Source organism: Rubrivivax albus (genome assembly GCF_004016515.1).
Lineage (GTDB): Bacteria > Pseudomonadota > Gammaproteobacteria > Burkholderiales > Burkholderiaceae_C > Rubrivivax > Rubrivivax albus.
The window spans coordinates 224,655-335,263 of sequence record NZ_SACT01000002.1 but is presented as its reverse complement, the minus strand read 5'-3'; the positions used below and the strand labels follow the sequence as shown (position 1 = coordinate 335,263).

Here is a 110,609-nt window from a genome sequence, read left to right as displayed (position 1 = left end):
TTAAAACGTCGTGAGACAGTTTGGTCCCTATCTTCCGTGGGCGCTGCAAGATTGAGAGAGCCTGCTCCTAGTACGAGAGGACCGGAGTGGACGCACCTCTGGTGTATCGGTTGTCACGCCAGTGGCATTGCCGAGTAGCTAAGTGCGGAAGAGATAACCGCTGAAAGCATCTAAGCGGGAAACTCGTCTCAAGATGAGTCTTGCCGGGGCCTTGAGCCCCCTGAAGAGTCGTTCGAGACCAGGACGTTGATAGGCCGGGTGTGGAAGCGTAGTAATGCGTTAAGCTAACCGGTACTAATTGCTCGTGAGGCTTGACCCTATAACTTTGACGATATCGGGTTCAGTTATGCCGCAAGAGACGCAATCAAGCTGATTCAAACTCTGTGAATTGGTCGCAACGCCAGATGGCGGGGCGGCAACCAGTCAAGCCTGATGACCATAGCAAGGTGGTCCCACTCCTTCCCATCCCGAACAGGACAGTGAAACGCCTTAGCGCCGATGATAGTGCGGATTCCCGTGTGAAAGTAGGACATTGTCAGGCTATTTATGCGAAAAGCCCGGGCCTCATGGTCCGGGCTTTTTACTTTTCCGTGGGTTGTTTTTCCGAATCTCCACTGCTGCGAATCGTCGAACGTCACGCATCAAAGACAAAGTCGAGCGTGTCGAATTCGGCAGGTAGCCGAAGCGTCTCTTCAGGATCAAACAACACGTCGGCGATCTTGTGTTCACGCACGGCGATCGTCTCCAGAAACAGAGCCGGAGAGGCAAGTGCGGCAAAGGTATCGAAACCCGCCTCCAGAAACTGCTGCAGTGCGCCCAGCCCGGCTGCGCGCGCCGGTCCTCGCATCATGCGCAAAGAATGGCGAAGCCAGCGGTTCCTGGTGAACCGCGACAAGGCCCCTCCAATGTCCAGCATCAAGGAGATCTGCTGCGCCCGGTGACTCGCCTGTCCGACCTGGCGCCATGCAGCGCGATACCGCCGGCCATCCAAGCCTGTCTCCGCGACAAGTGCATGGGCCATCTCGAGGTCGAGCCGCTCCGCCAGTGCGTGCAACTCGGACAGCTCCCGCACCGTCACGACGACCTCGCCAGGGAACAGACGGACCAGCGCCGGTACGATGCGCGCAAACTGAGCATCCCGCGCCGTGAAATCATGCGGGCCGTAGAGCTCCTCCAGGAAGAAGCGCGCCGCGCCGGTGTAAGTCGGATCGGACAGGAGGTCCCTGTACGTGCCCGCAAACCGCGCATGCTGGAAAGACTTGACGCCGTCAAGGCGCACGGCAAGAACCGGCTCGCGGGCGACCTTCGCTCGAATCGCGGACACCGAATCCAGATGCCCGAGAATTGCTGTCGCATCTCCACTCATACCGCGATGATGCCCCGGCCCGCTCCGTGGTCCTGAATCACAGGGCATCCACACGATGATCGCGAAGTTGCAACGGGTCCTCCTGGTCCTGTGGATCGCAGCGCTGGCGGGCACGCTGGTGGCCTGGCCACTCGAATGGATACCCGGCTATGCGGCAGTGACCCTGGTCGCTGCCTTGCTCGTTGGACACGGGTTCGTTCTCGCCGGCGAATTCATGGCCATGCACTGGACGAACCAACGCGACACGGCGCCACGGGCCGGGTTGCGTGACGTCGTGGCCGCCTGGTGGCAGGAGTCGCTACACGCGCCCAAGGTCTTCTTCTGGCGCCAACCGCTGCGCCACGGCATGTGGAAAGACCACCTGCCCGCGGGAGCCCCCAGCGCGCGCGGGGTGGTCCTGGTTCACGGCTACTTCTGCAACCGCGGCCTCTGGAACCCATGGCTAAGCCGGCTGACCCACGCCAGGATCCCGTTCATAGCGGTGGACCTTGCACCAGCATTCGGAAGCATCGACGCCTACGCTCCCGTCATCGATGCCGCCATCGTTCGAATGCGGAAAGTCACGGGTCACCCGCCCATCGTCGTCGCACACAGCATGGGTGGCCTGGCGGTGCGGCGCTGGTGGATCGACCGGGCGCCCGACGACCTCCATCACCTGATCACGCTGGGTTCACCCCACCACGGCACCCGCCTGGCCACACTGGGCACGACCCAGAACGCCCAACAGATGCGCGTGGGCTCAGACTGGCTTCACGAACTGCAGGCCGCCGAACAGCCGGCCACCCGTGCCCGCGTCACCTGTGTGTACAGCCATTGCGACAACATCGTCTTCCCGGCCTCAACGGCTACCCTGTCCGGCACCAGGACCGTCCACCTGCCCGGCACGCCACACGTGGCCATGGTCGATCACCCGGTCGCCTGGAACCTGCTCCAGGAGCAACTCAGGATGGCGCCAGCACACCCCGGCGCATCTGATCCAGCTCCATGCTCTCGAACAGCGCCTTGAAGTTGCCTTCACCGAATCCCTGGTCACCCTTGCGCTGGATGAACTCGAAGAAGATCGGCCCCAGCTGGTTCTCGCTGAAGATCTGCAGCAGCAGTTCCCCAGCCTTGCCGTCAACGAGGATCTTGCGCGTCCGCAGCGCCGCCACGTCCTCCCCGTGCCCGGGGATGCGCTTGTCGATCAGCTCGTAGTAGGTGTCGATGGTGTCCAGCAATGTGACCCCATTGGCGCGCAGGCCGTCGACGGTCTGCAACAGGTCACCGGAGCCCAGCGCGATGTGCTGGATGCCTTCACCCCGGTAGCGGTCCAGGTACTCCTGGATCTGCCCGGGCGTCTCGTTGCCTTCTTCGTTGATCGGGATCCGGATCTGTCCGCAGGGGCTGGTCATCGCCTTGCTCTTCACCCCCGTGACCTGGCCCTCGATGTCGAAGTAGCGCACCTCGCGGAAGTTGAAGATGCGCTCGTAGAAGTCGGCCCACTCGCCCATCCGGCCACGGTGCACGTTGTGGGTCAGATGGTCGATGTAGGTCAGCCCCAGCCCTGCCGGCGCCAGCGAAGCGCCGAGCAGCGGCTCGAAATCGACGTCGAAGAAACCGATGTTGCCGATGTCACCCTCTTTGGCGCCGCCCTTGCCGCGCCACCTGTCCACCAGGTAGATCAGCGAATCACCGATCCCCTTGATCGCCGGGATGTTCAACTCGCCCGGCCCGGCCTGACCGGCATACCCCCAGGCGCCGAGCGAGACGGCGCGCTCGTACGCAGCCTTGGCATCCTGCACGCGGAACGCGATGGCGCAGATGCTCGGCCCATGCAGCCGCGCGAAGCGCTGGGCGAACGAGTCCGGCTCCGCGTTGACGATGAAATTGATGCCCCCTTGCCGGTACAGCGTCACGTTCTTGTGGCGGTGCCTGGCGATGGCCCGGAAGCCCATGCGCTCGAAGAGCCGCCCCATCTCGGCGGGGTCCGGCGCGGCATATTCGATGAACTCGAAGCCATCCGTGCCCATCGGGTTTTCCCACGGGGTGGACTGCATATCTTGGTCTCCTGTGCGCGGTGGCACGCACTGTAGACCCGAACCGGCGCAGGAAGTCTGCGCAATCCGGCCTTGATCACCGTCAAGACGCGTGATCCCTGCACAATCACGCCCATGGCCATCGAACCCGAGCTTGACGCCATCGATCGGCGCATCCTTCAGGTGCTGCAGTCCCAAGGGCGCTGCACGTACGACGAGCTGGCACAGGCCGTGGGCCTGTCGGCCAGCGCGGCGCTGCGCCGGGTGCGCCGCCTGGAGGACGCGGGTGTCATCGCCGGCTATGTGGCGCTGGTCGACCCCGTGCGTGTGGGGCTCGGGCTCACGGCCTACATCAACGTCCGCCTCGAAAAGCACACCGAGAGCCACAAGCGCAACCCGATGGACCTCTTCGCCGCCTCGGTGCAGACGTGGCCGGAAGTGGTGGAGTGCAGTGCGCTCACCGGCGAGATGGATTTCCTGCTGCGCGTGGTGGTGCGCGACATGGACCACTACTCGCGCTTCATCATGGAGTCGCTGCTCAAGCACCCCAGCGTGCAGGACTGCAAGACCAGCTTCGTCCTCCAGCGTGTGAAGGGCACCACGGCGCTGGCGTTCTGAAACGCCGTCGCGAGCAGCGACAATCCGCGCCACGATGCTCGACTGGCTGCACACGATCTCTCAATGGCTGCAATCCTGGGCCACGCCGGAAATGGGCCTGTGGGGCCTGTTCGGCTCCGCCTTCCTGTCGGCCACCATCCTGCCCGGGTCCAGCGAGGTCGTGTTGACGGCACTGATCACGGCCTATCCCGACCAGGCCTGGCCCGGATTCGCGGTGGCGCTGGCGGGCAACCTGCTGGGCTGCCTGTTGACCTTCGGCATGGGCCACGCCGGGCGCCAGGGCTATGAGCGCTTCCAGAACGTGAAGGTCGACATGGACGGCCCGCAGGTCCGGCGCCTGCGCCGCTGGGGCACGCCGGCACTCGTGCTCTCGGTGCTGCCGCTGGTGGGCGACGCCCTCGTGCTGGCTGCGGGCTGGCTGCGCATGCCGCTGTGGCAGAGCCTGGCGTGGATCGCCGTCGGCAAGGGCCTGCGCTACCTGCTGGTGGTCCTGGGCATCATGGGCGTGCTGTCCTTCGCCTGAGCGCCCGGGACGCAGCGGCCGTCAGTCGACGTCGGCCGTGTCGATCTCGTGCAGCAGCCGGCGCGTCGGCTCCTCACTCAGGTGCAGGAAGTCGGCGATGTCGCGCACATCGTCTGGCAAAGCCGCGTCGTCCCAGCCGTGTGCGCTGTGTCGGGCCACGCGGATGGCCAGCGTCACGTTGCGCACCTGCGGGTCTTCCAGGTGCCGGTCGTCGGTGGCCCGCACCAGCAGGGACGGCAGCCGCCAGGCCTCCATCAGCGCGTGTTGCAGGTCCGGCAGGGCGATGTTGAGCAGTTCCTGCTGGGCCTGCAGGCTGCGCAGGCCGGGCTCCGTGCGCAGGCGATGCGCCACCGCCTGCGCCAGCGTCGGTGCCTGCAGCCACAGCAACAGTTCGGCGAAGTCGTGCAGCAGCGCCGCTTCGTGGAGCACCGCGGCGTCGTGGTCGAGCCGATGAACCGCGAAGGCCAGCGCGAAGGCCGCGGCCCGGCGTGAACGCTCCAGCACGGCCATGAAGCCGTCCAGCGCACCCGGCGTGGTGCAGAGCCAGGACTCGGCCACGGCCTGCGGACCAAAATGGCGGAAGAACGGCCCGATGCCCAGCATGACCAGCGCGGCCGTCACCGTCTCCGCGTCACCCCGCGCGTCGTCCCAGCTCCGTCGGCGGGTCGTGCGTGCCACCTGCGCGAACAGCTTCAGCGTCATCAGGGGATCGCGCACGATCGTCTGGGTCATCAGGTGCGCATCGACCGCGTCCTCGTTCGCCCGCCAGGTCTCCAGCATCACCGCCGTCTCGGCCAGCACCGGCAGCGCATCCGGATCGAAGCGGGCCATCCAGCCGCGCAGGTCGCGCTCGGGCCGGGTCAGGAACGGTGGCGGGGGCAGGGTCATCGACGGAACCTCGTGCCCCGGATATCGGCCATCCGCCGGGAAACTGCAGTGCGGGCGGGCCCTGGCGTCAGGCCAGGACCCGCCTGCAGGCCGGCGGCGGCATCAGAGCCGCGTCACGCCGGGCAGCACGGCCACGAGGCGGCCGTCGACGTACAGCGCACCTTCCGGCGCGCCGGCCTCGGCGTAGAACTCCAGCACCGGATCACCGGTGGGCCGGGGTTCCTGCGGCGCCACGCGGCGCGCCCAGTAGGCCAGGGCACGGCCAGCGAGGCGCAGGCCGCGCGCAAGACGGCGTCGGGCGCCGCCAGGGGGCACGCTGACGTGCCAGCTCAGGGTCTTTTCCATGATCGTGTCTCCGGGCCGGCGCGCAGCAGTCGCGCAGGCCGTGTCGGGTTCAGGGGCTGGGTCGGGCCAGTTCGGCCCGCAGTTCGCGTGCGGCACGCTGACGCAGGCCGGAGGCGCTGCGTCGGTGGGCGCCGCCCTTGCACCGGTGTGCCGCGAGGGCAAACGGGTGGCGGGGCTTGCACGGGTTCAGGGTCTGCTTCATCGGGGTCACTCCTCGTCGCGGTGGCGGAAAGTCAAACGGCCCGGGGCGGGTGCCACCGGGCCGTCGAAGGAGTGAGCCGGGATCGCAGATCCTCAGCCTGGCCTTCGAGGCCCGGGAGACACCTCGCCCACGCTGCGTGTCCGCGGGCACGCAGCATCTGCGGGAAGGTGGATCAGGAACACGTTCGGACAACTCCGGGGAAAGACGTCGGGCCGGCGGCCAGACGTTGATCACATGATAAAGCCTCTTCGCTCAAGCGCAAGTGTCCTTGCGCATCTGCGCAACGATATCCCCTGATTCAGGGACGCCCGCGTTTCAAGGGCGCAACACCCGACCGGCTCTTGAGCCACAGCGCCTGATCGTCGTCGGGCGCGGGCGGCGGCGGCGGGCTGGCCGTGGGCGGGGGCGTGGTCAGCACCTCGCCCAGCAGGTCCAGCAGGCGCGAGCGCGCCTTCTGCGGGTGGCGACGGTAGTACGTGAGCACCAGGCCGACGATGAAGCGCTCGTCGTCGTCGCGCGGCTGGCTGCTGGTCGGCGGTGGTTCGTCGCCTTCCGGGGGCATCACGGCGGGCGGTGAGCCATCGCCGTGCGGCACGTCCATCCAGCCGATGGGCTTGCGGCAGCGCTGCTCGAACTGGCGGGCGAGCCGCTCGCCGATCTGCCGCGAGCGGCTCTTGATCTGGCTCCAGTAGCTGGGCTGGATCAGCACGTGTTCGGCAAAGCGCCGCTCGAGGCCGCGCAGGGCAGCGGCATCGGGGTGGCGGACGGTCGCGTGCACGAACTCGTCGAACAGGGCCAGCGCGTTCTCGAAGCGCACCTGCGCGATGACCGCAGGGTCAGGGCTGGCATGGAGCATGGGCGGATGATAAATCTGCGTTGCGCCGGCCTAAGATGAAGACTTCGCAACCGAGGAACGACGATGAGCCTTGCATGGAAGGCCGCTGCTTCGGCGGCGGCGGTAGCCGCGGTTTGCTGCCTGCCTGCGGCGGCTGCCGAACGGGCGCTGGACAAGTCCGTGGTCGTGCCCGCCGGCGTCGACGCCGTGTGGCAGGCCTGGACCACCACCAGTGGTGTCACCAGCTTCTTCGCCCCAGGCGCCGAGATCGAACCGCGCGTGGGCGGCGCCTACCGCGTCTACTTCGACCCCGGTGCCGAACCCGGCCAGCGGGGCGCCGACGACATGCGCATCCTCGCCCTCCAGCCCAAGCGCATGCTGAGCTTCGACTGGAACGCGCCGCCGTCGCTGCCCCAGGCGCGCCAGCAGCGCACCTTCGTGATCGTGCGCCTGCACCCGGTGGACGACCGCAGCACGCGCGTGACGCTGCACCACACTGGCTGGGGCGACGGCGGCGAATGGGACCAGGCGTACACCTACTTCGACCGCGCCTGGGACAACGTGCTGGCCGGCCTGAAGACACGCTTCGAGACCGGCCCGAAGGACTGGAAGCCCTGGCTGGCGCAGTTGGAGGCGTGGCGCGCCCAGCAGGCGGCCAAGGGCCTGCCGGTCAAGGAGTAGCGTCGGCGCCTTGCGCGTGGCTGCGGCTGGTGTCGATCTTCGGCGCGGTGCGCACCGACCACCACATCGTCAGCGCCAGGATGCCGGCCACCACGCCCAGCGACGCCATCACCGGGATCTTGACCACGTCGATCAGCATCATCTTGGTGCCGATGAAGACCAGGATCACCGCCAGCCCGTAGCTGAGCAGGTGGAACTTGGCCGCCACCGCCTGCAGCAGGAAGTACATCGCGCGCAGACCCAGGATGGCAAACACGTTCGACGTGAGCACGATGAACGGGTCGGTCGTGATGGCGAAGATGGCGGGGATGGAATCCACCGCGAAGATCACGTCGGTCACGCCCACCAGCGCCACCACCAACAGCAGCGGTGTGGCGATGCGCTTGCCGTTCTCCACCGTGAAGAAGCGCTCGCCGTTGAAGTGCTTGCTCACCGGCATCACGCGCTTGAGCAGCTTGAGCGCCGGGTTGTCGTCGAGGCTGGGCTCCTGGCCGGCGGCCCACCACATCTTGATGCCAGTGACGACGAGGAAGGCGCCGAAGACGTACAGGATCCAGTGGAAGTGCGCGATCAGCCACGAGCCGAGCAGGATCATCACCGTGCGCAGCACGATGGCACCGATGATGCCGATCATCAGCACCCGCTTCTGGTACGCCGGCGGCACCGCGAAGTAGGTGAAGATCATCAGGAAGACGAAGATGTTGTCGACCGCCAGGCTCTTCTCGATGAGGTAGCCGGTCAGGAACTCCAGCGCCTTGGTGTTGGCCACCGCGGTGCCATGGTCCTGCATGACGGCCCACCAGAACAGGCCGTTGAAGGCGAAGCTGGCGGCCACCCAGACGAGCGACCAGTTGATCGCCTCCTTGACCGACACCTCGTGCGCGCCCTGCTTCTTGAGCACGACGAAGTCGATGAACAGCGCCACCACGACGGTGACGACGAAAAAGGCCCAGAGCCAGGTTGGCGCGATCGTGTCCACGGACACTCCTTCGGCATGAGTGGAGGTTCATGCCGAAAGGTCTTGCGAGGGCAGGGCGCCCTTGCGGTCCCGGGCCGCGACGTGAGCCGCGTGCCGTATTGACGGGGGGCCGCGACCGCTGGGGGCGGCCGGCTACTCCCCTTTCGACGGCGCGGATTCTGCCCTTTTCCCGAATGCCCGGGCACGCCGAAGGGGCATGCACGCCGCACCGGCGTGCAGCCGGTGCGGCATCGTTCACGCGCGGTCAGTCGTCCTCGTGCGGCCGGAAGGCGCTGACCAGCTGGTGTTGCACGGTCGGTGGCACCGCCTCGTAGTGCGACATCGCGATCGTGTACCGGCCCTGGCCAGCGGTGAGCGCGTTGAGCCGGTTCTGGTAGTCCAGCAGCTCCGACAGCGGTGCCTGGCCGCGCACCAGCGCATCGCCGTTGGACGCCTGCCCGGTGCCAGCCACCATGCCGCGGCGCGCGGCCAGGTCGCCGGTGATGTCGCCCAGCGCACCTTCCGGCGCCGTGATCTCCACCTGCACGATGGGCTCCAGCACGATGGGCCGCGCCTCGCGCACCGCCACCATGAAGGCCTTGCGCGCCGCGGTCACGAACGCGATCTCCTTGCTGTCCACGCTGTGGTGCTTGCCGTCGTAGACCGTGACCTTCACGTCCACCACCGGGTGGCCGGAGATGGCGCCCGCGGCCAGCACCTCGCGCACGCCCTTCTCCACCGCAGGAATGAACTGCCCCGGGATCACGCCGCCCTTGACCGCGTCGACGAACTCGAACCCGGCGCCGCGCGGCAACGGCTCCACGCGCAGGAAGACCTCGCCGAACTGGCCGGCGCCGCCGCTCTGTTTCTTGTGCCGGTGGTGGCCCTCGGCCGGCGCGGTGATGGTCTCGCGGTAGGCGATGCGCGGCGGCTCCGTGTCGACCTCGAAGCGGTGCAGCTCGCGCAGCCGCTCCAGCAGCACCCGCAGGTGCAGCTCGCCCAGCCCGTACATCACCGTCTGGTTGGTGCTGGCCACGTGCTCCAGCTTCAGGCACGGGTCTTCGGCCACCAGCTTGCCCAGCACCTCCCACATGCGCTGCTCGTCGCCGTGGCGCTTGGGCTTGATCGCCAGCCCGTGCACCGGCTCCGGGAAGGCCAGCGGCTTGAGGTGGATGTGGTCGTCCTCGGCCGCGTCGTGCAGCACGGCGTCGAAGTGGATGTCGTCCACCTTGGCCACCGCCACGATGTCGCCCGGCACGGCCTGCGCCACCTCCACGTGGTCCTTGCCCTGCATCATGAACAGGTGGCCCACCTTGAAGGGCTTGCGGCCGTCGCCGATGTAGAGCTGGCTGTCGCGGGTGACCGTGCCCTGCCAGACGCGGAAGATGCCCATCTTGCCGACGTAGGGGTCCACCGTGACCTTGAACACGTGGGCCAGCACGTGCCTGCTCGCGTCGGGGTCGGCGTGCATCGGCACCGCATCGGGCCCTTCGCCGTTGAGGAAGTCCGGCGGGTTGCTCTCGGTGGGGTTGGGCAGCAGCCTGACGATCACGTCCAGCAGTTCGGCCACGCCGGCACCGGTGCGGGCGCTGGTGAACACCACCGGGATCAGGTGGCCCTCGCGCAGCGCCTGTTCCAGCGGTGCATGCAGCTCCGAGGCGTCGACGTCGCCGTCGTTGAGGTAGCGCTCGACGAAGTCGCCATCCACCTCCACCACCTGCTCCACCAGCGCGCGGTGCGCATCGGACACGGCACCGAAGTCGCTGTGGCCGTCACGGTTGTAGAAGCAGTCGACGACCTTGCTGGCGCCTTCGTCGGGCAGGTTCAGCGGCAGGCATTCGCGGCCGAAGGTGGCCTGGATCTGCGCCAGCAGCGCCGGCAGGTCGGCGCCGGCGGCGTCGATGCGGTTGACGATGATGAGCCGGTCGAGCTGGCGCTCGGCGGCGTAGTCCATCATGCGCTGGGCCATCGGCTCGATGCCGGTGGAGGCGTTGATGACGATGGCGGCGGTCTCCACCGCCTCCAGCGCCGGCAGCGCCTGGCCCAGGAAGTCCGGCGCTCCGGGGGTGTCGATCAGGTGGATGCGGCAGCCAGCGTGGTCCAGGTGCATCAGCGCGCTGTTGAGTGAGTGCTGCATGCGCTTTTCCACCGGGTCGTGGTCGCTGACGGTGCCGCCGCGTTCCAGCGAGCCGAGGCTGCCGATGACGCCGGCGGCCTGCAACAGCGCCTCGGCGAGCAGGGTCTTGCCGGCGGCCGCGGGGCCGACGAGCGCCAGCGTGCGGATGTCGGCGGTGCCAACGGCCGTGGGGGCGCCGGCGCTCGGGGATGGGCTTGGCATGAGGGTCTCCTTCAGCGTGGGCCCGTCGTGGCCAGCGACCCGGGCGGGCAGGATGTGGACGGTGAAGGCAGCCTACGCCGCGGCCGCGCGCTGCACAAGGGTGTGGCGTCAAGGGTTGCGCCGGGGCTAGGCAGGGCGCGGCAGGCGTTAGGCTGACGGGCTGTGCCAGACGTCCGTTCTGCCTTGACACCGATCCAGCCCACCCCACCCGCCGGATGTCCAGCGTGAGCGCGCCGGCCCGCGTGCTGCCGGCACTGGTGGCGGCGCAGTTCCTGGGGGTGTCGCCCTGGTTCGCCGTCAACGCGGTGATGCCGGAACTGCAGCGCGCCAACGGCTGGGCCGCCGAGGCCGTGGGGCCGCTGACCGCGGCCGTGCAGCTGGGGTTCATCGCCGGCACCCTGCTGTTTGCGCTGGGGGCGGTGGCCGACCGCTTCCCGGCCCGCCGCGTCTTCCTGGCCTGCGCGCTCGCCAGCGCCCTCTGCACGATGGCCGCGCTGGCCAGCGCCGACCACTTCGAGGCCCTGTTCGCCTGGCGCGCCCTCACCGGTTTTTGCCTGGCCGGCATCTACCCGGTGGGCATGAAGATCGCCGCCCAGTGGTTCCCGCGTGGCCTGGGCGCGGCGCTGGGCTGGCTGGTGGGCGCGCTGGTGCTGGGCAGTGCGCTGCCGCATGCCTTGCGCGCGCTGACGGTCAGCGCCGGCGGCTGGCCCTGGGAGGCGGTGTTCGTCGCCATCGCCATGGGGTCGCTGGCCGCCGGGGCCTTGGTGATGCTCGCCGTGCCTGAGCCGCACCACGCACCGGCACGCGTGAGCACGCTGCAGTGGCGCGCGCTGGGCGCGGTCTGGACCGACCGCAAGGTGCGCGCCTCGGTGCTCGGCTACTTTGGCCACATGTGGGAGCTCTACGCGATGTGGGTGCTGCTGCCCTTCATCGTCGCCACCCGGCTGCAGGGGGCGGCGCTGTCGTGGACGGCCTTTGCCGCGCTCGGTGCCGGCGCGCTGGGCTGCGCGCTGGGCGGGCGCGTGGCGCAGCGCGTCGGCAGCGCCCGCGTGGCCGGCGTGCAGCTGGCCAGCAGCGGGCTGTGCTGTCTGGCCGCGCCCTGGATGCTGGCGGCGCCGGACGCGGTGTTCTACGCCTGGCTGGTGCTCTGGGGCATCACCGTGGCCGGCGACTCACCGCAATTCTCGGCGCTCACCGCCGTCAACGCGCCGCCGCAGGCCGTGGGCAGCGTGCTGACGCTGACCAACAGCCTGGGCTTCGCGCTGTCCATCGTCAGCATCCAGCTCTTCGTGTCGCTGCTGCCCGACGTGCCACTGGGCGCGCTGCTGCCGTGGCTGGCCGCCGGGCCGCTGCTGGGGCTCGTCGCATTGCGGCCGCTGCTGCGCTGATGATCATTCGTGCCGCAGCGCCTCGATCGGGTCGAGCCGCGCCGCGCGCCGCGCCGGGAAGTAGCCGAACACCACGCCGATGGCGGCCGAGAAGCCGAAGGCCAGCAGGTTGATCGCCGGGTCGAAGGCGTAGGGCACGCCCATCAGCCCGGTGATCGCCACCGACGCCGCGGTGGCGATGGCGATGCCCAGCAGCCCGCCCAGCGCCGCCAGCACCACCGCCTCGATCAGGAACTGCAGCAGCACCTCGCGGCCCAGCGCGCCGATGGCCAGCCGGATGCCGATCTCGCGCGTGCGCTCGGTCACGCTGACCAGCATGATGTTCATGATGCCGATGCCGCCCACCAGCAGGCTCACCGCGGCCACCGCGCCCAGCAGCGCCGTCAGCACCTGCGTCGTGCCCGACAGCGTCTGCGCCAGCTGCTGGGTGTCGAGCACGTTGAAGTTGTTCTCCTCGGCCTCGGCGAGCTTGCGCCGCTCGCGCAGCAGCCGCGTGATGTCGGCCTTCACCGCCTCGGTGTCGGCGCCGTCGGCCATCGACACCAGCAGCGTGGCCACGTTGAGGTTGCCGGTCAGCCGCCGCTGCACGGCGGCGATGGGCATCACCACCACGTCGTCCTGGTCCTGGCCGATGCCGCCCTGGCCCTTGGCCTGCAGCAGGCCGATGACCTCGCAGCTGAGGTTCTTCAGCCGCAGCCGGGAACCCACCGGGTCGCTGCTGCCGAACAGCTCGCGCCGCACGGTGTCGCCGATCACGCAGACGGCGCTGCCGGCGCGTTCCTCGGCCGGCTCGAACAGCCGGCCCGAGGCCAGCGTCCAGTTGTTGGTGGTGAAGTAGGCGTTGGTGCTGCCGTAGACCACGGTGGACCAGTTGCGCGCGCCGAACACCGCGGTGGCGCTGGTGGCCGCCTGCGGCGCTACCGCCAGCGTGCCCGGCACCTGCTGCGCGATGGCGTCGGCGTCCTCGCGGCGGAACGGCGGCGCACCGGCGGCGTCGCGCCCCGGGCCCATGCGCTGGCCGGGCCGGATCATCAGCAGGTTGGTGCCCAGGCTGGTGATCTGATCCTGCACCGCCTGCGTTGCGCCGTTGCCGATGGTGACCATCGTCACCACCGCGGCCACGCCGATGACGATGCCCAGCACGGTCAGGAACGAGCGCAGCAGGTTGCGCCGGATCTCGCGCCACGCCAGGCCCAGGGTGTTCCACCACATCAGCCGGTCTCCACGGTGCGATGCGGTTCCTGCGAGCGGTCGCTTTCCACCAGCCCGTCGACGAAGCGCACCACGCGCCGCGCGAAGGCCGCCATGTCGGCCTCGTGCGTGACCATCAGCACCGTGATGCCGCGGTCGCGGTTCAGCGCCGCCAGCAACTCCATGATCTCGCGGCTGCGCGCGGTGTCCAGGTTGCCGGTGGGCTCGTCGGCCAGCAGCACGCTGGGTTGCGTGACCAGCGCGCGTGCGATGGCCACGCGCTGCTGCTGGCCGCCGGACAGTTCCGCCGGCGTGTGGCCTTCGCGCCCGGCCAGGCCCACGGCGGCCAGCGCCTCGCGCGCGGCGCGCCGGCGCGCCGCGGCCGGCTCGCCGCGGTAGAGCAGCGGCAGCTCCACGTTCTCCGCCGCCGTGGTGCGCGCCAGCAGGTTGAAGCCCTGGAAGACGAAGCCCAGGTGGCGGCGGCGCAGCAGCGCGCGCTGGTCACGGTCCAGCCGCTGCACCGGCACGCCGCGGAATCGGTATTCGCCGGCGCTGGGTGTGTCCAGGCAGCCCAGGATGTTCATCGCCGTGGACTTGCCCGAGCCGCTGGGCCCCATGATGGCCACGAACTCGCCGGCGGTGATGTCCAGGTCCACGCCGCGCAGCGCGCGCACCTCGGCCGAGCCGCTGCCATAGACCCGCGTGATGCCGCGCAGCGCGATCAGCGGGGGCGTGTGGCCGCCGCTCACGGCGCCTTGCCCGTGACTTGGCCGGTGATGACGGCCATGCCCGGCTGCAGCGCGGGGCTGGTGACCTCCGTCATGCGGCCGTCGCTGACGCCCGGCGTCACCGGCACCGCGGTCGGCTGGCCGTTCTCCAGCACCCAGACCTGGCGCACCTGCGTGATGTCGGTGCCGGCGCTGCGGTTGCCGCCGCTGCGCGGCGGGCGCGGCATCATGCCGCTGACGATGCTGGTGCCGTTCGCCTTGGGTGCCGGCGCCGCGGCCGGCGTGTAGCGCAGCGCCGCGTTGGGCACCAGCAGCGCGTCGCTGCGTTCCACGGTGGTGATGGTGGCGGTGGCCGTCATGCCCGGCCGCAGCGCCAGGTCGTCGTTCTTCACGCTGAGGTCGGCGGCGTAGGTCACCACGTTGTTGGTCGTCGTCGCGCCGTAGCCCACGCGCTCGATGCGCGCCGGGAACGTGCGCTGCGGGTACGCGCTGACGGTGAAGCTGGCGCGCTGGCCGTCGCGCACCTGGCCCACGTCGGCCTCGTCGACGTTGACCTCGAGCTTCATCTGCGCCAGGTCCTCGGCCAGGGTGAACAGCGTGACGGCCTGCAGCGACGCCGCCACCGCGTTGCCCGGCTCCACCGACCGCGCCAGCACCACACCGTCGATCGGTGAGCGGATGGTGGCCTTGGCCAGATTGGTGCGGTTGCTCGACAGCGTGGCCCGGGCCTGCGCCACGCCGGCCTCGGCGCTGGCCACCGCGGCGCTGGCGCGTTGCGCGGCCGCCTCTGCGCTGGCCATCTCGGTGGCCGCGGGCACCTGGCCGCCGCTGCGGCGCTGCACGTCCTGCAGGCGCCGCAGCGTGTCGGCGGCTTCGGTGGCGGTGGCGCGGGCCTGCTGCAGCGCCGCTTCGGCGGCGGCCAGTGCGGCGGTGGACACGGCCACCTGGTCGCGCAGCCGCGAGTCGTCCAGCGCCACCAGCACCTGGCCCTTCTTCACGCGATCGTTCACGTCGGCGAACACCTGGGCCACGGTGCCGGAGAGCTCGCTGCCCACCGCGACCTTGGTGGTCGGCTGCAGCGTGCCGCTGGCGGTGACGGTGACCGTCAGCGGCCCGCGCGTCACCGCCTGCGTCTGGTAGCTGGGCGCGGCGGCGGCCTGCTGGCGGCCGCGCCAGGCCCACAGGCCGGCACCGGCCGCGGCCAGCAGCACCAGCGCCAGCCAGAGGCTCCTGCGCTGCCACCAGCGGCGGGGCAGGCCTTCGGCGCCGAGCAGGTCCTGCAGCGCGGCATCGGTGGGGGCGTTGGGCGGTCTGGGTGTCATCGGGCGGCGAGCGGTTCGGAGTCCTGGGGGGCGTCGGGCGACCAGCCGCCGCCGAGTGCCTTGATCAGGCGCACCTGTGCGGTGGCCAGCGTGCCGCGCGTGGCGGCCACGGCGTCCTCGGCCGACAGCTGCGTGCGCTGGCTCTGCAGCACCGTGGCGAAGTCGACCAGGCCGCTGCGGTAGCGCTGGTCGGCCAGCGTGGCGGCCTCGCGCGCCGAGGTGGCCGCGGCCTGCTGCGCCTGCAGTTGCGCGCCGGTGGCGCCCAGCGCCACCAGGCTGTCCTCCACGTCCTGCAGCGCGCCCAGCACGGTGGCGCGGTAGGCGGTGGCGGCCTCGTCGCGCGCGGCCTCCTGCTGCCGCACCTGCGCCTGCACGCGGCCGAAGTCCAGCACCGGCAGGTTCACGCTGGCCAGCAGCGACGCCACGCCGGCGCCCGGCCCGAGCGCGCCCAGGCTCAGCGCCGACAGCCCGATGGAGCCACCGAGGTTCAGGCTCGGCAGGCGCGCGGCGTCGGCCTGGTCCACGCGTGCCGCGGCGGCGGCCAGCTGGCGTTCGGCGGCCTGCACGTCGGGCCGGCGGCGCAGCACCTCGGCCGGCACCGCCAGGGCCGGTGTCGTGGCTGCCAGCGGCTGCACCACCGGTGACGCCGGCGCGCCCAGCGTGGCCTGCAGCGCCGCTGGCGGCTGGCCGGTCAGCACCGCCAGCGCGTGCAGGGCCTGCTGCGCGCTGGCCCCCAGGGCCGGCAGCTGCGCGCGGGTCTGGTCGACCGCGGTGCGCGCCTGCGCCACGTCCAGCGCCGTGACCAGGCCGGCCTCGGCGCGCCATTGCACGATCTGCAGCGTCTGCTGCTGGCTGGCCAGGTTGCGCGCGGCGATGGCCTGCCGCGCCTGCGCCGTGCGCAGGTCGATCAGCGTGGCCGCCACCTCGGCGGCGACCACGAGGCGGGTCTGCGCCAGGGACAGCGCGCTGGCCTGCAGCGTGGCCTCTGCGGCCCGCACGCCGGCCTGGCCGCCGCCCCAGAGGTCGACTTCCCAGCTGGCGTCCATGCCCGCCTGCCAGCTTTCGCTGCGCCGCGCACCCTCGACCCAGCTGCTGCGCGCACTGGCGCTGCCCCCCACGCTGGGCCGCAGGCCGGCGGCGGACAGGTCACGCGCCGCTCGCGCCTGACGCAGCCGCGCCTGGGCCGCGGCCACGTCGGTGCCCTGCGCCAGAGCCTGGGCGACCAGGACGGCCAGGGCCGGATCGGCGAAATCCTGCCACGGCGAGGTCGCAGCCACCCGCGCGGGTTCGCCGGCGGGCGCCGGGGCCTGCCACGCGGTCGGCACGGTGCCGGTCGGCAGGTCTGCGGGCGCAGGTTCCTGCAGCGATGCGCAGCCGGCGACAGCGGTCAGGAGGACTGAAGCCAGGCCGGCGCGCAGGAGGTCGATCATCACCTGTGCATCATGGCGCCACCGCATGTCGGCACGCCATGGCCTGCGTCAAGCCTTGTAAAGTCGGACCGTGCCCGTCGACGAGGTTACTGGAAGGCCACCTCGGCAAAGCTGCGCAGCTTGCGGCTGTGCAGCTTGCCCGGCTTCTGGGCGCGCAGCAGTTCCACGGCCCGCATGCCGATGCGCAGGTGCTGGTCCACGCGCTCGCGGTAGAAGGTGTTGGCCATGCCCGGCAGCTTGATCTCGCCGTGCAGCGGCTTGTCGCTCACGCACAGCAGCGTGCCGTAGGGCACGCGGAAGCGGAAGCCGTTGGCGGCGATGGTGGCGCTTTCCATGTCCAGCGCGATGGCGCGGCTCTGGCTGAATCGGCGTGCCGGGTCGTTGTGCCCGCGCGCGGGCAGCAGTTCCCAGTTGCGGTTGTCGGTGCTGGCCACGGTGCCGGTGCGCAGCACCTTCTTCAGCTCGTAGCCCTGCAGCTGCGTGACCTCGGCCACGGCCTGTTCCAGCGCCACCTGCACCTCGGCCAGCGCCGGGATCGGCACCCACAGCGGCAGTTCCTCGTCGAGCACGTGGTCCTCGCGCACGTAGCCGTGGGCGAGCACGTAGTCGCCGAGCTGCTGCGTGTTGCGCAGGCCGGCGCAGTGGCCCAGCATCAGCCAGGCGTGCGGGCGCAGCACTGCGATGTGGTCGGTGATGGTCTTGGCGTTGGCCGGCCCGACGCCGATGTTGACCATCGTGACCCCGCCATGACCGGGGCGCACCAGGTGGTAGGCCGGCATCTGCGGCAGGCGCGGCGGCGGCGTGCCGTGCGTGCCCGACGGCGTGGTGACCACGTTGCCCGGCTCGACGAAGGCGCTGCAGCCGTCCTGGCCGACAGCGGCGCGGCCCAGGCGCACGAACTCGTCGATGTAGAACTGGTAGTTCGTGAACAGCACGAAGTTCTGGAAGTGGTCGGGCAGGGTGCCGGTGTAGTGGCGCAGGCGGTGCAGCGAGTAGTCCACGCGCGGCGCGGTGAACAGCGCCAGCGGGTGCGCCTCGCCAGGGGCCGGTTCCCAGGTGCCGTTGGCGATGCCGTCGTCCATCGCGGCCAGGTCCGGCAGGTCGAAGAGGTCGCGCATGGCGTTGCGCTGGGCCAGCGTCAGGCTGCCCTCGAGCTGGTCGTTCTCGGCCAGCGAGAAGTGCACCGGGATGGGCAGGGTGCTGGTGCCCACCTCCAGCTGCACGCCATGGTTGCCGATCAGCAGTTCGAACTGCTGCCGGTAGTAGTCGGCGAACAGGTCGGGCCGGGTCAGCGTGGTCTCGTAGCTGCCGGGGCCGGCCACGAAGCCGTAGGCCAGGCGTGAATCGGCGCGCGCCACGGTGGCGGTGTGCACGCGCACGAAGGGGTAGCAGGCGCGCACACGGCGTTCCGGCACCTGGCCGGCGACAAAGCGCGTGAGCGCCTCGCGCAGGTGGCCGGTGCTGGCGTCGAAGATGCGGCGCACCTGCGCCAGGGCGGCGTCGGCGTCGTCGAAGCGGGCGGGCGCGATGAAGGGTGGGGTGAGCATGCGCGATGCTACTCAGGCGGCAGCACCATCGCTGGCGCCGATAGCTTCCGGGTCGACCAGGTGGGCCGTGCAGTCCACGCGCAACACGGCGTGCGGTGCCTCGGCGGCCACCTCAGACACCGAGGTGTTGGCCAGGCGCGGGGGCAGTGCCATGATGCCACCGGGCCAGTGCGCATGACGCTGCAGCGCCGCGTGGATCAGCAGGCCATGCGACACCACCACCAGCAGGCCATCGGCGGCCTGGCGTTCGGCCAGCGCGCGCGCCCAGGCCCGGGCGACGCGGGCGTGGAACCCGGCCATGGATTCGCCGCCCTCGGGGGCGTCTTCCAGCAGCATCGGGTCGAAGCCCAGCGTCGACCAGGCGCGGCCGCGCAGCGCGCCGAAGTTGCGTTCCTGCAGCAGCGGGTCGGTGCGCACCGGCAGGCCGGTCGCGGCCGCCACCGCCTGCGCGGTCTGCAGCGCGCGAGGCATGTCGCTGGACAGCAGCGCCACCGGCTGCAGGGTGGCGATGCGCGCCGCCGCGGCCGCCGCCTGCGCCAGGCCGCGGGGCGACAAGGGGGTGTCGGCGGGCTGCACCACGCGCGCGGCGTTGAGCGCGGTCTCGCCGTGTCGGAGCCACAGGATGGTCATCGCCCGATCCTAGTGGCTGAGGCTTGGGCCCGTGTGAAGGGGGCCCTGTCGACCCCGTGCCGCGCGTGGGCCTAGGCCGAGGTGCCCTGCGCGATGGCCTGGGCCGCCGTGCCGACGCGGTTGCGCCCGGCGCGCTTGGCCGCCAGCAGTGCATCGTCCGCCGCCTTGAGCAGCGTGTCGGGCGACCCGGGTGCCAGCCAGGTGTCGGCGGCACCGGCCGAGAAGCTCAGGCCGTCGATGGCCTGACCATGGCATTCCAGCTGCATCGTGCGCCACCGCCGCAGCAGGGCCTGCGCCTTGCGCCGCGCCGCGGCGGCGTCGGTGCGCGGCATCAAGAGGCAGAACTCCTCGCCGCCGTAGCGGCAGGCCACGTCGCTGCGCCGGCTGTGCGTGGCCAGCAGCTCGCCGAAGGCGGTCAGGATCTGGTCGCCGGCCGCATGGCCGTGGCGGTCGTTGACGCGCTTGAAGTGGTCCAGGTCGATGATCACCAGGGCCAGCGGCTGGCCCTCGCGCAGCGCCAGGGCGTGCAGCTGCGGCAGGGTCTCGTTGAGGTGGCGGCGGTTGAACAGGCCGGTCAGCGGGTCCTGCGTGGCCTGCTGGCGCAGGGCTTCCTGCAGGGCCTGCACCTCGCGCACGCGGCGGCTCAGCTCCTCGTTGATGGCCACCAGCGCACCGCGCGCTCGTTCGGTGGCACGGCGCTGGGCGTCCTTCTCGTCCAGCCGGTGCTGCAGCCGGGTGAGTTCGGTCTGCAGCGCTGCGGCCTGGTAGCGGGCCTGCGACGCCAGCTGCACCTGGCGGCGGTGGAGGTCCTGCCAGTGGCGCAGCGCGATCAGCGCCGGACCCGGGCGGCGCAGCGCCTGCCAGGTCTCCGACAGCACGTCGAAGAACTGGGCCCGGATGCGCAGGCTCTGGCCTTCAATCGTGTCGTCTTCCGCGGTGGTCTGCAGCGGCAGCAGCGTGTCCAGCGCGCGACGCGGCTTGCGCTGGGCCAGGGCCAGCAGTGCATGCGCCGCGGCGCGCTCGAGGTGGTTGTCCGGCAGGCGAGGCGGGCCATCGGCGACTGCCTCGTCGAGCAGTTCGGCACCCAGGGCCCGCTCGCCAGCGCGCAGCGCCGCGATGGCCAGTGTCTCGAAACCCGGCTCGATACGCCCGCGGCCATCGGACGTGGCCGGCATGGCGCGCAGCGTCATCACGTCCGGCATCGCCTCGGCCGCACGGCCGAGTTCGGTCAGGCAGGCCACGCGGTTGATCAGCAGCACGCTGGTCAGCCGCTGGTTGTCCAGCTCCCGGCAGCGCTCCAGGCCCGAGGCCACGTGCCTCAGCCCCTGCTCGTAGTCGCCGATCTGCATCAGCTCGTGCGACAGGTTGCAATGCAGCACGGTGTCGAAGCCGCGGCCGCGGCGCGGGCCGGCGTCGCGCAGCGCCTCGAACATGTAGGCGAAGGCCTGGGCCGAGTCGCCATAGGCCGAATAGCAGCCGGCGATGGTGTTGAGCAGCATCGCCCGCTGCTCGTGGCGCAGCACCGCGAGGCCCTCGTCGCGCAGCGGCAGCACCTGCGACAGCGCCTGCTGGAAGTGCCCCTGGCGCCAGCGGGCACGGGCGATCTGGGCCCGCGCGAGGATCAGGCCCGCCCGTTCGCGCGCACGCAGGAAATCGCGTTCGGCCGCCCGCAGAACCGTTTCAGCCTCGGCCGCCGTGCCGTAAAGCAGCGTGTGCATGCCGACGACGAGCCGGGCCCAGCCGTCGGCATGCGCGTCGCCCGTGCCCGAAGCGAGCGCACGCTCAGCCGCGCGGCGCGCCGCCGGGGCATCCACGTGGAGCAGGTTCCAGGCGCGGCGGGCCTGGCGCTGCGCGGTGCTCGTGCGGGCCATGGGACGCATGATAGGGGCGGCCGGATCGCCGGCCGCGCCCGCGCCGTCACATGCTGCGCCGGTACTGCCCGCCCACCTCGAACAGCGCCGCGGTGATCTGCCCCAGGCTGCACACGCGCACCGCGTCCATCAGCACGGCGAAGACGTTCTGGTCGTCGATCACCGCCTGCTGCAGCCGGCGCAGCATGGCCGGGGCCTCGGCGGCGTTGCGGGCGTGGAAGTCGGCCAGCCGCATGAGCTGCGATTCCTTCTCGTCCTCGGTGCTGCGCGCCAGTTCGATGTGGTCGGGCACCGGGTCGCCATGCGGGTTGCGAAAGGTGTTGACGCCGATGATGGGGTGCTCGCCGGTGTGCTTGAGCATCTCGTAGTGCATGCTCTCTTCCTGGATCTTGCCGCGCTGGTAGCCGGTCTCCATCGCGCCCAGCACGCCGCCGCGCTCGGCGATGCGCTCGAACTCGCCCAGCACCGCCTCTTCCACCAGCTCGGTGAGCTCGTCGATCACGAAGGCGCCCTGGTTCGGGTTCTCGTTCTTCGCCAGGCCCCACTCGCGGTTGATGATGAGCTGGATGGCCATGGCACGGCGCACGCTTTCCTCGGTGGGCGTGGTGATCGCCTCGTCGTAGGCGTTGGTGTGCAGGCTGTTGCAGTTGTCGTAGATCGCGATCAGCGCCTGCAGAGTGGTGCGGATGTCGTTGAACGCGATCTCCTGCGCGTGCAGCGAGCGGCCGCTGGTCTGGATGTGGTACTTCAGCTTCTGGCTGCGCTCGTTGGCGCCATAACGATCCCGCATCGCGGTGGCCCAGATGCGACGCGCCACGCGGCCGAGCACGGTGTACTCCGGGTCCATGCCATTGCTGAAGAAGAAGCTCAGGTTGGGCGCGAAGTCGTCGATGTGCATGCCGCGCGCCAGATACGCCTCCACGAAGGTGAAGCCGTTGCTCAGCGTGAAGGCCAGCTGGCTGATCGGGTTGGCGCCGGCCTCGGCGATGTGGTACCCGCTGATCGACACGCTGTAGAAGTTGCGCACGTCGTGGTGCACGAACCACTCGGCGATGTCGCCCATCACCTTCAGGCTGAACTCGGTGCTGAAGATGCAGGTGTTCTGGCCCTGGTCTTCCTTCAGGATGTCGGCCTGCACCGTGCCGCGCACGTTGGCCAGCGTCCAGGCGCGGATCTTGGCGGCTTCGTCGTCGGTGGGCTCGCGGCCGTTGTCGGCTTTGAACTTGTCCAGGTTCTGGTCGATGGCGGTGTTCATGAACATCGCCAGGATCGACGGCGCCGGGCCGTTGATCGTCATGCTGACGCTGGTGCTGGGATTGGTCAGGTCGAAGCCGCCGTAGAGCACCTTCATGTCGTCCAGCGTCGCGATGCTGACACCGGAGTTGCCCACCTTGCCGTAGATGTCGGGCCGGCGGTCGGGGTCTGCGCCGTAGAGCGTCACGGAGTCGAAGGCCGTGCTCAGGCGCTTGGCTGGCATGCCTTCGCTCAGCAGCTTGAAGCGCCGGTTGGTGCGGAACGCGTCGCCCTCGCCGGCGAACATGCGCGTCGGGTCCTCGCCCTCGCGCTTGAACGCGAAGGTGCCGGCGGTGTAGGGGAAGCTGCCGGGCACGTTCTCCAGCAGCAGCCACTTCAGGATCTCGCCGTGGTCCTCGTACTGCGGCAGCGCCACCTTGCGGATCTTGTTGCCCGACAGCGTGGTGTGCGTCAGCGCGGTGCGGATCTCCTTGTCGCGGATCTTCACCACGTACTCGTCACCCGCATAGGCCTTCTGCATGTCGGGCCACATGGCCAGCAGCTTCTTCGCGTGCGGATCGAGCTTCTCCTCGCGGAGTTGCGCTTGCTCGGCCAGCGCGTCGCGCGCGCGGTGCTTCTCGGGGATGGCCTCGAAGAGCATGCGGCTGCTCTCGCGCAGCTGCTGCACCTCGCGCGCCAGCCGGGCCATCTGGCGCGCGCGCTGCTTGTAGCCGCGCACGGCGTCGGCGATGTCGGCCAGGTAGCGCACGCGCGCCGGCGGCACGATGGGCGTGCCTGCGGTGCTGTGGCGCGTGGCCACGGCCGGCAGGCGACCTTCGGGCAAGGCCAGGCCGTGCTCGGCCAGGCGCGCCCTCAGCGCCTGGTACAGCGCCGTCACGCCGTCGTCGTTGAATCGGCTGGCCATCGTGCCGAAGACCGGCATCTGGTCCGGCGGCGTGCCCCAGGCCTCGCGGTTGCGCTGCACCTGCTTGGCCACGTCGCGCAGCGCGTCGGCGGCGCCCTTGCGGTCGAACTTGTTGATCGCCACCAGCGCGGCGAAGTCCAGCATGTCGATCTTCTCGAGCTGGCTGGCGGCGCCGAACTCGGGCGTCATCACGTAGATGGGCAGGTCCACCAGCGGCACGATGGCGGCGTCGCCCTGTCCGATGCCCGAGGTCTCGACGACGATCAGGTCGAAGCCGGCGGCCTGCACGGCGGCCAGCACGTCCGGCAGGGCCTGACTGATCTCGCTGCCGAAGTCGCGCGTGGCCAGTGAACGCATGTAGACGCGCGCCCCGTTCTGCCAGGGGCCGATGGCGTTCATGCGGATGCGGTCGCCCAGCAGCGCGCCGCCGCTCTTGCGCCGGCTGGGGTCGATGCTGATCACGGCGATGCGCAGGCGGTCGTCCTGGTCCAGGCGGATGCGGCGGATCAGCTCGTCGGTCAGGCTGCTCTTGCCGGCGCCGCCGGTGCCGGTGATGCCGATCACCGGGGCGGTCTTCGGTGCTCCCTTCAGCGCGGCCAGGAAGGCGGCATCGGCCCCCCCGTTCTCCAGCGCCGTGATCGCCTGCGCCAGGGCGCGCCAGGCCGCGGGCGAGTGGCCCTGCAACGCCGCCACGTCCTTGGGCGCATGCACCGACAGGTCGACATCGGCGCGCATCAGCATCTCGCCGATCATGCCGGCCAGGCCCATGCGCTGGCCGTCCTCGGGGCTGTAGATGCGGCTGACGCCGTAGTCCTGCAGCGTGCGGATCTCGGCCGGCACGATGACGCCGCCGCCGCCGCCGAAGACCTGGATGTGGCCGCCGCCCTGGGTACGCAGGCGGTCGATCATGTACTGGAAGTACTCGACGTGGCCGCCCTGGTAGCTGCTGATGGCGATGCCCTGGGCGTCCTCCTGCAGCGCGGCGTCCACCACCTCGTCCACCGAGCGGTTGTGACCCAGGTGGATCACCTCGGCGCCCATGCCCTGCAGCAGGCGACGCATGATGTTGATGGCGGCGTCGTGGCCGTCGAACAGGCTGGCGGCGGTGACGAAGCGCACCTTGTGCGTCGGGCGGTAGCTGGCCAGGGCCTTGGCGTCGGCGGAGAGGTCGGTCATGGCAGGGATTCCAGGTGGCGGTTGACGTTGACGTAAACGTCAATCCATCGATGATGCCACCGATGCCCACGGGTGCGCACCGTGGATACCATCGGCCCATGTCCTTCCTGGCCATCGACATTGGCAACACGCGCCTGAAGTGGGCGCTGTACGCCGGCCCGCAGCCCGGCAGCCCGGTGCTGCACCAGGGTGCCGTCTTCCTCGAGACCATCGACGACCTGGCCGACGGCCCGTGGAAGGGCCTGCCCGAGCCGACCACGATGCTGGGCTGCGACGTGGCCGGCGACGCCGTGCGCCGGCGCGTGGAGGAGCAGCTCGAGCTGTGGGACGTGGAGCCCCGATGGGTGGTGCCCGGGACGCACGATGGCGGCGTGACCAACGGCTACGACCACCCGAACCGTCTGGGGGCCGACCGCTGGGTCTCGCTGGTCGGTGCGCGCCGCCGCGTGCTGGCCGAGGTCGGCCCTGGCGGCACACCGCGGCCAGCCCTGGTGGTGATGGTGGGCACGGCGGTGACGGTGGACGCGTTGGATGCCGAGGGCCGCTTCCTGGGCGGCCTCATCCTGCCGGGCTTCGGCATGATGCTGCGCGCACTGGAGCTGGGCACGGCCGGGCTGAAGGTGCCCACCGGCGACGTGGTCGATTTCCCCACCAACACCAGCGACGCGCTGATGAGCGGCGGCAGCTCGGCGATCGCCGGCGCCATCGAGCGACAGCACCGCAAGCTGATGCAGCGCACTGGGGCCGAGCCCTTGCTCTACATGACCGGCGGCGCGGCGGTGAAGCTGGCGCCGATCACGGAGTTGCGCTTCGAGACGGTGGACTCGCTGATCTTCGACGGGCTGCTGGCGATCCAGGCGCATCGGCTGGCGCTGTAGGGCGGGTTCCGACCCTGAGCGGAAGCTCATGTTCGAGCGCTCGTGGTCCTCGCGCGCCACCGCCGCTGCAGCAGGGCGGCGGCGTCGCCCGCGTTCTCCGGCCCACGCTCGCGGGGCGCTGCCATGGTTCATCCGCGGCCGAGGCTTCAACGCCGCCTGGGGTGAGTCAGCGTCCAGGCGACCGCGAATGGGTCCTGCGCCCCCAGGCGCCACCGCCACCCTGCGACACCCGCTAGCTGTTCCCGGGGACCGACGCCGCGGCGCCGAAGAGGGCCGGGGGTTCGGGTGGGCGGGCGCAGGCCCCATTCGCGGTCGCCTCGTCGGTGACACACTGACGCCGGTGTTGATGCCTCGTCGGCCGCCCACAGCGGGCAGCGCCCCGCGAGCGTGGGCCGGAGAACGCCTGCCCGGACCCCCGGCCACGCTGAACGGCAGCGTTGATGGACCACCGAACGTCCGCTCCGGGTCGGCAGCGGCCCTCGGTCTCTACAGCACGTACCGCGAAAGGTCCTCGTCCTTCGCCAGTTCGCCCAGCCGCGCGTCCACCATCGCCGCGTCGATGGTCACGGTCTGCCCGCTGCGGTTGGGCGCGTCGAAGCCGATCTCGTCGAGCAGCCGCTCCATCACCGTGGCCAGGCGGCGGGCGCCGATGTTCTCGGTGCGCTCGTTCACGTCGTGCGCGATCTGCGCGATGCGGCGGATGGCCTCGGGCGCGAAGCTCAGCGTCACGCCCTCGGTGGCCAGCAGCGCCGCGTACTGCTTGACCAGGCTGGCCTGCGTGCTGTTCAGGATGGCCTCGAAGTCGTCGACGCTCAGCGACGTCAGTTCCACGCGGATTGGAAAGCGGCCCTGCAGCTCGGGGATCAGGTCGCTGGGCTTGGCCAGGTGGAAGGCACCGCTGGCCACGAAGAGGATGTGGTCGGTCTTGACCATGCCGTACTTGGTGTTGACCGCCGTGCCCTCCACCAGCGGCAGCAGGTCGCGCTGCACGCCCTGGCGGCTGACGTCGGCACCGGCCACGTCGCTGCGGCTGGCCACCTTGTCGATCTCGTCGAGGAAGACGATGCCGTTGTTCTCGGCGTTGGCCAGCGCCGCGGTGCGGATCTCGTCCTCGTTGACCAGCTTGGCCGCCTCCTCGTCCACCAGCAGCGGCAGCGCCTCGCCGATCTTCAGCTTGCGCGTCTTGCGCTTGCCCGCGCCCATCTGCGAGAACAGGCCCTTGAGCTGCTCGGCCATCTCCTCCATGCCCTGCGGGCCCATGATCTCCAACGCCGGTTTCGCGTCGGCGACGTCGATCTCGATCTCCTTGTCGGCCAGCGCGCCTTCACGCAGGCGTTTTCGCATGACCTGACGCGCGGTGTTGTCGGCTGGTGGGGTGGCGTCGAAGCCCACGCTGCGCGCGGGTGGGACGAGCACGTCGAGGATGCGGTCCTCGGCCGCGTCCTCGGCGCGCGTGCGGTGCTGCTTCATCGCGCGTTCGCGTTCCTGCTTGACGGCCACCTCCACCAGGTCGCGCACGATGCTGTCCACGTCCTTGCCGACGTAGCCGACCTCGGTGAACTTGGTGGCCTCCACCTTCACGAACGGCGCGTCGGCCAGCTTCGCGAGCCGGCGGGCGATCTCGGTCTTGCCCACGCCGGTGGGCCCGATCATCAGGATGTTCTTCGGCGTGATCTCCGCGCGCAGTTTCTCGTCCACGCGCTGGCGCCGCCAGCGATTGCGCAGCGCGATGGCCACGGCGCGCTTGGCCGGCAGCTGGCCGACGATATGGCGGTCGAGTTCGGAGACGATCTCCTGCGGCGTCATCGACATGTCTGCCCCTCGTGCGATGGGTACATCGCCCGATCCCCCGAGGGGATGCGGGCCGGCTTGGGAGCGGCCCGGCGCTCGGCCCACCGGTTCATTCCAGCGTCTCGATCGTGTGATGCTGGTTGGTGTAGATGCACAGCTCGCCGGCGATGGTGAGCGCCTGCTTGACGATCTCCGCCGGCGGCATGGGCGTGTGTTCCAGCAGCGCGCGCGCCGCGGCCTGGGCGTAGGCCCCGCCGGAGCCGATGGCCACCAGGCCGTGCTCCGGCTCCAGTACGTCGCCATTGCCCGTGATGATCAGGCTGGCGCTCCGGTCGGCCACCGCCAGCATGGCCTCCAGGCGGCGCAGCACGCGGTCGGTGCGCCAGTCCTTGGTGAGCTCGATGGCGGCGCGCACCAGATGGCCCTGGTGCTTCTCAAGCTTGGCCTCGAAGCGCTCGAACAGCGTGAAGGCGTCAGCGGTGGCGCCGGCGAAGCCGGCCAGGACCTGGTCGCGGTGCAGCTTGCGCACCTTACGTGCGCTCCCCTTGACGACGATGTGGCCCAGCGTGACCTGGCCATCGCCGCCCAGGGCGACGACGTTGCCGCGGCGGGCGCTGACGATGGTGGTGCCGTGGAAGGGTTCCATGGGAAGGCGGTGCGGGCAGCGAGCCCGCGATGCGGTCAGACCTTGCGCACCTGCACGGTGGCGTGCTCGCTGATGCCCATGGCGGTGAAGAACAGGGCCACCAGACGATGGGCGTCGGTGAACTGGACGGTGCGGTTCTCGCCGCGCTGCGACAGCACCCAGTTCAGCAGGTCGCCCGCGGCCAGGAAGTCGACGCGGATCAGCCGGGCGCAGGACACCGACACCATGGGCGCACGGCCCACCTGGTCGTTGAGCCGGCGCAGGGTCTCGTGGATGTCGCCGATCAACTGGCCCGACAGTTCGACCGACGCCAGTTCCATCCCGGGGTCCTCGGCCAGGCCGGATTCGAGGAAGCTGGTGGACACGTCGCTGACCATCGAGAGTGCCGGCGCACGCGTCGACGTGACCTGGCCGCCGATCTGGCCACCGATGTGCACGGTGCAGCGCGCCGGCTCCCAGGACGGCGGGGAGACTTCGTAGGTCACGCAGTAGTCGATCGCCGTCTCGTCGAACTGGTCGGCCCGGTTGGCCAGGCGCAGTGCATCCAGGCGGGCCAGCCAGAACGCCGGGTCGGCGTCGCGCACGCCGGTGGGCGCGGCTTCCTGCAACGTCGTGAACAGGCGGTCGCCACCGATCCAGCGCATCTCCAGGGCCTGCGAGCCCCAGAGCCGGCACAGCACCGACAGCTGGGTGGCGGCCTCGGCCTCGACGGTCTTCAGCGCGCTCCAGTCGAAGACCCAGGGCAGCGGCATCTGCAGGGTCTGCGAGCGCAGCCGCGACAGGGCCTCGTGGTCCAGCACCTCGGGCGACGCCCAGCCGACCTCGCCGACCTCGGCGGCGCTGCTGGCACGGCGGCGCGGTGTGTCGTCGGCCACCGCGTCGGCCACCAGTTGCGGCAGCGAGTACCACTGCGGCGCGGACCAGCCGAACTGGTGGGCGTACTCCACGGCCAGGCTCTCGAACCGCTGATGCTGCCCGGTGGCACGGAAGAGGTCGAACAGCACCAGCCAGGTCTCGGCGTGCTGGGACCGCGCCCCAGTGGCACTGGTCAGTCTTGTAAGTGAATGCTCGCACTGCTCAAAGTCGGCATTGGCAAACGCGATCACGGCCTCGTCGAGGTCGGGGTCGTGTGCCACTTCGCTGACCTCGATGGCCAGTCGGTCGCCGTCGCCGCCGTCCCTGCCGCCGGCCCCGGCGGCCGAGGGGTCAGGACCCAGCTTCAGCGGCGCCAGTGGCGCCAGCGGCGGCAGTCCGCTGGCCATGACTGCGGGTGCGGACGCCGGCCCGTGGCGCGACCGGGCGCCATCGCCGTCCAGGTCCGGCAACGGTGGCAGGGCGGGCAGGTCGTCGTCGTCGTCGTCGGACGACAGCACCGGCAGATCCACTTCCAAGGGCGCAGGCGGTGGCGCGCGCCGCGGCACGGTGGAGTCAGCCCGCGGGGTGGCCGGTGCCGCAGGCGCCTGGGCGCCGAAGAAGCTGCCGCCACGTGTCAGCGGGGCCTGACCCGTGGTCGTGAACCGGCTCTCGCCGACCATCTCCTGTTCGATCTCGTCGATCTTGGCCTTGACGCCGCCACCCGGCCGCGCGGCAACGCTGTCGGCGCGTACCTCTGAATCGTCGATGCGCGACGACGTGCCCAGGGCCGCCAGCTGCTCCGGGGTCAACCCTTCGCGACGCACGCGCCTGAGCATGTCGAACTCGCGCTTGCGGACGAAGTCGTTGCGCCGCTTGCGCTCGATCATGGCCTTGAGCTCGGACTTCTCGAGCTCGTTCTCGCGGATCTCGCCGTCCTGGCGCGAGTTCAGCTCATGCCAGTCGGTGGCCGGGTTCGCGACGAACCGCACCACCTTGCGGAAGAAGCTCTCGTTGTCCTTCGAGTCGGCCATGAAGACGGGTGCTGCGGCCGATCAGTCGCCGAACATCTTCTGCTTGAGTTCGCGGCGCTGCTGGGCTTCCAGCGACAGCGTGGCCGTCGGGCGCGCCAGCAACCGGCCCAGGCCGATGGGTTCACCGGTCTCGTCGCAGTAGCCGTAGTCGCCGGCATCGATGCGGGCCAGCGACTGCGAGATCTTCTTCAGCAGCTTGCGCTCGCGGTCGCGCGTGCGCAGTTCCAGCGCATGCTCTTCCTCGATCGTGGCGCGGTCGGCCGGGTCGGGCACCACGGTCGTGTCCTCTCGCAGGTGCTCGGTGGTCTCGCCGGCATTGGACAGCAGGTCGTCCTTCAGCGCCTGCAGGCGGGCGCGGAAGAAGTCGAGCTGCTTGTCGTTCATGTACTCGCCTTCGGGCATGGCGAGCAGTTCGGGTTCGCTCAGGTCGCGGCCAGCCTTGGTCTTCCAGGCATTGGCGAGCTTGGGGTCCACCTTGGTGGCGGACTTGGTGGATTCCATGGGGGGCTTCGGGAGTTCTGTCGTCTTGGGAGTGGCGGGGCCGAACCGTTCCGTGAAGCGGTTGCCTGCGGCTGCAGCCGGTGCGGCTGCCGCTGCGGGCGCCGTGGCCGTCGCGGCACGCGCTGGCGCCTTGCCGCTGGAGGCGGTCTTCTTGGCGGCCGGGGCCTTGACGGGGGTCTTGCTCACGGGGTTCTCCTCGCCTGATGGAATCACTCTGGGCAATCCGGCATTTCAGCACAGCCCGCCGGCGCCTGGGCCTTTTTCGGCGCGCGGATTGTAGCCACGCGCTTCCAGGGCGCGCAGGGTGTCACACGAGGCACTGTTCCAGGCCCTGCAGCAGCACGTCGCGCGGCAGGTCGATGCCGATGAAGACCATCTTGCTGCCCTTCTTCTCGCCCGGCGCCCACTTCGGCCCCAGGTCGCTGCCCATGAGCTGGTGCACGCCCTGGAAGATGACCTTGCGGTCGCTGCCCTTCATGAACAGCACGCCCTTGTAGCGCAGCATCTTGGGGCCGTAGACCTGCACGATGGCACCCAGGAAGTCTTCCAGGCGCGCCGGGTGGAAGGCCTTGTCCGAGCGGAACACGAAGGACTTCACATCGTCGTCGTGATGGTGGTGGTGCGGGTGGTCGCAGTGCTCGCCATGCTCGTGATCGTGATCGTGGTGGTCGTGGTCATGGTGGTCGTGCCCCCCGTGTCCTTCCTCCAGGAACGCCGGGTCGATCTCCAGCTTGGCGTTGAGGTTGAAGCCCTTGAGGTCGAAGACCTCGGCGATCGGCACCTCGCCGAAATGCACGCGCCGCTGCGGCGCGCGCGGGTTCATGTGCTTGATGCGGTGCGCCAGCGCGTCCACCGCCGCCGGTTCGCAGAGGTCGGTCTTGCTGACGAAGATCTGGTCGGCGAAGCCCACCTGGCGACGCGCCTCCTGCCGAGTGTCCAGCTGCTGCTCGCCGTGCTTGGCGTCCACCAGGGTCAGGATGGAATCCAGCAGGTAGGCCTCGGCGATCTCGTCGTCCATGAAGAACGTCTGCGCCACCGGGCCCGGGTCGGCCAGGCCGGTGGTCTCGATGACCACGCGCTCGAAGTCGAGTTCGCCCTTGCGCTTCTTTGCGGCCAGGTCCGACAGCGTGCTGCGGAGATCCTCGCGGATGGTGCAGCAGACGCAGCCGTTGCTCATCTGGATGACCTGCTCGTTGGTGTCGGCCACCAGGATGTCGTTGTCGATGTTCTCCTCGCCGAACTCGTTCTCGATGACGGCGATCTTCTGGCCGTGCGCTTCGCTGAGCACGCGCTTGAGCAGCGTGGTCTTGCCGGAACCAAGGAAGCCGGTGAGGATGGTGGCGGGAATCAGGGCCATGGGGAGCAGGGGATGACGCCGACATCGGCGCGAGCCGGCGGCAGGGTTCTGGGAAACCCCGACAAATCGGGGCCGTGGACTGTCTTTCAAGCCCCCCGCCCTGTCAAGCGGGTGGGGTATTCTCGGCCCGTCCGTCACAGCCAGACACCCCGTGTCCGACCCTCACCCTGAACGCGGCGAGCGCCGCGCCGAGTTCCGCAAGGAATTCCGCAAGGACAAGCGCTCGCTGTTCGAGCGCATCCTCGAGTTTCTCTCCCACGGCCCCGACAGCAAGGACGAGCTGATCCGTTCGTTGGCCGAGGCCGAGGACCGCGAGCTGATCGAGCCCGAATCGCGCCTGATGCTCGAAGGCGTGCTGCGCATGGCCGACATGACGGCCGGCGACGTGATGGTGGCCGCCCCGCGCATGGACCAGCTCGACATCGACTGGCCCTACGAGCGCCTGCTGGGCGTGGTGATCGAGACGGCGCATTCGCGCTTCCCGGTCTACGAAGGCCAGCGCGACAACGTCATCGGCATCCTGATGGCCAAGGACCTGCTGAAGCTGCAGCGCGCCCCGGAGCTGAACCTGCGCACGCTGCTGCGCCCGGCGGTCTTCGTGCCGGAGAGCAAGGGCCTGAACGAGCTGTTGCGCGACTTCCGTTCCAACCGCAACCACCTGGCCATCGTGATCGACGAGTTCGGCAACACAGCCGGGCTCATCACCATCGAGGACGTGCTCGAGGAGATCGTCGGCGAGATCGAGGACGAGTTCGACGAGGAGGAGTCGGTGTCCGGCATCGTCACGCTGGCCGACGGGGCGCAGCGCGTGGCCGGCGACACCGAGATTGCCGACGTCAACACCGTGTTCGCCACCGAGTTCTCCGACGAGGAGTTCGACACCATCGGCGGCCTGGTGGCGCATGAGCACGGCCGCGTGCCGCGCCGTGGCGAGACGGTGGACGTGGGCCCGTTGCGCTTCCAGGTGATGCTCACGCGCGGCGGCGCGGTGCGCTGGTTCCGCGTGACGCGGCGCCCGGCCGACGAACTGCTGGGCGAAGGCGACGCCGGTTGAGGCCGCTGTTCCGCGGTGCCGCCGTGCCCGGTGCCGCGCGGTCGCGCGCGCTGGTGTGGCCCCTGCTGCTGGCGGCACTGGGTGCGCTGCAGACAGTGGCCTTCGTGCACACGGCCGCCTGGCCGCTGCCGTTGCTGGCCACTGCCGTGCTGGCGGCGGCGGTGGCGCGCGCCGCGCCCGGGCGAGCCGCGCTGCTGGGCTGGGCCTTCGGTACCGGCTGGCTGGCCGCCGGCACCTGGTGGCTGTTCATCAGCATGCACCGCTACGGGGCGATCCCGGCGCCGCTGGCGGCGGCGGCCGTGGGCCTGCTGGCGGCGGCGCTCTCGCTCTACCTGGCGTTGGCGATGGCCGCCTTTGCCCGCTGGCGCACCGGTCGCGCCGCTCCTGATGCGCTGCTGTTCGGCGCCCTCTGGACGATGGCGGAGCTGGCCCGTGGCGTGCTGTTCACCGGCTTTCCCTGGGTGGCCTCCGGTTATGCGCAGGTCGATGCGCCGCTGGCTGTGCTGCTGCCCTGGGTGGGTGTCTATGGCGTCGGTGCGGTGGCTGCCGCGCTGGCCGCCGCGCTGGCCGCCGGCTGGCCGGCGCGTGTGGTCGCCGTGGCGGCGCTGGGCCTCGCGGCGCTGCTGCCGGCGCCCGACTTCACCCGCGCGGCCGGCACGCTGGACGTGGCCCTACTGCAGCCCAACGTGGCCCAGGACGACAAGTTCGCCGCCGACCGCATGCCGGAGACCCTGGCCTGGGTGGCGCGCGCGCTGACCACGGCCGAGGCGCCGCTGGTGATCGCCCCCGAGACCGCGGTACCTCTGCTGCCCGACCAGCTGGAGGACTTCGCGCCCGGCTACTGGGCGGCGCTGGTCGCACACTTCACCCCGCCCGGCCGCGCTGCTCTGGTGGGGGTGCCGCTGGGCGACTTCCGCGTGGGCTACACGAACTCGGTGGTGGGCCTGTCGGAGGCCACGGCGGCGCAGCCGTACCGCTACGACAAGCACCACCTCGTGCCCTTCGGCGAGTTCATCCCGCCGGGCTTCCGCTGGTTCACCGACGCGATGAACATCCCGCTGGGCGACTTCAACCGCGGCCCGCTGGTCGCCCCGTCGTTCGCGGCGGCGGGCCAGCGCATTGCGCCCAACATCTGCTACGAGGACCTGTTCGGCGAGGAGCTGGCGCGCCGCTTCCTTGACCCGGCCACGGCGCCGACGATGCTCGCCAACGTCAGCAACATCGGCTGGTTCGGCGACACGGTGGCGGTGCCGCAGCACCTGGCCATCTCGCGCGTGCGCAGCCTGGAACTGCAGCGGCCCATGCTGCGCGCCACCAACACCGGCGCCACCGCGGTGGTCGACCACCGCGGGCGCGTGACGGCGCAGCTGGCGCCCTTCACGCGCGACGTGCTGAGCGCGCAGGCCGAAGGCCGTGATGGCGTGACGCCCTATGCCTGGTGGGCAGCGCGCGCGGGCTTGTGGCCGCTGGCGGTGCTGGCGGCTGCGGCAGTCCTGTGGCGAGCGATCGTCAGCGGCCGCCGCGGATGAGCCGCCCCGGCCGCGCGTCCGTGACCTTGCCGTCGCGCTGCACTGCCTGGCCGGCCACCCAGGTGCCCAGGTAGCCTTCTCCGCACTGGAGGAAGCGCCGCCCACCCGCCGGCAGGTCGCGCACCAGGCGCGGCGTGCCCGGCTGCAGGCGCTGCGGGTCGATCAGGTTGAGGTCGGCGCGCAGACCCTCGGCGATGCGGCCGCGGTCGGCCAGGCCCAGGTAGGCCGCGTTGCGGCCCGACAGCAGGTGCACGGCCTGCGCCAGCGGCAGCCGGTCGTGCGGGCGGTCGCGCACCCAGTGGCTGAGCAGGAAGGTGGCGTTGCTGGCGTCGCAGACCGTGCCCACGTGCGCGCCGGCGTCCGACAGGCCCCACAGCGCGCGCGGGTGCGTCAGCATCGTGCGCACCGCGTCCAGGTTGCCGTCGTTGTAGTTGAAGATCGGGAAGTAGACGAGCGCGCTGCCGTCGCCGGCGGCGAAGTGGTCGTACAGCGCCGCCAGCGCCGTGGTGCCGGCCTGCTTCGCCCGCACGTAGAAGCTCGCGGTCACCGGCGGCTCGTAGTCGGGCCGCTCGCCCAGCGGGAACATGCGGGCGCTGATGCGCTCGATCTGGGCCAGCAGGATGTCCACCAGCGGCGGGATCGGCGTGCCGTCGCCGGCCAGGCGCTCGCTCTGCTCCCCCAGGATGCGTGCGCGCCGGGCCGGGTCGCGCAGCGCGGCGGCGCGTTCGGCCAGCGGCATGTGGGCGATCTCCTTGTAGCCGGGGAAGCCCATGAACGGGTGGAAGCTGGCGTCCAGCCCCACGATGACGCCGATGCCGCGCGGTGCCGCCTGCAGGTACAGCGGCAGGCCGCGCGCCACGGCCGCTTCCACGCGCGCCTGGATGGCCTGCCACTGCGCGCCGCCCGGGTCACGCTGCAGCCAGGTCATCGACAGCGGCCGCCCGGCGGCCTGCGCCACCGCTTCCACGAGGTCGAACTCCGGGCCGAAGCGTTCCGGGCCGCGCAGCAGATCGAAGTCGCTGACCATCTGCACGACGCCGTGGGCTCGACCCTGGAAGGCGGCGACGATGCCCGTGAGCTCGTCCGCCCCGGCCTCCGAGGCCGGCGTCTCGTGGCCGGCCGCGGTGCGGTGGTTGTCGGTGCGGCCGGTGGAAAAACCCAGCGCGCCGGCGTCCAGCGCCTCGGCCAGCAGCGCGCGCATCGTGGCGATGTCGTTGGCCGTCGCGGCCTGCTGCGCCACCGCGCGGTCACCCAACACCGCCATGCGCAGCGGGTCGTGCGGCACCTGCACGCCGAAGTCCAGGCTGTGCGGCATGGCGTCCAGCGCGTCCATGAACTGCGGGAAGCTCTCCCAGCGCCAGCGGATGCCCTCGGCCAGCGCCACGCCGGGGATGTCCTCCACGCCTTCCATCAGCGCGATCAGGTCGGCCTCGCGACCCGGCACGCGCGGCGCGAAGCCCACGCCGCAGTTGCCCATCAGCACCGTGGTCGTGCCGTGGTGGATGCTGGGGCTGAAGGTCTCGTCCCAGGTGGCCTGGCCGTCGTAGTGCGTGTGCAGGTCGACGAAGCCCGGGGTCAGCCAGGCGCCGTGTGCGGCTATCCGTTCACGGGCGGCTTCGGTGACCCTGCCGATCGTGACGATGCGCCCGTCGCACAGCCCTACGTCGGCCGTGAACGGCTCGGCTCCCGTGCCGTCCACGACGGTGGCGCCTTCAAAGACCGTGTCGAGCATCGCTTCGTCTCCACCAGAACGCCAGCGACATGCCACTGACGATGTGCCAGATCCCCCACAGGCTGGCGACGATGACCATGTCCAGGTCGGACCCGAACTGCACCGCGATGATGCCCAGCGCCAGCCCGGCGTTCTGCATGCCGCCTTCGATCATCACCGCGCGGCGGTCGGCGGTGTTCACGCGGAAGGCCTGTGCCGCCAGCCAGCCCAGGGCCAGGCCGGCGGCGTTGTGCAGCACTACGATCAGCAGCTGCGGCAGGATCTGCGGGCCGAGCAGGTGGCGGTCGCGGATCAGGCCGAGCACGATGAAGGCGCCCAGCGCCGCCAGGCTGAAGCGCGACAGCCGCGGCTGCCAGCGCTTGGCCGCCACCGGATGGCGGCGGGCAAAGGCCATGCCGGCGATCATCGGCAGGGCCAGCAGCGCCAGCAGGCTCCACCAGATGCCGGCCGGGTCGATGTCCAGCGTGGTCAGCCAGCCGGCGGTGGCCGGGTTGGTGCTGACCATCCAGGTGAAGTTCAGCGGTGTCATGAACAGCGCCAGCAGCGCGGCCACCGCCGAGATGCTGACGCTCAGTGCCGTGTTGCCGCGCCCGAAGTGGGTGACGACGTTGCTCAGCGAGCCGCCGGGGCAGCAGGCGACGAGGATCATGGCCGCCTCCACCGCGGGCGGCAGGTCCAGTGCGAGGGTCACTGCCCAGGTGGCCACCGGCAGCAGCAGGAACTGCGGCACCAGGCCGCAGACCACGGCGCGCGGCATCTTTGCGACGCGCGCAAAGTCCGCCGGCTGCAGCTCCAGCGCGACCGAGAACACCATGGTCGCCAGCACCAGGCTGAGCACGAGCTGCGCGGTCGTCATCGGGGGCCGAGGGTAGCGGCCCTGGCGACCTCTAAAATCAAGGGTTTACGCCAAACGCCTGACCGCGCCGGGGCCCGATGCTCACCTTCCAGCAGATCATCCTGAAACTGCAGTCGTACTGGGACGCGCAGGGCTGCGCGTTGCTGCAGCCCTACGACATGGAGGTCGGCGCCGGCACCAGCCACACCGCCACCTTCCTGCGCGCCCTGGGCCCCGAGCCCTGGAAGGCGGCCTACGTGCAGCCCAGCCGTCGGCCCAAGGACGGCCGCTACGGCCAGAACCCCAACCGGCTGCAGCACTACTATCAGTACCAGGTGGTGCTCAAGCCGGCGCCGGCGAACATCCTGGACCTGTACCTGGGCAGCCTCGAGGCGCTGGGCTTCGACCTCAAGGCCAACGACGTGCGCTTCGTCGAGGACGACTGGGAGAACCCCACGCTGGGCGCCTGGGGTCTGGGCTGGGAGGTCTGGCTCAACGGGATGGAAGTCACGCAGTTCACCTACTTCCAGCAGGTGGGTGGCATCGACTGCAAGCCCATCACCGGCGAGATCACCTACGGCCTCGAGCGGCTGGCCATGTACCTGCAGGGCGTGGAAAACGTCTACGACCTGACGTTCGCGCCCGGCTTGAAGTACGGCGACGTGTTCCACCAGAACGAGGTGGAGCAGAGCACCTACAACTTCGAGCACAGCGACGTCGACTTCCTGCTCGGTGCCTTCGGCGCGCACGAGAAGCAGGCGAAGCTGCTGATGACGGAGCAGCTGGCGCTGCCGGCCTACGAGCAGGTGCTCAAGGCGGCGCACACCTTCAACCTGCTGGATGCGCGCGGCGCCATCAGCGTCACCGAGCGTGCCGCCTACATCGGCCGCATCCGAAACCTGGCGCGCAGCGTGGCGCAGAGCTACCTGGACAGCCGCGCGCGGCTGGGCTTCCCGATGGCCCCGAAGGCCTGGGCCGACGACGTGCTGGCGCAGATCGCCAAGAAGGCGGCGTGATGTCGACCCCCCAGCTCACTTCGTTCGCTGCCCCCCGCGGGGGCGCAGGTCTCCCTTGGGGCGGCCCGGCGGGAGACCTGAAATGACTGCGACCAAGAACCTGCTCGTCGAACTCTTCGTCGAGGAACTGCCGCCCAAGGCGCTGAAGAAGTTGGGCGAGGCCTTCGGCAGCGCGCTGCTGGCGGGCCTGCGTGCCCAGGGCCTGGCGGGCGAGCACTCCGCGCTCAACACCTTCGCGTCGCCACGCCGGCTCGCCGCACACGTGAGCCACGTGGCCGCGGTGGCGGCCGACAAGCCGGTGTCGATCAAGCTGATGCCGGTGGCCGTGGGCCTGGCGGCCGATGGCGCGCCGACGCCGGCGCTGCTGAAGAAACTGGCGGCGGTGGGCGCCGACGCGTCGGCCGTGCCATCGCTGCAGCGGCGTGTGGATGGCAAGGCCGAGGCGCTGTTCCTCGAAACCGTGGTGCCCGGCGCCACGCTGGCCGCCGGACTGCAGGCGGCGCTGGACGAGGCGATCGCCAGGCTGCCCATCCCCAAGGTCATGCAGTACCAGCTCGCCGACGGCTGGAGCGACGTGAAGTTCGTGCGCCCGGCGCACGGCCTGGTGGCGCTGCATGGCGCCGACGTGGTGCCCGTGCAGGCCCTGGGCCTGACGGCCGGTCGCCAGACGCATGGCCACCGCTTCGAGGCGGCCATGGATCCGGTGATGCTGCAGGACGCCGACCACTACGCCCACCAGCTGCAGGAACAGGGTGCCGTGATCGCCGGCTTCGCCGCCCGTCGCGACGAGATCCGCCGCCAGCTGGACGCTGCCGCGGCCGCCGAAGGCCTCACGTCCATCGACGACGATGCGCTGCTCGACGAGGTCACGGCGCTGGTCGAACGCCCCAACGTGCTCGTCTGCCGGTTCGAGGACGAGTTCCTGGCCGTGCCGCCGGAATGCCTCATCCTGACGATGAAGGCCAACCAGAAGTACTTCCCGCTGCTCGATGCCAACGGCCGCCTGACCAACCGCTTCCTCATCGTCAGCAACATCCGCCCGGCCGACCCCAGCGCCGTGGTGCAGGGCAACGAGCGCGTGGTGCGCCCGCGCCTGGCAGATGCCAAGTTCTTCTTCGACCAGGACCGCAGGCGCACGCTGGCTGCGCGCGTGCCGGGTCTGGCGAAGGTGGTCTACCACGCGAAGCTGGGCACCATGGGCGAGCGCATGGACCGCGTGCGGCGCATCGCCCGCCGCATCGGCGAACAGCTCGGCAGCTTGGCGCTGGCCGACCTGGCCGACGAAGCGGCGACGTTGGCCAAGGCCGACCTGCTGACCGACATGGTCGGCGAGTTCCCGGAACTGCAGGGCATCATGGGCGCGTACTACGCGCGCCACGACGGCCTGCGCGACAGCATCGCCGAGGCGATCGAGGACCACTACAAGCCCCGCTTTGCCGGTGACGTGCTGCCGCGCGGTGATGTCGGCATCGCCGTGGCCCTGGCCGACAAGCTCGAAACCCTGGCCGGCCTGTTCGGCATCGGCGAGCGGCCCACCGGCGACAAGGACCCGTTCGCGCTGCGCCGCCATGCGCTGGGCGTGATCCGCATGCTGGTCGAGCGTGACCTGCCGCTGGCGTTGCCGGCGCTGGTGGCGGATGCCTTCGCCGCCTTCCCCGAAGGCCATGGCGCGGCGCAGGCCGAGGTGCAGCATTTCGTCTATGACCGCCTGGTGGGCTACCTGCGCGACGGCGGCTACAGCGCCCAGGAAGTCGAGGCCGTGGTGGCCCTGCGGCCCGACCGCTGGGGCGAACTGCCGCAGCGCCTGGCCGCGGTGCGTGCCTTTGCGGCGCTGCCCGAATCGGCGCCGCTGGCTGCGGCCAACAAGCGGGTGGGCAACATCCTGCGCAAGTCCGACGAGGTGCCCGAGACGCCGCCCGACGCGAAGCTGTACGCCGAGGACGCCGAGCGCGCCTTGGCCGCGGCCCTGGCCGACGTGGCGCCGCGCGCCGATGCGGCCTTCACGGCCGGCGACCACGCCGCCAGCCTGCAGGCGCTGGCCGCGCTGAAGGCGCCGGTGGACGCCTTCTTCGACGCCGTGATGGTCAACGCCGACGACACCGCGCTGCGCCGCAACCGGCTGGCGCTGCTGGCGCAGCTGCACGCGGCCATGAACCGCGTGGCCGACCTCTCGAAGCTGGCGGTCTGACCGAGCGCTGACCATGCACCCCGTCAAGCTCCTCATCCTCGGCCGCGACGGAGTGCTCAACGTCTACCGTGACGACCACGTCAAGGCGCCGGAGGAATGGCAGCCGGTGCCCGGCGCGCTGGAGGCGCTGGCGCGGCTCAACCACGCCGGCTGGCACGCGGTGGTGGCCACCAACCAGGCCGGCATCGGCCGCGGCATGATCGACATGGCCTCGGTCAACGCAGTGCACGCCTACATGCACCGGCAGCTGATGGCCGTCGGCGCGCGTGTGGACGCCGTCTTCTTCTGCCCGCACACACCGGAGGAGGGCTGCGACTGCCGCAAGCCGCTGCCGGGCATGATGCGGGACATCGCGCGCCGCTACGGCGCCGACCTGGCCGAGGTGCCGATGGTCTGCGACACGCTTCGCGACCTGCAGGCCGCCGCCGCCGCCGGCTGCCCGCCGCACCTGGTGCTCACCGGCCGCGCGGCGGACCTGGACGACGAAGCCCTGGCGCGCATCGTGCACCAGGTGCCGCAGACCCTGGTGCACCGCGACCTCGCGGCCTTTGCCGACTGGCTGCTGAAATCCCACGAAGCCGCCGACTCCACCGCCGGCACGCTGGGGGTGGCGTGAAGCTGGTCTGGGCGCTGCGCTCGGCACTGTACGTGCTGTGGCTGGCCGGCACCGTCGTGCCCTGGGCGATCCTGATGCTGGTGCTGTCGATCTTCGTCCGCGGCACGCGGCTGTACTGGCCCACGATGCGGTGGCTGCGCATGGCCATCTGGGGCGCACGCGTGATCTGCGGCGTGCGCCACCGTGTGACCGGCCTGGAACACGTGCCCACGGCGGCCGAGGGCACCAAGGCCGTGCTGCTGGCCTCCAAGCACCAGAGCGCCTGGGAGACCTTCGCCTACCCGACGATCATGCCGCACCCGCTGGCCTACGTGTTCAAGCGCGAGCTGCTCTACGTGCCGTTCTTCGGCTGGGCCATGGGCCGGCTGGACATGATCCACATCGACCGCAGCAAGCGCGCGGAGGCCTGGGCCAAGGTCGAGTCGCAGGGCCGGCGCATCATGGGCCAGGGCGGCTGGGTCATCATGTTCCCCGAAGGCACGCGCGCGCCGCGGGGTGGCCAGGGCACGTACAAGAGCGGCGCGGCACGGCTGGCCATTGCCACCGGCACGCCCATCGTGCCGATCGCGGTGAACGCCGCGAAGTGCTGGCCGCGCCGCAGCTGGCTGCTGCGGCCGGGCGTGATCGACGTCGTCATCGGCGAGCCCATCGACGTGCAGGGGCGCCAGCCCGACGAACTGATGCGCCAGGTGGAACAGTGGATCGAGGCGCAGATGCGCCGCATCGACCCCGAGGCCTACGCCGAACCCGCAGCCCCGTAAGATCCGCGCATGACCGACGTCGGCCTGCCGCCCGCCCAGCTGTCGCTGTTCGACGAGCCGCCTGCCCCCAAGGCCGACCAGCGACCCGCGGGGACATCGCCATCGCCGGCGGAAGCGTCGGTACCGACGGCACCAACGGCACCGACGGCGCTGCCTGCCTCGCCCCAGGCCCGCCACGCCGTGCAGCTGGGTGAGCACCGTGTGGCCTACGCGCTGCGTCGTGCCCGCCGGCGCAGCATCGGCTTCACCGTCGGCCCGGAGGGCCTGGCCGTCAGCGCGCCGCGCTGGGTGGGCGTGGGCGAGATCGAGAGCGCCTTGCGCGAGAAGGCCGCCTGGATCCTGCGCAAGCTGCACGAGCAGCAGTCGCGCCAGCAGCGGCAGCTGCAGGCGCGGGTGGAATGGCGCGAAGGCGGCAGCGTGCCCTTCCTGGGCGAAACGGTGATCCTGGTGCTCGACGAGCGCACCGCCGGCGCCGTGCTGCACAGCGCCGCCGACGCCCTGCCCGGCGTGCCGCACCTGACGCTGCACCTTGGCCTGCCCGAGCAGGCCGGGCCGGCGCAGATCCGCGACGTGGTGCAGAGCTGGCTGCAGCGCCAGGCCCGCCGCGTGTTCGAGGAGCGTTGCGCGCTGTACGCGCAGCGGCTGGGCGTGCGCGTCCAGCGGCTGTCGCTGAGCTCGGCGGCCACGCGCTGGGGCAGCGCCAGCGCCGACGGCTCCATCCGCCTGAACTGGCGCCTGGTGCACTTCGGCCTGCCGGTGATCGACTACGTGGTCACCCACGAGCTGGCGCACCTGCGCGAGATGAACCACAGCCCCGCGTTCTGGGACGTGGTGCGTTCCGTCATGCCCGGCTACGAGCAGGCGCGCGGCATCCTGCGCGACAGCGTGCTGCCGTTGCTGGACCCGCCGGCGGGCCCCTGAGGCAACACCTGGCGCGTGTTGTTCTCGGCCCCCGAGGGGCGCTGGCTCGGTTTGGTGTGACCGGACGGGCGTCCCGTGCCACCGCCTTTCCGCCATTCTGGGGATGTGCCTGCGCCGCGCGCCGCATCACACTTCGTCACAGTGCTGTCGTCTGGTAGGCACAGGGAAGGCGGGCGCCGATGCAGTGCCCGGTCGGTGAACGTCGCGGCGGGGCGGGCTGAGAGGCCTGCCCTTTCCGTTGCGGCAAGCCGGTTGTTCAGAGGCAGCGTTGGCCTGGAGCGGCCAGCCGCAGCCAGCGGTTCCTGCCGGGCAGGCGCTATATTGACGTTTACGTCAACGTCAAGGCCGCCATGACCGCCGCTTCGCGCGCCCCCGAGCGGGCCTCCCGTCCCGCCGCCCACGCCGACGAGCCCAAGGGTGCCGCACGTGGCGATGCCCGCCTGTACACCATCACCGAACTCGCGCAGGAGTTCGATGTCACGCCGCGCGCCATCCGCTTCTACGAGGACATGGGGCTGATCGCGCCGGCGCGCGCCGGCCGCAACCGCGTCTACGCACACCGCGACCGCACGCGCTTGAAGCTCACGCTGCGTGGCAAGCGCCTGGGGCTGAGCCTGCAGGAGATCAAGCAGCTGGTGGACATGTACGAATCGCCGTCGGACACCGCACCGCAGCTGCAGGCCTTTCTGGGTGTGCTGGCGGCGCACCGGCAGCAGCTGGAGCGGCAGCGCGAGGACCTCGAGATCACGCTCGACGAGATCGCGCAGCACGAGGCACGCTGCCGCAGCCTGCTGGCCGACGCCGAGCGGGCCGCTGCCGCAACGGCGGGGCCGACGCCAACTGCAGCGCGGCGCCGGCCCAGGACAACGGCCTGACCGACCGGGCCTGCAACGATGGGCTACGATTGACGTTTACGTAAACGTCAACCTGGTGCCGGCTTCTGCAGGCGCCGGCGCGAGGAGACCGCACCGATGAGCCGCCCCCTGCAGGCCCCGCCGGGTTTCGAGGCCCGCACACGGGAATCCTTCGCCCGCCAGGCCGCCATGGCCACCCTGGGCATCGCGCTGGACCGTGTCGAGCCGGGCACCGTGCACCTGCTGCTGCCGCACCGCCCCGACCTGACGCAGCAGCACGGTTTCCTGCACGCTGGCGTCGTGTCGACGGCGCTGGACTCGGCCTGCGGCTATGCCGCCTTCACGCTGATGCCGCCCGAGGCTGCGGTGCTGACCGTCGAGTTCAAGGTCAACCTGCTGGCGCCAGCGCGCGGCCCGGTGCTGCGGATCGCGGGCCAGGTGGTCAAGGCCGGACGTACGATCAGCGTCGTCGACGCGCGCGCCACCCAGGGTGACGAAGACACCCTGGTGGCCACCATGACCGCCACCGTGATGACCGTGCTCGGCCGCGGCCTGAGCGGCTGACCCACAGAACCCCAGGAGAGACATCACCATGAGCCAGCTGCCCGGCCTGAACTTCATGCTCGGCGACGACATCGACGCCCTGCGCGACGCGGTGCGCGCCTTCGCCGACGCCGAGATCGCCCCCCGCGCCGCCGAGATCGACCGCAGCGACCAGTTCCCGATGGACCTGTGGCGCAAGATGGGCGAGCTCGGCGTGCTCGGCATCACCGTGCCCGAGCAGTACGGCGGTGCCGACATGGGCTATTTGGCGCACATGGTGGCGATGGAGGAGATCAGCCGCGCCAGCGCCAGCGTGGGCCTGAGCTACGGTGCGCACAGCAACCTGTGCGTCAACCAGATCAAGCGCAACGGCACCGACGCGCAGCGGGCAAAGTACCTGCCCAGGCTGATCAGCGGCGAGCACGTGGGCGCGCTGGCGATGAGCGAGCCCGGCGCCGGCAGCGACGTGATCAGCATGAAGCTGAAGGCGGAGGACAAGGGCGGCTACTACCTGCTCAACGGCAGCAAGATGTGGATCACCAACGGCCCGGATGCCGACACCCTGGTGGTCTACGCCAAGACCGAGCCGGAGCTCGGCGCGCGCGGCGTCACCGCCTTCCTGATCGAGAAGGGCATGAAGGGCTTCTCCATCGCGCAGAAGCTCGACAAGCTGGGCATGCGCGGCAGCCACACCGGCGAGCTGGTGTTCCAGGACGTGGAGGTGCCGGCCGAGAACGTGCTGGGGGCGCTCAATGGCGGCGCCAAGGTGCTGATGAGCGGCCTGGACTACGAGCGTGCGGTGCTCAGCGGCGGGCCGCTGGGCATCATGCAGGCGGTGATGGACAACGTGGTCCCCTACATCCACGACCGCAAGCAGTTCGGCCAGAGCATCGGCGAGTTCCAGCTCATCCAGGGCAAGGTCGCCGACATGTACACCGTGCTGCAGGCGGCGCGCAGCTTCGCCTACACGGTCGCCAAGAACCTCGACCAGCTGGGCAGCGAGCACGTGCGCCAGGTGCGCAAGGACTGCGCCAGCGTGATCCTGTGGACGGCCGAGAAGGCGACCTGGATGGCCGGCGAGGGCATCCAGATCTTCGGCGGCAACGGCTACATCAACGAGTACCCGCTGGGCCGGCTGTGGCGAGATGCCAAGCTCTACGAGATCGGCGCCGGGACATCCGAGATCCGCCGCATGCTGATCGGGCGCGAACTGTTCGCCGAGACGATGTGAGCCCGGCATGCCGCACCGCCTGCTGAACAACAACCGCACATGGGCCGCCGAGGTCAAGGCGCGCGACCCCGGCTTCTTCACGCGCCTGGCCCAGCAGCAGAGCCCGCGCTACATGTGGATCGGCTGCGCCGACAGCCGCGTGCCGGCCAACGAGATCGCCGGGCTGGACCCGGGCGAGGTCTTCGTGCACCGCAACGTGGCCAACATCGTGGTGCCGTCCGACCTCAACGCGCTGTCCACGGTGCAGTTCGCCGTCGAGCACCTCAAGGTGGAGCACATCTTCGTCGTGGGGCACTATGGCTGTGCTGGTGTACGCGCCGCCGCGCGCGGCCTGCGTGTCGGCCTGGCCGACAACTGGCTGCGCCACGTGCACGACGTGCGCCTGCGTCACCGCGGGCGTCTGGACCATCTGCCGCCGGCGCAGATGGAGGACGTGCTGTGCGAGATGAACGTCATCGAGCAGGTCGGCAACGTGGCGCAATGCACCGTCGTGCAGGACGCCTGGTCACGCGGCCAGGCCCTGGCCGTGCACGGCTGGATCTACGGCCTCAGCGATGGCCTGCTGAAGGACCTGCACTGCACGATGGCCGCCCCAGACGAGGTGGTCCCCGTGTTTGCCGACGCCATCAAGCGCTACCCGCGACGCCCGGCCGTGGCCGGCGACGCCGACGAGTGAACCCCCGATGTTCCCGCACCGCCTGACCGACAGCCGTGCCTTCGAGATCGCCCGTGCGCTGATCGAAGGCTTCGACCGCCACTACCGCCTGTTCAGCCAGACCAACCTCGAGGCCAAGGCGCGCTTCGAGGCGGCCGACTGGCACGGGCAGCAGCGTGCGCAGCGCGAGCGCATCGAGTACTACGACAAGCGCGTGGACGAGGCCGCCGAGCGCCTGCAGCGCGAGTTCCAGGCCGGTGCACTGAAGATGGACGTGTGGCAGCAGGTCAAGCTGCACTACATCGGCCTGCTGGTGGACCACAAGCAGCCGGAACTCGCCGAGACCTTCTTCAACTCGGTGACGACGAAGATCCTGCACCGCAGCTACTTCCACAACGACTTCATCTTCGTGCGTCCGGCGGTGGCCACCGAGTACATCGAGAGCGACGGCCCCGGCGCGCTGCCCACCTACCGCGCCTACTACCCGCAGCAGGCCACCTGGCGCAGCGCCTGGCGGCAGATGGTGCAGGATTTCGGGCTGACCTTGCCCTTCGAGGACCTGGGCCGCGACATCGACGACGTGGCCGGCACGCTGGAGCAGGTGCTCGGTGCCTTCACGCCGCGCGCGAACTTCCAGATCCAGGTGCTCTCCAGCCTGTTCTTCCGCAACAAGGCGGCCTACGTGGTGGGCAAGGTCATCAACGGCTTCCAGGAAACGCCCTTTGCGCTGCCGATCCTGCACGGGCGGGAAGGGCTCGTGATCGACACGGTGCTGCACAGCGAGGACGACCTGCTGATGCTGTTCAGCTACGCGCGGGCCTACTTCATGGTGCACATGGACGTGCCCAGCGCCTACGTGCAGTTCCTGCGCAGCCTGATGCCCCGCAAGCCCCGCGCCGAGCTCTACAGCGCGCTGGGCCTGCAAAAGCAGGGCAAGAACAGCTTCTACCGCGACCTGCTCTACCACCTGCGCCACAGCACCGACACCTTCCGCATCGCGCCGGGCATCAAGGGCATGGTGATGCTGGTGTTCGACCTGCCGAGCTTCCCGTTCGTCTTCAAGGTCATCAAGGACTACTACCCGCCGCAGAAGGACACCACGCGCGAGCAGATCAAGGGCAAGTACCTGCTGGTGAAGACGCACGACCGCGTCGGCCGCATGGCCGACACGCTGGAGTACAGCAACGTGGCCTTCCCGCGCGCACGCTTCGATGACGAGCTGATCGCCGAGCTGCAGAAGTTCTGCCCCAGCCTGCTGGAGATCTCCGACCGCGACGGCGACGGCCAGATCGAGGTCATCATCAGCCACGTCTACATCGAGCGGCGCATGATCCCGCTGAACATCTACCTGCAGGAGGCCACGCCGGCGCAGGTTGCCGCCGCGGTGGTGGAGTACGGTAACGCCATCAAGGACCTGGTGGCGGCCAACATTTTCCCCGGCGACATGCTCTGGAAGAACTTCGGCGTCACCCGCAACGGCAAGGTGGTCTTCTACGACTACGACGAGATCGAGTACATCACCGACTGCAACTTCCGCCGCGTGCCGCCGCCGCGCAACGAGGAGGACGAGATGTCGGGCGAGATCTGGTATTCCGTGGGCCCGAAGGACGTGTTCCCGGAGACCTTCGGCCCATTCCTGCTCGGCAACCCGGCCGTGCGCGACGTGTTCATGGCCCACCACGCCGACCTGCTGGACCCCGCGTTCTGGCAGGGCCACAAGGAGCGCATCCTGGCCGGCCACGTGCACGACGTCTTCCCCTACGAACCCGCGCGCCGCTTCAGTGTGCGGCGTGCCGCCGCGGCCGAAGCGGCCGCCACCGTCTGAAAGGAGCTTCCCATGTCCACCGATCCGATCGTCATTGTCTCCGCCGCGCGCACGCCCATCGGCGGCCTGCTGGGTGACTTCGCCGGCCTCCCGGCCGCCGAACTGGGCGCCGTGGCCATCCGCGCCGCCGTCGAGCGCGCCGGCGTGCCCGGCGACGCCGTCGACGAGGTGCTGATGGGCAACTGCCTGATGGCCGGCCAGGGGCAGGCGCCTGCGCGTCAGGCCATGCGCAAGGCCGGCCTGCCCGACAGCACCGGCGCCGTGACGCTGAGCAAGATGTGCGGCTCCGGCATGCGCGCGATGATGTTCGCGCATGACATGCTGGCAGCGGGCACGGCGCAGGTGATGGTGGCCGGCGGCATGGAGAGCATGACCAACGCGCCGCACCTGATGTTCGCGCGCAAGGGCGTGAAGTACGGCGCCGCGCAGATGTTCGACCACATGGCCATGGACGGCCTCGAGGACGCCTACGAGCGCGGCAAGGCCATGGGCGTGTTCGCCGAGGCCTGCGTGGCGAAGTACGCCTTCAGCCGCGAGGCGCAGGACCAGTTCGCCATCGCCTCCACCACGCGCGCCAAGACCGCCAACGAGGACGGCAGCTTCGACTGGGAGATGGCGCCGGTCACCCTGGCCGGCCGCGGCGGCGACGTGGTCGTGAGCCGCGACGAACAGCCCTTCAAGGCCAAGCTTGACAAGATCCCGTCGCTCAAGCCTGCGTTCAAGAAGGACGGCACCATCACCGCCGCCAACGCCAGCAGCATCAGCGACGGCGCCGCGGCCCTGGTGCTGATGCGCGAGAGCACGGCACTGAAGTGGGGCCTGGCGCCCGTGGCGCGCATCGTCGGCCACGCCGTTCATGCGCAGGCGCCGGAGTGGTTCGCCACCGCGCCGGCCGGTGCCATCGAGAAGGTGCTGAAGAAGGCCGGCTGGGACGCCAAGAGCGTCAACCTCTGGGAGGTCAACGAGGCCTTCGCCGCGGTGACGATGGCGGCGATGCACGAGTACCGCCTGCCGCACGAGATCGTCAACGTGCACGGCGGCGCCTGCGCGCTGGGCCACCCCATCGGCGCCAGCGGCGCGCGCATCGTCGTCACGCTGCTGGGCGCGCTGAAGAAGCGTGGGCTCAGGCGCGGTGTGGCGGCGCTGTGCATCGGCGGTGGCGAGGCGACTGCGATGGCCCTCGAGATGGTCTGATGCTGGAGCTCTTCGGCCTCGCCAGCTGGCAGCAGGCCGGCCTCTTCGCGTTCGCGGTGCTGCTCCTGAACGCGACGCCGGGCGTGGACCTGCTGCTGACCGTGGCCCGCACGCTGACCGGTGGCGCACGCGCCGGGCTTGCCGCGGCCGCCGGCATCGAACTGGGCTGCGTGGTGCATGCGCTGGCCGCGGCCTTCGGCCTGGCGGCGCTGCTGGCGGTGAACCCGGCGGCGTTCATGGTGCTGAAGTGGGCCGGCGCGGCCTACCTGGTCTGGCTGGCCCTGGGCATGGCGCGAAACGCCTGGCGCCCGGCCACCGCCGGTGACACCGGGTCGCCGCCGCCGCGCCGATCTCTGGCCGACGAGGTGCGTACCGGCTTCCTGACCAACGTGCTGAACCCCAAGGTGGCGCTGTTCTTCCTGGCGTTCATCCCGCAGTTCATCACGCCGGCGGCGCAGGACAAGACGCTGGCCTTCCTGCTGCTGGGCGCGTGGTTCGTGCTGCAGAGTACGCTGTTTCTGGCGCTGCTGGTGGCCGTGGCCGCCCGCGCGCGCCGCTTGCAGACCCGCCCGGCCGTCGGCCGGGCCCTCAACGCCGCTGGCGCCGGCCTGTTCGGTGCGCTGGCCTTCCGGGTGGTGAACTCATGAAGAACGTCCTGATCGTCGGTGCCTCGCGCGGCATCGGCCTCGAATTCGTGCGCCAGTACCGCGCCGACGGTGCCCGGGTCACCGGCACGGCCCGCAGCGACGATGGCCTGGCCCGACTGCAGGCGCTGGGCGCGCAGGCCGTGCGTCTGGACGTGGCCGATGCCGCCGGCGCCAGCGGCCGGGCCTGGCCCATCGACGGCGAGGCCTTCGACGGCGTGGTCATCAACGCCGGCGTCTACGGCCCGCGTACGCAGGGCCTGCAGACGCCCACGGCCGACGAGTTCGACGCGGTCATGCACACCAACGTGCTGGGTGCGATGCGGGTGCTGCCGCAGCTCGACGGCGCGCTGGCGCCGGGCGCGACGCTGGCGGTCATCTCCTCCGGCATGGGCTCCATCGGCCAGCGCGGCAACGCCAGCGGCTGGCTCTACCGCGCCAGCAAGGCGGCGTTGAACTCGGTGCTGAAGGACGCCTCGCTGGTGCTCGCCGGCCGCGCCATCTGCATCGCCTTCCACCCCGGCTGGGTGCGCACCGACATGGGCGGCGCCGGTGCCGACATGGACGTGAAGGACGCCGTGGCCGACATGCGCCGCACGCTGGCCGGCCTGGGCTCCGACGACAACGGAACCTTCCGCAACCACGACGGCGCCGTGATCCCGTGGTGACCCATAGCCTCGAGACCCAAGAGACCCGACCATGCTGCTGAGCGAAGACCACCGCGCCGTGCAGGACGCCGTGCGCACCTATGTGCAGGACTGCATCGCCCCCAACGCCGCGCACTGGGACAAGCACCACCAGTTCCCGCACGAGGAGCTCAAGGGCCTGGCCGCGCTGGGCTGCTACGGCGTGGCCGTGGCGCCGGAGTGGGACGGCGCCGGCCTCGACTACCTGGCCCTGGCCGTGATCCTGGAGGAGATCGCTGCCGGCGACGGCGCCACCAGCACCATCGTCAGCGTCAACAACTGCCCGGTGTGCAGCATCCTGACCGCGTTCGGCAACGACGACCAGAAGGAACGCTTCCTCAAGCCGCTGGCGCGCGGCGACATGCTCGGCGCCTTCTGCCTCACCGAGCCGCATGTGGGCTCCGAAGCCGGTGGGCTGAAGACGACGGCGCGGCGTGACGGCGACCACTACGTGCTCGACGGCGTCAAGCAGTTCATCACCAGCGGCAAGCACGGCGACGTGGCCATCGTCATGGCGGTCACCGACAAGGCCGCCGGCAAGAAGGGCATCAGCGCCTTCCTCGTGCCCACGTCCACGCCAGGCTACACCGTGGCCCGGCTGGAGGACAAGCTGGGCCAGCACGCCAGCGACACGGCGCAGATCCGCTTCGAGGACTGCCGCGTGCCGGCGGTGAACCTACTGGGCGAGGAGGGCATGGGCCTGAAGATCGCGCTCAGCGGGCTGGAGGGCGGGCGCATCGGCATCGCCAGCCAGGCCGTGGGCATGGCACGCGCCGCCTTCGAGGCGGCGCTGGTCTACAGCAAGGACCGCAGCAGCTTCGGCCAGCCCATCTACCAGCACCAGGCGGTCCAGTTCAAGCTGGCCGAGATGGCCACGCAGATCGAGGTGGCGCGGCAGATGATCTGGCACGCCGCCAGCCTGAAGGACGCCGGCCGGCCGTGCCTGAAGGAGGCGGCCATGGCCAAGCTCTTCGCCAGCGAGATGGCCGAGCGCGTATGTTCCGACGCGATCCAGGTGCATGGCGGCTACGGCTACGTCAGCGACTTCCCGGTCGAGCGCATCTACCGCGACGTGCGCGTCTGCCAGATCTACGAAGGCACGTCCGAGGTGCAGAAGATCCTGATCGGGCGCGCGCTGGCGTGAACGCGCCGGGCGTCGTCGTCGACGCGCAGGACCTGCGGTTCCGCTGGCCGGGCGCCGCGGCGGACACGGTCGTGTTGCCGGCGCTGCGCATCGCCGCCGGCGAGCAGGTGTTCCTGCGCGGTGCCAGCGGCAGCGGCAAGAGCACGCTGCTGTCGCTGCTGGCCGGTGTGCTGCCGCCCCAGGCCGGCCGTCTGCAGGTGCTGGGGCAGGACCTGGCTATGCTCTCCGGTCCGGCGCGCGACCGCCTGCGCGCCGACCATCTGGGCGTCATCTTCCAGCAGTTCAACCTGCTGCCCTGGCTGAGCGCGCACGACAACGTCACGCTGGCACTGCGCTTCTCGACCCGCCGGCGCGCGCAGGCTGCCGAGGGCGAGGCCGGCCGCCTGCTTGGTGCGATGGGCCTGGCCGACGCGCTGTGGCGGCGGCCGGCAGCGCAACTCTCCGTGGGCCAGCAGCAGCGCGTGGCCGCGGCCCGCGCGCTGATCGGCCGGCCGGCGCTGATCCTGGCCGATGAGCCGACCTCGGCGCTCGACGAGGACGCGCGCGACGCCTTCATGGCGCTGCTGATGCAGTGCTGTGCCGAGGCGGGCAGCGCGCTGGTGTTCGTGAGCCACGATGTGCGGCTGGCGCAGCGATTCTCTCGGGTGGAGGTGTTGGGCTGATGTCCGCAATCGACCCGGAGCGGGCGTTCGGTGGCCCATCAACGCCGCCGTTCAGCGTGGCGTGTCCGGGCAGGCGTTCTCCGGCCCACGCTCGCGGGGCACTGCCCGTGGTGATCCACCGACGAGGCGTCAACACCAGCGTCGGTGTGTCGCCGACGAGGCGACCGCGAATGGGGCCTGCGCCCGCCCACCCGAACCCCCGCCCCTCTTCAGCGCCGCGGCGTCGGGCCCCGGCAACAGCGAGCCGGTGTCGCAGGGTGGCGGTGGCGCCTGCGGGCGCAGGCCCCATTCGCGGTCGCCTGGACGCTGATTCACCACTGGCGGTGTTGAAGCCTCGGCCGCGGATGAACCATGGCAGCGCCCCGCGAGCGTGGGCCGGAGAACGCGGGCGCCGCCGCCGCCCTGCTGCAGAGGCGGTGGAGCGCGAGGACCACGGGCGCTCGAACATGAACTTCCGCTCCGTACCGCAACCTGCCAATCCATGACGGGACTTTTCACCCTCGCCGCCCGCAGCGCCTGGAACCGGCGCTTCGTGCTCTCGCTCGTGGTGGTCTCCATCGCGCTGTCCACGCTGCTGCTGCTGGGCATCGAGCGCCTGCGGCAGGACGTGCGGCAGAACTTCGCGCAGTCCATCGCCGGCACCGACCTCATCGTCGGTGCGCGCACCGGGGCCGTGCAGCTGCTGCTGTACTCGGTTTTCCGCATCGGCAACGCCACCAACAACATCACCTGGTCCAGCGCGCAGGCGGTCTCTGCCATGCCTGGCGTGGCGTGGACGATCCCGATCTCGCTGGGTGACTCGCACCGCGGCTTCGCCGTCGTCGGCACCAGCGACGCCTACTTCGCCCACTACCGCCATGGTGGCGGGCAGGCGCTGCGCTTCGCCCTGGGCCGGGCCTTCGGCGACGGCCTCGACGGCGTGTTCGAGGCCGTCATCGGCGCCGACGTCGCCGAGCGCCTGGGCTACGCACCCGGCGCCAGGATCGTGCTCAGCCACGGCGACGGCAGCTTCGCCGCCAACGACCACGCCGACAAGCCCTTCACCGTGGTCGGCATCCTGGCCCGCACCGGCACGCCGGTGGACCGCTCGGTGCACATCACCCTGGCCGGCATGGAGGCCATCCACCTCGACTGGATGGCCGGCGTGCCGCTGCCCGGCCTGCGCGTCAGCGCCGAACAGGCGCTGCAGCGCGACCTCGCGCCCAAGGCCATCACCGCGCTGCTGGTGGGGCTGGAACGCCGCACGGCGGTGTTTTCCACCCAGCGTCGCATCGCCGAGTTCCGTGCCGAGCCGCTGATGGCGATCCTGCCCGGCGTGGCGCTGGACGAGCTGTGGGACGTGGTGGGCGCCGGCGAGCGTGCGCTGCTGGCCACCAGCGGCCTGGTGGCCGTGGTCAGCGTGCTCGGCCTGGTGGCGGTGATCCTGGCCGGGCTGGACCAGCGTCGGCGTGAACTGGCCATCCTGCGCGCCGTGGGCGCAGGGCCGCGCACGGTGGCGCTGCTGCTGGGGCTGGAAGGCAGCCTGGTCACCCTCACGGGTCTGGCCGTCGGCGTGGCGGCCACGGCCCTGGCCTGGGCCCTGGCCGCACCCTGGGCGCTGAACACGCTGGGCCTGGTGCTGCAGCCGTTGGCGCTGGGGGTTGCGGAATGGACCTGGCTGGGCGTGCTCGGCGCCGCGGGCCTGCTGGCCAGCGCGGTGCCCGGTTGGCGCGCTTACCGCATCGCCCTGGCCGACGGTCTGCAGGCGCGCGTCTGAGCCTGGGTCTCGAGCGCAGGCATCATCACGTGATGTGTCCACCCCCACGCTCACGCCGTTCGCTGCCCCCCAAGGGGGCGCTCAGTGCCTTCGGAACGACCGGGCGGCACTGAGATGACCGAAGACCAGGCCCGCGCCGTGCTGCTGCTGCAGGCGCTGGAAGCCCAGCCCCCGACGGCGCTGTGGACCGCCGAGGACCGCGACTGGGCCACACGCGCCGCCGCGCAGGACCTGCCGGCCGACGCGCCGCGCGACGCGCGCCTGGCCGAACGCGCGCGGCTGGCGATGCAGCGCCTGGTACCGCGCGACCGCGGCATCCAGCGCCTGCTCGGCAGCCCGGGGTGGCGTCCCGCGTGGGCCGGTGTGGCCGGTGTCGTGGGGCTGCTGGCGGGCGTGGCATCGGACGCCCTGGTGGGCGGCGCCTACTTCAACCTGCTGTCCCCGCTGTTCTGGGGCGTGCTGGGCTGGAACGTCCTGCTTTACGCGGGGCTGGTGGTGCAGGCGCTGCGGCGCCCTGCGGTTTCGGGGGGCCTGCGCGCGCGGCTCGGCCAATGGCTGCGTCGCGCCGGTGGGGGCGCCGGCCTGCCGGCAGCCTTTGCGGGGCGATGGGCCGACGCCGCTGCCGCGCTGTTCCAGGCCCGCGCCGCGGTGCTGCTGCACCTGGCGGCCGGGGCCCTGGCGCTGGGCCTGATTGTCGGTCTGGGCCTGCGCGGCCTGGTGTTCGACTACCGCGCCGGCTGGGCCAGCACCCTGCTGGCGCCGGACACCGTGCAGCAGGCCCTGGCCTGGGGTCTGCAACCCGCGCTGGCGCTGTCGGGCGGCGCGCTTCCCACAGGCCAGGCCTTCGAGGCGCTGCGGGTCACGCCCGCCACACCGGCATCGGCCAGCGCCGCACCGTGGATCGGCTGGATGGCGCTGCAGCTGCTGCTGGTGGTGGTGGTGCCCCGTGCCGTGCTGACCGCCAGGGCACTGCACCGGGCCGGCACGTTGTCGCGCAACTTCCCGCTCGACACCTCGGCCCCGGCCTTCGACCGCTGGCTGCTGCAGCCGCAGCGTGCGCTGTGGGTGCTGTCGCATGGCGCGGCGCCGACTTCCGCCGCCGCGGCCGGCTTGCGCGCCATGCTGGCCGCCGGCTTTGGCGCCACCGTGCCGGTGCAGTGGGCCGACCCGCTGCACTGGGGCGACGAAGACCAGCCGCCAACCCCGCCGCCCGGCGCGCGCGCCGTGCTGCTGGTGGACCTGGCCGCCACACCCGAGGCCGAGGTGCAGGGGCGGCTGCTGCAGGCGCTGGCGGCGGCCGATCCCGTCGTCGTGGCCGACCACAGCGGCTTCGTGCGCCGCTTCGGGCACGGCGAACGCCTGGCGCAGCGCGAGGCCGCCTGGCGCGCGCTGGTCGGTGCGCAGCCTTTCGTCAGCGTGGCGCTGGACGCGCCGGAGGCGTCCGTGGCGGGCCTGGCCCTGCAGCGCGCGCTGGACCGGTGAACGGGGCGCCGATGCAGATCTCGCTGGCCCTCGTCTCCCACACCAACGTCGGCAAGACCACGCTGGCGCGCACGCTGCTGGGCGCCGACGTGGGGGAGGTGCGCGACGCGCCGCACGTCACCGAATTCGCCGACGGCCACCTGCTGCTGCAGACGCCGGAGGGCGACCGCCTGATGCTGTGGGACACGCCCGGCTTCGGCGACAGCGCACGCCTGGTGCGCCGGCTGAAGCAGGCCGAGCAGCCGCTGCTGGGTTTCCTCGCGGGCACCTGGGATCGTCTGGCCGACCGCCCCTTCTGGTCCAGCCAGCAGGCGCTGCGCGCGGTGCGCGACGAAGCGGATGTGGTGCTCTACCTCGTCAACGCCGCCGAGTCGCCGGCGGCCGCCGGCTACGTGGGCCCGGAGATGGACCTGCTGCACTGGATGGGCAAGCCGGTGCTGGTGCTGCTCAACCAGCTCGGTGCGCCGCGCCCGGCGGCCGAGGAGCAGGCCGACCTGGACGCCTGGCGCGCCCACCTGGCCAGCCGCCCGCTGGTGCGCGGCGTGCTGCCGCTGGACGCCTTTGCCCGCTGCTGGGTGCAGGAAGGCGTGCTGCTGGCCCAGGTGGCGGGCGTGCTGGATGGGCCGGCCCGCGCCGCCATGCAGCGCCTGCACGCCGCCTGGCAGGCGGCGGCGGAGCAGCGTTTCGACGCCGCGATGGGGCTGCTGGCGCGCGGGTTGGCGCGTGCCGCCGCCGACCGCGAGCCCATGCCCGCCGGCGGCGCCCTGCGCGACCTCGCCCGCCGCGCCGGGGCCGCGCTGGGCCTGCCGCGCAGCGAGGACCCCGCTGTCGTCGCGCAGCAGGCGCTGGCGCTGCGGCTGGAGCAGGCCCTGCAGCAGGACACGGCCGAGCTGATCGCGCTGCATGGCCTGCGCGGCAGCGCGCAGGCCGAGGTGATGACGCGCATCGCCACCCACTTCGACGTGCAGTTGCCGGTGGACGAAGGCCGCGCTGCGGTCGTCGGCGGCCTGGTCACCGGCGCGCTGGCGGGGCTGAAGGCCGACATCGCCAGCGGCGGCCTCACGCTGGGCGGCGGCCTGCTCGCCGGCGGGCTGATCGGCGCGCTGGGCGCGGCCGGCGCGGCACGCGCCGTGAACCGGCTGCAGGGCCGCGACGGTGCGGCCGGCGCCGTGGCCTGGACCGATGCCGCCCTGCTGGCGCAGGCCGAGGCGGCGCTGCTGCGCTACCTGGCCGTGGCCCACTTCGGCCGCGGCCGGGGCGACTGGGCCGCGGGCGAAGCGCCGCCGCACTGGCGTGCCCTGGTGGCCGAGCAGCTGGCGCCGCAGCATGCCCGACTGGTCGACGCGCGCAAGGCCGGCGATGCTGCGGCGTTCCAGCCGCCGCTGGCTGCCGCCACGCGTGCCGTGCTGGCGCGCCTGTACCCGGCCGCGCCCCATAATCCGGCGCCATGAAGATTCTGATCCTCGGCGCCGGCCGGGTCGGCGAGAGCGTGGCCGAGAGCCTCGTCTCCGAGCAGAACGACATCACCGTCATCGACACCGATCCGCAGCGCCTGGCCGTGCTGCAGGACCGGCTGGACCTGCGCGGCGTGGCCGGCAACGGCATCCAGCCCTCGGTGCTGAAGGATGCCGGCGCCGAGGATGCCGACATGCTCATCGCCTGCGCGCCGCTGGACGAGACCAACCTCGTGGCCTGCAAGGTGGCGCACGAGGTCTTCGGGATCCCCACGCGCATCGCCCGCGTGCGCAGCCCGGAGTTCGCCGACGGCAGCGACATCATGGGCAAGGGCGGCTTCGCGGTCGACGAGATCATCTGCCCGGAAGAAAGCCTGACCACCTACATCCGCAAGCTCATCGAGTTCCCGGAAGCACTGCAGGTGCTGGAGTTCTCGCAGCAGCGGGTGAGCCTGATCGCGGTGCGCGCGGTGCAGGGCGGGCCGCTGGTGGGCCACGTGATCAGCGAATTGCCGCAGCTGGTGCCCGACGTGCCGATGCGCATCGTGGCCATCTACCGCCGCGACCTGATGGGCCTGGACCGGCAGATCGTCTGCGACGGCAGCACCCGCGTGGAGGCCGGCGACGAGGTCTTCGTGCTCGCCGCCAACGAGCACATCCGCCGTGCGCTGGACGCCATGCGCCGGCGCGACGACCCCGTCAAGCGCGTCATCATCGCCGGCGGCGGCCGTGTGGGCCTGCGCCTGGCGCGCCACATCGCCGGCGAGTGCCACGTCAAGATCATCGAGGCCGACCCGCGGCGCTGCGAGTACCTGACCACGCAGCTGCCCGACCATGCCCTGGTGCTCAAGGGCGACAGCACCGACGAGGATCTGCTCGAGGACGAGAACGTCGCCGAGTGCGACCTCTTCCTGGCGCTGACCAGCGACGACGAGGACAACATCATGTCCTGCCTGCTGGCCAAGCGCATGGGCGCGCACCGCGTGCTGGCGCTGATCAACCGCAAGGCCTACGCCGACCTGGTGCAGGGCCAGGGCACGCAGATCGACATCGCGATCTCGCCGTCGCAGACGGTGATCGGCGAACTGCTGGCCCATGTCCGCCGTGGCGATGTGGCGGCGGTGTACAGCCTGCGCCGCGGGGCCTCGGAGGTGCTGGAGGTGGTGGCGCGCGGCGACCGCAAGAGCTCAAAGGTGGTGGGTCGGCGCATAGAGCAGATCCCGCTGCCGGCCGGCGCCGTGATCGGCGCCATCGTGCGCGACGTGCAGGTGGGCGAGGGCGCCGCGCGCAAGGACGTGGTGATCCCGCACCACGACACCGAGGTCCACACCGACGACCACGTCATCGTCTTCGTCCCGCGCAAGCGCATGCTGCGCCAGGTGGAGAAGCTGTTCCAGGTCAGCGCCACCTTCTTCGGCTGAGCATGGCACCCCCGATCCCGCTTCGCCCGACACCTCTCGAGAGGGCCCCTGTCGCCTTCGGACGGCCGGGCTGCCTCGGCCCTTGAACGGATGAACCGCCTCGCCGTCGTTGCGCTCGTGGGCCGCATGGTGGTGCTGTTCGCGCTGCTGATGCTCGTGCCGCTGGCCTTCGCCGTGGGCCGCCACGATGCGGCCGAGCGCGCCTTCGTGACGTCCATCGTCGTCACCGCCGCTGCCGGCCTGCTGATGAGCCTGGCCACGCGCCGCTTCCGCCGCGAACTGCAGCCGCGCGACGGCTTCGTGCTGGTGGCGCTGGTGTGGGTGGTGCTGCCGGCCTTTGCCGCGCTGCCGCTTTGGCTGGCCATCCCGGGCATCAGCGTCACCGACGCCTACTTCGAGGCCATGAGCGGCTTCACCGCCACCGGCGCCACCGTGCTCACCGGGCTCGACCACCTGCCGCTGTCGGTCAACGTCTGGCGCTGCTTCCTGCAGCTGGTGGGTGGGTTGGGCATCATCGTGCTGGCGGTGGCCATCCTGCCGCTGCTGGGCGTGGGCGGCACGCAGCTGTTCAAGGCCGAGATGGCCGGCCCGATGAAGGACGCCAAGATGACACCGCGCATCGCCGAGACGGCGCGCGGCCTGTGGGTGGTGTACTTCTGGTTCTGCCTGGCCTGCTTCTTCGCCTACCGCTGGGCAGGCATGAGCTGGGAAGACGCCTTCATGCACATGTGCACGACGATGGGCCTGGCCGGCTTCTCGTCGCACGACGCCAGCTTCGGCTACTGGAACTCGCCGCTGATCGAGGGCGTGGCGATCGTCTTCATGATGCTGGCCGGCATCAGCTTTGCGATGTACTTCGTCGCCTGGCGCCAGCGCTCGCTGCGCGTGCTGTGGTCCAGCGTGGAGGTGCGCGCCTTCGTGGCGGTGATCGTCGGCGCGGTGCTGCTGATCTCGGTCTATATCCGTCTGGACGGCCACTACGACACCTACGCCGAGGCGCTGCGCCACACGGCTTTCCACGTGGTGTCGCTGGCCACCACCACCGGCTACGCGTCGCAGGACTACGCGCAGTGGCCGATGTTCGCGGCGCTGCTGATGGTGCTGCTGGGCTGCTTCGCCACCTGCGCCGGCAGCACCGGCGGCGGGATCAAGATGGTGCGCATGCTGCTGCTGCTCAAGCAGTCGCAGCGCGAGCTGGTGCGCATCGTGCATCCCAACGTCGTCAACCCGGTGGTCATGGGCGGCAAGGCGGTGGACCCGCGCGTGATGCAGAACGTGATCGCCTTCATGATGATGTACGGCGCCACCCTGGTCGGCCTGACCATGGTGCTGCTGTTCAGCGGCATGGAGCCGATCACGGCCTTCACCGCCGTGATCGCCAGCGTCAACAACATCGGGCCCGGCCTGGGCGAGGTCGGCCCGGCGGTGAACTACGGCAAGCTCACCGACTTCCAGACCTGGGTCTGCACCTTCGGCATGCTGCTGGGCCGGCTGGAACTGCTGAGCCTGCTGGTGCTGTTCACGCCGCAGTTCTGGCGGCGCTGAGCCACGGCGTCAGCGGCGGTCGGCGTCGCGCTGCAGCCAGATGCGGTCGGCGTAGGTGGCCAGCCACTGCGGGCGGAAGGCCACGAAGATCGCCACCACCATGCCGCTGAGGAAGGCGTCGCCCCAGGCGGCCAGGAAGCGCGCGAGCATCAGGTCGCCGGGCTGCAGCGAACCCGGCACGCCGTGCAGCGTCACCGACAGGGCGCCCGCTACGCTGCCGGCGATGGCGGTGGCGAAGAAGCCGCGGCCCAGGATGTAGACGAACAGGTGGTTGGGCAACCAGCGGCGGATGGCCGCGCCGAGCCCCAGCGCCAGTGTCATCGGCACCAGGCCCAGCCACACCAGCCGGTGCAGGCCCTCGGCCGGCGGCAGCCCGGCCAGCAGCGACACCACCGCGGCCACCGGCAGCAGGCCCAGCACCGCCAGCGGCCATCCGGCCATCCACATCAGCAGGCAGGCGCCGGACAACGGCTGCACCAGCGGCACCTGGGCGAAACGGTCCACGCCCCACAGCGCCGGCAGGGCCGCCCACCACGCCAGCCACGGCCAGGGCGGGCCACCGGCGCCCACCGCGCGCCAGGGGCGCATCGCCAGGGCTACCACGACCGCGGCCGCGGTCAACATCAGGTCCAACCACCACATGCGGTGATGCTACGGTGGTGCAAGATGGCGCGATGAGGGATCCGTTGCGCTTCTGGTTCGACTTCTCGTCGCCGTACTCCTACATCGCCAACGAATGGGTGGACGCGGTGGCCGCGCGCCACGGGCGCACCGTGCAGCGCCACGCCGTGCTGCTGGGCGCCACCTTCCAGGCGGCCGAGCTGAAGCCGCCCACGGCCTTCCCGATGAAGGGGCCGTACTCGCTGCGCGACTTCGCCCGCTCGGCGCGCTTCGCCGGCGTGCCCTACACGCCGCCGCCGGTATTCCCGGTGCCCACGCAGAACGCGGCCCGCGTGTTCTGGTGGCTGCACGACACCCAGGGTGTCGATGCCGCCGCACGCTGGGCCACGGCCGGCCTGCGCGCGATGTTCGTGCGCGCCGTGCCGCTGCACGAGCCGGCCGCGCTGAAGGGGCTGGCCGCCGAAGAGGGCCTGGACGCCGACGCCGCCGAGGCCGCCTGGAACGACCCGGTCTGGAAGATGCGCCTGAAACAGGCCAACGACGAGGCCATCGCCGCCGGCGTCTTCGGCGCCCCCTTCTTCATCGTCGACGGCGAGCCGTTCTGGGGCAACGACCGCCGGCCGCAGATCGAGCGCTGGCTGGAGAGCGGGCCGTTCTGACGGCGGGCGAGGCCTGTCGTCGGTTTCGATGACAGACGCCGTGGCGCCTGGCTGACATCCTCGGGGCATGCCGCAGCCCGCGGCCCGGGAGATGCCCATGACCCTGCGCCAGACCCTCGCCGTCGCGGCGACCGCCACGCTGCTGCCGGCGAGCTTGCACGCCGCCGCGCCCGAACCCCTGGCCACCGGCGCCACCGCGGCGCTGGTCTGTGCCGGCCATGTGCGCAGCGAGGACCTGGTGCGCCAGGCCCTGGCGCGCGCACGCGCCACCGCCGGCCTCAACGCCTTCGTCACGCTCGACGAGGCCGGCGCGTTGGCGGCGGCCCGTGCGCAGGATGCCCGTCAAGGGGGCACCTGCGGGCCGTTGGCCGGTGTGCCGATCGTGATCAAGGACAACATCGAGGTGGCCGGCCTGCCCAGCACGGCCGGCACGCCGGCGCTGAAGACCTACGTGCCACGCGCCGACGCACCGGTGGCGGCCCGGCTGCGCGCCGCCGGTGCCGTGGTGCTGGGCAAGACCAACATGCACGAGCTGGCGTTCGGCATCTCCGGCTGGAACCCGACGTTCCAGACCGGCCCCGCGCCGGGCGTGCGCAACGCCTACGACCGCCGCCGCAGCGCCGGCGGCTCGTCGTCCGGCACCGGTGCCGCGATCGGTGCGCGCGTGGTCGTGGCGGGCCTTGGCACCGACACCGGCGGCTCGGTGCGCATCCCCTGCGCCTTCAACGGCTGCGCCAGCCTGCGACCGACGATGGGCCGCTACCCTGCCGAGGGCATCGCCCCGATCTCGCACACGCGCGACACCGCCGGCCCGATGGCGCTGTCGATGGCCGACGTCGAACTGCTGGACCGTGTGATCACCGGCGACGCGGCCGTCGCGCCGACCCCGCTGCGCGGTGTGCGGCTGGGCCTGGTGAAGGAACTCGTCGCCGGGCTGGATGCCGATACGCAGGCGGTCTTCGACGCCACGCTGCGGCAGCTGCGGGCCGCCGGCGTCGAGCTGGTCGAGATCGCCGCGCCCACGTTGCCCGGACTCAATGGCGCCGTGAGCTTCCCCATCGCGATGTACGAGGCCCACGACGACATGGTCGCCTACCTGGCCCGCAGCGGCAGCGGCGTGACGATCGGGCAACTGGCAGCTGCTGCCGTCAGCCCCGACGTGAAGGGCACCTACGAGGCCCTGGTCATCCCGCGCAAGCTGCCCGGCCCGGGCAACACGCTGGTGGACACCCAGCCCGCCTACGAGGCGGCCATGCGCAGCGGCCGGCCGGCGCTGCAGGCGCTGTACGCCGACCTGTTCCGCAGCCATCGCGTGCAGGCGCTGCTGTTTCCCACCGTGCCGCACGTGGCGATGCGGGCCGGTCCCGAGTCGAGCAGCGTCGAGGTCTTCATGGGCGCGATCCGCAACACCGACCCCGGCAGCAACGCCGGCCTGCCCGGGCTGCAGCTGCCCGGCGGCCTGGGCCCGACCACCAGCCTGCCGGTGGGCCTGGAGCTCGACGGGCCCCCGGGCAGCGACCGCGCGCTCGTCGGCCTGGGGCTGTCGATCGAGCGGCTGCTCGGCCGGCTGCCACCGCCGCGGCGCTGAGCCGGGTTCAGTCCTCCAGCCGCGATGCCCAGGCGGCGATGCCGGCGCGGCGTTGCGCACCGGTCTTCTGCTGCAGCCTGACGAGGTAGGTGCGCACGCTGGTCACCGCGAGGTCCAGCTCGCGCGCGATCTGCTTGTCGGTCAGGCCGCGGCGCAGCGCCAGCGCCACCGCGCGCTCGCGGGGACTCAGTCTTGCGGCCGTGTCGTCGGCCCGCTGCCGTGCCAGCGCGGCCACGAAGGCCGGCTCCACGAGGTCGAGCAGGGCCTTGTCGTGCGCGTCGAAGCCAACCCGTTGCCGGCCGCGCCAGATGCGCAGGTCGCCCAGCGCATGGTCCCCTTCGAAGGCGTGCAGGTTGATGCCCCAGTGCAGCCCGTCGCGGGCCAGGAAGTCGTTGAAGAAGGCCGTGCGGCGCAGCGCGTCGTAGGGCATCACCTCGCTGACCTCGGTGGCGTGCCGGCAGGCCTGCAGCTTCAGCGTGATCGGGTCGTGGTGCTGGAACCAGGCGTCGTAGGCGGCCAGGTTGGCCGCGTCCATGTTCAGCCACACGCCATCCTGGAAGACGCCGCGCTCGCCATCCCAGACGAAGGACGCGAAGTGGTCGGCCTGCAGCAGGTCCAGCAGCGCTTCGCCCAATGCCAGCCGAAGCGGGCGCGGCGCATGGCCCTCGGCCAGCAGCGCGAACACACGGGCCAGGGCGTGCTGTTCGCGCGTGCTCAGGTGCATGGTCCGATGGTAGGCAAGGCGCGTGCCGCTGACCAGGGGTCGGTTACGCTACCCCAGTGAACGGCAGGCCGCGCGCGCCTGCCAGCATGCCGTTCCCGGGTGAAAGCCCGAGGCCCGGATCCCTACAATTGACGTTAACGTAAACGTCAACCCAGAACCCGATCGGCCCTGCCGGAGACCGCCTGCATGCCCACGCTGACCTCCAAGCTCAACCCGCGAGGCGCCGACTTCAAGGCCAGCGCCGACGCCATGCGGCTCATGGTGGCCGACCTCAACGCGAAGCTGGCGCTGATTGCCCTGGGCGGCGGCGAGTCGGCGCGGGCCCGGCACACCGCGCGTGGCAAGCTGCTGCCGCGCGAGCGCGTGGAGATGCTGCTCGACCCCGACACGCCGTTCCTGGAAATCGGCGCGCTGGCCGGCCACGACATGTACGACGGCGCCGCACCGGGCGGCGGCATGATCGCCGGCATCGGGCGTGTCGGCGGCGTCGAGTGCATGGTCGTGTGCAACGACGCCACCGTGAAGGGTGGCACCTACTACCCCGTCACGGTGAAGAAGCACCTGCGCGCGCAGGAGATCGCGCTGCAGAACCGCCTGCCCTGCGTCTACCTGGTGGACAGCGGCGGCGCCAACCTGCCCAACCAGGACGAGGTGTTCCCGGACCGCGAGCACTTCGGCCGCATCTTCTTCAACCAGGCCAACATGAGCGCCCAGGGCATCCCGCAGATCGCGGTGGTGATGGGCAGCTGCACCGCAGGCGGCGCCTACGTGCCGGCGATGAGCGACGAGACCATCATCGTCAAGAACCAGGGCACGATTTTCCTGGGTGGCCCGCCGCTGGTGAAGGCGGCCATCGGCGAGGTGGTCAGCGCCGAGGACCTGGGTGGCGGCGACGTGCACACGCGGCTGTCGGGCGTGGCCGACCACCTGGCCGAAAACGACCTGCACGCGCTGGCGCTGGCGCGCAGCGTGGTGGGCAACCTCAACTGGCGCAAGGCCGAACAGGTGCGCCTGCAGCCACCGAAGCCACCCCTGTACGACCCGACGGAACTGCACGGCGTGATCCCGACGGACGCGCGCAAGCCCTACGACGTGCGCGAGGTCATCGCCCGCATCGTCGACGGTTCCGACTTCGACGAGTTCAAGGCCCGCTACGGCAGCACGCTGGTCACTGGCTTCGCGCACATCGAAGGCATGCCGGTGGGCATCGTGGCCAACAACGGCGTGCTGTTCAGCGAGAGCGCCATGAAGGGTGCGCACTTCATCGAACTGTGCTGCCAGCGCCGCGTGCCGCTGGTCTTCCTGCAGAACATCACCGGCTTCATGGTCGGCCGCAAGTACGAGGCCGAAGGCATCGCCAAGCACGGCGCGAAGATGGTCACGGCGGTGGCCACGGCCACGGTGCCCAAGTTCACCGTCATCATCGGTGGCAGCTTCGGCGCCGGCAACTACGGCATGTGCGGCCGCGCGTACAGCCCGCGCTTCCTGTGGATGTGGCCGAACGCGCGCATCGGCGTGATGGGCGGCGAGCAGGCCGCCAGCGTGCTGGCCACCGTCAAGCGTGACGGCATCGAGGCCAGGGGCGGCGCCTGGAGCGCCGACGAGGAGGCCGCGTTCAAGCAGCCCATCCTCGACCAGTTCGCGCACCAGGCCCACCCGTACTACGCCAGCGCCCGGCTCTGGGACGATGGCGTCATCGACCCGGCCGACACGCGCCGCGTGCTGGCGCTGGGGCTCAGCGCCAGCCTGAACGCGCCGATCCCGGAGCGGCCGCAGTTCGGCGTCTTCCGCATGTGAGGCCGGCGGCATGTCCAACACCTACCTGACCGAAGACCACGAACTGCTGCGCGAGCAGGTTCGGCGCTTCATCGCGCGCGAGGTGGAGCCGCACGCGGCGCAGTGGGAGCGCGACGGGATGGTGCCGCGCAGCGTGCTGCGCCACATGGGCGAGGCCGGCTTCTTCGGGCTGATGTACGAGCCCGAGTACGGCGGCGCCGGCGCCGATGCGCTGACCAACCTGGCCTTCGCCGATGCGCTGTCGGACAGCACCTTCGGCGGCTTCATCATCACCGTGCTGGTGCACACCGACATGGCCAGCCCGCACCTGCACCACGGTGGCAACGCCGCGCAGAAGGCACGCTGGATGCCCGGCATCTGCCGCGGCGAGACCATCACCGCGGTGGCCGTCACCGAGCCCGGCGCGGGCTCGGACGTGGCCGGCCTCCGCAGCACCGCGCGCCGCGATGGCGACCACTACGTGATCGACGGCAGCAAGCTGTTCATCACCAACGGCGTGCACGCCGACCTCTACTTCGTGGCCGCGCGCACCGGCGAAGGCAAGCGCGACATCTCGATCTTCGCGGTGGAGAAGGGCACGCCCGGCTTCAGCGTCGGCCGCAGCCTGGACAAGACCGGCTGGCGCAGCAGCGACACCGCCGAGCTGCATTTCGACGCCTGCCGCGTGCCGGCGTCGCACCTGCTGGGCATGGAGCACAAGGGCTTCTACGCGGTGATGAAGAACTTCCAGACCGAACGCATCGCGCTGGCGGCCATGGCCGTGGGCCACTGCCGTCAGGCCATCCGCCTGGCGCTGGAGCACGTCACCACACGCCAGGCCTTCGGCGCACCGCTGTGGGACAAGCAGGCCATCCGCCAGCGCCTGGCGATGTGCGACGCCAAGACCCGCGCCGCCGAGGCCTACACCTGGCACTGCGCCTGGCGGGTCACGCAGGGCCACGACATCGTGCAGGACGTGTCGCTGCTGAAGTCGCTGACCGGCGAGCTGGTCAACGAGGTCACCGCCACCTGCCAGCAGTTCCACGGCGGCATGGGTTTCATGACCGGCACGCCGGTGGAGCGCCTGTGGCGCGATGCGCGCGTGCTGGGCATCGGCGGCGGTGCCACGGAGGTGATGCTGGACGAGGCCGCGAAGAGGTATTGAACGATGAGCACCCTCGACATCCAGATCCAGGGGCCGGTGGCCCGCGTCTACCTGAACCGCCCCGAAGTCCGCAACGCCTTCAACGACGGCGTGATCGCCGAGCTCTCCGAGGCCTTCACCCGCCTGGGTGCCGATGCCTCGCTGCGCGCCATCGTGCTCGGTGGCCACGGCAAGGCCTTCTGCGCCGGCGCCGACCTGAACTGGATGCGCGCGATGGCCGGCTACACCTGGGAGCAGAACCGCGCCGACGCGCAGGCACTGGCCGACATGTTGTGGACGCTGTTCCGCTGCCCGCTACCCATCGTCGGCCGCGTGCACGGCGACTGCTACGCCGGCGGCATGGGCCTGGCCGCGGTGTGCGACGTGCTGGTGGCAGCCGAAGGCGTGAGCTTCTGCCTGTCCGAAGCCCGCCTGGGTCTGCTGCCGGCCACCATCGGCCCCTACGTGGTCAAGGCGTTGGGCGAGCAGGCGTCGCGCCGCTACTTCACCACCGCCGAACGATTCGATGCTGCGCGCGCCACGCAGCTGGGCTTAGTGCACGAATGTGTGCCGGCGGCGCTGCTGGACGCCACGGTGGACGGCATCGTCGCCACGCTGGTGGCCAACGGCCCTGCCGCGGTGAAGGCCTGCAAGGCCCTGGTGCAGGACGTGGCCGGCCGCGCCATCGACGAGCCGCTGCGTGCCGAGACGGCGCGCCGCATCGCCGACATCCGCGTCAGCGACGAAGGCCGCGAGGGCATCGCCTCGTTCCTCCACAAGCGGGACCCGGCGTGGAAGGCGGCCTGAACTTCGGCACCGCCGAACTGCTGGCCCTGGCCGCCGCGCTGGGCTGGGCCAGCGGCATGCGGCTGTACGCCGTGGTCTTCCTCACCGGGCTGGCCGGCCACCTGGGCTGGATCCCGCTGCCCGACGGCCTGCAGTTGCTGCAGCAGCCGGTGGTGCTGTGGGGCAGCGGCGCGCTGCTGCTGGTGGAGTTCGTGGCCGACAAGGTGCCGATGGTCGACTCGGCCTGGGATGCGCTGCACACCGTCATCCGCGTGCCTGCTGGCGCCGCGCTGGCCGCGGGCGTGTTCGGTGGCGTACTCGGCGGCGAGCAGCAGCAATGGGCGCTGCTGGCCGCGCTGCTGGGGGGCACGCTGGCGGCCACCAGCCACGTGGCCAAGGCCAGCACGCGGGCGGCGGTCAACACCTCGCCGGAGCCCTTCTCCAACATCGGGCTGTCGTTGCTGGGCGATCTCTCCGTGCCCGCCTTGCTGTGGCTGGCCTGGGAGCATCCGCTCTGGGCCGCTGGCGCCGTCGTGTTCGGGATCCTGTTCGCTCTCGTGCTGATCCAATTCACGTTCAAGTTCGTCCGAGCCCTGTGGCGCCGATTCCGGCCCGAAAGAAGGCTGAACCATGTTTGACAAGATCCTCATTGCCAACCGCGGCGAGATCGCGTGCCGCGTTGCCGCCACAGCGCGCCGCCTGGGCGTGCGCACCGTGGCCGTGTATTCCGACGCCGACGCGAACGCGCGCCACGTGGCCGCCTGCGACGAGGCGGTGCACATCGGCAGCGCGCCGGCCCGCGACAGCTACCTGCGCTGGCAGCGCATCCTGGAAGCCGCCCAGGCCACCGGCGCGCAGGCCGTGCACCCGGGCTACGGCTTCCTGTCGGAGAACGAGGATTTCGCGCAGGCCTGCGCCGCCGCCGGCCTGGTCTTCATCGGCCCGCCGCCGAAGGCCATCGCTGCGATGGGCAGCAAGGCCGCCGCCAAGGCGCTGATGGAAAAGGCCGGCGTGCCGCTGGTGCCCGGCTACCACGGTGACGACAACGACCCCGCGCTGCTGGCGCGCGAGGCCGAGCGCATCGGCTACCCGGTGCTGATCAAGGCCAGCGCCGGCGGGGGCGGCAAGGGCATGCGCCGTGTGGAGCGCGCGGCAGACTTCGCCGATGCGCTCGCCTCCTGCCAGCGCGAGGCCAAGGCCAGCTTCGGCAGCGACCACGTGCTGGTGGAGCGCTACGTTACGCGCCCGCGCCACATCGAGATCCAGGTCTTCGCCGACACGCAGGGCCGCTGCGTGCACCTCTTCGAGCGCGACTGCTCGGTGCAGCGCCGCCACCAGAAGGTGTTCGAGGAGGCGCCCGCGCCCGGCATGAGCGAAGCCCGCCGTGCGGAGATGGGCGCCGCAGCCGTGGCCGCGGCCCAGGCCGTGGGCTACGTCGGTGCCGGCACGGTGGAGTTCATCGCCGAGGAACTGGACGACGGTGACATCCGCTTCTACTTCATGGAGATGAACACCCGGCTGCAGGTGGAGCACCCGGTCACCGAGGCCATCACCGGGCTGGACTTGGTGGAATGGCAGTTGCGCGTGGCCGCCGGCGAGCCGCTGCCGAAGGCACAGGCCGAACTGGCCATCCGTGGCCACGCCATCGAGGCGCGCATCTGCGCCGAGAACCCGGACGCCAACTTCCTGCCTGCCACCGGTGCGCTGCACGTGGCCCGCTGGCCGGCGCACGTGGCCTTCGCGCGCAGCCCGGACGACGGTCGGCTGCCGCGCATCGACCGCGGCTTCGACGAAGGCGACGCCATCAGCCCCTGGTACGACTCGATGATCGCCAAGCTCATCGTCTGGGGCGAGACGCGCGCGCAGGCGCTGGCGCGGCTGGACGCGGCCCTGCGCGACACGCACATCGTCGGCCTGCAGACCAACGTGGCCTTCCTGCGCCGGGTGGTGAACACGCGCGCGTTCGCCACGGCTGACCTGGACACGGCGCTCATCGAGCGCGAGCGTCCGGCGCTGTTCGAGGCGCCACCGCTGGCCGATGAAGTGGCCGCCGCCGGCGTGGCCGCGCTGGCGCAGGCCGAGGAGCGCGCACTCGAGGATGCCGACCCCTTCAGCCGCCGCGACGGCTGGCGGCTGCATGGCGGTGCGCGCCGGCGCTTCGACCTCGACATCGGCGGCCGCGCGGTGGTGGCGCACCTGACGCGCCTGCACGACGGTGCCACGGTGCTGGAACTGGGCGATGCCCGCTGGCCGTTCGCGGCCACCCACCTCGGCGCAGGGGCGCACGACCTGACCCTGGGCGAGCGCCGCCTGCGCCTGAGCGTCTACCGCCAGGGCGAACGCATCGCCGTCTTCGCGCCCGAGGGCAGTGTGGTGCTCACCGAGGTCGACCGCCTGGCCCATGCCGGCGACGGGGCCGCCGAGGGCCGGCTGACGGCGCCGATGCCGGGCAAGGTGATCTCGCTGGCCGTGAAGGCTGGCGATGCCGTCAAGCAGGGCCAGGCCGTGGCCGTGATGGAGGCGATGAAGATGGAGCACACGCTGCACGCGCCGCGCGACGGCACCGTGGGCGAGCTGCTGTGTGGCGTGGGCGACCAGGTGGCCGAAGGCGCCGAACTGATCCGGATGACCGAGGGATGAGCGAGCAGTTCCCCGACAGCGTCAAGCGCGTGGCCGCGCCACTGGCCGCCGCCGGCCACGCGGATGCACCGGTGTGGCTGGACAGCGCCGCCCGCACCTCGCAGCAGGCCGCCGACGCGCTGGGTGTCGAGGTCGGCCAGATCGCCAAGAGCGTGATCTTCCGCCGCCGCAGCGACGACGCGGCCGTGCTGGTGGTCACCAGCGGCGACCGGCGCGTGGACGAGAAGAAGGTGGCCGCCCGGGTCGGCGCCGTCGGCCGTGCCGATGCGGATTTCGTCAAGGCGAAGACCGGCTTCGCGATCGGCGGCGTCTCGCCGGTGGCGCACGCCACGCCGCCGGTGACGCTGGTGGACCGCGAGCTGTTCCGCTTCGCACGCATCTGGGCGGCAGCAGGCCACCCGAACGCGGTCTTCCCGCTGGCGCCTGGGGACTTGGAACGGCTCACCGGCGCGCCGGTGGCCGACGTGACAGCATCGCCAGCGTGAACCCGCTGCCGTCTCCCGTCCCTTCGCCCTGCATCAACGTCTGCCGCATGAACCCGGCCAGCGGCTGGTGCGAAGGCTGCTGGCGCACGATCGACGAGATCGTGGCCTGGGGCCGGCTGGACGACGACGCCAAGCGCGCCGTGTGGGCCCAGTTGCCGCAGCGGCGCGACGGCGTCGCCGCGGCCGACGCCGCGCCGACGCCGCGTGCTTCATTCAAGGCCGGCTGAACGACCAGGTGATCTGTGCCTGCTCCTGCAGGCCCTGGCCTTCGATGCGCGTGCCGTCGCCGCTCACCTGGCCCTGCACCTCCCAGCCCCAGCCGGACAGGCCCGGCGTGCTGCTGCTGGCCTTCGGGCAGGTGGCGTGCAGCAGGCTGTTCCAGAAGGTGACCAGGCGCAACCGGTACGTTGGGTAGGCGGGCGGGCTGGCACCGTCGTCGATCTCCAGCACCACCAGCCGCGGGTCGGCCGAGACTGGCTGCGTGGGCGGGTCCACGGTCACCTGGCAGTCGTCGTCGGTCACCCAGGCGTGCACGTCACCCACCGGGCGGTAGACGCGCTTGCCGTCGGATTCCGACGCGCGGTCACGCTGCCACACCACCAGCGCGTCGGCGTGGATCGTCGTGCCAGCGGACGACGGGCCGTCGACGGCCCCCAGCGAACCGACCCAGACGTCGTCGACGATGGTGATCGCCGAGGCGATCGTCACCGTGCGCCCGGTGGCCGTGTTCACGCTGTGCAGCGCGGCGAGCACGGTGTCGGGGTCCGGCACCTCGGCCGGCGCCTGGTAGCGTGCGCCGACGCTGCCCTGCGGCGCGATGGTGCCGTAGGTGGCGTCGCCGCCTTCGCTGGCGAAGACGTACCAGCGGCGGTCGAAGCCGGCCTTGGTGTTGAGCAGCGGGATCTCGCGCGTTTCCAGGATCGGCTGGATCACGCAGGCCTCGATGCCCGGGTCCAGCGTCTCGCACAGGCCGATGCCGGCGTCGTAGCCGCGCACGCGGGCCACCGGCACCAGCGTCAGGCCCTCGCCGACGGCCACGCGCGCCACGGCGGGTTTCAGCTTGAAGCCCAGGTACTTCACGATCGTGAAGTCGACGATGACCAGCCCGGTGTCCGCCGCCGGCGTGGCGCCGCGGGCTGCCGCCGGTGCGACGGACAGCAGCGGCATCAGCTCGGCCGGGATCTCGGCCTGCAGCGTGCGCGTGCCGCGGTCGACGGACGACAGCGGCAGCGACAGCCAGCTGCCGTCGGGGCGCTGCAGGCCGATGCGCAGGCCGTCGGCCTGGGGGTCCTGGGCGGCATCCCAATTCACGCGCACGGTCAGTGCGGCCGACGGGGCGGTGGCCAGGCGCACGTGCAGCGCCGGGCCCACGCCGTCCGGGGCGGTGTTGCTCACGGCCTGCGTCGTCACCGCCGTGCCGGCCGCCAGAGCGCCGGCCGGCAGCTGCAGCGTGATGCGGCCGTCGGGCGCCGCCACGCTGCCGCCGGCGGCGGCCAGCGTGAGCGTGTCGGGCTCGTCCTGCGGTGTGCCCGTGGCGGTGACCGGGGCCACCTCGTCGGTGGTGGTGGCGCTGGCTTCGGCCAGGGCCTGCGTCGGCGCCTCCAGCGCCACCAGGCGGTAGCGGTAGAGCGTCTGCGGCGCCAGGCCGGTGTCGACCACCCGGCCGGGGCCCGCCGGCAGGTCTGCGATGTCGACGTAGCCGCCGTCGCTGCGCTGGCGCTGCAGGCGGACGCGGGCGCTGCCGGCAAGCGTGACCCAGTCCAGGCTCACGCTGTCGGCCGACGTGCCCAGTGCGGCGAACCGTTCCGGCGCCGGGGCCGGTGCGGGCGCGGTGGGGCCGGAAGGGGTGGACGGGCCCCCGCCGCCATCGGGCGGGCTCTGGGGCGACGGGCTGCCGCCGCCGCAGGCGGCCAGGGCAAGTGTGGTGGCGAGCGCAGCGGCGAGCGTGGACGCTCGGGCGCGGGCGAGCGCGCCTCGGTGCAGGCGGAACATGTCGGGGGTCCTCGTGGTGACGCGGCGGCAGACGATCTGCCGCCATGCCCGACATGCTCGTCATCCGCGCCCCGGACCACATCGGCCGAAGGAGCCAGCACGGCCCGCCAAGGTGGGCCATGCGCCGTTGCCGGCGGATGGGGTCCGGCGCTTGCGTTCGCTCAGGCCACCGCGGCCGGGGCGGGCAATGCCGCCATGTCCTGGAGGATCTGGAGCGCGGCGGTGGCCGTGACAGCGGCCGGGTCGAGCCGGCTGCTGGCGCTGTGGCGCCGGCAGATCCGGCCGGTGCGTCCGTCGGCGGCCGCGAAGGCCATGCTCCACTGGTCGAAGCTGCGCTGCTCGACCGCGCGGAAATCGATGAGTCGCAGGTCGCGGTGCCTGGCGTCGTGCATCAGCGCCGCGTAGAGCCGGTTCAGGGCCTCGCCCGAGCCTTCCAGCACCTGCAGGAAGTGCTGGCTGTCGAAGGCCAGCGCACCGGTGATGTCGCGCCGGGCGTTGGCCGTGCGGGCTTGCGCCAGCAGTGCCTCGATCGTGTCCGGGCTCATCGGCGCAGCCACCTGGCTGCTGTAGATCAGTCGGTGAAGCATGGCGGTCTCCTGGTGATCGGGCGGGTCATCCGCGGGCATCGAAGGCAAGGATCTGGGACGCGATGCGTTCCAGCGGCAACACGTCGTCGACCGCACCGAGGGCGATGGCTTCCTTGGGCATGCCGAACACGACACAGCTGCGCTCGTCCTGCGCCATCGTGCGCACGCCGCCGTCGTGAAGCTGCTTCATGCCGCGGGCACCGTCGTCGCCCATGCCGGTGAGCATGATGGCCAGGGCGTCGCGGCCCACGCATTCGGCGGCAGACCGGAACAGCACGTCCACGCTGGGCTTGTGGCGGTTGACCGGCGGGCCGTCGCGCACGACGGCGAAGTACTGTCCGCCGGCCTTGCGCAGCTGCAGGTGAAGGCCGCCCGGCGCTATGAGGGCGACGCCGCGCTCCAGGCGGTCGCCGTCACGCGCCTCGCGCACGTTCATGGCGCAGCTGCTGTCGAGCCGCTGCGCATACATGGCGGTGAACTTCTCCGGCATGTGCTGCACGATGGCGATGCCGGGGGCGTCGGCTGGCAGGGCCAGCAGGATGGCCTCGATGGCCTGCGTGCCGCCGGTGGAACTGCCGATCAGCACGGGCTTGTTCATGCTCAGGGCGTGCAGACCGCCGCGTGTGGAAACGGGCGCCGCTGCCGGTGCCACCGGCGGCCGGGCCGCCACCGGGCGCGGGCGCGAACGGGCGGCGAGGCGCAGCGTCTGCACCAGTTCACGGCGAGAATCCTCGAGGAACTGCTTGAGGCCCAGGCGCGGCTTGGCCACCACGGCCACGGCCCCGGCGGACAGCGCGTCCACCGCGTAGCGACTGCCCTCGGTGGACAGCGACGAGCAGATCACCGTGGGGATAGGGTCGGACTCCATGACCTGGCGCAGAAAGGTCAAGCCGTCCATGCCCGGCATCTCGATGTCCAGCAGCAGCACGTCGGGGCGCTGCCGGCGGATCAGCGGGCCGGCCAGGATCGGGTTGGGTGCGCTGCCGATCAGCTCGATGTCGGCTTCGCCCTGCAGCAGGTGTGCCACGGTCTGGCGCACGACGGCGGAGTCGTCGACGATGAACAGCTTGATGGCCATGGGTGATTCCTTGCTCTGCTGGTCTCAGACCGCCACGGCCTCGACCACCGGATCCTCCGCCCCCACGGTCCAGCTCAGGCGACGGTAGCTGCGGCCGCCGAGGTCCTGGTGCAGCACACGGATGCCGGTCTCGGCCAGGGCCGTGCACACCCAGGCGGCGTTGTCCTCGCCCACGTGCGGCCCGCCCACCAGCGCGGGGAACATGTTCCCGCCGCCATAGACATAGGCCTCGCACAGGCCGGGCACGATGCCGTGGGCCAGCAGCAGCGTGTACATGGTGTCGAGCGCGACGTCGCCCCACGCCCCGTCGCGCGGGCTGCCCGTCGGTCGTGCCGGTGGTGCATGCACGATGTGGCACATGCAGCCGACGGTGCGTCGGGGGTCGGTCAGCACCACGGCGATGCAGGAGCCCAGCAGCGTGCCCAGCCGGTCACCACGCTGACCCAGGCGAACGTCGCCCGGATGCAGGGTCAGGACCTCTCCGGCTTCGAGCGTCGGCATGCCGTCACGCCGCCGCGGCGGGCTTTCGGAAGGCCCCCGGGGCCAGTGACTGCAGCGGGGTGTCGCACGGGATGCGGCCTTCCGCCGTGCCGATGAAGAACAGGCCGCCGGGGCGCAGCTGGGTCAGCACCCTGTCCGTGACGGCCTTCTTGGTGGGCGGGTCGAAGTAGATCAGCACGTTGCGCAGGAAGACGATGTCGAAGGGTGCACCGGGCAGCGTCGCGTCAAGGGGGGCGCACAGGTTGAGCTGACCGAAGCGCACCCGCTCGCGCAGCCTGGGCTGGATCTGCACGAGACCCTCCGACTCGCCCTCGCCGCGCAGGCAGTGCCGCTTCAGGCGCTCCGGTGGCACGTGGCGCATCCGGTCGAGCGGGTAGATGGCGGCCGAGGCGCTCTGCAGCACGCGGTCGCTGATGTCGGTGCCGAGGATCGACCAGTCGGCGCCGATCCGGCCCTGCTGGTGCATGTCGGCCAGCAGCATGCCGGTGCTGTAGGCCTCGTCGCCGAACGACGAGGCGGCGCTCCACACCGACACCTGCCGAGGTCTCTCGCGCCCGAGCACCTGCTCGATGAGGTCGAAATGCGCCGGCTCGCGGAAGAAGTAGGTCTCGTTGGTGGTCAGCAGGTCCACCGCCATCTGGAACTCGCCACCGTCGTCCGGTGATTCGATCAGCGCGGCGTAGTCCTCGAAGCTGCCCAGGCCCAGCCGCTGGATGCGCGGCGCCAGCCGGGACGAGATCAGCGACTGCTTGCTCTCGTTGAACGACAGCCCGACGGCGCCGTACATCAGCGCCGCGATGCGGTTGAAGGTGGGTGCACTCAGGGCCTGCATGGCGTGGCGGATCTCGGCGCGTGGGTCGATGCGATCAGGCGGCCGCCAGCGAGCCGGCGGCGCAGAGGTCGGCCATCTCGTCGATGTCGATGGCGCGGTCGGGCTCGAGCAGGATCACGAACCGGTCGCCGACCTTGCCCATGCCCTGGATGAAGTCACGGCGCACCGAGGCGCCGAAGTCCGGTGGCGGTTCGATCCGGTCGGCGGCGATCTCGATCACCTCGCTGACGGCGTCCACCATCAGGCCCAGCTCGACCCGCTCGCCGGCACGCATCGAGTCGAAGATGACGATGCAGGTCTTCTTGCCCACGCTGGCCTGGCCGCGGCCGAAGCGGGCACGCAGGTCGATCACCGGCACGACGGCGCCGCGCAGGTTGATGACGCCGCGCACGAAATCGGGCATCAGCGGCACGGCCGTCTTCGGCCGGTGCTGGATGATCTCGCGCACGGTGCGGATGTCCATCGCGAAGACTTCCTCGCCCAGCGCGAAGGTGAGGTACTGGGCCGCGTGGGTGTCGGTCGACGGGGCGCCGGCGTCGTGGGATCGGCCAGGTCCGGGGCGTGTCGGTGTGGCATTCATGCGAACAGCTCCTGCAGGCGTGCCGGCGGGGTCAGTAGGGGCGGAAGTTGCCGTGCGTGCCGGTGGCCGACACCAGTGGGCGGGCGGCCGCCACGGCCTTGGCGCCACCGCGCATCGGCGAGTTCGGCGCCCGGCGCTCGACGGCGGGGCGCTGGCCGGCCGGCACCGCCGCCAGGCCGGTGTCGGCGCCGGACAGCGTGAAGAAGGCCACCGACTGCTGCAGCTGCTCGGCCTGGCCGGAGAGCTCCTCCGACGTGGCCGCCAGCTCCTCCGAGGCCGAGGCGTTCTGCTGCGTGGCCTTGCTCAGCTGGCCCATGGCGCCGCCGATCTGGGTCACGCTCTGGCTCTGCTCCGAACTGGCCGCGGCGATCTCCTGCACCAGTTCGCTGGTCTTCTGGATGCTGGGCACGATCTCGTCGAGCAGCTTGCCGGCGCGCTCGGCGGTGTCCACCGAGTTGCTGGCCAGGTCGCCGATCTCCTTGGCCGCTTCCTGGCTGCGTTCGGCCAGCTGGCGCACCTCGGCGGCCACGACGGCGAAGCCCTTGCCGTGCTCACCGGCACGCGCGGCCTCGATGGCAGCGTTCAGTGCCAGCAGGTTGGTCTGGTAGGCGATGTCGTCGACGATGCTGATCTTCTGCGCGATCTGCTTCATCGCCTGCACCGTGCGTGTCACGGCGCTGCCGCCCTCGGTGGCCTCCTTGCTGGCCTTGGTGGCCATGCCGTCGGTGACCTTGGCGTTGTCGCTGTTCTGCGTGATGCTGGCCGACATCATGTCGATGGAGGCCGTGGTCTCCTCGACCGAGCTGGCCTGCTCGCTGGCGCTCTGGCTCAGGCTCTGCGCCGTGGCGCTGACCTGGTTGGCCGCACCCGTGAGCGCATCGGCGGCCGAGCGCACTTCCTGGATGATGGACGCCAGCTTGTCGCAGGTGCTGTTGGCGTCGTTCTTGACCTGGTCGAACACGCCTTCGGCGTCGCGCACGATGCGCTGCGTCAGGTCACCGGCCGCCATGCCGCCGAAGACGCGGCCGACGTCCTCGATGATCGCCGAGAGCTTCTCGCTGGTGGCGTTGGCGTCGTCCTTGACCTGGCCGAAGACGCCGGTGTAGTCGCGCGTGATGCGCTGGCTGAGGTCGCCGGCCGACAGCGCGCCAAAGACGCGGCCCACGTCGTCGAAGATCACCGAGGTGGTCTCCATCAGCTGGTTCACGCCTTCGCAGAGCTGGCGGATCGGGCCGCTCTTGCCGTCCAGCGGGATGCGCTGCGACAGGTCGCCGCCGCGCGCGGCGGCCGTGACCTCCTGCGCCTGCTCCACGGCCTGTTCCAGCATCTGCCGCGAGCGCACCTGCTCGGTCACGTCGGTGGCGATCTTCACCACCTTGAAGACGCGGCCCATCTCGTCCTTCACCGGGGCATAGACGGCCTGGATCCAGATGTCCTCGCCGCCCTTGGTGATGCGGCGGAACAGGTCGTTCTGCGGCTTGCCGTCGGCCAGCGCGCGCCAGAACTGGGTGTACTCCGGCGACGCGGCGAGCTTGGGGTCGACGAAGATGCGGTGGTGCTGGCCCTTGATCTCGTCGAGCCGGTAGCCCAGCGCCTTCAGGAAGTTCTCGTTGGCGTGCAGGATGGTCCCGTCGAGCTGGAACTCGATGAAGGCATAGCTCTGGTCGATCGCCCCGAGCACTCCACGCGCGTTCTGGCGTTCGATCTCGGTCTCGGTGATGTCGTAGCGCACGCCGAGGTACTTCTTCGGCTTGCCGTTCTCGCCCAGGATGGGGGCGATCACCGCGTCCACGTAGTACGGGGTGCCGTCCTTGGCCCGGTTCTTCACCACGCCGCGGAAGATGTTGCCGCGGCCGATGGTGGCCCACATCTCCTTGAACACCTCCTTGGGCATGTCCGGGTGCCTCGTGGTGTTGTGACCGTGGCCGATGAGCTCGTTCTTCGGGTACTTCGACACCTCGAGGAACTTCTCGTTGACCGTCAGGATGTCGCCCTTCTTGTCGGCCTCGGAGACGATGCTCGTGAGGTTCATGATGTCGGTGCGGACCTTCAGCTCGGTCTCCACCTCCTCGAGGTGGCCCTTGAGCTGGGCCAGGTCGGCTTCGGCCTCGATGCGCGCCGCCTCGGCGGCTTCACGGGCCTGCTGGCATTGCCGGGCCTCGGCGGCCATGCGATCCAGCGCGTCGCCCGCGAAGAGGCGGCCGATCCAGGACAGTTGGGGCGTGTTCATGGTGTGGGTCCTCGTGAGGGGGTCAGACGTTCTGGGTGTTGCCGGCATGGCCGGATGACAGTGAGGGGGCAGGGGCGGTAGACCGGGTTCCCGGCGGTGCCGCCGCGAGGTGGCCCAGGGCGTGCACGTCGAAGATCAGCGCCACCTCGCCGCTGCCGAGGATCGACGAACCGCTCATGCCGCGCAGGCTCCGGAACATGCGGCCGAGCGGCTTGATCACGGTCTGGTGCTGGCCGAGCAGGCTGTCAACGCGCACGCCGTAGCGGCGTCCGCCGGTGTTGAGCACGACGATGCTGGCGCGCTCGGGCTCGTCGCCGCCCAGGTCGTAGAGCTGGCGCAGGCCAACCACGGGCAGCACCTGGCCGCGCAGTTCGACGAAGCCGCGGCCGTGGGCGTCGACCTCGCCGGCCGTCGGCCGGTTCTCGATCACCTCGACCACCGCGTCGAGCGGGAAGATGAACTTGGAGTGCCCGACGCCGACCAGGAAGCCGTCGATGATGGCCAGGGTCAGCGGCAGGCGGATCTCGATGCGCGAGCCGATGCCCGGCTCACTGAACAGCGCCACCGTGCCGCGCAGGGCCTCGATGTTGCGCTTGACCACGTCCATGCCCACGCCACGGCCCGAGAGGTTCGTGACCTTCTCGGCCGTGCTGAACCCGGGCTCGAAGATGAGCCGGTCGATGTCGGCATCTGCCGGCACCACGCCACGCTCGAGCAGGCCGCGGTCCCACGCACGTTCGAGCACCTTCTGGCGCTGGATGCCGCGGCCGTCGTCGGTGATGCAGATGAGGATGCTGCCGCTCTCGTGGCAGGCCGACAGCACCAGGCTGCCCTGCCTGGGCTTGCGTGCCGCTTCCCGGGCCTCCGGAGTCTCCAGGCCATGGTCGAGCGCGTTGCGCACCAGGTGCATCAGCGGGTCGGCGATGCGCTCGACCACGCTCTTGTCGAGCTCGGTCTCGCCGCCCTGCAGCTCCAGCACCACGTCCTTGCCGAGCTCGGCGGCGGTGTCGCGCACGACCCGCCGGAATCGCGAGAAGGTCTCCCCGATCGGCACCATGCGCAGCTGCAGCGTCCCGTTGCGGATCTCCTCGATCAGCCGGCCCATCTGCGCGTTGGCCTTGATCAGCGGGCTCTGCCGGGTCTGGCGCGCCAGCATCGACGCGCCGGCGCCGGCGATCACGAGTTCGCCGAGCAGGTTGATCACGGCGTCCAGCCGGTCGGCCTGCACGCGGATGTAGCGTTGGTCCTCCGCCGGCGCGCCGCTGCCCCCAGCCGCCTCGCGCTGACGCGACTGCTTGTCCAGCGCCGCCTTGACCACCTGCGAGCTGACGCCGGCCACGGTCTGCAGCACCTCGCCGAGCTGGGTGCGCTGGCCTGAGGCGGCGACTTCGGACTGCCGGCGCAAGGCCTGCTGCAGCTGGGCGCGCGTGATCGCGCCGGCGGCCACCAGGATGTCACCCAGCCGCGGGTTGTCGGGCATCGCCTCGATCACCGCCGCGAAGGCCTCCGGGGTGGCGCCGGGCTCGACGACGTGCAGTTCGCAGTCGTCGCGAACGAAGCTGAAGGCGCCCTCGATCTCGACACGGGGTGCCTGCGTGTCGAGCCCGAATTCGAAGGTCAGATGGCAGCTCTCCGGGTCGATCTGGTCCAGCGGCGGGATGCCGGCGAGATCGCAGGTGAGCGTGGCCATCGTGCCGAGGCCGCGCACGTAGTTGAGGATCGCCAGCGGGTCCATGCCGTTGCGGAACGTGTCCGCGCCGAAGCACACGGCGACGTGCCACCGGCGGTCGCCCATCGTCCCGTCGGTGGGCGCCGGGCTCGCCGATGCCGCTGCAGGCGAAGGGCTCGAGGCCGCATCGCCCTGGCCCGCTGCGTTCTGCAGCGCCGCGATCAGCGCAGAGCGGGTGGCATCGCCTTCGGTGTCGTCGCCGTCGTCACCCCGGCCGGCCTGGTCCACCAGGGCCTGGATCTGGTCGTTGCACTTCAGCAGCAGGGTGGACAGCGCCGGCGTGAAGGCCAGCTGGCCGTCGCGCAACTGGTCCAGCAGGCTTTCGACATGGTGGGTGAAGGCGACGACACGGTCGAGCCCGAAGATGCCGGCCGAGCCCTTGACAGTGTGGGCGCAGCGGAACAGCGCGTTGAGCAGCTCGGCATCGTCCGGCGCCCCCTCGAGCTGCAGCAGCAGCTGCTCGATGGCCGCCGTCTGTTCGCCGGCCTCGCTGATGAACGCTGGCAGCGCGTCCTGCACGAAGCTGCTGTCGATGTCCTTCTTCATGCCTTCGCCCCCGTTGCAGCCTGTGTGCGGGTCTGCAGCCAGGCCCCGAGGCCCATCGCGTGGCAGCCGTCCACCAGCGTGGAACTCGGGTCCTGCAACGTCAGTGCAGCACCCCGGCGTGCCAGTGCGCTGTCCAGCGACACCAGCAGCTGCAGGCCGGCCGCGTCGACCTGGTCGACGGCGTGGGCCGCCAGGGCCGCCACCGCACCGTCCGCCGGCAGCGTGGCGATCCAGTCCAGCCACTGCCGGTGCAGTTCACCGACGGTGTAGATGGTCAGTTCGTCGGGCAGGGGCCGGGCTGCGGGCGGAGCGGCCGGGACGGTCTTGGCCTTGCGGGGCATGGTGCCGGCTCCTCAAGGCAGGATCAGCTTGGACACCGCGTCCAGCAGCTGCGGCGGGTTGAACGGCTTGACGATCCAGGCCTTGGCACCGGCCGCGCGCCCCTGGTCCTTCTTGGCCGCCTGGTCCTCGGTGGTCAGCATGATCACCGGCGCAAACTTGTGCCGCGCGTGCAGCTTGACCTGCTGGACGAAGGTGATGCCGTCCATGTTGGGCATGTTCACGTCGCTGACGATCAGGTGCACCTTGGCCAGCTGGTTCAGCTTCGCCAGCGCGTCGGCGCCGTCGCTGGCCTCCACCACGTCGTAGCCGGCACGCTGAAGGGCGATCTTCACGACCGTGCGCAGCGAGCTGGAGTCGTCGACGATCAGGATGGTCTTTGCCATGGTGGCCTCAGAAGAAGGTGGTTTCCTGCGCCGGTGCGGCGTCGGTGGTGTTGGAGGTGCCGCGCTGCTCGGCCGTGGTGTAGCCCGAGGTGATCACCGCATGCCAGGCCTGTGCATCGGGCACGCTGCCGGCCGCGACGGCGCCACGCATCTCGGCCATCGAGCGCTGCATGCTGGAGACGACCTGGTCGAGGATCTGCTGCACGCGGTCCTGGAACTGGAACGCCATCATCATTTCGTTGACGCGCTGGCGCACGGCCTCGCTGCGCGCGGTCAGCTCGGCGGCGCGCTGCTCCAGCCCGGAGATCGCCGAGTCGACCTGCGACACGACCTCGGAGATGGTGCGTTCGGAGTCGGTCATGACGGTGGCGTCCCGCTCGGCACGCGTGCGGGCCCGCGTGGCGGACGCCGTCATGACCCGGCCGAAGTCCTCGATCTGCGCGCTGATGCGCTGGCCGGTGGCGCCGGACTCGGTGGACAGCCGCCTCACCTCGCCGGCCACGACGGCAAAGCCGCGGCCGCTGTCGCCCGCGCGGGCGGCCTCGATGGCGGCGTTGATGGACAGCAGGTTCGTCTGCCGCGCGATCTTGCTGACCTCGTCCGCCATCGTCGACAGCTGCGTGGACGAGCCCGCCAGATCCTGGATCGACGACATCACCTCACCGTGGCTTTCCACGAAACCGTGGAAGTTCTTCAGCAGGCCACGCAACTGGTCCTCGCAGCGGCTGAGCATCGCGGCGCGTCGGTCGAGCACGCGCCCATCGTTGGCTTCGGCCGATTGCTCCAGGGCCGTGACCGCGTCGAGGTCCTCCAGGATGCCTGCGAACCCGCCGAGCAGGTCGGTGGTGGCCGAATGCATGGTCGCCTGCACGGTGCCGATGTGCCCGGCCCAGGTGTCCACCGCCTCGGACATGCGGTCGATCACCTGCGTGGCATCGGCGGCGCTGGCGCGGGCACCCTCTCTGGACGCAGCAGGCGCGGTTCTGCGCCACCAGGTACGCCAGCGCTGGCTGGTCGGGGTTCCAGCGTCCTGAGGTGCTGCTTGCATGGTCTGGCCGTACTCCATCGCGTCGAACTGCTGTTGAGCCTCGATGGCCGCCTCCTTGGACGCGGCATCGATGGCGTCATCTTCGACAGCGCTGCTTCAGCCTATCGCGCGATTCGCGTGGCTTTTTTCGCCTACATGCAGTACGGCAACGGGTATCCGAAACTCTGTGGTTTCCCGGCTCACAAATGGTATTGACGTGGATCAAACCGGGCGGGCCGCCGGCCCTTCGGAGCGAACGCTCAGGCGCGCAGACGGGCGCGGTAGGCGCGGATGCGGTCCACGAGACCCGGCCTGGCGGCCGAGCGCACGAGCGCCGCCAGATCGGCGTCCCGCTGATCCGCCCGCTCGATGCGGCTGGCGGCACGCAGCGCCGCTGCGGTGAGCCGGTCCACCGCCGGTGTCCGGCAGGCGGCGTCCAGTGCGTCGTCGATGCCGGCAGCGTCGCCGACCTCCTGCTGCACCAGCCCCGCGGCCTGGGCGTCCGCCGCACGCCATTCGCCGCCCGTGGTCGTCATGGCGCGAGCCGCATCGGCCCCGACGCGCTCGGCCAGCCGCCGCGTGCCGAGCACGATGCCGAACTGCGCACCCGGGAAGCGGAATGTCGCGTCGGCCATGGCCAGGCGCACCTCGCAAGCGGCAAACAGGTCGGCACCGGCACCCCAGGTGCGGCCCTGGGCCAGTGCCACCGTGCGCATGGGCGCCTGCCACACGGCGGCCAGCAGGGTCTCGATGCGCACCAGGCGCTGCAGCAGGTCGCCGTCGCGGCACTGGTCCAGGTCCGACAGGTCCAGCCCGGTGCAGAAGTGGCGGCCTTCGCCGCGCAGCACCAGCGTGTGCACGGTGTCGTCCTCGCCGGCGGCCAGCACCGCGGCCAGCAGCGCTTCCACCAGGTCCGGCCCCAGCGCGTTGCCGCGATCGGGCCGCGCCAGCGTCAGCGTGGCCACGCCACCAGCGTGCGTGGATGTCAGCATGCCGGCAGGCTGTCGTAGCCGGAGACGAAGTCGATCACCGCCCCCCGGTCGTCCAGCCGGTGGCGGCGCAGCTGGCCGATGTCGGCACCGTAGACGTGGATGCTGATCGACAGGCCGTCGTCGCGCGCGCTGCTCACGCGGTGCCAGTCGCCCACGGTGGGCGACACCGCCTCCACGTCGCCGGGCTGCATCACGTGGGCGTGACCCGACAGGCGGGGTGCGCCGTCCGCGACGCTGCACTCCTCGCAGCGTTCGGCCCCGCGCATCACGCCCACCAGGCCCCACACGGTGTGGTCGTGCACCGGCGTGCGATGGCCCGGGCCCCAGACGAAGCTGACCACCGAGAAGCGGCCCTGCGGGTCGCGGTGCAGCAGGTGCTGGGCGTAGCGGTCGTCGCGCGCGACGGCGGCACGGTCGGGCAGCCAGTCGTCGTGGCGTACCAGGGCGGTCAACAGGGCGCGGCCTTCGCGCAGCAGCGTGGGTTCGTCGCCGGTGCGCGCCACCAGCGCCGTCATCGCGGCCACGAAGGCGGGAAAGCGGTCGGTGTTCATCGGGGTCTCCAGCCATCGCCGGCGCGCAGCGTGTCGCCGTGTTCGTCCAGCGCCGGCGGCCGCGTGTCCACCGGCAGCACCTGGCCGTCCAGCCGCAGCGGGCAGCCCACCGTCTGCGTGGCGTGGCCGCCGGGCAGGGTCTGCGACTGCACCAGGCCCAGGTGCGCCGCCTGCGCATCGGCCAGCGCCTCGCGGTAGCCGTTGATGGGCGCGTGCGGCACTCCGGCGGCGGCAAAGGCGGTCAGCCAGTCGGCCACCGTGCGCCCGGCGAAGTGCGGGTCCAGCAGCGCCTTGAGCTCGCGCTGGTGGCGGGCGCGCAGCGTGGGCGTCAGGAAGCGCTCGTCGTCCAGCAGCTCGGGCACGCCCACGGTCTCGCACACGGCGGCCCACAGCCGGTTGTTGCCGGCGGCGATGGCGAAGAAGCCGTCGCTGGCCGCAAAGGCCTGGTAGGGCGCGTTGCGCGGGTGGGCCGAGCCCAGCTTGACCGGGTTGCGCCCGGTGCCGAAGTACTCGCTGGTCTGCAGCGCGGCGATGGCCAGCGTGGCGCCGAACATCGGCACGTCGATGTGGCCACCCGGCCCGCCGGCACGCACGCGCGCCAGCAGCGCCGCGATGGCATAGGCGGCGTACAGGCCGCTGGCGAAGTCGGCGATCGGCACGCCGGCCTTCACCGGGGCGCCGTCGGGCTCGCCGGTGACGCTCATCACGCCCGCGGCGGCCTGGATCGTGAGGTCGAAGCCGCCTTCGCCGCCGCGCGGGCCGTCCTGGCCGTAGGCGGAGATCGACGCGTAAACCAGCTGCGGGCGGCGCGCGCGCAGCGCCGCGTGGCCCAGGCCCAGGCGGTCCATCACGCCGGGGCGGCTGTTCTCGACGATCACGTCTGCCTCGTCGGCTAGGCGCAGCGCCAGCGCGCGGTGCTCGGCGTTCTTCAGGTCCAGCGCCAGCGAGCGCTTGCCGCGGTTGAGGCTGGCGAAGTTCTCGCTGAAGCCGGCGGTCAGCGGCGGCCAGGTGCGCAGCGCATCGCCCTCGGGTGGTTCCACCTTGATCACGTCGGCACCGAAGTCGGCCAGCAGCATGCCGCAGAAGGGGCCGGCGGCCACCTGGCAGAACTCGAGCACGCGCACGCCGGCCAGGGGGCGCAGGGAAGACACATCGGACATGGCGCCATTCTGCCGCCCGGGCGGACAATGCACCGATGCAGCGCCTGATCTTCCACCTCGACCCGATCTCGCCCTACGCCTACCTGGCCTTCGAGGCCCTGCCGCAGGCGCTGGAAGGCTGCAGCTACTGGGTCGAGTACCGGCCGGTGCTGTTCGCCGGCCTGCTGCAGCACCATGGCCAGAAGGGTCCTGCCGAAATCGCGCCCAAGCGCGCCTGGACCTACCGTGACGTGGCCTGGCGCGCCCACCAGCTGGGTGTGCCGCTGCAGCTGCCGGCGCGCCACCCGTTCAACCCATTGCCGCTGCTGCGCCTGATGCTGGCCTGCGCGCCGGCGGGGCAGGGGCCCAACCGGCGCGTCTGCGAGGCCGTGCTGCACCACGTGTGGCGCGGCGACGGCGCCGATGCCGAGGACCCGCAGCGCGTGGCCGCCCTGACCGACACCCTGGCGCCGGTGCGCGACCCGGCCGGCGTCGAGGTCAAGGCCGAGCTGCGGGCCCTGACCGAAGCCGCCGTGGCCGAAGGCGTCTTCGGCGTGCCCACGGTCACGGCCGACGGCCGCCACTTCTGGGGCGTGGATGCGCTGCCGATGCTGGCCGCCTGGCTGAAGGGCGACCCGTGGTTCGACGGGCCGGCCTGGGACGATGCGGCGGCGCCGCGGCCGGGCGTGCAGCGCGCCTGATCAGGCGCCGTCGGGCGTGCCGAGGGCGCGCAGCCGCCGGTACAGCGTGCGCTCGCTGATGCCCATTTCGCGGGCCAGCGCCGCGCGGCTGCCGGCGTGGGCGCGCAGCCGTGCCTGCAGGTCGGGGGTGCCGGTGCCCGGCATGGCGCCCGGCGCGTCGAAGGCCAGCGCCTGGTCGATGTGCGTGGCCTCGATGCGCTCGCCGTCGCACAGCAGGGCGGCGCGCTCGAGCACGTTGCGCAGCTCGCGCACGTTGCCCGGGAAGCGGTGCTGCTGCAGGCGCGTCTGCGCCGCGCGCGACAGGCGCAGGCCGGGCCGCGGCGCCACCCGTGCCAGCAGCGCCTCGGCCAGCAGAGGGATGTCGGTGGCGCGTGCGCGCAGCGGCGGCAGCGCGATCGGGAACGTGGCCAGCCGGTGGTACAGGTCCTGGCGGAAACGGCCGTCGGCCACCATCGCCTTCAGGTCGCGGTGGGTGGCGCTGACCACGCGCAGGTCGGTGCGGCGCAGCTCGGTGCTGCCCACGCGGCGGAAGGTGCCGCTCTCCAGCAGCCGCAGCAGCTTGACCTGCATGGTCAACGGGATGTCGCCCACCTCGTCGAGGAACAGCGTGCCGCCATCGGCCGATTCGGCGAGCCCGGGCCGCGCCTGCGTGGCGCCGGTGAAGGCGCCGCGTTCGTGGCCGAAGACCTCGCTCTCGAACAGCGTCTCGGGCAGGCTGGCGCAGTCCACCACCACCAGCGGCGCGCCGGCGCGGTGGCTGGCCGCGTGCACCGCCTGCGCCACCAGTTCCTTGCCGGTGCCGGACTCGCCCAGCAGCAGCACGCTGGCGTTCGACGGCCCCACCCGCGCCACCAGTTCCAGCATCTGCTGGAAGGCGGGCGCGCGTCCGATCAGCCCCGGGGTACCCGGCCCGGTCTGGGCCAGGGCCAGCGGCTCCATCTTCTCGATGAACCAGCCTTGCTCGCCCTGGGCGTCGCGCAGCGGCACCAGCTCGATGTTCACGTAGGACTCGCCCTGCGGCGTGTGGTGCAGGTGCAGCACACGCTCGCGCTGGCCGGATTCGCGGGCGCGCGCCAGCGGGCAGGACTCGCCGGCCTGGTCGCAGGGCACGTCGATGCCGTGCGACACCGCATGGCAGGTGCGGCCGACCACGCTGCCGGTGGGCGCGAACTGCCGCCGGTAGGCGGCGTTGGCGGCCACGATGCGGTAGCGCCGGTCGAACAGGATGTGCGGCTCGGGCAGGCCCTCGAGGTAGGACACCAGCTCGGGCAGGGCGGTCGGCGTGGCGCGCGGCATGCAGCCAGTCTGCCACAAGTGGCAGGTTTGTCATGACGATGGCAGAACCTGGCTGCCACCGCATGGCACCCTTGCTCGGCCAAGTGCCTGATTCCACGCGTCTTTCCGTCCGCGTGCACGCTGGCACGGCTCTTGATACCTGCAGGGGCATGAAGGACGAATCCCACCGACTCGTGCGGCACCTGATCGTCGCGGTGCTCGTGAAGCTGGCGCTGCTGGCCGGGCTGTGGTGGTTCTTCGTCCGCGACCTCGGCGTGCCGGTCGACCCCGGCACCGCGGCCGCCCACCTCGTCACCCCGGCCGACGGTGCCCCCCGATGATCAACGAGACCCTGGTCGACCTGTCGCGGCTGCAGTTCGCCGCCACGGCCATGTACCACTTCCTGTTCGTGCCGCTGACGCTGGGCATGGTCTGGCTGCTGGTGATCATGGAGACGGTCTACGTGATGACCGGCAAGCCGGTGTGGAAGGACATGACCCGCTTCTGGGGCAAGCTCTTCGGCATCAACTTCGCGCTCGGCGTGACCACCGGCATCACGCTGGAGTTCCAGTTCGGCACCAACTGGGCCTACTACTCGCACTACGTGGGCGACGTCTTCGGCGCCCCGCTGGCCATCGAGGGCCTGATGGCCTTCTTCCTGGAGAGCACCTTCATCGGCCTGTTCTTCTTCGGCTGGGACAGGCTGAGCAGGACGCAGCACCTGATGGTGACCACGCTGATGGCGGTGGGCACCAACCTCAGCGCGCTGTGGATCCTGATCGCCAACGGCTGGATGCAGAACCCGGTGGGCGCCGAGTTCAGCTGGCAGACCATGCGCATGGAGATGACGGACTTCTGGGCCGTGGTCTTCAACCCCGACGCGCAGGCCAAGTTCGTGCACACGGTCTCGGCCGGCTACGTCACCGGGGCGATGTTCGTGCTGTCCATCTCCGCCTGGTACCTGCTCAAGGGCCGCGACGTGGAGTTCGCCAAGCGCAGCTTCCGCGTGGCCGCCGCCTTCGGCCTGGCCAGCGTGCTCAGCGTGATCGTGCTCGGCGACGAGAGCGGCTACACCGTGGGCGAGGCCCAGCAGACCAAGATGGCCGCCATCGAAGCCATGTGGGAGACCGAGCCGGCGCCGGCCAGCTTCAACGTCATCGCCGGCATCAACGAGGCCGAACAGCGCAACGACTGGGCGGTGGAGATTCCCTGGGTGATGGGCCTGATCGGCACGCGCTCGGTCTCCAAGGAGATTCCCGGCATCCACGAGATCAAGGCGAAGAACCGCGAGCGCATCGTCAACGGCATCACGGCGGTGGCGGCGCTGGAGACGCTGCGCAAGGACCGCGGCAACGACGATGCGCGCCGCACGCTGGAGGCCACGAAGGGCGACCTCGGCTTCGGCCTGCTGCTGAAGAAGTACACCACCGACGTGCGCCAGGCCACGCCGGAGATGATCGACCGGGCGACGAACGACACCGTGCCGCGCGTGACGCCGATGTTCTGGAGCTTCCGGCTCATGGTGGGCCTGGGCTTCGCGATGCTGGTGCTGTTCGCGCTGGCCTTCTGGAGCACGCTGAAGACCGAGTGCGCCGCGCGGCCGTGGATCCTGCGCTGGGCGGTGTGGATGCTGCCGGCGCCGTGGATCGCCAGCGAACTGGGCTGGTTCGTGGCCGAGTACGGCCGCCAGCCGTGGACGATCTACGGCGTGCTGCCCACGCACCTGAGCGTCTCGACGCTGAGCGTGAACAGCCTCTACGGCTCGCTGGCCGGCTTCGTGGGCTTCTACACGCTGCTGCTGGTCGTCGAGATCTACCTGATGCAGAAGTTCGCGCGCCAGGGCCCCGGCTCGCTGGGTACCGGCCGCTATGCCAACGAACCCGCGCACGCCTGAGCGAAGGAGCACACGATGATCGACTACCCCACCCTGAAGCTGATCTGGTGGCTGCTCGTGGGCGTGCTGCTCGTGGGCTTCGCCATCATGGACGGCCACGACATGGGCGTGGGCACGCTGCTGCCCTTCGTCGGGAAGGGTGACGACGAGCGCCGCGTCGTCATCAACACCGTCGGCCCGCACTGGGACGGCAACCAGGTCTGGTTCATCACCGGTGGCGGCGCCATCTTCGCGGCCTGGCCCCTCGTCTACGCCACCGCGTTCAGCGGCTTCTACTGGGCCATGCTGGCGGTGCTGTGGGCGCTGTTCTTCCGGCCGGTGGGCTTCGACTACCGCAGCAAGATCCACGACGCGCGCTGGCGCAGCACCTGGGACTGGGGCCTGTTCGTCGGCGGGGCCGTGCCGCCGCTGATCTTCGGCGTGGCCTTCGGCAACCTGCTGCAGGGCGTGCCCTTCCACTTCGACGACCAGCTCGTCAGCACCTACACCGGCAGCTTCTGGCAGCTGCTCAACCCCTTCGCGCTGCTGGCCGGCGTGGTGTCCAGCGCGATGATCACGATGCACGGCGGCACCTACCTGGCGCACCGCACCGAGGGTGCGATCCAGGCGCGTGCCGTGAAGGCCGCCGCCGGCGCCGCCGGTCTGATGGTGCTGGCCTTCATCGGCGCGGGCCTCTGGCTGCGCGTGGGCGGCATCGAGGGCTTCGTGATCACCTCGGTGCTGGACCCGGCCGCCGCGCCCGACCCGCTGGCCAAGACCGTGGCGCGCAGCGCCGACGCCTGGTGGCGCAACTACGCCACGCAGCCGCTGCTGTGGGCGCTGCCGGCGCTGGGCGTGGCCGGGGCGCTGCTGGCCGCGGGGCTGGTGGCGGTGCGGCGCACGCTGGCCGCCTTCGTGGCCTCGGCGCTGGCCATCGTCGGCGTCATCGGCACGGCCGGTGCGGCGATGTTCCCCTTCGTGATGCCGTCGTCGACCATGCCCGCGGCCAGCCTCACCGTGTGGGACAGCGTCTCCAGCCCGCTGACGCTGGGCCTGATGCTCGGCGCCACGCTGATCTTCATGCCGCTGATCGTGCTCTACACCGGCTGGGCCTACCGCGTGATGCGCGGCAAGGTCACCGTGGCGCACATCCGGGCCAACAGCCATACCGCGTACTGATGCATGCCCTGAGAAAGGACACCGACATGACCACCGCGAAACACCGCCGCTGGATTGCCGCCACGCTGGCCGCCGCCGCGCTGAGCCTCGCCGCCTGCGGCGGCGGCGACCCGGCGCCGGTGATGCGCGTCGACGCCAGCGGCACCTCGACAATGGATGCCGCCAACCTGGCCACGCAACTCGCCGCCCTGCCGCTGCAGACGCTGTCGTCGGCGGAAGCCCAGGGCCTGGCGATGATGCGCGAGGAGGAGCGGCTGGCGCACGACGTGTATGCCGCCAGCGCCGCGCTGTGGGGCACGCCGGTCTTCGCCAACATCGCCGACAGCGAGGCCACGCACACGGCAGCGGTGCTGGCGCTGCTGGCGCGCTACGGTCTGCCGGACCCGCTGGCCGGCCTGCCCGAAGGCGTGTTCTTCACGCCCAGCTTCCAGGCCCTGCACGACGCACTCGTGGCCACCAGCCGCGGGAGCCTGGTCGACGCGCTCACCGTGGGCGTGCAGATCGAGGAGCTGGACATCCGCGACATCGCGGCGCTGCGCGCCGGGACCGACAACGCGGACCTCCAGCTCGTCTACGACAACCTGCAGCGCGGCTCGCGCAACCACCTGCGGTCCTACGTGAAGCTGCTGACGCAGCAGGGCGGCAGCTACGTGCCGCAGTACATCACGCCAGCCGAGTTCGACGCCATCGTCGGCTCGCCCATCGAGACCGGGCCTTGACTGGCTCTGCCCATCACCCGTCACTCGAGTCCAGGAGGACCCCATGACCGACACTGCCTTGCCCCAGCCATCCGCCAGCGACCCCGAGCGCCGCACCTGGCTGATCGCCACCGGCGTCGCCGGCGGCGTGGCCACCGTGGCCACCGCCGTGCCCTTCGTCTCCACGCTGGCCCCCAGCGAGCGTGCACGCGCTGCCGGTGCGCCGGTGGAGGTGGACATCGGCGACATCCCGCCCGGCGGCATGAAGGTGGCCGAGTGGCGCGGCAAGCCGGTGTGGGTGGTGCGCCGCACGCCGGAGATGATCGCCGCGTTGCAGGGCCACGACGCCGAACTGGCCGACCCGTCGTCGAGCAAGGACGGCCTGTCAGAGGACCTGGCCAACCCGGCGCGCTCGAAGAACCCCGAGTGGTTCGTCGCCATCGGCATCTGCACGCACCTGGGCTGCTCGCCGACCGTGGCGCCGCAGGGCACGGCCAACCCCAGCCTGCCGGCCGACTGGCCCGGCGGCTTCTTCTGCCCCTGCCACGGCTCGACCTTCGACGGCGCCGGCCGCGTGTTCAAGAACAAGCCCGCGCCGACCAACCTCGAGATCCCGCCGCACACGTTCGTCAGCGCATCGCGCCTGCGCATTGGCGACGCCGCCTGAAGGAGCACGACCATGTGGTACTTCGCCTGGATGCTGGGGGTCGGCTTCGCCGTGCTGCTGGCCGTGATGAACGCGATGTGGGGCGAGAACGAGGAAGCCCGGCTCGCCGCCCTGCGGCACGACGACGACGGCAACCCGCGATGACCGACGCCGCGCCCCCTTCACCCCGCCTGCACGGCCCCAGCCTGGCCGCGGCGCTGGCCCTGATGCTGGTGGGCACGCTGTACCCGCCGCTGATGACCAACGCCGCTGGCCAGGCCGACCACGGCCTGGCGATGGCGCTCTTCTGGGCCATGAGCGCCGGCTTCGTGCGCGGCGTGGGCTTCGTGCCGCGTCAGCCGTTGCTGCGCGCCGCGTTTTCCGGCTGGGCCGTGACCGCCGCGCTGGCCCTGGCGGCCTGGCTGCGGTTCATGCCCTGACCCTTCCCTCCCTCCGCCTTCCGAAAGCATCCCCATGAGCATTCCCTACGCCTTCGCCGTCGAACTGCCGCAGCCGCTGCCGGCGGCCATCGACACCCTGCGCGCCGCGCTGACGGCCGAGCAGATGGGCATCGTCAGCGAGGTCGACGTGCAGGCCACGCTGAAGGCCAAGCTCGGCCTGGACAGCCCCCCGCAGCGCCTGCTGGGTGTGTGCAGCCCGGCGATCGCCCATGCGCTGATGGACGCGGAACCCGACATCGCCGCGCTGCTGCCCTGCGGCTGCGGCGTCTCCGAGCGCGAGCCCGGCCGCACCCGCATCGTGCTGCAGGACCCGCGCGCCATCGGCGCGCTGGCCACGCAGCCGGGCGTGCGCCCGGCCTGCGAACGCGCGCACGCGGCGCTGCGCCGTGTGGTGGACCGGCTCGAGGCCGTGTCCAGCACCACGGCCGCCGACGCCACGTCGGCCTGACCCGCACCGGAGCCACCCATGTCCACCCTGCTGGCCTGGCTGCAGAAGCACCTGGTCTGGAGCATCCCCGGCGCCATGGTGCTGGGGCTGGCCTTCGGCACCGTCACCGACGCCGGTTTCCTGCGCGCGGCCATCTTGCCGCTGACGCTGCTGATGGTCTACCCGATGATGGTGTCGCTGAAGTTCAAGGCCCTGGCGGCGCGCGGCCACGGCCGGCTGCACGCCGTGGCGCTGGTCATCAACTTCGTGCTGATGCCGCTGGTGGGCTGGGCGGCCGGGCGCGTCTTCTTTCCCGGTCAGCCGGCGCTGCAACTGGCGCTGCTGCTGACGGCGCTGCTGCCGACCTCGGGCATGACGATCTCCTGGACCGGCTTTGCCAGGGGCAACGTGCCGGCAGCGGTGAAGATGACGGTGATCGGCCTCATCGCCGGGGCCCTGCTGGCGCCGCTTTACCTGAAGCTGCTGATGGGCGCGGTGGTCGAGATCCCGATGGCCTCGGTGATGGCGCAGATCGCCCTCATCGTGTTCCTGCCGATGGCGCTGGGCTGGGCCACGCAGCGCTGGCTGGTGGCGCGCCACGGTGCCGAGGCCTTCGACACGCACCTGAAGCTGCGCTTCCCGCCCTGGTCCACGCTGGGTGTGCTGGGCATCGTCTTCGTGTCGATGGCGTTGAAGGCGCCCGACATCGGGCGCGACCCCGCCGCACTGTTGACGCTGCTGTGGCCGCTGGTGGTGATCTACGCACTGAACTTCGGCATCTCCACCGTGGTGGGGCGCATGCTGTTCGCGCGCGGCGACGCCATCGCCCTGGTCTACGGCACCGTGATGCGCAACCTGTCCATCGCGCTGGCGATCGCCATCGGCGTCTTCCGCGCGCAGGGCGCGGAAGCGGCGCTGCTGATCGCGATGGCCTACGTGGTGCAGGTGCAGGCCGCAGCCTGGTACGTGCGCTTCACCGACCGCTTCTTTGGCGCCCCCGTGGCCGCCACACCCCAACCGTTTCCCCGATGACCCTCACGCCAGCCCACACACCCTATGCCGCCCTGGGCGGCGAACCCGGCCTGCACCGCCTGGTCGACCGCTTCTACGCCCTGATGGACGAACTGCCAGAGGCCTACAACGCGCGCCGCATCCACCCGGAAAGCCTGGACGGCGCGCGCCAGGGGCTGTTCGAGTTCCTCTCCGGCTGGCTGGGCGGCCCGCCGCTGTACGTGCAGCGCCTGGGCCACCCGCGGCTGCGCATGCGCCACCGGCCCTACGCCATCGGCCCGCTGGAGCGCGACGAGTGGATGCTGTGCATGCGCGAGGCGCTGCAGGCGCAGGTGCCCGACGCGGCGCTGCGCGGCGCCATCGAGCAGCGCCTGGCCGCGCTGGCCGACCACATGGTCAACACCGAGGCGCGCCCCTGCGCCTGTGACCCCGCCTGAGCGGCAACAGGCACTGCCGACAGCACCTGCGTCGACCACGCCCATCCTCGCGGCCCCGGCCCGCCCAGGCGATCCGGGGCCGCGTTGCGTTGGCACGGGACACTGTCAACGTGACGTACTGTCATGACAGTGGCAGCATTCCCGATGCAGCCTCGTCGACGACGAGCGTGCAAATCATTGATTCGTGGAGAGTTTTCCCGACGCTATCGGATGGCACGGGTCTTGATAAGCATCAGGTACGTCACTGTTCGCATCCGTGCGCTGTCAGTCAGCGCGCAGGCCTCACCTGGAGTACCGCATGAAGTCCCTGATCACCCTGGCCACCACCCTGGCGCTAGCCACCACCGCCCCCGCCGCCGAACTGTTCGTCTCCGTGCATACCGGCAGCCCGATGGCGCAGGGCGCGGCGATGGTGCTGGCCACGCAGGCGCAGCAGCAGCAGGCGCAGGTGCGCGTGCTGCTGTGCGACGCCGCCGGCGACATCGCGGTCCAGGGCGCAGAGTCGCCTGCGCTCAAGCCGCGCAACGTCACGCCGCAGCAGATGCTGGTCAGCCTGATGAAGGGCGGCGCGCGGGTCGAGGTGTGCGCGCTGTACCTGCCCAACACCGGCCGCCAGGCCAGTGACCTGCTGCCCGGCGTCACGCCGGCCAAGCCGGCCGACGTGGCCGCGCACCTGCTGAAGCCGGGCGTGCAGACGCTGGCGTTCTGAGCGCGGCCAAGGCCCCCCGCCCTCGTCGGCACCCGCACAAGGAGACAAGCCCGTGGACCTGATCGGTCTCTATCCCACCTGGTTCGAACCGGGCGTGGGCAGCGGCTGGATCGTCGGCATCATCGCCACGATCCACGTGCTGGCTTCGCACACCTCGGTCGGCGCCGCAGTGTTCTTCGCCGGCCTGGCGGTCTACGCCCACCGCGTGGACAAGCCGGAGTACCTGGACTTCATCCGCCGCTACGGCCTGTTCCTGCTGGTCTTCAGCTACGTGATCGGCTCGATCACCGGGCCGGGCATCTGGTACAGCACCACGGTGGCCAGCCCGCGCGGCATCTCGGCGCTGATTCACAGCTTCGTGTGGAAGTGGGCCACCGAGTGGGTCTTCTTCGTCATCGAGGTGGTGGGCGTCTACATGCTGGTCTACCTGGCCGGCAAGGTGGACCGCCGCACGCACCTGAACATCGCGCTGGTGTTCGGCCTGGCCGGCTACACGACGATGCTGATCATCATCGGCATCCTCAGCTTCATGATGTGGCCGGGGCAGCCCGAGTGGTTCACCGACGGCGGCTACCTCAACGGCTTCTACGGCGCCAACACCTGGGCCCAGCTGGCGCTGCGCACCGCCTTCATGCTGACGATGACGGCGGTGGTGGGCGGCATCGTGGCCTCGCGCTTCGAGGATGCCGACGTCAAGCGGCGCGTGCTGCGCGTGCTGGCCTGGGTGGGCATCGTGTCCACCGTGGCCGGCGCGCTGCTGCAGCGGTGGTACCTGGCCACGCTGCCGGAGTCGGCCCTGGTGGTGCTGGAGAACCGCATGCCCGCCGGTTATGCGCCGGCCATGGCCACCGTGCTCGCGCTGACGCTGGCCTGGTTCGTCTGGACCCTGGTGCAGCCCAGGCGCGTGCACATGGCCATGGCCTCGGTGATGACGGTGGCGCTGCTGGTGCTGGGCCTGTGGCCCGGCGAGACCACGCGCGAATCGATCCGCAAGCCGTTCGTCGCCGGCCAGTACGTCTACAGCAACCAGGTCATCGCCCGCGACGTGCCGGGCATGGGCATCCGCAGCGAGCTGCCGGCGCTGGAGGCGCACGGCTTCCTGAAGCTGCACCCGTTCGCGCCCGATGCGCTGCGGCAGGTGGACGGCAGCAACCTGCTCGAGGCCGGCCGCTTTCTGGCGCTGACCACCTGCTCGAACTGCCATTCGCTCACCAACACCGGCATGCGGCCGCTGGCGCGCTACTTCGGCGGCAACACCGACGTACCGGCGCTGGCCGCCTACCTGCAGGCCGCGCTGTCCACCGGCAACACCATGTACATGCCCACCATCCCGCTGCGGGATGACGAGGCCGAGGCGCTGGCCACCTACATCGCCAGCCTGTCCGACCCGGCCGCTGCCCAGGCCTGGGTGGACCGGCGCACGCGGCAGGCCGCCGTGCTGCCGTCGGTCGCCGACGACGCTGAAGGAGCCCCCCGATGAATGCCGAGATGCTGCTTGCGCTGCGCGACCCCGCGGGCGTGCCGTCCCACCCGCTGGTCTTCCTGCTGCTGGGCGTGCTGACCTTCGCGCTGCACATCGCCGCGGTGCAGGTGATGCTGGGCGCCGGCACGCTGGTGCTGTCCGGCGCCTTCCGCGCCGACGTACGCTGGCGCCGCCTGGCCGCGGCCATGCTGGCTACCAGCAAGATCGCGGTGTCGGTGGCCATCGTCATCGGCGTGGCGCCGCTGCTGTTCGTGCAGGTGGTCTACGACCCCTTCTGGTACACGAGCAACGTGCTGTCGGCCTGGTGGGTGATCGGCTTCATCGTGATCCTGATCGCCGGCTACAGCGCCATGTACGGCTTCTACTGGCTCAACGAGGACCTGCGCGCGCGCCCGGCGCGCGGTGGCTGGCTGATGGTGGCGTCGCTGGCCCTGCTGCTGCTCGTTGGCTGGATCATGCACGTGCTCAGCTACCAGATGCTGTGGCCCGAGCAGTGGCGCGAGTGGTACGCGCCCGGCGGCACGGTGGACGCATCCGGCCGCACGCTGCACGCCTACAGCGTGGCGCGCTTTGCCTTCTTCATCGCGCTGGCCGCGCCGGTCACCGGCGCCTGGCTGGTGGCGGTGCGCCGCTACCTGATCGGCGCACAGGAAGCCGATGCCGGCTACCTGGCGCTGCTGCAGCGTCTGTCGCAGCAGCTGCTGCTGGGCGGCGGCGCGGTGGCGGTGGTGGCGGGTGCGGCCTGGATGGCCATGCTGCCTGAGAAGATGGCCTGGTTCCTGGGTTCGGCGCCGATGGTGCTGGCCGCGGCGATGCTGGTGCTCACCGTGCTGCTGCCCTCGGCACTCGGCCGCCGGCTGGACCAGGGCGGCTGGGGCTACGCCGTGTTCGGCGTCGGCGCGGTGGCGCTGATCGTCGTGGCCGCGGCACGCGAGTGGCTGCGCTACGTGACGCTGCTGGGCGCGCACGGCTACGACGCGATGACCTACCGCGTCAACTTCGACGCCTACAGCACGGTGACCTTCTTCGCCACCTTCGCCATCGTCGGCGGCGTGGTGCTGGGCTGGCTGCTGACGGTGGCCTGGCAGGCCGGGCAGACGCGCGGCACCTACACGCCGTCGCCTGCGGTGGCACGGCTGGGGCGCTGGTCCGTGGCGCTGATCGCGCTGTGGATCGTCCACTACTTCGCCATCGGTGCCTGGGTGATGGTGCGCTGAGATGGAGCCCGAGATGAAGACACTTCGACACCGTGCCCGCCCACTGTGGATCCTGGCCGCGCTGTGCACGCTCGGTGCCGCGACCAGCTGGTGGCACCTGCCCGAATCGATGGCCCAGACGCCGGCGCCGATGACACTCAAGCCCGCGCCGGCCACGCCGTCGCCGCTGACGGCGCTGCCGGCCCCGGCCGGCGAGGCCATCGCGCACACCTGCGCCGCCTGCCACGGCACGCGCGGCCAGCTGGACGACGAGGCCTTCATGCCGCTGGCCGGCATGCCGCGCACGCAGTTCGTGCGCACGATGCAGGACTTCCGCAGCGGCGCGCGCCCCAGCACGCTGATGGGCCACGTGGCCGACGGCTTCACCGACGCCGACCTGCAGGCCCTGGGCAGCTATTTCGAATCCCTTCCGATGCAGGAGGCCGCACGATGAGGCGCCGCGATCTTCTCCAGGGCATGGGCCTGGCCCTCGGCGGTCTCGTGGCCGCGCCCGCCGTGCTGCGCGCGCAGGGCGCTGCAGGGCGCGTGGTGGTCGTCGGCGGCGGCGTCGGCGGTGCCACGGCCGCCAAGTACCTCAAGCTCTTCAACCCGGCGCTGCAGGTCACGCTGGTCGAGCGCCAGCCGTTCTACGTGCGGCCGTACGGGTCCAGCGAGGTGCTCAACGGCCACACCACGATGCAGGCGCTTCAGGTGTCCTACGACGCACTGGCCAGCCGCTGGGGCGTGCAGGTGGTCATCGACACCGCGACCGCACTGGACGCCGGGCGCCGCGTGCTGCGCACCGCCGGCGGGCGCCAGCTGCCCTACGACCGCCTGATCGTCTCGCCCGGCATCGAGTTGATGTACGACGCCATTCCCGGCTACAGCCGCGAGGTGGCCGAGACGCGCATGCCCTCGGGCTGGATCCCCGGCACGCAGACCGCGCTGCTGGCGCGCCAGCTGCAGGCCATGCGCCCGGGCGGTGTCTTCGTCATCGCGGCGCCCCCCAACCCGTACCGCTGCCCGCCCGGGCCGTACGAGCGCGCGGCGCTGATGGCCGAATGGTTCCAGCAGCACAACCCGGCGGCCAAGGTCATCATCGCCGACCCCAAGGACGGCTTCGTCACCGACCAGACGATGATGCTCGGCTGGAACCGGCTGTACGGCTTCAACCCGCCGCCCGACTACGCGCAGAAGATCAGCGCCGGCGCCGAGCTGAAGCGCCACGCCGACGGCGCCAGCGGCATCGCGTGGATCCGCGGCAGCCAGGGCGGCCGAGTGCTGAAGGTCGATGCTAAGACCATGCGCGTGGAGACCGAGGCCGAGACCATCCAGGCCGACGTCGTCAACGTCATCCCGCCGATGAAGGCCGCGCGCCTGGCGGTGGACCTGGGCCTGACCGATGCGACCGGCTGGTGCCCGGTCGAGCGCATCGACTTCGCCAGCCAGCGCGTGCCGAACGTGCACGTGATCGGCGACGCGAGCATCGCCGACGCCATGCCCAAGAGCGGCTTCTCGGCCAACAACCAGGCCAAGGCGGTGGCGCGAGCCATCGTCGAGCAGCTGGCCGGCCGCCCGGCACCCGAGCCCGTGTGGGAGAACACCTGCTACGCGCTGGCCGGCAGCCAGTACGGCCTGTTCGTGGCCGACGTGTTCCGCCTGGTGGACGGGAAGATCGCGCGCATCAACGGCAAGCGTTTCCTGCCGCTGGACGCCAGCGCCAACCAGATCCGCCTGGGCGCGCGTTACCAGCAGGCCTGGCTGCGCACCTTCACCGAGGACGTCTTCGCATGAACACCCCCCTGCGAGATCTCGCGGCCGCCGCGCTGCTGGTGCTGGCCGCTGCCGTGCCCGCGCTGCTGCCTGCCGCGCACGCCGAGATGCAAGCCGAGGCCCATGGCCAGCGCCAGCCGGCACCGGCGGCGCTGTCACCCGGCGAACTGCGGACGCTGCTGGCCACCATGCCGGCCGGCGAACCGGCGCGCGGCGAACGGCTGCACGCGGAGCAGTTCTGCGCGTCCTGCCACGGCGCGAAGGGCGTGGCGCCCACGCCGAACTGGCCCCACGTGGCCGGGCAGCGCGCGGCCTACACGTTCAAGATGCTGGTGGACTACCAGCGCGGCATCCGCGCCGAAGTTGAACGCGCCGCGCTGATGCACGCGGTGACGCGCGACATGGCGGCGCAGGACATGGCCGACCTCGCCGCCTGGTACGCGACGCTGCCGCTGCCGCACGAGGCCGAGACGCCGCGGCCGAAGACCACCGTCGCCGCGGCGGCCGTGCAGCGGCTGGTGCGCAAGGGCGATCCGTCGCGCCTGATCACGCCCTGCGCGTCCTGCCACGGCGCACGCGGGCAGGGCGGCACCGGCGACGGCAAGGCCAGCCCGGCGCTCGCGGGGCAGAACCCGCGGTACCTGGTGCGCACGCTGCAGCAGTACCACGGCGACGTGCGCACCAACGACCCCAAGCGCGGCATGCGGGCCTTCGCGCAGCGACTGTCCAGCGCCGAGGTCGACGCGCTGGCGAGCTACTACGCCGACCTCACGGCGGCGCGCTGAGCGCCGTCGGTCACCGGCTATCGCCCTCATCGCGACACTTCATCAATATACCCGCCTAGGTATATGACACTGAACCCGTCGATCAGGCATCGGCCCGATCACCCGCCGCGCGGCGGCCCACACACCACAGGAGTCCAAGACATGACCACCAGCTTTCCCCGCCTCAACGAAGCCGCGCCGGCCTTCCAGGCCAAGACCACGCATGGCGACCGCAGCCTCGCCGACTACAAGGGCAAGTGGCTGATCCTCTTCTCGCACCCGGCCGACTTCACGCCGGTGTGCACCACCGAGTTCATCGGCTTCGCCAAGGCGGCCGAGACCTTCAAGGCGATGAACTGCGAGCTGATCGGTTTGTCGATCGACAGCCTGTACTCGCACCTGGCCTGGACGCAGAACATCCAGGAGAAGTTCGGCGTCGAGATCCCGTTCCCGATCATCGAGGACATCAAGATGGAGGTCGCCACTGCCTACGGCATGGTGCACCCCGGTGCGGCCGACACGCAGGCCGTGCGCGCCACGTTCTTCATCGACCCCGAAGGCATCCTGCGCGCGATGGTGTACTACCCGATGAGCAACGGCCGCTCGATCGACGAGTTCGTGCGCCTGCTGCAGGCCATGCAGACCAGCGACGCCCACAAGGTCGCCACGCCGGAAGGCTGGACGCCGGGTTGCGACGTGATCGTGCCCCCGCCGAAGACGGCCGAGGCCGTGGCCAAACGCGCCGGCGAGGGCTTCAAGACGGTGGACTGGTACTACTCGACCCGCCAGCTCTGAACCCGGGTGCGGCGCAGCGGTTCGCCCGAGGTCCGGGCGGGCGGGCTGCGCCGCCTTGCTGCCACGTTCACCGAAGGACGGACATGACCAACGCCACACGCCTGCATGTCGAGTCGCACTTCGACCCGGCCACCTCCACCTTCAGCCACATCGTGCTCGACCGCAGCACGAACCAGTGTGCGCTGGTCGACAGCGTGCTGGACTACGACCCGGCCGCCGGCCGCACATCGACCGCCGCCGCCGACCGCCTGGTCGCGCGCGTGCGCGAACTGGGCGCGCAGGTGCAGTGGCTGCTGGAAACGCATGTGCACGCCGACCACCTCTCGGCCGCGCCCTACCTGCAGAACGCGCTCGGTGGCCGCCTGGCCATCGGCCGCGGGATCACCACGGTGCAGGCCACCTTCGGCAAGCTGTTCAACGCCGGCACCGAGTTCGCGCGTGACGGCCGCCAGTTCGACCGCCTGTTCGACGACGGCGAGCGCTTCAAGATCGGCAGCCTCGAGGCCACCGCGATGCACACGCCCGGGCACACGCCGGCCTGCATGACCTACGTGGTGCGCGATGGCGAGGGTGCGGACGCGCAGGTGGCCGCCTTCGTCGGCGACACCCTGTTCAGCCCGGAGGTCGGCACCGCCCGCTGTGATTTCCCCGGTGGCGACGCAGCGGTGTTGTACCGGTCCATCCGCAGGGTGCTGGCGCTGCCGCCGGCCACGCGGCTGTACCTGTGCCACGACTACCCGCCCGACGGCCGTGCGCCGCAGCCGGTGACGACGGTGGCCCAGCAGCGCGCGGCCAACGTGCACGTGCACGACGGCGTGGCCGAGAGCGACTTCGTGGCCCTGCGCCGGGCGCGCGACGCCACGCTGAAGATGCCCACGCTGATCCTGCCGTCGGTGCAGGTGAACATGCGTGCCGGGCAGCTGCCGTCGGCCGAGGACAATGGCACGCGCTACCTGAAGATTCCCCTGGACGTGCTGTGATGACCGACACCCGAACCGATGAACTCGAGCTGCTCGCGAGCCTCGTGCCGCTGGACGGCCAGCGGCTGATCGAGCTGGGCTGCGGCGCCGCCGGGCTGGCGCGCCGCCTGGTGGAACGCCACGCCGGCGCCAGCGTGCTGGGCCTGGAGGTCGACGAACGCCAGCACGCCAAGAACCTCGCGTCCGATGCGCCGCCGGGGCTGAGCTTCCAGGCCGGCGGCGCGCAGGCCATCCCGTTCCCGGACGCGCGCTTCGACGGCGCGCTGATGCTGAAGTCGCTGCACCACGTGCCGATGCCGCTGATGGACCCCGCGCTGGACGAGGTGCGGCGCGTGCTGGTGCCCGGCGGCTGGCTGTACGTCAGCGAGCCGGTCTACGCCGGTGCGCTCAACGAGGTGATCCGACTGTTCAACGACGAAGGCGAGGTGCGCGCCGCCGCGCAGCAGGCGCTGGACCGCGCCATCGCCGCCGGCGGCTGGCAGCAGGCCGACGAGCGTCGCTTCGAGGTGCCGGTGCGTTTCGCCGACTTCGCGGAGTTCGAATGCCGCATGGTGGACGTCACCTTCGCCGAGCGGCGTTTCGACGACGCCTTGCGTGCCGCGGTGCGGGCGCGCTTCGAGCCCCACATGGGCCCGGACGGCGCGCACTTTGTGCGCCCGATGCACGTGCGGCTGCTGCGGCGCGTGGATTGAAGCGACCAGCTCCGGCGCGTCAGCGCCCTACCGGCAGCCCGTGCCGGTCGGCGTAGCTCTGCGCCTGCTGCTTCGCGTGTTCGTTCAACCGCTTCATGCGCTCACGCGCCTGCTGGCGGCATGCCTTGCCGGCGCTGCCGTCCGGGCAGGCGCGCAGCGCGGCGTCGATCTCCGCGGCCTCGGCCTTCAGGTCGGTGAGTGCCCGACCCAGCGCATTGGCCTCGGCGATGCCCTCGGGTGTGAAGGCGGTGACGATGTCGAAGTTCTGCGTGCTGACGTCGTGCGCACCGCGTTGCAGGGCCAGCGTGTCGAGCACGATGTCGCCGCCGTCGAGGTCGGCCCCTTCCACGCGCAGCCGGCGGACGATGCGGTTGAGCTGCACGCGCGCATCCTTCATCACGCCGCTGCCCATGCCCAGCCACGGCACCTGGGTGCGCACGCCGCTGTCGCCGGGCGCCACCCAGACCTGCAGGTGCTGCCAGCGCTCGCCCTCGCGCAGCCGGCCGCGGAACCCCTGCGCGCCGCCGCCCGGGCCGTCCCCCAGGCGCTGCGGCACGCGTGCCACGCTGTCCATCAGCGCGGCCAGCTGGCGGGCGTCCAGCGCGCGCAGCTGTGTCGGCGCCAGCGCCGCGCGCAGGCGCATGCAGGCGCGTGGCGACTTGGTCAGCGCCGGGTGGCTGCCGCAGACCAGCAGGTCGCCGCCGGGCTTGCGCAGCACGAAGGACAGCTTGGCGCCGGCGATCGTGGTGCCGCCCAGCAGGTGGGCCACGTCCTCGCCCTCCACCACCCAGCTGCCGTCGCGGCTGTTGAGGTGGTAGGTGAAGTCCGCCAGCACGTCGCGTGTCTCCACGCGCTGCGTGACCACGAGGTCGAAGCGGAACACGCCGCGGTCGGTGGTGGGGTTGGCCGGGAAGCGGCTGTCGGCGCCGAACGCGCGTTCTCGGGCCAGGCGCGCGTCGTGGTCGCGGAACGGGTCGGGAATGGGGTCCAGCGGCAGCATCTCGCCGGCAAGCTCACGCGCCTTGTCGGTGCCGGACTCGACCACGTCGGGCCCGTCGACGGCCGGCTTGCCGATGATCGTCTCGCCCAGCGCGGCCGCGGCCTTGCTGCCCGATTCGATCACCGGGATCTTGGGCTCGTCGGGGCGGAACGGGTCGGGGGGCGGCGGTGCCGGCGGCGGCGCGTCGGTGCTGACCATCGGCCCGCCCGGCGGGCCGAACGGGTCGGGCACCCAGCCGCCGGGCGAGAGCGTGACCACTGCTGCGGCGGCCCCCACGGCCACCACGCCGGCGGCCAGCGCGGTGCGCGGGCGCATCAGGCCTTCACCAGTTCCACGCGCCGGTTGCGCGCGCGGCCGTCCTCGGTGTCATTGCTTGCCACGGGCGCGTTGGGGCCCATGCCCACGGCCTCCAGCCGGTTGGCGGCCACGCCGCGCGCCAGCAGGGCCTCGCGCACGCGCGCCGCGCGGGCCTGCGACAGCGCCAGGTTGGCCTCGGCACTGCCGGTGCTGTCGGTGTGGCCCACGATGCGCAGCCTGAGCGCCGGGCGCTGCTGCAGCAGCAGCATCACCTGGGCCAGCGCGGCGTCGGATTCCGGCCGCAGCGTGTCGCGCCCGGTGTCGAAGTAGATGCCCTGCAGCGTGACCTTGCCGTCGGCGTCCAGCCCGGCACCCAGGGCGTTGGCGTCCACCACCACCTGGCCGCTGTCCATCGTGGCCGTCTCCAGCACGTGCAGGTCGGTGTAGCGTGGCGTGAAGGCCATGCTGACGTAAGCGGCGCCACCGGCCTGGCGCAGCACGCCGGTGAAGTAGCGCACGTCCTTGCCCACGCCCAGCAGCATGCCGTTGACGCTGCCCAGGCGGCGCCCGCAGCTGCCACGGTCGTCGCAGGCCCATTCGACCCGGAAGCCGCGCGCCACCAGCGCGTCGCGGTAGTTGCGCATCAGCTCGAAGGTGCTGCGGCCCTTGGGGTTGAGGTAGCGGATGCGGGTGAGCTTGCCTTCCTGCACCTGGGTGGCGGGTTCGCCCTTCGCACTGCCGGTCTCGCGGCGGTAGTCGGTGTAGGCGTCGAACTGCCGTGTCTGGCGCTGCGAGCCCGGATAGGGCGCGATCATCGGGTGGTCGCCGCCGGGGTCGACGTCGGCCGCAGCGGCAGTGCCCGCCGCGGCGCCCGTGGCCGCTGCGGCACCGCCGGCCGCCGGCACGGTCTCGACGGTGTCGCCGCGTTTCTCGGCGTCGCGCGCGCATTTCGCGTCGCCGAGCACGCAGCGGGTGACCCGGCGCGTCTCCTGGTCGGCCTTGCGCTGCACCTCGCTTTTGGCAGCGCGTTCGATGGTGTCCTTCAGCGCGTCGCCGAAACTGGCGGCGGCCGACAGGGCGGGGACGCTGACCAGGGCCACGGATAGACCCAGGGCGGACCAGGCGGAACAACGGGACATCGGCAACTCCAGAGGCGAACGGCCCACCGCGACGGGGGCTCACCTCGGTACATACGAGAACCGTCCTGCCGCGGGCCATGTGGCGATGCCGTACCGGCCAGATCCCCCAAGGACGAGGGGGTCAGCGGCCCGGCAGGCAGGCGCCCGGGGGCGGGCTCGCCGGCCCCTGCGGGCTTGGTGCGGCCAGGCAGGTACGCAGGGCCTCGCGGGCGGCCCAGGGGCTGGGGATGCGGTCCACCGCGTCGCGCAGCGCGGCGTGCAGCCGCGTGGCCTCGATCGGCTGACCCTTGGCAGCCGCCAGGGCCCAGCGCAGTTGCCAGCCCCACAGGCGGTCCGGGGCATCGGTGGGCGGGGTGTCGCCGCCTGGCCAGGCGGCCAGGTGTTCCGCCGCGGCGGCGGTGTCGCCCGCCGCCAGGGCGAGCTCGGCCGCGATCAGCCCGCGGTCGGGCCGGCCGTAGGGGCCGGCGGGCAGGCCCAGGCAGGCGGTCTGGCGCTGGCGGGCGTCGTTGTGGCGCCCGGCCAGCAGTTCGGCCTTGACCCGTTCGTCGCACAGGACGCGCCACCAGCTGTCGTCTGCCGGGCGCTGCAGCGCCTGCATCAGGGCGTCCGCCGCGTCCAGCGCCGCCTGGGCCTCGGCGCGGCGGCCCAGCGCAGACAGCGCCTGGGCGTGGTGGATGCGGCAGCTCAGCGCGTGCAGGTGGCGGCGTTGCAGCGCCTGGTCGATGGCGGCCGTCTCCTCCAGCAGCGCCAAAGCGTCGGCGGGCCGACCCCGCTGCAGCGCCAGGCCGGCCGCGTTGCAGGTGGCGATGGCCATCATCACGTGAGGCTGGGTGAAGGTGGCTCGGCCCAGGGCCACGGCCTCGTCGGCCAGCTGCTGGGCACGGTCGAAGGCGCGTCGGCGGCGCAGCGACGGCAGGGCGTCGGCCATCACGAAGACCCGCTGGGCCGGTTCTTCGGCGTACACGCGTGCGGCCAGCTGCAGGCGCTGTTCCAGCAAGGGGCCGTCGTCGGGCGTGCCGGCCAGCGCGAGCGCGGTGGACAGCCGGTCCAGCACCGCGAGGTGCTCGCGGGATCCGGCCAGCGGGCCGGCCTCGACCTCGGCCGCCAGGGCGCGCAGCTCGGCCACCGGCTGGGGGCTCTGGCCGCCGGCTGAGCGCAGCGTCAATGCCAGCAGGCGCAGGTCCAGCACCTCGGCCAACGGCAGGCCGGCACCAGGCATCAGCGCCAGGGCCTCGTCGAGCGCGGCCATGCCTTCGTCCCGCTGGCCGTAGTTGACCGCGGCGTCGGCCAGTCCCATCAGCGTCCGCACCCGGGTGCGGGGCGCAGCAGCAGGCGGCAGCCCGCCGAGCACCGCCAGCGCGCGTGTGTAGAGCCGGCGGGCGTCGGCGGTTTCGCCGCGCACCGCCCGCGCCGAGCCCAGCATCGTGAACAGGTCGGCAGCCAGCAGATCATGGCCGTCGCGCTCACGGGCTTCGGCCAGCGATTCGCCCTCGTCGAGCAGCTGGCCGGCGCTGCGTTCCCCGCCGTCCTGGGGGCGGCTGCCGCGGAACACCTGCACCAGGGCCTCGCGCGCGTTCTCGGCGCGCTGGAGGGCTGCCTCGGCGGTGGCCTGGGCCTCCCGCGCGCGGACCGCCTCCTGCCGGGTGCGCTCGGCCTGCACCAGCACGCCCGCCACGCCCAGCACCACGCTGACGGCCAGCGCCACGAGCGCGGCCGCGGCCCCGCGGTGGCGCTGCACCCACTTGCGCAGCCGGTAGCGGGCGCCACCCTGGCGTGCCGCCACCGGCTGGCCCGCCTGCCACGCCCGCAGGTCGGCGGCCAGCTCGGCGGCGCTGGCGTAGCGCTGCGCCGGCGCCGCGGCCAGCGCACGGCGCAGGATCCAGCCCAGGTCGCCGCGAAGGGCGCGGCGCAGGACCGGCGTGTCCGCCACGGCGGCGTGGACCGGCGTGGTGGCGGGGGCCAGCGCGGCCGGATCCTGGATGCCGCCATCGGCCGCGCGCACCGGCGGGCACCCCAGCAGCAGCCGGTGCAGCAGGGCGCCCAGGCCGTAGACGTCGGTGGCCGTGGTCACCGTGCCGCCGGCCAGCTGCTCCGGCGCGGCGTAGTCGGGCGTGAAGGCGGTGGTCAGCGCCGTGGCCTCGCCGGCATCGAGCATGCGGGCGATGCCGAAGTCGACCAGCGTGGCGCGGCCCTCGCCATCCACCAACACGTTGCCCGGCTTGAGGTCGCGGTGCACGACGAGGTGGCGGTGGGCGTGGGCCACCGCGTCGGCGGCCTGGCGTACCAGGTTCACCCGCTGGTCCAGCGTGGCGGCGTGGGCCTGGCACCAGGCGTCGGCGGGTGCGCCGTCGATGACGGCCATCGCGAACCAAGGCGTGCCGTCGTCGGTGGTGCCGGCGTCGAACACCGGCGCGATGCCCGGGTGCTGCAGCGTGGCCAGCAGCTGCGCCTCGCGCTCGAAGCGCGCGCGGCCGGCCGGGGTGGCCGCGCCCAGCGCCAGCAGCTTGATGGCGGCCTCCTGGCCCACTGGCGGCGCCAGCGAGCGCGCACGCCAGACCACCGACATGCCGCCGTGCCCCAGTGGTGCCACCAGCAGCCAGCGGCCGATGCGCCGGCCGGCCAGCGGGGTGTCTTCATCGATGCTCGCCTCGTCGTCGGGCGTCAGCCCCAGGGGCGCATCGAGCAGGCTGGTGTGTGCGTCGGCGCCGAGCAGCTGGTCCACCAGGGCACGCACCGCCGGCGGCAGGCCCGCCAGTTGCTCGTCGCGCCCGTTGGCGGGCGTGTCGAGCAGGCGATCGAAAGCCGCCAGCGCATCGGCCCACGGCGGCTCGGCGCTCATGGCTCGGCGCTCATGCTTGCATCATCATCTGCAAGGCCGCGCGGGCGGCGGCCCAGTCGCGCTTGAGCGTGCGCTCCGAGCGGCCGAGCAACGGTACGAGGTCGGCGTATTCCAGACCTGCGAAGTAGCGCAGCTCCACCAGTTCGCGCTTGGCCGGGTCGATGGCGCCCAGGCGGTCCAGTGCCTGGTCCAGCGCCAGCAGCTGCTCTGGCGGCGTGGGCTGCGGCAGGGTGTCGTCGAGGTCCACCCGCACCCAGTCGACGCCGTGCCGCTGGGTGAGCTGGCGGCGCGCGCGGTCGGTGACGATCCAGCGCATGGTCTGCGCCGCGGTCGCGAAGAAGTGCTTGCGCGTGGCCAGGTCGGGCGGCTGGGCGCCGCCGCACAGGCGCAGGTAGGCCTCGTGCACCAGCACCGTGGGCGTCAGCGTGCCGGCCTCGCCGCGCAGCAGCGCCCGCGCCGTGCGCCGCAGCTCGCGGTACAGGCGCCGGTAGGCCTCGGACAGGCTGTCCGGGTCGCCGTCGCGGGCGGCCTGCAGCAGGACGGTGATGTCGCCGGGCATGCGCCGATTATCCGAACCTGCCCGGGCCCGGGTGTCGCCAGATGTCGCACCGTTCATCCGCGGCGGCGACGCTTCATCGCGCGTGCCGGCGCTTCATCGCAACCGCCTTGGCACAGGCGATGCGCAGGCGCACAGTGCACCCATCGACACACGACGCAGCCCTGAAAGGAACCCGCCATGACCCGCTTCACCGCCCCCCGCCTCAGCCAGCACGCCACCGCCTTCGTCTTCGCGCTGGCCACCACGCTGGCCATGCTCTCCGGCGTCAACAGCCTGGCCACGCCGTCGCCGTCCGGCGCGCTGCTGGTGCAGGCCGCCGCCGCCCCCGCGCAGGGCTGATCCGGCCGCTGCGTCGAGACTTCCCCTGGGTCCAACGCCCCGCTTCGGCGGGGCGTTGGCGTTTCTGCGGGGCTCACGGTTCCCTTGGCCGACCCTCGGCACGTCGATCAAAGGGTAAACCCGAAGTTTTGCCGTCTTGAGTCAGATCAAATGGCCGTCTATGATTTACCGACCGGTAGGTAAATCAAGGAAACCATGGCCGACAGCCCCGCACCCGACCGCCAGCACGTCGCCGAACGCGTGCGCGATGCCATGTTCGCCAACGACCGCGCGGCCAAGGCCCTGGGCATGGTGATCGAGGCCGTGGGCCCGGGCTCGGCGACGCTGAGCATGGCGGTGCGCGAGGACATGCTCAACGGCCACGACATCTGCCACGGCGGCCTGATCACCACGCTCGCCGACACCGCCTTCGCCTACGGCTGCAACAGCCACAACGAGGTCACGGTGGCCTCCGGTTTCAACGTGGACCTGGTGGCCCCCGGCCGCCTGGGCGACGTGCTCACCGCCACCTGCACCGAGCAGAACAAGGCCGGCCGCACCGGCGTCTACGACATCGAGGTCGTGAACCAGCGCGGCGAACGCATCGCGCTGTTCCGCGGCCGCAGCTACACGATGAAGGGCAAGCCCGTCGTGGCGCTCTGAAACACCCCGGAGACCTAACCGTGCCCGTGAAGCAACCTGCCCCTGGCGACCTGGAACCGATCGAGACCGCCAGCCTCGACGAACTGCAGTCGCTGCAGCTGCAGCGGTTGAAGAAGACGCTGCAGCACGCCTACGACCACGTGCCGCACTACAAGGCCGCCTTCGATGCCGCCGGCGTGCACCCGTCGGACTGCAAGACGCTGGCTGACCTGGCCAAGTTTCCCTTCACGACGAAGAAGGACCTGCGCGACAACTACCCCTTCGGCATGTTCGCCGTGCCGCGCGAGCAGGTGGTGCGCATCCACGCCAGTTCCGGCACCACCGGCAAGCCCACGGTGGTGGGCTACACGCAGCACGACATCGACACCTGGGCGAATCTCGTGGCGCGCAGTATCCGCGCCAGCGGCGGGCGGCCGGGCGACATGGTGCACGTGGCCTATGGCTACGGCCTGTTCACCGGCGGCCTGGGCGCGCACTACGGTGCCGAGAAGCTGGGCTGCACGGTGATCCCGATGTCCGGCGGGCAGACCGAGAAGCAGGTGCAGCTGATCACCGACTTCCGGCCCGACATCATCATGGTCACGCCCAGCTACATGCAGGTGATCATCGAGGAGATGGAGCGCCAGGGCATCGACCCGCGCAGCACCTCGCTGAAGGTGGGCATCTTCGGCGCCGAGCCGTGGACCGAGGCGATGCGCCACGACATCGAGGTGCGCGCCGGCATCGACGCCGTCGACATCTATGGCCTGAGCGAGGTGATGGGCCCGGGTGTCGCCAACGAGTGCATCGAGGCCAAGGACGGCCCGGTGATCTGGGAGGACCACTTCTACCCCGAGATCATCGACCCCGAGAGCGGCCAGCCGGTGGCCGACGGCGAGGAAGGCGAGCTCGTCTTCACCACGTTGACCAAGGAGGCGCTGCCCGTCATCCGCTACCGCACGCGCGACCTGACGCGGCTGCTGCCGCCCACCGCGCGCAGCATGCGCCGCATGGGCAAGATCGTCGGCCGCAGCGACGACATGCTGATCATCCGCGGCGTCAACGTCTTCCCCACGCAGGTGGAGGAACTGGTGCTGAAGATGCCGGAACTGTCGGGCCAGTACCAGCTGGTGGTCACAAAAAGCGGCCACCTGGACGAGCTGCAGGTGCTGGTGGAACTGCAGCCGCAACACGAGAACGCCAGCCGCGACGCCGTGGCCGGCCGGCTGCAGGAACGCATCAAGACGCTGATCGGCGTGAGCACCACGGTGAGCGTGGGCGCGCCGGCGTCGATCGAACGCACGCTGGTGGGCAAGGCCCGCCGCGTCATTGACAAGCGGCCGCGCTGAGCGGCCGCGTCGACAAACGCCCCAGGCAAAGGAGCTGCGCATGTACACGCAAGCGATGGACACGATGGCCCGCGAAGGCGGTGCCAAGAAGCTGGAGAAGGTGCTCAGCCCCGAAGAGCAGCGCCTGCAGGAGCGCTTCGACGCCCGCATCGACGCCGGCGACTTCATCGAGGCCAAGGACTGGATGCCCGACAACTACCGCAAGACGCTGCTGCGCCAGATCAGCCAGCATGCGCACTCGGAGATCGTGGGCATGCTGCCCGAGGGCAACTGGATCGGCCGTGCCCCCACGCTCAAGCGCAAGGCGATTCTTCTCGCCAAGGTGCAGGACGAGGGCGGCCACGGCCTGTACCTCTACGCCGCCGCCGAGACGCTCGGCCAGAGCCGCGACGAGATGCTGGCCGCGCTGCACAGCGGCAAGGCCAAGTACAGCAGCATCTTCAACTACCCTACGCTGACCTGGGCCGACATCGGCGTCATCGGCTGGCTGGTGGACGGCGCGGCGATCATGAACCAGGTGCCGATCTGCCGCTGCAGCTACGCGCCCTACGCGCGCGCGATGATCCGCATCTGCCGCGAGGAAAGCTTCCACCAGCGCCAGGGCTACGACAGCCTGCTGGTGATGATGCAGAACGGCACGCCCGAGCAGAAGGCGATGGTGCAGGATGCCGTGAACCGCTGGTGGTGGCCCTGCCTGATGATGTTCGGCCCGCCCGACGACCAGAGCCCCAACAGCGCGCAGGGCATGCGCTGGGGCATCAAGCGCGTGAGCAACGACACGCTGCGCCAGAAGTTCGTCGACGCCACCGTGCAGCAGGCACAGGTGCTGGGCGTGACCCTGCCCGACCCCGACCTGAAGTGGAACGCCGAGCGCGGCGAGGAAGGCCATTGGGACTTCGGCACCATCGACTGGGCCGAGTTCTGGCGCGTGGTGGGCGGCGACGGGCCGGTCAACCGCGAGCGCCTGGGCGCGCGCGTGAAGGCGTGGGAAGACGGGGCCTGGGTGCGCGAAGCCGCGCTGGCCCATGCCCGCAAGCAGCAGACGAAACAGGAGGCCGCATGAGCACCGTGAACACCGAATGGCCGCTGTGGGAAGTGTTCGTGCGCAGCCGCGCCGGCCTGGACCACAAGCACTGCGGCAGCCTGCATGCCGCCGACCCGCAGATGGCGCTCCAGATGGCGCGCGACGTCTACACCCGCCGCATGGAAGGCTCCAGCGTCTGGGTCGTGCGCAGCGACCAGATCGTGGCCAGCGACCCGGGCGACAAGGACATGTTCTTCGACCCGGCGGAAGACAAGGTGTACCGGCACCCGACCTTCTACAAGCTGCCGTCCGAAGTCGACCACATGTGAGGTTGCCGTGACTGCATCGATCCGACCCGAACACCGCGCCGACGTCGAGTACCTGCTGCGCCTG

108 protein-coding genes and 2 rRNA genes (2 of these 110 cut by a window edge) are annotated in these 110,609 nt (G+C 71.2%); 66 read left to right on the top strand and 44 right to left on the bottom strand.

From position 1 onward, the window contains the following. Nucleotides 1-319, top strand: a 23S ribosomal RNA gene (locus ENE75_RS07775); it begins 2,555 nt to the left of the window's first position. Nucleotides 320-428: 109 nt separating this feature from the next. Then, nucleotides 429-541, top strand: a 5S ribosomal RNA gene (rrf, locus tag ENE75_RS07770). A 93-nt stretch (nt 542-634) separates the two neighbouring features. Here rrf and ENE75_RS07765 read toward each other — a convergent pair. After that, nucleotides 635-1,366, bottom strand: a complete 732-nt coding sequence (locus ENE75_RS07765; RefSeq protein ID WP_199232242.1) for a DUF8198 family protein — start codon at nt 1,364-1,366, stop codon at nt 635-637. A 55-nt stretch (nt 1,367-1,421) separates the two neighbouring features. Between ENE75_RS07765 and ENE75_RS07760 the strand changes: the two genes are divergently transcribed. Further along, nucleotides 1,422-2,372, top strand: coding sequence for an esterase/lipase family protein (locus ENE75_RS07760; protein ID WP_128197524.1), 951 nt, complete (start codon nt 1,422-1,424; stop codon nt 2,370-2,372). Here the strand turns inward: ENE75_RS07760 and hppD are convergent. Beyond that, nucleotides 2,308-3,402 carry a 4-hydroxyphenylpyruvate dioxygenase gene (gene hppD / locus ENE75_RS07755; RefSeq protein ID WP_128197522.1) on the bottom strand — a complete coding sequence of 365 codons (1,095 nt, stop codon included), beginning with the start codon at nt 3,400-3,402 and terminating at the stop codon, nt 2,308-2,310. The two genes, ENE75_RS07760 and hppD, sit on opposite strands and share 65 nt — an antisense overlap. A 114-nt stretch (nt 3,403-3,516) precedes the next feature. Here hppD and ENE75_RS07750 point away from each other — a divergent pair, with 114 nt between their 5' ends. Next, a complete protein-coding gene (locus ENE75_RS07750) occupies nt 3,517-3,999 on the top strand; it encodes an Lrp/AsnC family transcriptional regulator (RefSeq protein ID WP_128197519.1) in 483 nt (160 codons plus the stop codon). 34 nt (nt 4,000-4,033) lie between these two features. Beyond that, nucleotides 4,034-4,522 (top strand): YqaA family protein, encoded by a 489-nt coding sequence (locus tag ENE75_RS07745; RefSeq protein ID WP_199232241.1) that lies wholly within the window; start codon nt 4,034-4,036, stop codon nt 4,520-4,522. A gap of 21 nt (nt 4,523-4,543) precedes the next feature. Here the strand turns inward: ENE75_RS07745 and ENE75_RS07740 are convergent, their stop codons facing one another. The 4 genes from ENE75_RS07740 to ENE75_RS07730 all read right to left on the bottom strand — a co-directional run bounded on the left by ENE75_RS07740 (nt 4,544) and on the right by ENE75_RS07730 (nt 6,813). Then, a complete protein-coding gene (locus ENE75_RS07740) occupies nt 4,544-5,410 on the bottom strand; it encodes an HDOD domain-containing protein (protein WP_128197517.1) in 867 nt (288 codons plus the stop codon). Nucleotides 5,411-5,512: 102 nt separating this feature from the next. Then, on the bottom strand, nt 5,513-5,755 hold the full coding sequence (locus tag ENE75_RS07735; protein WP_128197515.1) for a hypothetical protein: 243 nt from the start codon (nt 5,753-5,755) through the stop codon (nt 5,513-5,515). A gap of 49 nt (nt 5,756-5,804) precedes the next feature. Beyond that, on the bottom strand, nt 5,805-5,957 hold the full coding sequence (locus tag ENE75_RS25070; protein ID WP_199232240.1) for a hypothetical protein: 153 nt from the start codon (nt 5,955-5,957) through the stop codon (nt 5,805-5,807). Nucleotides 5,958-6,255: 298 nt separating this feature from the next. Continuing rightward, the gene (locus tag ENE75_RS07730) at nt 6,256-6,813 is read right to left on the bottom strand and encodes a hypothetical protein (RefSeq protein WP_233258981.1); all 558 of its coding nucleotides are present in this window, start codon (nt 6,811-6,813) and stop codon (nt 6,256-6,258) included. A 63-nt stretch (nt 6,814-6,876) separates the two neighbouring features. Between ENE75_RS07730 and ENE75_RS07725 the strand changes: the two genes are divergently transcribed. Further along, nucleotides 6,877-7,473 carry an SRPBCC family protein gene (locus tag ENE75_RS07725; protein WP_128197513.1) on the top strand — a complete coding sequence of 199 codons (597 nt, stop codon included), beginning with the start codon at nt 6,877-6,879 and terminating at the stop codon, nt 7,471-7,473. Here the strand turns inward: ENE75_RS07725 and ENE75_RS07720 are convergent. Both ENE75_RS07720 and fusA read right to left on the bottom strand, forming a co-directional pair. Next, nucleotides 7,463-8,452, bottom strand: a complete 990-nt coding sequence (locus tag ENE75_RS07720; protein ID WP_128197510.1) for a TerC family protein — start codon at nt 8,450-8,452, stop codon at nt 7,463-7,465. The two genes, ENE75_RS07725 and ENE75_RS07720, sit on opposite strands and share 11 nt — an antisense overlap. Before the next feature lie 244 nt (nt 8,453-8,696). Next, entirely contained in the window at nt 8,697-10,769 is a 2,073-nt protein-coding gene (gene fusA / locus ENE75_RS07715; protein WP_128197508.1) for an elongation factor G, read from the bottom strand. 215 nt (nt 10,770-10,984) lie between these two features. On the opposite strand from fusA, the gene ENE75_RS07710 reads away from it, so the two are divergent. After that, nucleotides 10,985-12,157, top strand: a complete 1,173-nt coding sequence (locus ENE75_RS07710; protein ID WP_128197506.1) for an MFS transporter — start codon at nt 10,985-10,987, stop codon at nt 12,155-12,157. 3 nt (nt 12,158-12,160) lie between these two features. Here the strand turns inward: ENE75_RS07710 and ENE75_RS07705 are convergent, their stop codons facing one another. From ENE75_RS07705 to icmF, 8 genes are all read right to left on the bottom strand, one after another. Continuing rightward, nucleotides 12,161-13,369: an ABC transporter permease gene (locus ENE75_RS07705; protein ID WP_128197503.1), complete on the bottom strand. Its 1,209-nt coding sequence runs from the start codon at nt 13,367-13,369 to the stop codon at nt 12,161-12,163. Continuing rightward, nucleotides 13,369-14,097 carry an ABC transporter ATP-binding protein gene (locus ENE75_RS07700; RefSeq protein ID WP_128197501.1) on the bottom strand — a complete coding sequence of 243 codons (729 nt, stop codon included), beginning with the start codon at nt 14,095-14,097 and terminating at the stop codon, nt 13,369-13,371. The genes ENE75_RS07705 and ENE75_RS07700 overlap by 1 nt, the downstream gene beginning before the upstream one ends. Then, entirely contained in the window at nt 14,094-15,398 is a 1,305-nt protein-coding gene (locus tag ENE75_RS07695) for an efflux RND transporter periplasmic adaptor subunit (RefSeq protein ID WP_128197498.1), read from the bottom strand. Before ENE75_RS07695 ends, ENE75_RS07700 begins: the two co-directional genes overlap by 4 nt. Next, on the bottom strand, nt 15,395-16,828 hold the full coding sequence (locus ENE75_RS07690; protein ID WP_233258980.1) for an efflux transporter outer membrane subunit: 1,434 nt from the start codon (nt 16,826-16,828) through the stop codon (nt 15,395-15,397). The genes ENE75_RS07695 and ENE75_RS07690 overlap by 4 nt, the downstream gene beginning before the upstream one ends. 86 nt (nt 16,829-16,914) lie before the next feature. Then, the gene (locus ENE75_RS07685; protein ID WP_128197496.1) at nt 16,915-18,375 is read right to left on the bottom strand and encodes an AMP nucleosidase; all 1,461 of its coding nucleotides are present in this window, start codon (nt 18,373-18,375) and stop codon (nt 16,915-16,917) included. Between the two features lie 12 nt (nt 18,376-18,387). Beyond that, nucleotides 18,388-19,005, bottom strand: a complete 618-nt coding sequence (locus ENE75_RS07680; protein WP_128197494.1) for a histidine phosphatase family protein — start codon at nt 19,003-19,005, stop codon at nt 18,388-18,390. A gap of 71 nt (nt 19,006-19,076) precedes the next feature. Beyond that, nucleotides 19,077-20,876, bottom strand: coding sequence for a GGDEF domain-containing protein (locus ENE75_RS07675; RefSeq protein ID WP_233258979.1), 1,800 nt, complete (start codon nt 20,874-20,876; stop codon nt 19,077-19,079). A 46-nt stretch (nt 20,877-20,922) separates the two neighbouring features. Continuing rightward, nucleotides 20,923-24,210, bottom strand: coding sequence for a fused isobutyryl-CoA mutase/GTPase IcmF (gene icmF, locus ENE75_RS07670; protein WP_128197490.1), 3,288 nt, complete (start codon nt 24,208-24,210; stop codon nt 20,923-20,925). 98 nt (nt 24,211-24,308) lie between these two features. Between icmF and ENE75_RS07665 the strand changes: the two genes are divergently transcribed. Continuing rightward, entirely contained in the window at nt 24,309-25,088 is a 780-nt protein-coding gene (locus ENE75_RS07665; protein ID WP_128197488.1) for a type III pantothenate kinase, read from the top strand. Nucleotides 25,089-25,574: 486 nt separating this feature from the next. On the opposite strand, the gene hslU is transcribed toward ENE75_RS07665, so the two are convergent. The 5 genes from hslU to ENE75_RS07640 form a co-directional block, all read right to left on the bottom strand. After that, complete coding sequence (hslU, locus tag ENE75_RS07660; protein ID WP_128197486.1) at nt 25,575-26,900, bottom strand: ATP-dependent protease ATPase subunit HslU; 1,326 nt, start codon at nt 26,898-26,900, stop codon at nt 25,575-25,577. A gap of 88 nt (nt 26,901-26,988) precedes the next feature. Next, nucleotides 26,989-27,525, bottom strand: coding sequence for an ATP-dependent protease subunit HslV (gene hslV / locus ENE75_RS07655; protein WP_128197485.1), 537 nt, complete (start codon nt 27,523-27,525; stop codon nt 26,989-26,991). Between the two features lie 35 nt (nt 27,526-27,560). Next, on the bottom strand, nt 27,561-29,411 hold the full coding sequence (locus tag ENE75_RS07650) for an STAS domain-containing protein (RefSeq protein ID WP_128197483.1): 1,851 nt from the start codon (nt 29,409-29,411) through the stop codon (nt 27,561-27,563). Nucleotides 29,412-29,432: 21 nt separating this feature from the next. Then, on the bottom strand, nt 29,433-30,098 hold the full coding sequence (gene dksA, locus ENE75_RS07645) for an RNA polymerase-binding protein DksA (RefSeq protein WP_233258978.1): 666 nt from the start codon (nt 30,096-30,098) through the stop codon (nt 29,433-29,435). 121 nt (nt 30,099-30,219) lie between these two features. After that, nucleotides 30,220-31,269 carry a CobW family GTP-binding protein gene (locus tag ENE75_RS07640; protein ID WP_128197481.1) on the bottom strand — a complete coding sequence of 350 codons (1,050 nt, stop codon included), beginning with the start codon at nt 31,267-31,269 and terminating at the stop codon, nt 30,220-30,222. A gap of 151 nt (nt 31,270-31,420) precedes the next feature. Here ENE75_RS07640 and ENE75_RS07635 point away from each other — a divergent pair, with 151 nt between their 5' ends. Further along, entirely contained in the window at nt 31,421-32,323 is a 903-nt protein-coding gene (locus tag ENE75_RS07635) for a CorC family transporter (RefSeq protein ID WP_128197480.1), read from the top strand. Beyond that, nucleotides 32,320-33,852, top strand: a complete 1,533-nt coding sequence (lnt, locus tag ENE75_RS07630; RefSeq protein WP_375138471.1) for an apolipoprotein N-acyltransferase — start codon at nt 32,320-32,322, stop codon at nt 33,850-33,852. The genes ENE75_RS07635 and lnt overlap by 4 nt, the downstream gene beginning before the upstream one ends. Here the strand turns inward: lnt and ENE75_RS07625 are convergent. Both ENE75_RS07625 and ENE75_RS07620 read right to left on the bottom strand, forming a co-directional pair. Further along, nucleotides 33,833-35,584, bottom strand: coding sequence for an N-acyl-D-amino-acid deacylase family protein (locus ENE75_RS07625; protein WP_128197478.1), 1,752 nt, complete (start codon nt 35,582-35,584; stop codon nt 33,833-33,835). The genes lnt and ENE75_RS07625 overlap by 20 nt on opposite strands. Then, on the bottom strand, nt 35,565-36,440 hold the full coding sequence (locus tag ENE75_RS07620) for a bile acid:sodium symporter family protein (protein WP_128197476.1): 876 nt from the start codon (nt 36,438-36,440) through the stop codon (nt 35,565-35,567). Before ENE75_RS07620 ends, ENE75_RS07625 begins: the two co-directional genes overlap by 20 nt. A gap of 77 nt (nt 36,441-36,517) precedes the next feature. Here ENE75_RS07620 and glyQ point away from each other — a divergent pair, with 77 nt between their 5' ends. The 20 genes from glyQ (at nt 36,518) to ENE75_RS07520 (ending at nt 59,017) form a co-directional block, all read left to right on the top strand. Next, nucleotides 36,518-37,435, top strand: coding sequence for a glycine--tRNA ligase subunit alpha (gene glyQ / locus ENE75_RS07615; protein ID WP_128197474.1), 918 nt, complete (start codon nt 36,518-36,520; stop codon nt 37,433-37,435). A gap of 82 nt (nt 37,436-37,517) precedes the next feature. Beyond that, a complete protein-coding gene (gene glyS / locus ENE75_RS07610) occupies nt 37,518-39,623 on the top strand; it encodes a glycine--tRNA ligase subunit beta (RefSeq protein ID WP_128197472.1) in 2,106 nt (701 codons plus the stop codon). 13 nt (nt 39,624-39,636) lie between these two features. Further along, on the top strand, nt 39,637-40,239 hold the full coding sequence (gene gmhB / locus ENE75_RS07605) for a D-glycero-beta-D-manno-heptose 1,7-bisphosphate 7-phosphatase (protein ID WP_128197470.1): 603 nt from the start codon (nt 39,637-39,639) through the stop codon (nt 40,237-40,239). Beyond that, the gene (locus ENE75_RS07600; protein ID WP_233258977.1) at nt 40,236-41,000 is read left to right on the top strand and encodes a lysophospholipid acyltransferase family protein; all 765 of its coding nucleotides are present in this window, start codon (nt 40,236-40,238) and stop codon (nt 40,998-41,000) included. The genes gmhB and ENE75_RS07600 overlap by 4 nt, the downstream gene beginning before the upstream one ends. Before the next feature lie 9 nt (nt 41,001-41,009). Further along, nucleotides 41,010-41,921, top strand: coding sequence for a M48 family metallopeptidase (locus ENE75_RS07595; RefSeq protein WP_128197468.1), 912 nt, complete (start codon nt 41,010-41,012; stop codon nt 41,919-41,921). A gap of 350 nt (nt 41,922-42,271) precedes the next feature. Then, a complete protein-coding gene (locus ENE75_RS07590) occupies nt 42,272-42,796 on the top strand; it encodes a MerR family transcriptional regulator (RefSeq protein ID WP_128197466.1) in 525 nt (174 codons plus the stop codon). 96 nt (nt 42,797-42,892) lie between these two features. Next, nucleotides 42,893-43,339, top strand: a complete 447-nt coding sequence (locus ENE75_RS07585; protein WP_128197464.1) for a PaaI family thioesterase — start codon at nt 42,893-42,895, stop codon at nt 43,337-43,339. Between the two features lie 28 nt (nt 43,340-43,367). Beyond that, nucleotides 43,368-44,549, top strand: a complete 1,182-nt coding sequence (locus ENE75_RS07580) for an isovaleryl-CoA dehydrogenase (protein ID WP_128197462.1) — start codon at nt 43,368-43,370, stop codon at nt 44,547-44,549. Nucleotides 44,550-44,556: 7 nt separating this feature from the next. Next, nucleotides 44,557-45,225, top strand: a complete 669-nt coding sequence (gene can, locus ENE75_RS07575; protein ID WP_128197460.1) for a carbonate dehydratase — start codon at nt 44,557-44,559, stop codon at nt 45,223-45,225. A gap of 7 nt (nt 45,226-45,232) precedes the next feature. Beyond that, nucleotides 45,233-47,029, top strand: a complete 1,797-nt coding sequence (gene aceK / locus ENE75_RS07570; RefSeq protein ID WP_128197458.1) for a bifunctional isocitrate dehydrogenase kinase/phosphatase — start codon at nt 45,233-45,235, stop codon at nt 47,027-47,029. A 12-nt stretch (nt 47,030-47,041) separates the two neighbouring features. Beyond that, a complete protein-coding gene (locus ENE75_RS07565; RefSeq protein ID WP_128197456.1) occupies nt 47,042-48,223 on the top strand; it encodes an acetyl-CoA C-acyltransferase in 1,182 nt (393 codons plus the stop codon). Continuing rightward, nucleotides 48,223-48,870 (top strand): LysE family translocator, encoded by a 648-nt coding sequence (locus ENE75_RS07560; RefSeq protein WP_128197454.1) that lies wholly within the window; start codon nt 48,223-48,225, stop codon nt 48,868-48,870. Before ENE75_RS07565 ends, ENE75_RS07560 begins: the two co-directional genes overlap by 1 nt. Beyond that, complete coding sequence (locus tag ENE75_RS07555) at nt 48,867-49,535, top strand: SDR family oxidoreductase (protein ID WP_128197452.1); 669 nt, start codon at nt 48,867-48,869, stop codon at nt 49,533-49,535. The genes ENE75_RS07560 and ENE75_RS07555 overlap by 4 nt, the downstream gene beginning before the upstream one ends. Nucleotides 49,536-49,566: 31 nt before the next feature. Next, nucleotides 49,567-50,697, top strand: a complete 1,131-nt coding sequence (locus ENE75_RS07550; protein WP_128197450.1) for an acyl-CoA dehydrogenase family protein — start codon at nt 49,567-49,569, stop codon at nt 50,695-50,697. After that, complete coding sequence (locus ENE75_RS07545) at nt 50,694-51,359, top strand: ABC transporter ATP-binding protein (protein ID WP_128197448.1); 666 nt, start codon at nt 50,694-50,696, stop codon at nt 51,357-51,359. The genes ENE75_RS07550 and ENE75_RS07545 overlap by 4 nt, the downstream gene beginning before the upstream one ends. A gap of 481 nt (nt 51,360-51,840) precedes the next feature. Further along, nucleotides 51,841-53,115 (top strand): ABC transporter permease, encoded by a 1,275-nt coding sequence (locus ENE75_RS07540; protein WP_128197446.1) that lies wholly within the window; start codon nt 51,841-51,843, stop codon nt 53,113-53,115. Between the two features lie 114 nt (nt 53,116-53,229). Continuing rightward, nucleotides 53,230-54,597 (top strand): DUF2868 domain-containing protein, encoded by a 1,368-nt coding sequence (locus tag ENE75_RS07535; RefSeq protein ID WP_128197444.1) that lies wholly within the window; start codon nt 53,230-53,232, stop codon nt 54,595-54,597. An 11-nt stretch (nt 54,598-54,608) separates the two neighbouring features. Continuing rightward, nucleotides 54,609-56,048: a GTPase domain-containing protein gene (locus ENE75_RS07530; protein ID WP_128197442.1), complete on the top strand. Its 1,440-nt coding sequence runs from the start codon at nt 54,609-54,611 to the stop codon at nt 56,046-56,048. Then, nucleotides 56,045-57,472, top strand: a complete 1,428-nt coding sequence (gene trkA / locus ENE75_RS07525; RefSeq protein WP_128197440.1) for a Trk system potassium transporter TrkA — start codon at nt 56,045-56,047, stop codon at nt 57,470-57,472. The genes ENE75_RS07530 and trkA overlap by 4 nt, the downstream gene beginning before the upstream one ends. Before the next feature lie 90 nt (nt 57,473-57,562). Then, nucleotides 57,563-59,017 carry a TrkH family potassium uptake protein gene (locus ENE75_RS07520; RefSeq protein ID WP_128197437.1) on the top strand — a complete coding sequence of 485 codons (1,455 nt, stop codon included), beginning with the start codon at nt 57,563-57,565 and terminating at the stop codon, nt 59,015-59,017. A gap of 9 nt (nt 59,018-59,026) precedes the next feature. Here the strand turns inward: ENE75_RS07520 and ENE75_RS07515 are convergent, their stop codons facing one another. Then, on the bottom strand, nt 59,027-59,659 hold the full coding sequence (locus ENE75_RS07515; RefSeq protein WP_128197435.1) for a hypothetical protein: 633 nt from the start codon (nt 59,657-59,659) through the stop codon (nt 59,027-59,029). Nucleotides 59,660-59,691: 32 nt separating this feature from the next. Between ENE75_RS07515 and ENE75_RS07510 the strand changes: the two genes are divergently transcribed. Next, nucleotides 59,692-60,297 (top strand): 2-hydroxychromene-2-carboxylate isomerase, encoded by a 606-nt coding sequence (locus tag ENE75_RS07510; protein ID WP_128197432.1) that lies wholly within the window; start codon nt 59,692-59,694, stop codon nt 60,295-60,297. 91 nt (nt 60,298-60,388) lie between these two features. Next, nucleotides 60,389-61,885: an indoleacetamide hydrolase gene (iaaH, locus tag ENE75_RS07505; protein WP_128198224.1), complete on the top strand. Its 1,497-nt coding sequence runs from the start codon at nt 60,389-60,391 to the stop codon at nt 61,883-61,885. A gap of 7 nt (nt 61,886-61,892) precedes the next feature. Here the strand turns inward: iaaH and ENE75_RS07500 are convergent, their stop codons facing one another. Next, nucleotides 61,893-62,609: a helix-turn-helix transcriptional regulator gene (locus ENE75_RS07500; RefSeq protein WP_128197430.1), complete on the bottom strand. Its 717-nt coding sequence runs from the start codon at nt 62,607-62,609 to the stop codon at nt 61,893-61,895. Between the two features lie 186 nt (nt 62,610-62,795). Between ENE75_RS07500 and ENE75_RS07495 the strand changes: the two genes are divergently transcribed. The 7 genes from ENE75_RS07495 to ENE75_RS07465 are packed head-to-tail and all read left to right on the top strand — an operon-like array spanning nt 62,796 to nt 69,667. Further along, a complete protein-coding gene (locus ENE75_RS07495) occupies nt 62,796-64,406 on the top strand; it encodes a carboxyl transferase domain-containing protein (protein WP_128197428.1) in 1,611 nt (536 codons plus the stop codon). 10 nt (nt 64,407-64,416) lie between these two features. After that, nucleotides 64,417-65,550, top strand: coding sequence for an acyl-CoA dehydrogenase family protein (locus tag ENE75_RS07490; RefSeq protein ID WP_128197426.1), 1,134 nt, complete (start codon nt 64,417-64,419; stop codon nt 65,548-65,550). A gap of 3 nt (nt 65,551-65,553) precedes the next feature. Continuing rightward, nucleotides 65,554-66,336, top strand: a complete 783-nt coding sequence (locus tag ENE75_RS07485) for an enoyl-CoA hydratase/isomerase family protein (protein ID WP_128197424.1) — start codon at nt 65,554-65,556, stop codon at nt 66,334-66,336. Further along, nucleotides 66,321-66,953 carry a DUF4126 domain-containing protein gene (locus ENE75_RS07480; RefSeq protein WP_259371704.1) on the top strand — a complete coding sequence of 211 codons (633 nt, stop codon included), beginning with the start codon at nt 66,321-66,323 and terminating at the stop codon, nt 66,951-66,953. Before ENE75_RS07485 ends, ENE75_RS07480 begins: the two co-directional genes overlap by 16 nt. Then, nucleotides 66,946-68,955 (top strand): acetyl/propionyl/methylcrotonyl-CoA carboxylase subunit alpha, encoded by a 2,010-nt coding sequence (locus ENE75_RS07475; RefSeq protein ID WP_128197422.1) that lies wholly within the window; start codon nt 66,946-66,948, stop codon nt 68,953-68,955. Before ENE75_RS07480 ends, ENE75_RS07475 begins: the two co-directional genes overlap by 8 nt. Further along, nucleotides 68,952-69,440: a YbaK/EbsC family protein gene (locus tag ENE75_RS07470; RefSeq protein WP_128197420.1), complete on the top strand. Its 489-nt coding sequence runs from the start codon at nt 68,952-68,954 to the stop codon at nt 69,438-69,440. Before ENE75_RS07475 ends, ENE75_RS07470 begins: the two co-directional genes overlap by 4 nt. Next, nucleotides 69,437-69,667: a DUF1289 domain-containing protein gene (locus ENE75_RS07465; protein WP_375138470.1), complete on the top strand. Its 231-nt coding sequence runs from the start codon at nt 69,437-69,439 to the stop codon at nt 69,665-69,667. The genes ENE75_RS07470 and ENE75_RS07465 overlap by 4 nt, the downstream gene beginning before the upstream one ends. On the opposite strand, the gene ENE75_RS07460 is transcribed toward ENE75_RS07465, so the two are convergent. The 11 genes from ENE75_RS07460 to ENE75_RS07410 all read right to left on the bottom strand — a co-directional run bounded on the left by ENE75_RS07460 (nt 69,654) and on the right by ENE75_RS07410 (nt 81,288). Next, nucleotides 69,654-71,432 carry a hypothetical protein gene (locus ENE75_RS07460; protein ID WP_128197418.1) on the bottom strand — a complete coding sequence of 593 codons (1,779 nt, stop codon included), beginning with the start codon at nt 71,430-71,432 and terminating at the stop codon, nt 69,654-69,656. The genes ENE75_RS07465 and ENE75_RS07460 overlap by 14 nt on opposite strands. Nucleotides 71,433-71,593: 161 nt before the next feature. Next, nucleotides 71,594-72,019 (bottom strand): BLUF domain-containing protein, encoded by a 426-nt coding sequence (locus tag ENE75_RS07455; protein WP_158288882.1) that lies wholly within the window; start codon nt 72,017-72,019, stop codon nt 71,594-71,596. 25 nt (nt 72,020-72,044) lie between these two features. Then, nucleotides 72,045-73,097, bottom strand: coding sequence for a protein-glutamate methylesterase/protein-glutamine glutaminase (locus ENE75_RS07450; RefSeq protein WP_128197414.1), 1,053 nt, complete (start codon nt 73,095-73,097; stop codon nt 72,045-72,047). A gap of 24 nt (nt 73,098-73,121) precedes the next feature. Further along, the gene (locus tag ENE75_RS07445; protein WP_128197411.1) at nt 73,122-73,598 is read right to left on the bottom strand and encodes a chemotaxis protein CheD; all 477 of its coding nucleotides are present in this window, start codon (nt 73,596-73,598) and stop codon (nt 73,122-73,124) included. A 4-nt stretch (nt 73,599-73,602) separates the two neighbouring features. After that, the gene (locus tag ENE75_RS07440) at nt 73,603-74,430 is read right to left on the bottom strand and encodes a CheR family methyltransferase (protein WP_128197408.1); all 828 of its coding nucleotides are present in this window, start codon (nt 74,428-74,430) and stop codon (nt 73,603-73,605) included. 34 nt (nt 74,431-74,464) lie between these two features. Further along, nucleotides 74,465-75,010, bottom strand: a complete 546-nt coding sequence (locus tag ENE75_RS07435; protein ID WP_128197406.1) for a chemotaxis protein CheW — start codon at nt 75,008-75,010, stop codon at nt 74,465-74,467. A 31-nt stretch (nt 75,011-75,041) separates the two neighbouring features. Beyond that, nucleotides 75,042-77,240 carry a methyl-accepting chemotaxis protein gene (locus ENE75_RS07430; RefSeq protein ID WP_158288881.1) on the bottom strand — a complete coding sequence of 733 codons (2,199 nt, stop codon included), beginning with the start codon at nt 77,238-77,240 and terminating at the stop codon, nt 75,042-75,044. Between the two features lie 22 nt (nt 77,241-77,262). Beyond that, nucleotides 77,263-79,515 carry a chemotaxis protein CheA gene (locus ENE75_RS07425; RefSeq protein WP_128197402.1) on the bottom strand — a complete coding sequence of 751 codons (2,253 nt, stop codon included), beginning with the start codon at nt 79,513-79,515 and terminating at the stop codon, nt 77,263-77,265. Beyond that, the gene (locus ENE75_RS07420) at nt 79,512-79,856 is read right to left on the bottom strand and encodes an STAS domain-containing protein (protein ID WP_128197399.1); all 345 of its coding nucleotides are present in this window, start codon (nt 79,854-79,856) and stop codon (nt 79,512-79,514) included. The genes ENE75_RS07425 and ENE75_RS07420 overlap by 4 nt, the downstream gene beginning before the upstream one ends. Before the next feature lie 12 nt (nt 79,857-79,868). Beyond that, nucleotides 79,869-80,240 (bottom strand): response regulator, encoded by a 372-nt coding sequence (locus ENE75_RS07415; protein WP_128197397.1) that lies wholly within the window; start codon nt 80,238-80,240, stop codon nt 79,869-79,871. 7 nt (nt 80,241-80,247) lie between these two features. Further along, a complete protein-coding gene (locus ENE75_RS07410) occupies nt 80,248-81,288 on the bottom strand; it encodes a methyl-accepting chemotaxis protein (RefSeq protein ID WP_158288880.1) in 1,041 nt (346 codons plus the stop codon). On the opposite strand from ENE75_RS07410, the gene ENE75_RS07405 reads away from it, so the two are divergent. Beyond that, complete coding sequence (locus tag ENE75_RS07405) at nt 81,283-81,483, top strand: hypothetical protein (protein ID WP_128197393.1); 201 nt, start codon at nt 81,283-81,285, stop codon at nt 81,481-81,483. The genes ENE75_RS07410 and ENE75_RS07405 overlap by 6 nt on opposite strands. A gap of 44 nt (nt 81,484-81,527) precedes the next feature. Here the strand turns inward: ENE75_RS07405 and ENE75_RS07400 are convergent, their stop codons facing one another. Genes ENE75_RS07400 through ENE75_RS07390 form a run of 3 tightly spaced genes read right to left on the bottom strand, consistent with a single transcriptional unit; the run spans nt 81,528 to nt 83,961 of the window. Further along, nucleotides 81,528-82,259, bottom strand: a complete 732-nt coding sequence (locus ENE75_RS07400; RefSeq protein ID WP_128197391.1) for an enoyl-CoA hydratase/isomerase family protein — start codon at nt 82,257-82,259, stop codon at nt 81,528-81,530. Further along, entirely contained in the window at nt 82,253-82,810 is a 558-nt protein-coding gene (locus ENE75_RS07395) for a cysteine dioxygenase family protein (protein ID WP_128197389.1), read from the bottom strand. Before ENE75_RS07395 ends, ENE75_RS07400 begins: the two co-directional genes overlap by 7 nt. Continuing rightward, nucleotides 82,807-83,961 (bottom strand): CaiB/BaiF CoA transferase family protein, encoded by a 1,155-nt coding sequence (locus ENE75_RS07390; RefSeq protein WP_375138479.1) that lies wholly within the window; start codon nt 83,959-83,961, stop codon nt 82,807-82,809. Before ENE75_RS07390 ends, ENE75_RS07395 begins: the two co-directional genes overlap by 4 nt. Nucleotides 83,962-84,005: 44 nt before the next feature. Between ENE75_RS07390 and ENE75_RS07385 the strand changes: the two genes are divergently transcribed. Beyond that, entirely contained in the window at nt 84,006-84,650 is a 645-nt protein-coding gene (locus ENE75_RS07385) for a 2-hydroxychromene-2-carboxylate isomerase (RefSeq protein WP_128197385.1), read from the top strand. On the opposite strand, the gene ENE75_RS07380 is transcribed toward ENE75_RS07385, so the two are convergent. Further along, entirely contained in the window at nt 84,651-85,946 is a 1,296-nt protein-coding gene (locus tag ENE75_RS07380; RefSeq protein WP_128197382.1) for a sigma-54 interaction domain-containing protein, read from the bottom strand. 149 nt (nt 85,947-86,095) lie between these two features. Here ENE75_RS07380 and cydP point away from each other — a divergent pair, with 149 nt between their 5' ends. From cydP to ENE75_RS07290, 19 genes are all read left to right on the top strand, one after another. Continuing rightward, a complete protein-coding gene (cydP, locus tag ENE75_RS25065; protein ID WP_199232239.1) occupies nt 86,096-86,266 on the top strand; it encodes a cytochrome oxidase putative small subunit CydP in 171 nt (56 codons plus the stop codon). Beyond that, on the top strand, nt 86,263-87,819 hold the full coding sequence (locus tag ENE75_RS07375; protein ID WP_128197380.1) for a cytochrome ubiquinol oxidase subunit I: 1,557 nt from the start codon (nt 86,263-86,265) through the stop codon (nt 87,817-87,819). Before cydP ends, ENE75_RS07375 begins: the two co-directional genes overlap by 4 nt. A gap of 15 nt (nt 87,820-87,834) precedes the next feature. Then, nucleotides 87,835-88,977: a cytochrome d ubiquinol oxidase subunit II gene (gene cydB / locus ENE75_RS07370; protein WP_128197377.1), complete on the top strand. Its 1,143-nt coding sequence runs from the start codon at nt 87,835-87,837 to the stop codon at nt 88,975-88,977. 26 nt (nt 88,978-89,003) lie between these two features. Further along, the gene (locus ENE75_RS07365) at nt 89,004-89,696 is read left to right on the top strand and encodes a DUF2202 domain-containing protein (protein WP_128197375.1); all 693 of its coding nucleotides are present in this window, start codon (nt 89,004-89,006) and stop codon (nt 89,694-89,696) included. A 43-nt stretch (nt 89,697-89,739) separates the two neighbouring features. Next, nucleotides 89,740-90,342 (top strand): ubiquinol-cytochrome c reductase iron-sulfur subunit, encoded by a 603-nt coding sequence (gene petA / locus ENE75_RS07360; protein ID WP_128197374.1) that lies wholly within the window; start codon nt 89,740-89,742, stop codon nt 90,340-90,342. A 12-nt stretch (nt 90,343-90,354) separates the two neighbouring features. Beyond that, nucleotides 90,355-90,486, top strand: coding sequence for a cytochrome bd-I oxidase subunit CydX (cydX, locus tag ENE75_RS07355; protein ID WP_128197371.1), 132 nt, complete (start codon nt 90,355-90,357; stop codon nt 90,484-90,486). After that, on the top strand, nt 90,483-90,761 hold the full coding sequence (locus tag ENE75_RS07350) for a cyd operon YbgE family protein (RefSeq protein ID WP_128197369.1): 279 nt from the start codon (nt 90,483-90,485) through the stop codon (nt 90,759-90,761). The genes cydX and ENE75_RS07350 overlap by 4 nt, the downstream gene beginning before the upstream one ends. 34 nt (nt 90,762-90,795) lie before the next feature. Continuing rightward, a complete protein-coding gene (locus ENE75_RS07345; RefSeq protein ID WP_128197367.1) occupies nt 90,796-91,230 on the top strand; it encodes a DUF302 domain-containing protein in 435 nt (144 codons plus the stop codon). An 18-nt stretch (nt 91,231-91,248) separates the two neighbouring features. Next, nucleotides 91,249-92,241, top strand: a complete 993-nt coding sequence (locus tag ENE75_RS07340; protein ID WP_128197364.1) for an arsenic resistance protein — start codon at nt 91,249-91,251, stop codon at nt 92,239-92,241. Then, nucleotides 92,238-92,657, top strand: coding sequence for a group II truncated hemoglobin (locus ENE75_RS07335; RefSeq protein WP_128197362.1), 420 nt, complete (start codon nt 92,238-92,240; stop codon nt 92,655-92,657). Before ENE75_RS07340 ends, ENE75_RS07335 begins: the two co-directional genes overlap by 4 nt. Before the next feature lie 298 nt (nt 92,658-92,955). Continuing rightward, nucleotides 92,956-93,366 (top strand): DsrE family protein, encoded by a 411-nt coding sequence (locus tag ENE75_RS07330; protein WP_128197360.1) that lies wholly within the window; start codon nt 92,956-92,958, stop codon nt 93,364-93,366. 52 nt (nt 93,367-93,418) lie between these two features. Further along, the gene (locus tag ENE75_RS07325; protein WP_233258975.1) at nt 93,419-94,846 is read left to right on the top strand and encodes a cytochrome c; all 1,428 of its coding nucleotides are present in this window, start codon (nt 93,419-93,421) and stop codon (nt 94,844-94,846) included. Then, nucleotides 94,843-96,066: a hypothetical protein gene (locus ENE75_RS07320; protein WP_128197358.1), complete on the top strand. Its 1,224-nt coding sequence runs from the start codon at nt 94,843-94,845 to the stop codon at nt 96,064-96,066. The genes ENE75_RS07325 and ENE75_RS07320 overlap by 4 nt, the downstream gene beginning before the upstream one ends. A 13-nt stretch (nt 96,067-96,079) precedes the next feature. Then, nucleotides 96,080-96,499: a c-type cytochrome gene (locus ENE75_RS07315; RefSeq protein WP_128197355.1), complete on the top strand. Its 420-nt coding sequence runs from the start codon at nt 96,080-96,082 to the stop codon at nt 96,497-96,499. Beyond that, entirely contained in the window at nt 96,496-97,839 is a 1,344-nt protein-coding gene (locus ENE75_RS07310) for an NAD(P)/FAD-dependent oxidoreductase (protein WP_128197353.1), read from the top strand. The genes ENE75_RS07315 and ENE75_RS07310 overlap by 4 nt, the downstream gene beginning before the upstream one ends. Further along, nucleotides 97,836-98,603, top strand: coding sequence for a c-type cytochrome (locus ENE75_RS07305; protein ID WP_128197351.1), 768 nt, complete (start codon nt 97,836-97,838; stop codon nt 98,601-98,603). The genes ENE75_RS07310 and ENE75_RS07305 overlap by 4 nt, the downstream gene beginning before the upstream one ends. Before the next feature lie 141 nt (nt 98,604-98,744). Further along, nucleotides 98,745-99,377: a peroxiredoxin gene (locus ENE75_RS07300; protein ID WP_128197349.1), complete on the top strand. Its 633-nt coding sequence runs from the start codon at nt 98,745-98,747 to the stop codon at nt 99,375-99,377. Between the two features lie 83 nt (nt 99,378-99,460). Next, entirely contained in the window at nt 99,461-100,357 is an 897-nt protein-coding gene (locus tag ENE75_RS07295; RefSeq protein ID WP_128197347.1) for an MBL fold metallo-hydrolase, read from the top strand. Then, nucleotides 100,357-101,049, top strand: coding sequence for a class I SAM-dependent methyltransferase (locus ENE75_RS07290; RefSeq protein ID WP_128197345.1), 693 nt, complete (start codon nt 100,357-100,359; stop codon nt 101,047-101,049). Before ENE75_RS07295 ends, ENE75_RS07290 begins: the two co-directional genes overlap by 1 nt. A gap of 19 nt (nt 101,050-101,068) precedes the next feature. Here ENE75_RS07290 and ENE75_RS07285 read toward each other — a convergent pair whose 3' ends face one another. From ENE75_RS07285 to ENE75_RS07270, 4 genes are all read right to left on the bottom strand, one after another. Continuing rightward, nucleotides 101,069-102,364 (bottom strand): hypothetical protein, encoded by a 1,296-nt coding sequence (locus tag ENE75_RS07285; protein WP_128197342.1) that lies wholly within the window; start codon nt 102,362-102,364, stop codon nt 101,069-101,071. Further along, nucleotides 102,364-103,485 carry an OmpA family protein gene (locus ENE75_RS07280; RefSeq protein ID WP_128197340.1) on the bottom strand — a complete coding sequence of 374 codons (1,122 nt, stop codon included), beginning with the start codon at nt 103,483-103,485 and terminating at the stop codon, nt 102,364-102,366. The genes ENE75_RS07285 and ENE75_RS07280 overlap by 1 nt, the downstream gene beginning before the upstream one ends. A gap of 121 nt (nt 103,486-103,606) precedes the next feature. After that, a complete protein-coding gene (locus ENE75_RS07275) occupies nt 103,607-106,324 on the bottom strand; it encodes a serine/threonine-protein kinase (RefSeq protein ID WP_128197338.1) in 2,718 nt (905 codons plus the stop codon). Between the two features lie 10 nt (nt 106,325-106,334). Then, entirely contained in the window at nt 106,335-106,883 is a 549-nt protein-coding gene (locus ENE75_RS07270; protein ID WP_128197336.1) for an ECF-type sigma factor, read from the bottom strand. Between the two features lie 177 nt (nt 106,884-107,060). Here ENE75_RS07270 and ENE75_RS24815 point away from each other — a divergent pair, with 177 nt between their 5' ends. From ENE75_RS24815 to paaC, 6 genes are all read left to right on the top strand, one after another. Then, entirely contained in the window at nt 107,061-107,222 is a 162-nt protein-coding gene (locus ENE75_RS24815; RefSeq protein ID WP_158288879.1) for a hypothetical protein, read from the top strand. Nucleotides 107,223-107,417: 195 nt separating this feature from the next. Next, nucleotides 107,418-107,864 (top strand): hydroxyphenylacetyl-CoA thioesterase PaaI, encoded by a 447-nt coding sequence (gene paaI / locus ENE75_RS07265; protein WP_128197334.1) that lies wholly within the window; start codon nt 107,418-107,420, stop codon nt 107,862-107,864. Between the two features lie 20 nt (nt 107,865-107,884). Continuing rightward, the gene (gene paaK, locus ENE75_RS07260; RefSeq protein ID WP_128197332.1) at nt 107,885-109,192 is read left to right on the top strand and encodes a phenylacetate--CoA ligase PaaK; all 1,308 of its coding nucleotides are present in this window, start codon (nt 107,885-107,887) and stop codon (nt 109,190-109,192) included. Between the two features lie 40 nt (nt 109,193-109,232). Next, nucleotides 109,233-110,255 carry a 1,2-phenylacetyl-CoA epoxidase subunit PaaA gene (gene paaA, locus ENE75_RS07255; RefSeq protein WP_128197330.1) on the top strand — a complete coding sequence of 341 codons (1,023 nt, stop codon included), beginning with the start codon at nt 109,233-109,235 and terminating at the stop codon, nt 110,253-110,255. After that, entirely contained in the window at nt 110,252-110,545 is a 294-nt protein-coding gene (gene paaB, locus ENE75_RS07250; protein WP_128197328.1) for a 1,2-phenylacetyl-CoA epoxidase subunit PaaB, read from the top strand. The genes paaA and paaB overlap by 4 nt, the downstream gene beginning before the upstream one ends. 7 nt (nt 110,546-110,552) lie before the next feature. After that, nucleotides 110,553-110,609, top strand: the start of a protein-coding gene (paaC, locus tag ENE75_RS07245) for a 1,2-phenylacetyl-CoA epoxidase subunit PaaC (RefSeq protein ID WP_128197326.1). Its footprint extends 717 nt past the window's final position; the window shows 57 of its 774 coding nt (coding positions 1-57); it begins with the start codon at nt 110,553-110,555; the stop codon falls past the right edge of the window.

What these genes read in the sequence shown, in the direction of transcription:
- ENE75_RS07365 (WP_128197375.1), top strand. Translation starts at nt 89,004, where the DNA reads ATGACCACCGCGAAACACCGCCGCTGGATTGCCGCCACGCTGGCCGCC.
- ENE75_RS07290 (WP_128197345.1), top strand. Translation starts at nt 100,357, where the DNA reads ATGACCGACACCCGAACCGATGAACTCGAGCTGCTCGCGAGCCTCGTG.
- petA (WP_128197374.1), top strand. Translation starts at nt 89,740, where the DNA reads ATGACCGACACTGCCTTGCCCCAGCCATCCGCCAGCGACCCCGAGCGC.
- ENE75_RS07350 (WP_128197369.1), top strand. Translation starts at nt 90,483, where the DNA reads ATGACCGACGCCGCGCCCCCTTCACCCCGCCTGCACGGCCCCAGCCTG.
- paaB (WP_128197328.1), top strand. Translation starts at nt 110,252, where the DNA reads ATGAGCACCGTGAACACCGAATGGCCGCTGTGGGAAGTGTTCGTGCGC.
- ENE75_RS07585 (WP_128197464.1), top strand. Translation starts at nt 42,893, where the DNA reads ATGAGCCGCCCCCTGCAGGCCCCGCCGGGTTTCGAGGCCCGCACACGG.
- ENE75_RS07760 (WP_128197524.1), top strand. Translation starts at nt 1,422, where the DNA reads ATGATCGCGAAGTTGCAACGGGTCCTCCTGGTCCTGTGGATCGCAGCG.
- ENE75_RS07270 (WP_128197336.1), bottom strand. Translation starts at nt 106,883, where the DNA reads ATGCCCGGCGACATCACCGTCCTGCTGCAGGCCGCCCGCGACGGCGAC.
- ENE75_RS07425 (WP_128197402.1), bottom strand. Translation starts at nt 79,515, where the DNA reads ATGAAGAAGGACATCGACAGCAGCTTCGTGCAGGACGCGCTGCCAGCG.
- ENE75_RS07620 (WP_128197476.1), bottom strand. Translation starts at nt 36,440, where the DNA reads ATGACGACCGCGCAGCTCGTGCTCAGCCTGGTGCTGGCGACCATGGTG.
- ENE75_RS07550 (WP_128197450.1), top strand. Translation starts at nt 49,567, where the DNA reads ATGCTGCTGAGCGAAGACCACCGCGCCGTGCAGGACGCCGTGCGCACC.
- ENE75_RS07430 (WP_158288881.1), bottom strand. Translation starts at nt 77,240, where the DNA reads ATGAACACGCCCCAACTGTCCTGGATCGGCCGCCTCTTCGCGGGCGAC.
- ENE75_RS07460 (WP_128197418.1), bottom strand. Translation starts at nt 71,432, where the DNA reads ATGTTCCGCCTGCACCGAGGCGCGCTCGCCCGCGCCCGAGCGTCCACG.
- ENE75_RS07515 (WP_128197435.1), bottom strand. Translation starts at nt 59,659, where the DNA reads ATGTGGTGGTTGGACCTGATGTTGACCGCGGCCGCGGTCGTGGTAGCC.
- ENE75_RS07445 (WP_128197411.1), bottom strand. Translation starts at nt 73,598, where the DNA reads ATGCCGACGCTCGAAGCCGGAGAGGTCCTGACCCTGCATCCGGGCGAC.
- ENE75_RS07535 (WP_128197444.1), top strand. Translation starts at nt 53,230, where the DNA reads ATGACCGAAGACCAGGCCCGCGCCGTGCTGCTGCTGCAGGCGCTGGAA.
- ENE75_RS07750 (WP_128197519.1), top strand. Translation starts at nt 3,517, where the DNA reads ATGGCCATCGAACCCGAGCTTGACGCCATCGATCGGCGCATCCTTCAG.
- glyS (WP_128197472.1), top strand. Translation starts at nt 37,518, where the DNA reads ATGACTGCGACCAAGAACCTGCTCGTCGAACTCTTCGTCGAGGAACTG.
- ENE75_RS07665 (WP_128197488.1), top strand. Translation starts at nt 24,309, where the DNA reads ATGTCCTTCCTGGCCATCGACATTGGCAACACGCGCCTGAAGTGGGCG.
- ENE75_RS07385 (WP_128197385.1), top strand. Translation starts at nt 84,006, where the DNA reads ATGCAGCGCCTGATCTTCCACCTCGACCCGATCTCGCCCTACGCCTAC.
- ENE75_RS07485 (WP_128197424.1), top strand. Translation starts at nt 65,554, where the DNA reads ATGAGCACCCTCGACATCCAGATCCAGGGGCCGGTGGCCCGCGTCTAC.
- ENE75_RS07280 (WP_128197340.1), bottom strand. Translation starts at nt 103,485, where the DNA reads ATGTCCCGTTGTTCCGCCTGGTCCGCCCTGGGTCTATCCGTGGCCCTG.
- cydX (WP_128197371.1), top strand. Translation starts at nt 90,355, where the DNA reads ATGTGGTACTTCGCCTGGATGCTGGGGGTCGGCTTCGCCGTGCTGCTG.
- ENE75_RS07345 (WP_128197367.1), top strand. Translation starts at nt 90,796, where the DNA reads ATGAGCATTCCCTACGCCTTCGCCGTCGAACTGCCGCAGCCGCTGCCG.
- ENE75_RS07690 (WP_233258980.1), bottom strand. Translation starts at nt 16,828, where the DNA reads ATGATCGACCTCCTGCGCGCCGGCCTGGCTTCAGTCCTCCTGACCGCT.
- ENE75_RS07500 (WP_128197430.1), bottom strand. Translation starts at nt 62,609, where the DNA reads ATGCACCTGAGCACGCGCGAACAGCACGCCCTGGCCCGTGTGTTCGCG.
- ENE75_RS07310 (WP_128197353.1), top strand. Translation starts at nt 96,496, where the DNA reads ATGAGGCGCCGCGATCTTCTCCAGGGCATGGGCCTGGCCCTCGGCGGT.
- ENE75_RS07475 (WP_128197422.1), top strand. Translation starts at nt 66,946, where the DNA reads ATGTTTGACAAGATCCTCATTGCCAACCGCGGCGAGATCGCGTGCCGC.
- ENE75_RS07710 (WP_128197506.1), top strand. Translation starts at nt 10,985, where the DNA reads ATGTCCAGCGTGAGCGCGCCGGCCCGCGTGCTGCCGGCACTGGTGGCG.
- paaI (WP_128197334.1), top strand. Translation starts at nt 107,418, where the DNA reads ATGGCCGACAGCCCCGCACCCGACCGCCAGCACGTCGCCGAACGCGTG.
- ENE75_RS07735 (WP_128197515.1), bottom strand. Translation starts at nt 5,755, where the DNA reads ATGGAAAAGACCCTGAGCTGGCACGTCAGCGTGCCCCCTGGCGGCGCC.
- ENE75_RS07685 (WP_128197496.1), bottom strand. Translation starts at nt 18,375, where the DNA reads ATGCTCACCCCACCCTTCATCGCGCCCGCCCGCTTCGACGACGCCGAC.
- ENE75_RS07725 (WP_128197513.1), top strand. Translation starts at nt 6,877, where the DNA reads ATGAGCCTTGCATGGAAGGCCGCTGCTTCGGCGGCGGCGGTAGCCGCG.
- ENE75_RS07415 (WP_128197397.1), bottom strand. Translation starts at nt 80,240, where the DNA reads ATGGCAAAGACCATCCTGATCGTCGACGACTCCAGCTCGCTGCGCACG.
- gmhB (WP_128197470.1), top strand. Translation starts at nt 39,637, where the DNA reads ATGCACCCCGTCAAGCTCCTCATCCTCGGCCGCGACGGAGTGCTCAAC.
- ENE75_RS07530 (WP_128197442.1), top strand. Translation starts at nt 54,609, where the DNA reads ATGCAGATCTCGCTGGCCCTCGTCTCCCACACCAACGTCGGCAAGACC.
- ENE75_RS07435 (WP_128197406.1), bottom strand. Translation starts at nt 75,010, where the DNA reads ATGAATGCCACACCGACACGCCCCGGACCTGGCCGATCCCACGACGCC.
- icmF (WP_128197490.1), bottom strand. Translation starts at nt 24,210, where the DNA reads ATGACCGACCTCTCCGCCGACGCCAAGGCCCTGGCCAGCTACCGCCCG.
- fusA (WP_128197508.1), bottom strand. Translation starts at nt 10,769, where the DNA reads ATGCCAAGCCCATCCCCGAGCGCCGGCGCCCCCACGGCCGTTGGCACC.
- ENE75_RS07730 (WP_233258981.1), bottom strand. Translation starts at nt 6,813, where the DNA reads ATGCTCCATGCCAGCCCTGACCCTGCGGTCATCGCGCAGGTGCGCTTC.
- ENE75_RS07495 (WP_128197428.1), top strand. Translation starts at nt 62,796, where the DNA reads ATGCCCACGCTGACCTCCAAGCTCAACCCGCGAGGCGCCGACTTCAAG.
- ENE75_RS07315 (WP_128197355.1), top strand. Translation starts at nt 96,080, where the DNA reads ATGAAGACACTTCGACACCGTGCCCGCCCACTGTGGATCCTGGCCGCG.
- ENE75_RS07395 (WP_128197389.1), bottom strand. Translation starts at nt 82,810, where the DNA reads ATGAACACCGACCGCTTTCCCGCCTTCGTGGCCGCGATGACGGCGCTG.
- ENE75_RS07745 (WP_199232241.1), top strand. Translation starts at nt 4,034, where the DNA reads ATGCTCGACTGGCTGCACACGATCTCTCAATGGCTGCAATCCTGGGCC.
- ENE75_RS07640 (WP_128197481.1), bottom strand. Translation starts at nt 31,269, where the DNA reads ATGGCCCTGATTCCCGCCACCATCCTCACCGGCTTCCTTGGTTCCGGC.
- aceK (WP_128197458.1), top strand. Translation starts at nt 45,233, where the DNA reads ATGTTCCCGCACCGCCTGACCGACAGCCGTGCCTTCGAGATCGCCCGT.
- ENE75_RS07300 (WP_128197349.1), top strand. Translation starts at nt 98,745, where the DNA reads ATGACCACCAGCTTTCCCCGCCTCAACGAAGCCGCGCCGGCCTTCCAG.
- ENE75_RS07675 (WP_233258979.1), bottom strand. Translation starts at nt 20,876, where the DNA reads ATGGCCCGCACGAGCACCGCGCAGCGCCAGGCCCGCCGCGCCTGGAAC.
- ENE75_RS07705 (WP_128197503.1), bottom strand. Translation starts at nt 13,369, where the DNA reads ATGTGGTGGAACACCCTGGGCCTGGCGTGGCGCGAGATCCGGCGCAAC.
- cydB (WP_128197377.1), top strand. Translation starts at nt 87,835, where the DNA reads ATGATCGACTACCCCACCCTGAAGCTGATCTGGTGGCTGCTCGTGGGC.
- ENE75_RS07305 (WP_128197351.1), top strand. Translation starts at nt 97,836, where the DNA reads ATGAACACCCCCCTGCGAGATCTCGCGGCCGCCGCGCTGCTGGTGCTG.
- ENE75_RS07380 (WP_128197382.1), bottom strand. Translation starts at nt 85,946, where the DNA reads ATGCCGCGCGCCACGCCGACCGCCCTGCCCGAGCTGGTGTCCTACCTC.
- ENE75_RS07580 (WP_128197462.1), top strand. Translation starts at nt 43,368, where the DNA reads ATGAGCCAGCTGCCCGGCCTGAACTTCATGCTCGGCGACGACATCGAC.
- trkA (WP_128197440.1), top strand. Translation starts at nt 56,045, where the DNA reads ATGAAGATTCTGATCCTCGGCGCCGGCCGGGTCGGCGAGAGCGTGGCC.
- ENE75_RS07625 (WP_128197478.1), bottom strand. Translation starts at nt 35,584, where the DNA reads ATGCTCGACACGGTCTTTGAAGGCGCCACCGTCGTGGACGGCACGGGA.
- ENE75_RS07650 (WP_128197483.1), bottom strand. Translation starts at nt 29,411, where the DNA reads ATGGCCGACTCGAAGGACAACGAGAGCTTCTTCCGCAAGGTGGTGCGG.
- ENE75_RS07285 (WP_128197342.1), bottom strand. Translation starts at nt 102,364, where the DNA reads ATGCGCCCGCGCACCGCGCTGGCCGCCGGCGTGGTGGCCGTGGGGGCC.
- ENE75_RS07540 (WP_128197446.1), top strand. Translation starts at nt 51,841, where the DNA reads ATGACGGGACTTTTCACCCTCGCCGCCCGCAGCGCCTGGAACCGGCGC.
- ENE75_RS07520 (WP_128197437.1), top strand. Translation starts at nt 57,563, where the DNA reads ATGAACCGCCTCGCCGTCGTTGCGCTCGTGGGCCGCATGGTGGTGCTG.
- ENE75_RS07275 (WP_128197338.1), bottom strand. Translation starts at nt 106,324, where the DNA reads ATGAGCGCCGAGCCGCCGTGGGCCGATGCGCTGGCGGCTTTCGATCGC.
- ENE75_RS07595 (WP_128197468.1), top strand. Translation starts at nt 41,010, where the DNA reads ATGACCGACGTCGGCCTGCCGCCCGCCCAGCTGTCGCTGTTCGACGAG.
- ENE75_RS24815 (WP_158288879.1), top strand. Translation starts at nt 107,061, where the DNA reads ATGACCCGCTTCACCGCCCCCCGCCTCAGCCAGCACGCCACCGCCTTC.
- ENE75_RS07455 (WP_158288882.1), bottom strand. Translation starts at nt 72,019, where the DNA reads ATGCTTCACCGACTGATCTACAGCAGCCAGGTGGCTGCGCCGATGAGC.
- ENE75_RS07470 (WP_128197420.1), top strand. Translation starts at nt 68,952, where the DNA reads ATGAGCGAGCAGTTCCCCGACAGCGTCAAGCGCGTGGCCGCGCCACTG.
- paaA (WP_128197330.1), top strand. Translation starts at nt 109,233, where the DNA reads ATGTACACGCAAGCGATGGACACGATGGCCCGCGAAGGCGGTGCCAAG.
- ENE75_RS07565 (WP_128197456.1), top strand. Translation starts at nt 47,042, where the DNA reads ATGTCCACCGATCCGATCGTCATTGTCTCCGCCGCGCGCACGCCCATC.
- hppD (WP_128197522.1), bottom strand. Translation starts at nt 3,402, where the DNA reads ATGCAGTCCACCCCGTGGGAAAACCCGATGGGCACGGATGGCTTCGAG.
- hslV (WP_128197485.1), bottom strand. Translation starts at nt 27,525, where the DNA reads ATGGAACCCTTCCACGGCACCACCATCGTCAGCGCCCGCCGCGGCAAC.
- ENE75_RS07420 (WP_128197399.1), bottom strand. Translation starts at nt 79,856, where the DNA reads ATGCCCCGCAAGGCCAAGACCGTCCCGGCCGCTCCGCCCGCAGCCCGG.
- ENE75_RS07695 (WP_128197498.1), bottom strand. Translation starts at nt 15,398, where the DNA reads ATGACACCCAGACCGCCCAACGCCCCCACCGATGCCGCGCTGCAGGAC.
- can (WP_128197460.1), top strand. Translation starts at nt 44,557, where the DNA reads ATGCCGCACCGCCTGCTGAACAACAACCGCACATGGGCCGCCGAGGTC.
- ENE75_RS07440 (WP_128197408.1), bottom strand. Translation starts at nt 74,430, where the DNA reads ATGCAGGCCCTGAGTGCACCCACCTTCAACCGCATCGCGGCGCTGATG.
- ENE75_RS07560 (WP_128197454.1), top strand. Translation starts at nt 48,223, where the DNA reads ATGCTGGAGCTCTTCGGCCTCGCCAGCTGGCAGCAGGCCGGCCTCTTC.
- hslU (WP_128197486.1), bottom strand. Translation starts at nt 26,900, where the DNA reads ATGTCGATGACGCCGCAGGAGATCGTCTCCGAACTCGACCGCCATATC.
- ENE75_RS25070 (WP_199232240.1), bottom strand. Translation starts at nt 5,957, where the DNA reads ATGAAGCAGACCCTGAACCCGTGCAAGCCCCGCCACCCGTTTGCCCTC.
- ENE75_RS07410 (WP_158288880.1), bottom strand. Translation starts at nt 81,288, where the DNA reads ATGCAAGCAGCACCTCAGGACGCTGGAACCCCGACCAGCCAGCGCTGG.
- ENE75_RS07295 (WP_128197347.1), top strand. Translation starts at nt 99,461, where the DNA reads ATGACCAACGCCACACGCCTGCATGTCGAGTCGCACTTCGACCCGGCC.
- ENE75_RS07510 (WP_128197432.1), top strand. Translation starts at nt 59,692, where the DNA reads ATGAGGGATCCGTTGCGCTTCTGGTTCGACTTCTCGTCGCCGTACTCC.
- ENE75_RS07555 (WP_128197452.1), top strand. Translation starts at nt 48,867, where the DNA reads ATGAAGAACGTCCTGATCGTCGGTGCCTCGCGCGGCATCGGCCTCGAA.
- ENE75_RS07680 (WP_128197494.1), bottom strand. Translation starts at nt 19,005, where the DNA reads ATGACCATCCTGTGGCTCCGACACGGCGAGACCGCGCTCAACGCCGCG.
- ENE75_RS07330 (WP_128197360.1), top strand. Translation starts at nt 92,956, where the DNA reads ATGAAGTCCCTGATCACCCTGGCCACCACCCTGGCGCTAGCCACCACC.
- ENE75_RS07340 (WP_128197364.1), top strand. Translation starts at nt 91,249, where the DNA reads ATGTCCACCCTGCTGGCCTGGCTGCAGAAGCACCTGGTCTGGAGCATC.
- iaaH (WP_128198224.1), top strand. Translation starts at nt 60,389, where the DNA reads ATGCCCATGACCCTGCGCCAGACCCTCGCCGTCGCGGCGACCGCCACG.
- ENE75_RS07765 (WP_199232242.1), bottom strand. Translation starts at nt 1,366, where the DNA reads ATGAGTGGAGATGCGACAGCAATTCTCGGGCATCTGGATTCGGTGTCC.
- cydP (WP_199232239.1), top strand. Translation starts at nt 86,096, where the DNA reads ATGAAGGACGAATCCCACCGACTCGTGCGGCACCTGATCGTCGCGGTG.
- ENE75_RS07590 (WP_128197466.1), top strand. Translation starts at nt 42,272, where the DNA reads ATGACCGCCGCTTCGCGCGCCCCCGAGCGGGCCTCCCGTCCCGCCGCC.
- ENE75_RS07335 (WP_128197362.1), top strand. Translation starts at nt 92,238, where the DNA reads ATGACCCTCACGCCAGCCCACACACCCTATGCCGCCCTGGGCGGCGAA.
- ENE75_RS07400 (WP_128197391.1), bottom strand. Translation starts at nt 82,259, where the DNA reads ATGCTGACATCCACGCACGCTGGTGGCGTGGCCACGCTGACGCTGGCG.
- glyQ (WP_128197474.1), top strand. Translation starts at nt 36,518, where the DNA reads ATGCTCACCTTCCAGCAGATCATCCTGAAACTGCAGTCGTACTGGGAC.
- ENE75_RS07375 (WP_128197380.1), top strand. Translation starts at nt 86,263, where the DNA reads ATGATCAACGAGACCCTGGTCGACCTGTCGCGGCTGCAGTTCGCCGCC.
- ENE75_RS07450 (WP_128197414.1), bottom strand. Translation starts at nt 73,097, where the DNA reads ATGGCCATCAAGCTGTTCATCGTCGACGACTCCGCCGTCGTGCGCCAG.
- ENE75_RS07320 (WP_128197358.1), top strand. Translation starts at nt 94,843, where the DNA reads ATGAATGCCGAGATGCTGCTTGCGCTGCGCGACCCCGCGGGCGTGCCG.
- ENE75_RS07740 (WP_128197517.1), bottom strand. Translation starts at nt 5,410, where the DNA reads ATGACCCTGCCCCCGCCACCGTTCCTGACCCGGCCCGAGCGCGACCTG.
- ENE75_RS07490 (WP_128197426.1), top strand. Translation starts at nt 64,417, where the DNA reads ATGTCCAACACCTACCTGACCGAAGACCACGAACTGCTGCGCGAGCAG.